Annotated in this window: 72 protein-coding genes, 3 tRNA genes and 1 pseudogene; 40 read left to right on the forward strand and 36 right to left on the reverse strand. The window is 71.2% G+C overall.

Going from position 1 to position 87,056, the window contains the following annotated elements:
* Positions 1–61: 61 nt before the first annotated feature.
* Positions 62–1,681 carry a methionine--tRNA ligase gene (gene metG, locus ACPT94_RS13485; protein WP_425245915.1) on the forward strand — a complete coding sequence of 540 codons (1,620 nt, stop codon included), beginning with the start codon at positions 62–64 and terminating at the stop codon, positions 1,679–1,681.
* Between the two features lie 266 nt (positions 1,682–1,947).
* Here metG and ACPT94_RS13490 read toward each other — a convergent pair whose 3' ends face one another.
* Positions 1,948–3,291, reverse strand: coding sequence for a pectate lyase family protein (locus tag ACPT94_RS13490; protein WP_425245916.1), 1,344 nt, complete (start codon positions 3,289–3,291; stop codon positions 1,948–1,950).
* 195 nt (positions 3,292–3,486) lie between these two features.
* Between ACPT94_RS13490 and ACPT94_RS13495 the strand changes: the two genes are divergently transcribed.
* Both ACPT94_RS13495 and ACPT94_RS13500 read left to right on the forward strand, forming a co-directional pair.
* On the forward strand, positions 3,487–6,018 hold the full coding sequence (locus ACPT94_RS13495; RefSeq protein WP_425245917.1) for an FG-GAP repeat domain-containing protein: 2,532 nt from the start codon (positions 3,487–3,489) through the stop codon (positions 6,016–6,018).
* An 83-nt stretch (positions 6,019–6,101) separates the two neighbouring features.
* Entirely contained in the window at positions 6,102–7,040 is a 939-nt protein-coding gene (locus tag ACPT94_RS13500) for an ADP-ribosylglycohydrolase family protein (protein WP_360351101.1), read from the forward strand.
* On the opposite strand, the gene ACPT94_RS13505 is transcribed toward ACPT94_RS13500, so the two are convergent.
* The 3 genes from ACPT94_RS13505 to aspS all read right to left on the reverse strand — a co-directional run bounded on the left by ACPT94_RS13505 (position 7,037) and on the right by aspS (position 10,638).
* Positions 7,037–7,459: a hypothetical protein gene (locus ACPT94_RS13505; RefSeq protein ID WP_360351098.1), complete on the reverse strand. Its 423-nt coding sequence runs from the start codon at positions 7,457–7,459 to the stop codon at positions 7,037–7,039. The genes ACPT94_RS13500 and ACPT94_RS13505 overlap by 4 nt on opposite strands.
* Before the next feature lie 290 nt (positions 7,460–7,749).
* On the reverse strand, positions 7,750–8,667 hold the full coding sequence (locus ACPT94_RS13510; protein ID WP_360351095.1) for an intradiol ring-cleavage dioxygenase: 918 nt from the start codon (positions 8,665–8,667) through the stop codon (positions 7,750–7,752).
* A gap of 207 nt (positions 8,668–8,874) precedes the next feature.
* Positions 8,875–10,638 carry an aspartate--tRNA ligase gene (gene aspS, locus ACPT94_RS13515; protein ID WP_360351092.1) on the reverse strand — a complete coding sequence of 588 codons (1,764 nt, stop codon included), beginning with the start codon at positions 10,636–10,638 and terminating at the stop codon, positions 8,875–8,877.
* A gap of 167 nt (positions 10,639–10,805) precedes the next feature.
* Here aspS and ACPT94_RS13520 point away from each other — a divergent pair, with 167 nt between their 5' ends.
* Complete coding sequence (locus tag ACPT94_RS13520; RefSeq protein ID WP_425245918.1) at positions 10,806–12,986, forward strand: ATP-binding SpoIIE family protein phosphatase; 2,181 nt, start codon at positions 10,806–10,808, stop codon at positions 12,984–12,986.
* Here ACPT94_RS13520 and ACPT94_RS13525 read toward each other — a convergent pair.
* A complete protein-coding gene (locus ACPT94_RS13525; protein ID WP_360351087.1) occupies positions 12,935–14,002 on the reverse strand; it encodes an AI-2E family transporter in 1,068 nt (355 codons plus the stop codon). The genes ACPT94_RS13520 and ACPT94_RS13525 overlap by 52 nt on opposite strands.
* 165 nt (positions 14,003–14,167) lie before the next feature.
* On the opposite strand from ACPT94_RS13525, the gene ACPT94_RS13530 reads away from it, so the two are divergent.
* Positions 14,168–15,127, forward strand: a complete 960-nt coding sequence (locus tag ACPT94_RS13530; RefSeq protein ID WP_360351083.1) for a BRO-N domain-containing protein — start codon at positions 14,168–14,170, stop codon at positions 15,125–15,127.
* A 74-nt stretch (positions 15,128–15,201) separates the two neighbouring features.
* Here ACPT94_RS13530 and ACPT94_RS13535 read toward each other — a convergent pair whose 3' ends face one another.
* The 3 genes from ACPT94_RS13535 to ACPT94_RS13545 form a co-directional block, all read right to left on the reverse strand.
* Entirely contained in the window at positions 15,202–16,182 is a 981-nt protein-coding gene (locus ACPT94_RS13535; RefSeq protein ID WP_425245919.1) for a pirin family protein, read from the reverse strand.
* 132 nt (positions 16,183–16,314) lie between these two features.
* A complete protein-coding gene (locus ACPT94_RS13540) occupies positions 16,315–18,261 on the reverse strand; it encodes an NHL repeat-containing protein (RefSeq protein ID WP_425245920.1) in 1,947 nt (648 codons plus the stop codon).
* A gap of 183 nt (positions 18,262–18,444) precedes the next feature.
* Positions 18,445–18,918, reverse strand: a complete 474-nt coding sequence (locus tag ACPT94_RS13545) for an SseB family protein (RefSeq protein WP_189931374.1) — start codon at positions 18,916–18,918, stop codon at positions 18,445–18,447.
* 170 nt (positions 18,919–19,088) lie between these two features.
* Between ACPT94_RS13545 and ACPT94_RS13550 the strand changes: the two genes are divergently transcribed.
* The 3 genes from ACPT94_RS13550 (at position 19,089) to ACPT94_RS13560 (ending at position 23,299) form a co-directional block, all read left to right on the forward strand.
* Positions 19,089–19,928: an intradiol ring-cleavage dioxygenase gene (locus tag ACPT94_RS13550; RefSeq protein ID WP_425245921.1), complete on the forward strand. Its 840-nt coding sequence runs from the start codon at positions 19,089–19,091 to the stop codon at positions 19,926–19,928.
* A gap of 135 nt (positions 19,929–20,063) precedes the next feature.
* Positions 20,064–21,890: an acyl-CoA dehydrogenase gene (locus ACPT94_RS13555; protein WP_360351071.1), complete on the forward strand. Its 1,827-nt coding sequence runs from the start codon at positions 20,064–20,066 to the stop codon at positions 21,888–21,890.
* A gap of 110 nt (positions 21,891–22,000) precedes the next feature.
* On the forward strand, positions 22,001–23,299 hold the full coding sequence (locus tag ACPT94_RS13560) for a M18 family aminopeptidase (protein WP_360351069.1): 1,299 nt from the start codon (positions 22,001–22,003) through the stop codon (positions 23,297–23,299).
* Positions 23,300–23,313: 14 nt separating this feature from the next.
* Here ACPT94_RS13560 and ACPT94_RS13565 read toward each other — a convergent pair whose 3' ends face one another.
* Positions 23,314–23,643 (reverse strand): hypothetical protein, encoded by a 330-nt coding sequence (locus tag ACPT94_RS13565; protein WP_425245922.1) that lies wholly within the window; start codon positions 23,641–23,643, stop codon positions 23,314–23,316.
* Between the two features lie 135 nt (positions 23,644–23,778).
* Here ACPT94_RS13565 and ACPT94_RS13570 point away from each other — a divergent pair, with 135 nt between their 5' ends.
* Entirely contained in the window at positions 23,779–24,030 is a 252-nt protein-coding gene (locus ACPT94_RS13570; protein WP_360351063.1) for a DUF6458 family protein, read from the forward strand.
* 79 nt (positions 24,031–24,109) lie between these two features.
* Here ACPT94_RS13570 and ACPT94_RS13575 read toward each other — a convergent pair whose 3' ends face one another.
* The gene (locus ACPT94_RS13575) at positions 24,110–25,540 is read right to left on the reverse strand and encodes a cellulose binding domain-containing protein (protein WP_425245923.1); all 1,431 of its coding nucleotides are present in this window, start codon (positions 25,538–25,540) and stop codon (positions 24,110–24,112) included.
* Between the two features lie 400 nt (positions 25,541–25,940).
* Here ACPT94_RS13575 and ACPT94_RS13580 point away from each other — a divergent pair, with 400 nt between their 5' ends.
* Positions 25,941–27,023: a glycosyltransferase family 2 protein gene (locus ACPT94_RS13580; protein ID WP_360351057.1), complete on the forward strand. Its 1,083-nt coding sequence runs from the start codon at positions 25,941–25,943 to the stop codon at positions 27,021–27,023.
* Positions 27,024–27,036: 13 nt separating this feature from the next.
* Positions 27,037–27,252 (forward strand): hypothetical protein, encoded by a 216-nt coding sequence (locus ACPT94_RS13585; protein ID WP_360351054.1) that lies wholly within the window; start codon positions 27,037–27,039, stop codon positions 27,250–27,252.
* Between the two features lie 29 nt (positions 27,253–27,281).
* On the opposite strand, the gene ACPT94_RS13590 is transcribed toward ACPT94_RS13585, so the two are convergent.
* Positions 27,282–27,668 carry a cupin domain-containing protein gene (locus ACPT94_RS13590; protein ID WP_360351051.1) on the reverse strand — a complete coding sequence of 129 codons (387 nt, stop codon included), beginning with the start codon at positions 27,666–27,668 and terminating at the stop codon, positions 27,282–27,284.
* 52 nt (positions 27,669–27,720) lie between these two features.
* On the opposite strand from ACPT94_RS13590, the gene ACPT94_RS13595 reads away from it, so the two are divergent.
* Positions 27,721–28,719: a GlxA family transcriptional regulator gene (locus ACPT94_RS13595; RefSeq protein ID WP_425245924.1), complete on the forward strand. Its 999-nt coding sequence runs from the start codon at positions 27,721–27,723 to the stop codon at positions 28,717–28,719.
* Entirely contained in the window at positions 28,716–29,210 is a 495-nt protein-coding gene (locus ACPT94_RS13600) for an LURP-one-related/scramblase family protein (protein WP_360351045.1), read from the forward strand. The genes ACPT94_RS13595 and ACPT94_RS13600 overlap by 4 nt, the downstream gene beginning before the upstream one ends.
* On the opposite strand, the gene ACPT94_RS13605 is transcribed toward ACPT94_RS13600, so the two are convergent.
* Entirely contained in the window at positions 29,207–30,838 is a 1,632-nt protein-coding gene (locus tag ACPT94_RS13605) for a sigma-70 family RNA polymerase sigma factor (protein WP_425245925.1), read from the reverse strand. The two genes, ACPT94_RS13600 and ACPT94_RS13605, sit on opposite strands and share 4 nt — an antisense overlap.
* Before the next feature lie 226 nt (positions 30,839–31,064).
* On the opposite strand from ACPT94_RS13605, the gene ACPT94_RS13610 reads away from it, so the two are divergent.
* A complete protein-coding gene (locus tag ACPT94_RS13610; protein WP_425245926.1) occupies positions 31,065–31,493 on the forward strand; it encodes an SsgA family sporulation/cell division regulator in 429 nt (142 codons plus the stop codon).
* A 23-nt stretch (positions 31,494–31,516) separates the two neighbouring features.
* Here ACPT94_RS13610 and ACPT94_RS13615 read toward each other — a convergent pair whose 3' ends face one another.
* Entirely contained in the window at positions 31,517–32,338 is an 822-nt protein-coding gene (locus ACPT94_RS13615; protein ID WP_360351040.1) for a carbon-nitrogen family hydrolase, read from the reverse strand.
* Between the two features lie 221 nt (positions 32,339–32,559).
* Between ACPT94_RS13615 and ACPT94_RS13620 the strand changes: the two genes are divergently transcribed.
* Positions 32,560–33,384 (forward strand): maleylpyruvate isomerase family mycothiol-dependent enzyme, encoded by an 825-nt coding sequence (locus ACPT94_RS13620; RefSeq protein WP_360351037.1) that lies wholly within the window; start codon positions 32,560–32,562, stop codon positions 33,382–33,384.
* Positions 33,385–33,476: 92 nt separating this feature from the next.
* On the opposite strand, the gene ACPT94_RS13625 is transcribed toward ACPT94_RS13620, so the two are convergent.
* Complete coding sequence (locus ACPT94_RS13625; protein WP_360351034.1) at positions 33,477–34,379, reverse strand: D-alanyl-D-alanine carboxypeptidase family protein; 903 nt, start codon at positions 34,377–34,379, stop codon at positions 33,477–33,479.
* A gap of 242 nt (positions 34,380–34,621) precedes the next feature.
* Between ACPT94_RS13625 and ACPT94_RS13630 the strand changes: the two genes are divergently transcribed.
* The 5 genes from ACPT94_RS13630 to ACPT94_RS13650 all read left to right on the forward strand — a co-directional run bounded on the left by ACPT94_RS13630 (position 34,622) and on the right by ACPT94_RS13650 (position 39,350).
* Positions 34,622–35,284, forward strand: a complete 663-nt coding sequence (locus ACPT94_RS13630) for a GntR family transcriptional regulator (RefSeq protein WP_360351031.1) — start codon at positions 34,622–34,624, stop codon at positions 35,282–35,284.
* Positions 35,281–36,630 (forward strand): MFS transporter, encoded by a 1,350-nt coding sequence (locus ACPT94_RS13635; RefSeq protein WP_360351028.1) that lies wholly within the window; start codon positions 35,281–35,283, stop codon positions 36,628–36,630. The genes ACPT94_RS13630 and ACPT94_RS13635 overlap by 4 nt, the downstream gene beginning before the upstream one ends.
* 249 nt (positions 36,631–36,879) lie before the next feature.
* Positions 36,880–36,951 (forward strand) — tRNA-Tyr (locus ACPT94_RS13640).
* A gap of 5 nt (positions 36,952–36,956) precedes the next feature.
* Positions 36,957–37,028, forward strand: a tRNA-Ser gene (locus tag ACPT94_RS13645).
* A 3-nt stretch (positions 37,029–37,031) separates the two neighbouring features.
* Positions 37,032–39,350: a coiled-coil domain-containing protein gene (locus ACPT94_RS13650; RefSeq protein WP_425245927.1), complete on the forward strand. Its 2,319-nt coding sequence runs from the start codon at positions 37,032–37,034 to the stop codon at positions 39,348–39,350.
* A gap of 421 nt (positions 39,351–39,771) precedes the next feature.
* On the opposite strand, the gene ACPT94_RS13655 is transcribed toward ACPT94_RS13650, so the two are convergent.
* Genes ACPT94_RS13655 through pdhA (ACPT94_RS13665) form a run of 3 tightly spaced genes read right to left on the reverse strand, consistent with a single transcriptional unit; the run spans position 39,772 to position 43,508 of the window.
* Positions 39,772–41,250, reverse strand: a complete 1,479-nt coding sequence (locus ACPT94_RS13655; protein ID WP_360349545.1) for a dihydrolipoamide acetyltransferase family protein — start codon at positions 41,248–41,250, stop codon at positions 39,772–39,774.
* Positions 41,251–41,260: 10 nt separating this feature from the next.
* Positions 41,261–42,247, reverse strand: a complete 987-nt coding sequence (locus ACPT94_RS13660; protein ID WP_360349542.1) for an alpha-ketoacid dehydrogenase subunit beta — start codon at positions 42,245–42,247, stop codon at positions 41,261–41,263.
* A 1-nt stretch (position 42,248) separates the two neighbouring features.
* Positions 42,249–43,508 (reverse strand): pyruvate dehydrogenase (acetyl-transferring) E1 component subunit alpha, encoded by a 1,260-nt coding sequence (gene pdhA, locus ACPT94_RS13665; protein WP_360349539.1) that lies wholly within the window; start codon positions 43,506–43,508, stop codon positions 42,249–42,251.
* 543 nt (positions 43,509–44,051) lie between these two features.
* Here pdhA (ACPT94_RS13665) and ACPT94_RS13670 point away from each other — a divergent pair.
* Positions 44,052–45,056, forward strand: coding sequence for a phosphotransferase (locus ACPT94_RS13670; protein WP_425246009.1), 1,005 nt, complete (start codon positions 44,052–44,054; stop codon positions 45,054–45,056).
* Between the two features lie 102 nt (positions 45,057–45,158).
* Here the strand turns inward: ACPT94_RS13670 and ACPT94_RS13675 are convergent, their stop codons facing one another.
* Positions 45,159–46,757, reverse strand: a complete 1,599-nt coding sequence (locus ACPT94_RS13675; protein WP_425246010.1) for a protein kinase domain-containing protein — start codon at positions 46,755–46,757, stop codon at positions 45,159–45,161.
* A gap of 343 nt (positions 46,758–47,100) precedes the next feature.
* On the opposite strand from ACPT94_RS13675, the gene ACPT94_RS13680 reads away from it, so the two are divergent.
* Positions 47,101–48,744: a protein kinase domain-containing protein gene (locus ACPT94_RS13680; RefSeq protein ID WP_425245928.1), complete on the forward strand. Its 1,644-nt coding sequence runs from the start codon at positions 47,101–47,103 to the stop codon at positions 48,742–48,744.
* Between the two features lie 106 nt (positions 48,745–48,850).
* Here the strand turns inward: ACPT94_RS13680 and ACPT94_RS13685 are convergent, their stop codons facing one another.
* On the reverse strand, positions 48,851–49,399 hold the full coding sequence (locus ACPT94_RS13685) for a bacterial proteasome activator family protein (RefSeq protein WP_360349530.1): 549 nt from the start codon (positions 49,397–49,399) through the stop codon (positions 48,851–48,853).
* Between the two features lie 163 nt (positions 49,400–49,562).
* Here ACPT94_RS13685 and ACPT94_RS13690 point away from each other — a divergent pair, with 163 nt between their 5' ends.
* Positions 49,563–50,075: a hypothetical protein gene (locus tag ACPT94_RS13690; protein WP_425245929.1), complete on the forward strand. Its 513-nt coding sequence runs from the start codon at positions 49,563–49,565 to the stop codon at positions 50,073–50,075.
* Positions 50,076–50,095: 20 nt separating this feature from the next.
* On the opposite strand, the gene ACPT94_RS13695 is transcribed toward ACPT94_RS13690, so the two are convergent.
* Positions 50,096–51,076: an NAD(P)H-quinone oxidoreductase gene (locus ACPT94_RS13695; RefSeq protein ID WP_425245930.1), complete on the reverse strand. Its 981-nt coding sequence runs from the start codon at positions 51,074–51,076 to the stop codon at positions 50,096–50,098.
* A 190-nt stretch (positions 51,077–51,266) separates the two neighbouring features.
* Between ACPT94_RS13695 and ACPT94_RS13700 the strand changes: the two genes are divergently transcribed.
* Complete coding sequence (locus ACPT94_RS13700; RefSeq protein ID WP_360349521.1) at positions 51,267–52,274, forward strand: ATP-binding cassette domain-containing protein; 1,008 nt, start codon at positions 51,267–51,269, stop codon at positions 52,272–52,274.
* Positions 52,271–53,119, forward strand: a complete 849-nt coding sequence (locus ACPT94_RS13705) for an ABC transporter permease (protein ID WP_425245931.1) — start codon at positions 52,271–52,273, stop codon at positions 53,117–53,119. Before ACPT94_RS13700 ends, ACPT94_RS13705 begins: the two co-directional genes overlap by 4 nt.
* A gap of 7 nt (positions 53,120–53,126) precedes the next feature.
* Here ACPT94_RS13705 and ACPT94_RS13710 read toward each other — a convergent pair.
* Positions 53,127–53,786, reverse strand: a pseudogene (locus ACPT94_RS13710) (potassium channel family protein); the annotation flags it as partial.
* A 121-nt stretch (positions 53,787–53,907) separates the two neighbouring features.
* Between ACPT94_RS13710 and ACPT94_RS13715 the strand changes: the two are divergent.
* Positions 53,908–55,023 (forward strand): potassium channel family protein, encoded by a 1,116-nt coding sequence (locus ACPT94_RS13715; RefSeq protein WP_360349559.1) that lies wholly within the window; start codon positions 53,908–53,910, stop codon positions 55,021–55,023.
* A 118-nt stretch (positions 55,024–55,141) separates the two neighbouring features.
* Here the strand turns inward: ACPT94_RS13715 and ACPT94_RS13720 are convergent, their stop codons facing one another.
* The 5 genes from ACPT94_RS13720 to pdhA (ACPT94_RS13740) are packed head-to-tail and all read right to left on the reverse strand — an operon-like array spanning position 55,142 to position 61,075.
* Positions 55,142–56,530: a molybdopterin molybdotransferase MoeA gene (locus tag ACPT94_RS13720; protein WP_360349515.1), complete on the reverse strand. Its 1,389-nt coding sequence runs from the start codon at positions 56,528–56,530 to the stop codon at positions 55,142–55,144.
* Positions 56,527–57,453 carry an NTP transferase domain-containing protein gene (locus ACPT94_RS13725; protein WP_360349512.1) on the reverse strand — a complete coding sequence of 309 codons (927 nt, stop codon included), beginning with the start codon at positions 57,451–57,453 and terminating at the stop codon, positions 56,527–56,529. Before ACPT94_RS13725 ends, ACPT94_RS13720 begins: the two co-directional genes overlap by 4 nt.
* A 54-nt stretch (positions 57,454–57,507) precedes the next feature.
* On the reverse strand, positions 57,508–58,938 hold the full coding sequence (locus ACPT94_RS13730; protein WP_360349509.1) for a dihydrolipoamide acetyltransferase family protein: 1,431 nt from the start codon (positions 58,936–58,938) through the stop codon (positions 57,508–57,510).
* Entirely contained in the window at positions 58,938–59,942 is a 1,005-nt protein-coding gene (locus ACPT94_RS13735; protein WP_360349506.1) for an alpha-ketoacid dehydrogenase subunit beta, read from the reverse strand. The genes ACPT94_RS13730 and ACPT94_RS13735 overlap by 1 nt, the downstream gene beginning before the upstream one ends.
* Entirely contained in the window at positions 59,942–61,075 is a 1,134-nt protein-coding gene (gene pdhA, locus ACPT94_RS13740; protein WP_360349503.1) for a pyruvate dehydrogenase (acetyl-transferring) E1 component subunit alpha, read from the reverse strand. Before pdhA (ACPT94_RS13740) ends, ACPT94_RS13735 begins: the two co-directional genes overlap by 1 nt.
* 190 nt (positions 61,076–61,265) lie before the next feature.
* On the opposite strand from pdhA (ACPT94_RS13740), the gene ACPT94_RS13745 reads away from it, so the two are divergent.
* A complete protein-coding gene (locus ACPT94_RS13745; protein ID WP_360349556.1) occupies positions 61,266–61,751 on the forward strand; it encodes an Lrp/AsnC family transcriptional regulator in 486 nt (161 codons plus the stop codon).
* A 17-nt stretch (positions 61,752–61,768) separates the two neighbouring features.
* Here the strand turns inward: ACPT94_RS13745 and ACPT94_RS13750 are convergent, their stop codons facing one another.
* From ACPT94_RS13750 to ACPT94_RS13760, 3 genes are all read right to left on the reverse strand, one after another.
* Positions 61,769–62,077 (reverse strand): hypothetical protein, encoded by a 309-nt coding sequence (locus ACPT94_RS13750; protein ID WP_360349501.1) that lies wholly within the window; start codon positions 62,075–62,077, stop codon positions 61,769–61,771.
* 87 nt (positions 62,078–62,164) lie between these two features.
* Entirely contained in the window at positions 62,165–62,755 is a 591-nt protein-coding gene (locus ACPT94_RS13755; protein WP_360349499.1) for a TetR/AcrR family transcriptional regulator, read from the reverse strand.
* A complete protein-coding gene (locus tag ACPT94_RS13760) occupies positions 62,752–64,266 on the reverse strand; it encodes a 3-hydroxyacyl-CoA dehydrogenase (protein ID WP_425245932.1) in 1,515 nt (504 codons plus the stop codon). Before ACPT94_RS13760 ends, ACPT94_RS13755 begins: the two co-directional genes overlap by 4 nt.
* Before the next feature lie 159 nt (positions 64,267–64,425).
* On the opposite strand from ACPT94_RS13760, the gene paaN reads away from it, so the two are divergent.
* The gene (gene paaN / locus ACPT94_RS13765; protein ID WP_425245933.1) at positions 64,426–66,132 is read left to right on the forward strand and encodes a phenylacetic acid degradation protein PaaN; all 1,707 of its coding nucleotides are present in this window, start codon (positions 64,426–64,428) and stop codon (positions 66,130–66,132) included.
* A 108-nt stretch (positions 66,133–66,240) separates the two neighbouring features.
* On the opposite strand, the gene ACPT94_RS13770 is transcribed toward paaN, so the two are convergent.
* Genes ACPT94_RS13770 through ACPT94_RS13780 form a run of 3 tightly spaced genes read right to left on the reverse strand, consistent with a single transcriptional unit; the run spans position 66,241 to position 69,031 of the window.
* Positions 66,241–66,990 (reverse strand): TrmH family RNA methyltransferase, encoded by a 750-nt coding sequence (locus ACPT94_RS13770; RefSeq protein WP_425245934.1) that lies wholly within the window; start codon positions 66,988–66,990, stop codon positions 66,241–66,243.
* Positions 66,987–68,204 (reverse strand): HTTM domain-containing protein, encoded by a 1,218-nt coding sequence (locus ACPT94_RS13775; protein ID WP_425245935.1) that lies wholly within the window; start codon positions 68,202–68,204, stop codon positions 66,987–66,989. The genes ACPT94_RS13770 and ACPT94_RS13775 overlap by 4 nt, the downstream gene beginning before the upstream one ends.
* Positions 68,201–69,031 carry a DUF5819 family protein gene (locus ACPT94_RS13780; RefSeq protein WP_360349485.1) on the reverse strand — a complete coding sequence of 277 codons (831 nt, stop codon included), beginning with the start codon at positions 69,029–69,031 and terminating at the stop codon, positions 68,201–68,203. Before ACPT94_RS13780 ends, ACPT94_RS13775 begins: the two co-directional genes overlap by 4 nt.
* A 382-nt stretch (positions 69,032–69,413) precedes the next feature.
* On the opposite strand from ACPT94_RS13780, the gene paaA reads away from it, so the two are divergent.
* The 6 genes from paaA to ACPT94_RS13810 all read left to right on the forward strand — a co-directional run bounded on the left by paaA (position 69,414) and on the right by ACPT94_RS13810 (position 74,292).
* Positions 69,414–70,451 carry a 1,2-phenylacetyl-CoA epoxidase subunit PaaA gene (paaA, locus tag ACPT94_RS13785; RefSeq protein ID WP_360349482.1) on the forward strand — a complete coding sequence of 346 codons (1,038 nt, stop codon included), beginning with the start codon at positions 69,414–69,416 and terminating at the stop codon, positions 70,449–70,451.
* A complete protein-coding gene (gene paaB, locus ACPT94_RS13790) occupies positions 70,448–70,735 on the forward strand; it encodes a 1,2-phenylacetyl-CoA epoxidase subunit PaaB (RefSeq protein ID WP_130439069.1) in 288 nt (95 codons plus the stop codon). Before paaA ends, paaB begins: the two co-directional genes overlap by 4 nt.
* Entirely contained in the window at positions 70,732–71,454 is a 723-nt protein-coding gene (paaC, locus tag ACPT94_RS13795) for a 1,2-phenylacetyl-CoA epoxidase subunit PaaC (RefSeq protein WP_360349477.1), read from the forward strand. Before paaB ends, paaC begins: the two co-directional genes overlap by 4 nt.
* Complete coding sequence (paaD, locus tag ACPT94_RS13800) at positions 71,448–71,984, forward strand: 1,2-phenylacetyl-CoA epoxidase subunit PaaD (protein WP_360349474.1); 537 nt, start codon at positions 71,448–71,450, stop codon at positions 71,982–71,984. The genes paaC and paaD overlap by 7 nt, the downstream gene beginning before the upstream one ends.
* Entirely contained in the window at positions 71,984–73,045 is a 1,062-nt protein-coding gene (locus ACPT94_RS13805) for a 2Fe-2S iron-sulfur cluster-binding protein (RefSeq protein ID WP_360349471.1), read from the forward strand. Before paaD ends, ACPT94_RS13805 begins: the two co-directional genes overlap by 1 nt.
* Before the next feature lie 113 nt (positions 73,046–73,158).
* A complete protein-coding gene (locus ACPT94_RS13810) occupies positions 73,159–74,292 on the forward strand; it encodes an acyl-CoA dehydrogenase family protein (protein WP_360349468.1) in 1,134 nt (377 codons plus the stop codon).
* Positions 74,293–74,302: 10 nt separating this feature from the next.
* Here the strand turns inward: ACPT94_RS13810 and ACPT94_RS13815 are convergent, their stop codons facing one another.
* The 4 genes from ACPT94_RS13815 to ACPT94_RS13830 form a co-directional block, all read right to left on the reverse strand.
* Positions 74,303–74,632: a rhodanese-like domain-containing protein gene (locus tag ACPT94_RS13815; protein WP_360349553.1), complete on the reverse strand. Its 330-nt coding sequence runs from the start codon at positions 74,630–74,632 to the stop codon at positions 74,303–74,305.
* 479 nt (positions 74,633–75,111) lie between these two features.
* Positions 75,112–75,984, reverse strand: coding sequence for a J domain-containing protein (locus ACPT94_RS13820; RefSeq protein ID WP_425245936.1), 873 nt, complete (start codon positions 75,982–75,984; stop codon positions 75,112–75,114).
* 350 nt (positions 75,985–76,334) lie between these two features.
* Positions 76,335–77,741, reverse strand: coding sequence for a DUF2252 domain-containing protein (locus tag ACPT94_RS13825; protein WP_360349551.1), 1,407 nt, complete (start codon positions 77,739–77,741; stop codon positions 76,335–76,337).
* 538 nt (positions 77,742–78,279) lie between these two features.
* A tRNA-Leu gene (locus ACPT94_RS13830) sits at positions 78,280–78,366 on the reverse strand.
* Positions 78,367–78,778: 412 nt separating this feature from the next.
* On the opposite strand from ACPT94_RS13830, the gene ACPT94_RS13835 reads away from it, so the two are divergent.
* The 6 genes from ACPT94_RS13835 (at position 78,779) to pknB (ending at position 86,963) form a co-directional block, all read left to right on the forward strand.
* Positions 78,779–79,666, forward strand: coding sequence for an FHA domain-containing protein (locus ACPT94_RS13835; protein WP_425245937.1), 888 nt, complete (start codon positions 78,779–78,781; stop codon positions 79,664–79,666).
* A 10-nt stretch (positions 79,667–79,676) separates the two neighbouring features.
* Complete coding sequence (locus tag ACPT94_RS13840) at positions 79,677–80,195, forward strand: FHA domain-containing protein FhaB/FipA (RefSeq protein ID WP_425245938.1); 519 nt, start codon at positions 79,677–79,679, stop codon at positions 80,193–80,195.
* A 132-nt stretch (positions 80,196–80,327) separates the two neighbouring features.
* A complete protein-coding gene (locus tag ACPT94_RS13845) occupies positions 80,328–81,860 on the forward strand; it encodes a Stp1/IreP family PP2C-type Ser/Thr phosphatase (protein ID WP_425245939.1) in 1,533 nt (510 codons plus the stop codon).
* 27 nt (positions 81,861–81,887) lie between these two features.
* The gene (locus tag ACPT94_RS13850) at positions 81,888–83,327 is read left to right on the forward strand and encodes an FtsW/RodA/SpoVE family cell cycle protein (RefSeq protein WP_360349454.1); all 1,440 of its coding nucleotides are present in this window, start codon (positions 81,888–81,890) and stop codon (positions 83,325–83,327) included.
* Positions 83,324–84,793 carry a penicillin-binding transpeptidase domain-containing protein gene (locus tag ACPT94_RS13855; protein WP_425245940.1) on the forward strand — a complete coding sequence of 490 codons (1,470 nt, stop codon included), beginning with the start codon at positions 83,324–83,326 and terminating at the stop codon, positions 84,791–84,793. The genes ACPT94_RS13850 and ACPT94_RS13855 overlap by 4 nt, the downstream gene beginning before the upstream one ends.
* Positions 84,794–84,962: 169 nt before the next feature.
* On the forward strand, positions 84,963–86,963 hold the full coding sequence (pknB, locus tag ACPT94_RS13860) for a Stk1 family PASTA domain-containing Ser/Thr kinase (protein WP_360349448.1): 2,001 nt from the start codon (positions 84,963–84,965) through the stop codon (positions 86,961–86,963).
* The last annotated feature ends 93 nt before the right edge of the window (positions 86,964–87,056 follow it).

An 87,056-nucleotide genomic window follows, 5' to 3' on the forward strand; every position in this document is an offset into this window, starting at 1 on the left:
CCCCCCCCACCCCCCGAAACGCATGTGAGTCGATCTTCACGGGCCCAGTAGGATTCCGGGCATGGCGGCCACTGGAACCGAGAAGCAGGGGGCGAAGGCGTACTACGTCTCGACCCCGATCTACTACGTCAACGACGCTCCTCACCTGGGCCACGCCTACACGACCGTCGCAGGGGACGTGCTCACGCGCTGGCACCGTCAGCGCGGCGAGAAGGTGTGGTACCTCACCGGCACGGACGAGCACGGTCAGAAGATCATGCGCACCGCCGACGCCAACGGAGTGACCCCGCAGGAGTGGTGCGACAAGCTCGTCGAGGAGGCCTGGAAGCCCCTCTGGGAGCACCTGGAGATCGCGAACGACGACTTCATCCGCACCACGCAGAAGCGGCACACCGACCGCGTCCAGGAGTTCGTGCAGGACCTGTACGACAAGGGCGAGATCTACAAGGGCGGCTACGAGGGCCCGTACTGCGTCGGCTGCGAGGAGTACAAGCTCCCGGGCGAGCTCCTGGACGGCGAGGGTGACTTCGCGGGTCAGAAGCTCTGCCCGATCCACAAGAAGCCCGTCGAGATCCTCAGCGAGGAGAACTACTTCTTCAAGCTGAGCGAGTACGGCGACAAGCTCCTCGCCCACTACGAGGCCAACCCGGGCTTCATCCAGCCCGAGTCCGCGCGCAACGAGGTCGTGAACTTCGTCCGGCAGGGCCTGCAGGACCTCTCCATCTCCCGCTCGACGTTCGACTGGGGCATCCCGATCCCCTGGGACACCAAGCACGTGATCTACGTGTGGGTCGACGCGCTGCTGAACTACGCCACGGCGGTCGGCTACAACGAGAACCAGGAGAAGTTCGAGGCCACCTTCCCGGCCGACGTCCACCTGGTCGGCAAGGACATCCTCCGCTTCCACGCGGTGATCTGGCCCGCGATGCTGATGGCGCAGGGCCTCCCGCTGCCCGGGAAGATCGCCGCGAACGGCTGGCTGATGGTCGGCGGCGAGAAGATGTCGAAGTCGAACCTGACCGGCATCAAGCCGCAGGACCTCACCTCGCACTTCGGCGTGGACGCCTACCGCTGGTACTTCCTGCGCGCGATCGCCTTCGGCCAGGACGGCTCCTTCTCCTGGGAGGACTTCTCCGCCCGCTACACGAGCGAGCTGGCGAACGACTACGGCAACCTCGCCTCCCGCGTCGCGGCCATGGTCGGCAAGTACTTCGACGGCGCCCTCCCGGCGGCCACCGCCGACGGCGAGGCCGAGAAGGCCCTGCACGACGGTCTGGCCAAGGCGGTCGCCGAGGCCGACCGGAAGATCGGCGACGAGCTGGACTTCCAGGGCGGCATCCTCGCCGTCTTCGACTTCGTCAAGCAGGTCAACGGCTACATCACGGAGCAGGAGCCGTGGAAGGTCGCGAAGGACACCAGTGAGGAGGGCAAGGCCCGCCTGGCGACGATCCTCTACACGGCCGCCGAGTCCCTCCGTGCGATCGCCGTCCTCCTCAACCCGGTCATGCCGGAGACCTCCCAGAAGCTCTGGGACTCCCTGGGCGCGGAGGCGACCCTGGGCGGCCTCGCCGAGCAGCGCGTCCAGGAGGCCGGCGAGTGGGGCCGCCTGCCGGCCGGCTCCACGGTCACCAAGGGCGCGGTCCTCTTCCCCCGCCTGGAGGAGAAGCCGGCCACGGCCTGACCGCCGTACCCGCGACGACACATGACCAGGGGCCCGGGAAAACTCCCGGGCCCCTGGTCATGCCGACGGCAACAAGCCCGGACGCCGGTCCGCCCCGGCGTCCACGGCGAGGACGTCACCATCGGAGACTGGACCGTCTCGGCCGACAACCTGCCTCGCGATGGGACGAATCTCCCTTTCGCCGAACAGGCGAACGCGAGGGCCGGGGGCTCGTGGTCTCCCGGCCCCCGCGCGTTTCAGGGGCCGCTCGGGCCAGTGGCCGGGCGCTACTTCAGGACGCCCGCGCCCGTCGTCGTCGCCAGCGTCGTCGGCAGGTTCTTCGCCGAGGACTCCAGGCCCGCCGTGAGGGTCGGGGTCCAGTTGACCGTCGTCTTCAGGTCCTTGGACGAGGCGGCGTTGTACGCGGCGACCAGGTCGGTGACGGTGCCGTTGACGAGGTTGCCGCTGCCCTTGACGGCGCCGGTGCCGTCGCCGCTGAGCAGCTTGGCGGCCTTCCCGCCGGAGGGCAGCTTCCAGTAGTTGTTCTCGGCGACGACCTGGGCCTTGGCGCGGGAGTTGATGCTGTACTGCGTCGTGTAGCCGTTGAGGGGCGTGACGTCGTACAGGTTGTTGTAGATGTGGACCTGGCCGACCCGGGCCAGCGGGGCCCGCTGGACGATGCCCTTCCACACGTTGTGGTGGATGGAGACGCGCAGCTTGCCCGCGGGCTCGCTGTCGCTGCTGCCGATCAGCATGGTCTTGTCGTGGTTGGTGAACTGGTTGTTCGAGACGGTCACCAGGTCGGAGCTCTTGGTGATGTCGAGGGCGCCGTCATGGATCTGGTACTCGCGGCCGTAGTACTTGGGGTTGGCGCTGTCCAGGTGGGGCGCGTCGGTGAAGGTGTTGTGGTCGGCCCAGACGTGGGTCGCGCCGCGCAGGGTGACGGAGTCGTAGTTGGAGTTCCAGTTGCCGTCGTCGCCGTCGGTCGGGTCCCACTGCGGGAAGCAGTCCTCGGTGGCGGCGAAGTTCAGGTTGCGGACGATGACGTTGTCGACGCTCTGGATCTGGACCATGCCGCCGGTGATCCCGGCGTTGGTGCCGGGTACGCCGACGAGGGTGGTGTTGGCGGGCACCTTGAAGACGATGTTCTTCGCCTGCTTGGCCTGGGCGGCGGCGCGGGCGGTCTCCTGCGTGCCCGAGGGCAGCTTGGAGCGGCCGTACGTGGCGGGGTCGTACGCCTTCAGATAGGCCGACAGCGAGTAGCCGGTGCCCTTCGCGTAGTCGGCGCAGGTCAGCTTCTTGCCCGAGTCGTCGGTGTTGGCGTCGATCGTGCCCTTGACCTTGATGATCCGGGGCGTGGTGTCGGTCGCGGACCCGAGCGCCTTCACGAGCTCGGCGCGGGTGGAGACGGTGAAGGTGTGGGCGGCGTCGGCCTTCGTGCCCCCGGTCGTCCCCGTGCCGGAGGACGCCCAGCCGTCCTTCGCGGCGAGCGTCTGGTGGTACAGGTCGACGGCATCGGCGTTCGCGTTCATCACGAACACACCTGCGCCGACGCCGGCCGCCACCACGGCGGCGGAGACGACGAGCGTGCGGCGGGTGCGGAGGGACCGACGGTGAGCGGGAGCTGCCACAGGGGAGTCCTTAAGGGTTCGCTTCGGGCTTACGACTCGTCAGTAGGCGCCGCCGCGTGAAGAGTTGCCGCGTCCCGAAGAATTTTTTCTCCGCCCCCTCCGCCACTCGAACAAACACCTTCACGATTCCCTCACCGCCCGCTTAAGGTGCGCATCGGGGGGCGAACGCCCCTACGGGGAGGGGAATCACCACACATGCGCAGATCAGGCCTGCCGCCGCGCCGTCGCGCCGCGGCCACCGCGCTCACCACCGTCTCGCTCGTCCTCGCGGGCCTCGCGCTCCCGGCCGCTCCCGCCGCCGCGGCGACCACGCTGCCGCCGTGGACGAGCCCGGTGACGCTGAGCGGCGAGGCGTCCGCTCCGCAGGACGTCGTCGTACGGAGCGACGGCAGCGCCGTCGCCGTCTGGATCAAGGCCGCCTCCGGCCGCACCGGTCGCCTCCTCGCCGCCCTGCGCCCCGCCGGGAGCGACACGTGGAGCGCACCGGTCGAGCTCGCCGCCGCCTCCGTCGGCGAGGCCCGGATCGTGGCACGGTCCGACGGCTCGGTCGCCGCCGTATGGGCCGAGTACTCGAGCCCCACCTCGTCGGGCACCGCCACGGGCCCCTCGCGGGTCGTCGCCGCCGTGCTCGGCGCGGGGCAGGCGCCGGCCTGGTCGCAGCCCGTCGAGCTCGTCGGCACCGCGAAGCAGCTCACGGCCTCGCAGCTGGACCTCGCGCAGGGACCGGACGGCACCGTCGCCGCCGTCTGGGTCGGCCGCCCGCAGGGCACCTCGGTGTCCATCCCGAGCGAGGCGTACGCCACCACCCTGGCGGCGGACGGCAGTTGGACGGCGCCGGTACGGGCCAGCAACGCCGGCTCCTACTCCGGCTCGTACTACGGCGCCGTCGTCTTCGAGCCCCAGATCGCGTCCGACGCTCAGGGCGGCCTCGTCGTGTCCTACCGGATGCACCAGTACGGGATCTCGTACCTGATGACCAACACCCGGCCGGCCGGCGCGACCGACTGGCAGACTCCGGTGAAGCTCACCGACGACATCGCCACCGACATCATCGCCAAGACGACGAACCCGACGCTGGCCTCCGACGCCCACGGCGTGGTCCTGGTGTGGCAGGACAAGAACAAGGCGCTGCGGACGATGCGCCGCCCGGACGCCGCCACCGACTGGAGCCCCGCGCAGACCGCCGCGACGGACACCGGCTACCTCTACGAGAATCCCGAACCGTTGCTCGGACCGGACGGGGACGTGACCCTCGTGTGGACCGACGCCACCACGTACAGCCTGCGCACCACCACCTTCGACGCCGCCACGGGCCAGTGGTCGGCGACGCGGACGCTGTCCACGACACCGGTCATGGTCGACTCGTCCCGTCGGGACGGGCACGACGCGGCGATCGCCCCGGACGGATCGGTGCACGTCCTGTGGCACCAGGACCTGCCCGACGAGTTCGACGAGCACCTCCTGGAGGCCACCCTCGTCGACGGCGAGTGGACGGCCCCCCGGCAGATCGACGGGAACACGCGCCAGTCCGTGACCGGCGAGATCGCGGCGACCTCGGCCACGGACGCCACCGCCGTGTGGACCTGGTCGGCCAACGGCGCGACCGGCCTCGACGCGGCCCGCACCACCTACCCGCGGCTCGCGCTGGAGCTGTCGTCCGTGCCCGCGTCCGTGAACTTCAAGAGCACCGCCGCCTGGGCGCCGACCTGGCAGGCCAACAGCCCCGTCACCTCCTGGACGCTCACCCTCACCGACGCGGCCGGCCGCACCCTGCGCACGCTCACCGGCGCCCCCGGCACCACCACCGTCGCCGCGTCCTGGAACGGCCGCACCGCCTCCGGCGCCTGGGTCGCCAACGGCAAGGTGAACTGGACCCTGAAGGCCGCCCAGTCCGGCTACTCGGGTACGCCGACGCTGGCGAGCGGCACGCTGACGGTGGCCGGCGGCGCGCCCGTCCCCCGTGACTTCGGCGGCGTGTCCGCCCTCCCCGACGGCGTCGGTGACCTGCTCACCCTCACCTCCACCGGCCGGCTCCAGCTGCGCTACGGCACGCTGAACTCCGTGCGGGAACTGGGCGCCGGCTGGCCCACGACCATCAGGGCGGTGCCGTTCGGCGACCTGAGCGGCGACCGCTGCAACGACGTCCTCGTCCGGCTGAGCAGCGGGGCCCTGCGCCTGTACAAGCCGGCCTGCGGCGGCGCGCTCACGCCGACGACGTCGTACACCACTCTCGCCACCAGCGGCTGGAACCAGTACGACGTCCTGACCGCCCCCGGCGACCTCACCAAGGACGGCCTCCCGGACCTGCTCGCCCGCAACGCCTCCACGGGGGCGGTCTACCTGTACAAGGGCACGAGCACCGGCCGGCTGTCCGCGCCCGTGAAGCTGTACGACAGCTGGAAGACGTACAAGAAGGTCGTCGGCGCCGGGGACCTCAACGGCGACGGCATCGGCGACCTGCTGGCCCAGGACAACTCCAACAACCTCTACCGCTACCTCGGCACCGGCACCGGCACCTTCACCGCCCGTGTGAAGCTGTACGCCAACTGGGGCGCGTCGTACAACCTGGTCGTCGGGGCCGGCGACGTCACCGGCGACAGAAAGGCGGACCTCGTGGCACGCGACACCGCGGGCGTCCTCTACCGCCTCCCCGGCACCGGCACGGGCGGCTTCGGCACCCGCGTGAAGATCGGTACCGGCTGGGGCGCGTACAAGGGCGTGTTCTAGCCCCCCGACGTATCCGAGGGGCGGCGGGGCCGTTCAGCGCCCGCCCCACCGCCCTCGGACGTGTCCTCACGAGGAGTTGTGACGTGAGCTCGATCAAGAGCAGCGGCCCGGAACAGGCACACGCCGCCCTGGACGGCCTGGTCCTGGGCGACGCGTTCGGCGACAGCTGGTTCACGCGCTCCGACGAGCCCGCCGAAGAGCTGTGGGCCGCACGGGAGTCGCGTCCGGCCCCCTGGCCCTGGACGGACGACTCGGCCATGGCGTTCGTCGTCTTCGCCCACCTGACGGCCCACGGCGAGATACGTCCGGACGTGCTGGCACGGGAATTCGCCGCCGAGTACGAACGTGATCCGGACCGCAAGTACGGCCCGTCGATGCATGGGGTGCTGCGGCGCATCGGGGCGGGCGAGGACTGGCGGGCGGTGACGACGGGGCAGTTCGGCGGGCAGGGTTCCCACGGCAACGGCGCCGCGATGCGGGTCGCCCCGCTGGGCGCCTGGTTCCACGACGACCTGACGACCGTCGCCGAACAGGCCGGCCTGTCCGCGCTGACGACTCACGCCCACCCGGAGGCCGTCGCGGGAGCGGTGGCCGTGGCGGTGGCCGCCGCGCTGGCGGCGGCCGGGTCGGGCCAGGAAGCCCCTCCGCGCGCCGAGTTCCTCAAGGAGGTCGCCTCGCACCTGCCGGACACCGACGTCCGCTCCGGCCTCCTGACGGCCGCGAGCTTCCCCGAGCGCACCTCGGTGCGGCACGCGGCGTCCGTCCTGGGCTCGGGGACGCTGATCTCCGCGCAGGACACGATCCCGTTCGCGCTGTGGTCCGCCGCGGGGCACCTGGACGACCTGCCCGAGGCCCTCTGGCAGACCGTCGCCGCCTGGGGCGACCGCGACACGACCTGCGCGATCGCGGGCGGAGTCGTCGCGGCACGGACGGGGACGAACGGCGTCCCGGCGGCCTGGAGGGAGGCTCGCGAGGAGATTCCGCGGTGGAGCGGCCTGCGGCCGGCCCGTTCCCGCCACTAGCGGGGCGTGACCGCGAGGGACTCACGGGCCGCGGGGGCTCGGGAGCCGGGTGGGGCGGCCGGGTCCGGGGAGAGGCCCAAGGCCGTACGCGCCACGCGGAGATGCTCCAGGCCCTCCTTGGCGACCCGCGTGACCTCGGCGTACTCCACCGCCGTACGCGCTGCGGCCAGTCGGGCGCGCGCCGTACGGTGGCACTCCGCCGCATTCGTCAGCGCTCGGTCCGCGCTCGCGTCCGCGCTCGCCCAAGCGCGCACGTCCGGTGGGACGAGGCCTGCGCCCAGCCGTACGAGCCAGTGGTTCGCCTCGGCCTCCGCGTCCAGGTCGGACGGGGGGCGGGTGCGCCGGCTGCGGCGCTGGGCCACCACCCCCGCCACCACGCCGGCGATCAGCAGTACCGAGAGCGTGATCATGCATCCCATGGCGGGCTTCCTCCCTTGCCGCGCCGGCCCCGTCGGCCCGGCTCCCTCCTCTCCCATGAGACGGCAGTCCGCTGTGGGCGCCCCTCGGGGTTCCTGTGTGCTCGCGGTGAGGTGTCCAAGAGGGCCGGGTCACCGCCGGCCGGCGCGAACGGCGGCGACCCGGACCTCAGTTCCTCAGCTCGCCGAAGCCGACGGCGACGCCGACGCCGACGTGCCCGGTTGCGGTGCGTCCTGGCCGTCGTGCGTCGCGGCCGGATCCACGCCGACCGTCAGCGACGCACGACCCGCGGTCAGGTGCCGTCGTGCGTCGCGTCGGGGTCGACTCCGACGGTGATGGAGGCGATCACACCCTTGGCGATGTTCTTCTTGTTGTACTTCAGCTTGAGCAGACCGCCCGTCGTACCGCTCTGGTCGTAGATCGTGTCCTCGGTGAGCGTGGTCCGGGTGGTGGTGCTGGTGGAGTACGGCTCGACCTCGGCGGCGGCCAGCACCGACTCCTCGTCGAAGAAGAACTGGCCGGTGTGGCAGGCGTGCCCGCCCTCGTAGCCGGCGTCGGTCCACTCGCCGTCCACATGCACCTTGGTGTGGATGTGCACGCACCGCCCCTGGTACCAGCCGGGGAAGACCGTCCTGAAGGTGACGCGGCCCTGCTTGTCCGTCTTCCACGTGCCGCGCAGATAGCGGGTGTCGCTGGTCGGCTCCTCGTGCCCGCCGCCGCCACCGCCGGACGGGGGCGCACCGGTCGGGGTGCCGGACGGCACGTCCGTGGGGGTGCCGGACGGCACGTCCGTGGGGGTGCCGGTGGGGGTGCCGGTGGGCGCGTCCGTCGGGGCGGTGCCGCCGCCCTGGGAGAAGCTCTCGTAGCCCGAGTACAGCCCCAGGGCGTCGCAGTGCCAGATGTCGACGGCCGCGTCGGCCACCGGCTTGCAGGTCTCGGAGTCGATCACCTTGAGCTGGAGGGTCAGCGGGATGCCCTCCTTGTCCTCGGTGATGTCCTGCCGGAGCTTGTCCGCGTCGATGTAGTAGGGGCCCTCGGTGGTCTCCGAGGTGAGCCTGTAGCAGGTCGTCGCGGTGCTGGACGCGGAGGCGAACGCGGTGCTCGTCGTCTCCGTCACCTCGTCGGCGGAGGCGGTCATGGCGAGCGCACCGGCCGCGCCGACGCCGACCACGGCCGCGCCGCCCGCGACGACGACCTTGCGCCGTGTCATGTTCCTTTTGTGCTGGGGGCCTTCAGGCCTTTCGTTTCCCGTCATGCCCCGGACGTTAGGTAAGGAGGCTGTTCTTACCATGGGTGACGACTGTGGGTTCCTGAGAAATCTGAAGTTCTCGGCCACGGAAACGGAAACGGGAAAGGGGCGGGATACGGCGTCCACCGACGCCGGTATCCCGCCCCTTTCGGCGGCTTGCCTGCCCGATTACTTCGGCTGCGGCTTGCGCACCGACAGGTGCAGCTCACGCAGCCGCGCCTCCTCCAGCTCCGTCGGCGCGCCCATCATCAGGTCCTGGGCGTTGCCGTTGAGCGGGAAGGCGATCGTCTCGCGGATGTTGGGCTCGTCGGCCAGCAGCATGACGATGCGGTCGACGCCGGGGGCGATGCCACCGTGCGGCGGGGCGCCGAAGCGGAACGCGCGCAGCATGCCCGCGAACTTCTCCTCGACGGTCTCCCGGTCGTAGCCCGCGATCTCGAACGCCTTGAGCATGATCTCCGGCTCGTGGTTCCGGATCGCGCCGGAGGACAACTCGACGCCGTTGCAGACGATGTCGTACTGCCAGCCCAGGATGTCCAGCGGGTCCTGGGTCTGCAGGGCCTCCAGGCCGCCCTGCGGCATCGAGAACGGGTTGTGCGAGAAGTCGATCTTGCCGGTCTCCTCGTCCTTCTCGTACATCGGGAAGTCGACGATCCAGCAGAAGCGGAAGACGCCCTCCTCGAAGTGGCCGGCCCGCTTGGCGGCCTCCACCCGCACCGCGCCCATGATCTTCGAGACCTCGTCGAACTCGCCCGCGCCGAAGAAGACGGCGTGACCGGCCGCCAGCGACAGGCGCTTGGTCAGCTCGGCGACGTTCTCCTCGGTGAGGAACTTGGCGATCGGGCCGGTCAGCGAGCCGTCCTCGGCGACGCGGACCCAGGCCAGGCCCTTCGCGCCGAGCGAGATCGCGTACTCGCCGAGCTGGTCGAAGAACTTGCGGGGCTGGTCCTGGACGGCCGGGACCGGCAGCGCGCGGACGTGCTTGCCGGCGAACGCCTTGAACTCGGAGCCCTCGAAGACGTCGGTGATGTCGACGAGCTCCAGCTGGGCGCGCAGGTCCGGCTTGTCGGAGCCGTACTTCAGCATCGCCTCGCGGAACGGGATCCGCGGGAAGGGAGAGGTGACGTGACGGCCACCCCCGAACTCCTCGAACAGCTCGGTCATCAGCTTCTCGACCGGCTGGAAGACATCCTCCTGCTCGACGAAGGACATCTCGATGTCGAGCTGGTAGAACTCGCCCGGCGAGCGGTCCGCACGCGCGTCCTCGTCACGGAAGCAGGGCGCGATCTGGAAGTACCGGTCGAAGCCGGAGATCATCAGCAGCTGCTTGAACTGCTGCGGAGCCTGCGGCAGCGCGTAGAACTTGCCCGGGTTCAGACGGGAGGGGACCACGAAGTCACGCGCGCCCTCGGGGGAGGTCGCGGACAGGATCGGCGTCGCCATCTCGTTGAAGCCCAGCGCCGTCATCTTGTGGCGGATCGCGGAGATGACCGCCGTGCGCAGCATGATGTTGCGGTGCATGCGCTCGCGGCGCAGGTCCAGGAAGCGGTACTCCAGGCGCCGCTCCTCGTTGACCCCGTCCTCGGTGTTGATGGTGAAGGGGAGCGGCTGGGCCGCGCCGAGCAGCTCGACCTCGCCCACCTCGACCTCGACCTCACCGGTCGGCAGGTCCGGGTTGACGTTCTCGGTGCCGCGGGAGACGACCTTGCCGTCGACGCGGACCGTCGACTCCTTGGTCAGCTTGTCCAGGGCCTCGTAGGCGGGCGTGCCGGGACGGGCGACCAGCTGCGTGATGCCGTAGTGGTCGCGCAGATCGATGAAGAGGATGCCGCCCAGGTCGCGCCGATTGTGCAGCCAGCCACTCAGCCGGACGTCGGTGCCGACGTCAGAGGCGCGGAGCTCGCCGCAGGTGTGGGACCTGTACCGATGCATCGTCGTTCATCCAGTCTTCGCGGATCGGGGTCTGTGTTTCAGGGTGTTTCACGTGAAACAACCCCCAGGGTACCGGGCGGGCCAAGATCGGCTCTCCCCACTTATGACGTCACCGCCCGGTCGATGATCAGTGGCAGGGTTCGATCGCCTGTTCTTAAAGTGGGGCAATGCGCACTGGCGAGCCGCTGCCCGCCGTGGGGGAGGTTCTCGCCGCCCTCGCGACCGGCCTGTGGCACTGGGACACCGCCACCGGGCTGGTCACGGTCGATGCCGAGGCGGCCCGGCTGCTCGGGCTGCCCGCCGAGGGGACCGTTCTCACCGAGGCCCAGACCCGGGCCCGCCTCCACCCCGTCGACTGGAACGAGATCACCGGCGTCATCCAGCTCGCCGTGGCCGAGGGCACCCTCGCCGAGGTCCGGATCCGGATCATGGACGACCAGGGGCGGGTCGTCCGGGTCGTCCGCAGCCGCTCCAAGCCGTCGTTCGACCCGGTGAAGCGGGCGTACGAGCTGATCGGGACGCTCCAGGAGGTCACCGAGCCGAGGCCGGGCACCCCCGCCGACCGCACGGCCGTCACCGGCGACTGGCGCCGCTCCCGGGAGGCGTTCCTGCTGGACGCGGGCCGGGCGCTGGCGGAGGCGCGGTCCACGGAGGAGGTGCTGCGGGTCGCGGCGGGCCTGTCCATGCCGGGCTTCTCCCCGGACGGGCTGGCCGTCTTCGGCGTCGAGGGCGACCGGCTCACGGTCATCGGGCACCACGGGCACCGGCCCGGCGACGAGAGCCCCTTCACCCAGATGTCCCTCCAGACGGACTACCCGGCCGCCGAGGTCGCGCGCACGGGCCGGGCCGTGTATCTCTCCTCGCCCGAGCAGTACAAGGCGCGCTACCCGCTCACCTGGCCGCTGGCCGCGCACTTCGGCCGCCAGTCCTGGGCGTTCCTGCCGCTCACGGTGGCCGGCCGCACCATGGGCGCCTGGATGGCCGCCTTCACCCACCCGGTGGCGTTCACCCCCGACGAGCGGTCCGTCCTCACCACCGTGGCCCGCATGCTCGCCCAGGCCCTGACCCGCGCGGGCGCCGCCGAGACCCAGCGCGAACTGACGGAGGGCCTGCAGCGCTCGATGCTGCCCACGCTCGGACCCGAGATACCGGGCATGACCCTCGCCGCCCGCTACATCCCCACCGGCGGCGGCCTCCAGGTCGGCGGCGACTGGTACGACATGATCCCGCTGCCCGGGGGCACCTCCCGGACGAGGTCCGGGGGCGGGCGCTTCGCGCTGGTCATCGGGGACGTGCAGGGCCACGACGTCCGGGCCGCGGGCCTCATGGGCCAGCTGCGCATAGCCCTGCGGGCGTACGCCGCCGAGGGCCACCGCCCCGACGCCGTCCTCTCCCGCGCCTCCCGCTTCCTCTACGGCCTCACCCACACCGACGGCGTCGACGCGACCGCCGACCTACGGTTCGCGACCTGCCTGTACATCGAGGTCGACCCGGTCACCGGCGTACTGGAGACCGCCCGGGCCGGTCACCTCGACCCGGCTGTCCGGATGGCCGACGGCACGGTCCTGGTCCGCTCCACGGCCGGCGGACTGCCGCTGGGCATCGATCCGGACGCCGACTACCCCACCACCCGCCTCGCCCTGGAACCCGGTGAGGCGCTGATGATGTGCACCGACGGCCTGCTGGAGACCGGCGGCCACGACCTCGACACCGGCTGGCGGCGCGTCCGCGGGATCCTGGAGACGCACGAGGGCGGACTGGAGGAACTGGCGGACGCCCTGGTGCAGGCGGTCCACGGCCCCTCGTCCCACCACACCACCGGCCCGCTGGCCGACCGGCGCGAGGACGACATCGCCGTCCTCCTCGTCTGCCGCCAGGGCGAGGGCAGCGGCCTCGGCGCCGCCACCCCCGTACGGCCGCCCGGGCGGCGCACCGTGCTGACGGTCGCGCAGGCCGAGCCCGAGCGGATCGCCGAGTCCCGCCGACAGGTGCGCGAGCTGCTGCACGACTGGGCCTGCGCCGACCAGGTCGACTCGGCGGTCCTGCTCGTCTCCGAGATGCTGACGAACGTCCTCGTGCACACGGACGCCGACGCGTTGCTCCTCGCCGAGGTCACCGGCGCGCCCGGCGAACGCCGCCTGCGCATCGAGGTCACCGACACCAGCGACGACCTGCCCCACAAACGCCGCCCCGGCGAACTGGCCTCCTCGGGCCGCGGCCTCGTCCTCATCGAGCTGCTCGCGGACGAGTGGGGGGTGGCGCCGCGCGGCGAGGGCAAGAGCATCTGGTTCGACCTCTACGAGCCCTCCGCGGGCGTATCCGAGGACGTGTCCGAGGGGGCCGCGTAACGCCTCCGCAGTTCGTGCACGACGCCGAACCCCGCCGCCGTCAGCGGCACGGCGAGCAGCATGCCGAGGATCCCTGCGACGGACGCACCGGCCGTGATCGTCACCATCACCACCGCCGGATGCATCTGCACGGTCCGGCTCTGGACCATCGGCTGCAGCACATGTCCCTCCAGCACCTGCACGGCGAGCACCACGCCGAGCGCCCACAGCGCGATGACGAAACCGCGGTCGGCCAGCGCGACGAGCACGGCGAGAGAACCGGAGAGGAAGGCGCCGAGATAGGGGATGTAGGCACTGACGAAGACCAGGGCGGCCAGGCCCACGGCTCCCGGGACGCGGAGGACGAGCAGTCCGACGCCGATGCACACGGCGTCGATGAACGCGATGAACGTGGTACCCCGCATGAACCCTTCGACGGCCTGGAAGGCCCGCCGCGCCATGGCCTCCAGGGTGTCCGCGGTGCCGTGCGGCGCGAAGGACCGCAGGGTGGAGACGGCCCGGTCGGAGTCACGCAGAAAGAAGAAGACGAGCAACAGCGCGAGTACGGCCATGGCGATGGCCTCCCCCACGACACTGACCCCGCTGATGACCCCGGAGGCGGCGGTCCCGCCGAACTTGGTCAGCAGCTCCCTGGCGTTGGACGCGAGATCGTCGAGCGAGGTCCCGGCCGCCCCGAAGTGCTCGGCCACGCCTTGCGCCGCTCGCTTCAACGAGGCCACGATCTCGTCCCCGCTGTCGACGAGCGCGGCGACGACGATGTAGACGGCGCCGCCGACCACGGCCAGAACAGCCACACAGGTGACCCCGGCGGCGACCGACCGGTTGACCCTCGCCTTGACGAGCCGCCGGTGGAACGGCCCGAGCAACGCGGTCCCGAGCAACGCGAGCAGCACGGGCACCACCGCCGTCCGGAACTGCGCGCACAGCCGGATCCCGACGTAGACGACCCCCGAGACCAGCAGGATGACGACACACCAGGCGGCGAGCCGGCGGACGGGGCTGGGGAGCAGGGCCACGCGTCCAGCGGATCACACGCGCACGCGGCTGTCCTGCGCGGACGGTCCGGCCGGGTGACACCGACCGCAGAATCGATGCCTCAGCTCCCTAACGGGTGAAGATCCTTGCTGCGCACGTCAGTTGCATCGGCATATGCCTAGCTTCCGGGAAGGAGGTGATGCTCGATGTACGAGCAGAACGACATGCCGTCGGACGAACCGACGGGACAGCGGGACGCGATCGCGATCAATGACTTCGTGTTCGCGGCCACGGGGGCGCGGGTGCGGAGACTGACCCTGTCGGACGGGGAGCACTGGTTCCCGGCGATGGATGTGGCGAAGCATCTCGGCTACGCGAACACACGAGACGCCGTGCAGAGCGCGGTCTCACCACAGCACACAACAACGTTCGGCGATATTGCGCGAAGCGTCGGTCTGACCGACGCAAGGCGCAATACTGCAGGTCAGGGGTTCCGCACTACAATGAGGTTGGTGAACCTCCGGGGCCTCATCGAGCTGGTCAACGGCTGCACCAAGCCGGAGTCCCAGCCCTTCAGGTCCTGGGTCTCCGACGTCATCGCCACCATCCAGCGCGACGGCTCCTACTCCCTCGAGCCGGCTCCCGCCGAATCCGCCCCGGCCGGTGGCACCGCCTACCTCATGCCCCGAGAAGTCGCCGACGCCATCGTGCGGCTCGAAGTGAGGAACATTCAGGCCGACGAGGTGATGGCCGCCTTCCAGAGAGAGCAAACCGTACTCCTGGAGCAGATCAGCCGCAGCCAGCAGACGATCGCCCGCAGCCAGAGCGCGATCGTCCGCAGCCAAAGCGCGATCGCCGAGGCACTTCAGGACATCGCGCACGCTCTCAGGCGCCGGCGCGCGGAGCCGGACCTGCAACCACAGGAACTCCTGGCTGCCTGGAAGGCGAAGAACCTCGTCTTCACAGAGGACATCCACGCGGTGGCGGCCATGCTGGCGCCTGCGCTCGTGCAGGGCGGGGCCAGCTACCGCTTGGAGGAAATCGCCACTCGTACGGGTCTCTCCCTCGCCCGCGTCCACGACTGCCTCCGCACGCTGCTGAAGCGCGGCTGCATGCGGCAGACCGGGTGTGCTCACGACGGGGCACCGGTCTACGTGCTGCCGTAGCGACCGTATGAAAGAGAGGGCCCGACGCCGCAAGACAGAGTTGCGGCGTCGGGCCTCGTCGTACCGTACCGGTCTCAGGCTTCCGGCAGGCCCTTCTCCGTCATCCCGTGCACCGCCGGGACGGTCCCCAGCCGCCCCTTCTGGAAGTCCTCGAACGCCTGCATGAGTTCGTCCTTGGTGTTCATGACGAACGGGCCGTAGTGGGCCATCGGCTCACGGATCGGCTGTCCGCCCAGGAGGACGACCTCGAGGTCCGGCGTGTGGGAGTCCTGCTTCTCGTCCGCGCGCACGGTCAGCGAGCCGCCCGCGCCGAAGACGGCGGTCTGGCCCAGGTGGATCGGGCGGCGTTCCGCGCCGACGGAGCCCCTGCCCGCCAGGACGTACGCGAGGCCGTTGAAGTCCTCCCGCCACGGCAGGGTGACCTCAGCGCCCGGCGCGAGGGTCGCGTGGATCATCGTGATGGGGGTGTGGGTGATGCCGGGGCCCGCGTGGCCGTCCAGTTCGCCCGCGATCACCCTCAGCAGCGCGCCGCCGTCCGGGGACGTCAGCAGCTGGACGCTGCCGCCGCGGATGTCCTGGTAGCGCGGGGCCATCATCTTGTCCTTCGCCGGGAGGTTCACCCACAGCTGGAGACCGTGGAAGAGGCCGCCGGACATGACGAGGTGCTCCGGCGGCGCCTCGATGTGCAGCAGGCCCGCGCCCGCCGTCATCCACTGGGTGTCGCCGTTGGTGATGGTGCCGCCGCCGCCTTGGCTGTCCTGGTGGTCGAAGATCCCGTCGATGATGTAGGTGACGGTCTCGAAGCCGCGGTGCGGGTGCCACGGGGTCCCTTTCGGCTCCCCAGGCTGGTACTCCACCTCGCCCATCTGGTCCATCATGATGAACGGGTCGAGGTGGCGGTAGTTGATCCCCGCGAACGCCCGGCGCACCGGGAAGCCCTCGCCCTCGTAACCACTGGGCGCGGTCGTGACGGCGAGCACGGGACGTGCCACGGCGTCGGCCGCTGCGGTCACGCGGGGCAGCGTCAGCGGGTTCTCGACGGTCACTGCGGGCATGGTCCCTACCTCCTTGGGCGACGTGCGGCCCAGTTTAGTTGAGCATTGAACTTCCTGCCACCCAGAACGACGAGAGCCCGGAGGACATTCCCTCCGGGCTCCGCCGTCCCGACCGCTCCCAGGCAGTCGTGATCAGTTGCTGAAGTACAGGTACTTCCAGGCCCCGTACGTCGTCGAGTTCACGCTGTCACCGGACGAGCCGTCGATGTACGCCGAGCGGACGCGCACCCGCCACCCGGACTCGCCGGGCGCCTCCACGGTCACGACCGACTTGCCGTTCCTGGCCATCCCGACCCACAGCGGGTCCGCCGGGAACCACGAACCCTGGTAGTAGACCTGCAGGTCGAACCGCTGCTGACGGCCCGGGTAGTAGCTCATCGTCGAGGTGAGCAGCGGGTCGGTGTTCTTGTGGAACCACTGGTACGACGTCGAGCCGATCCTGGCCGTCTTGTAGTGCTTGGAGACGGCCATGGAGACCTTCACGCGCGCGTGCGCCGTGGCGTTCACCGTCTTCGGCGCGTAGCGCGCGTCGCCCGCGAAGACCGCGCTGACGGTCGTGTCGCGGGTCATGTCCACCAGCACGCTGATGTTGCCGCTGGAGTTGACCTTGCCGGTCTTGATCAGCCGCTTCGGCGCGTCGGCGCCGAAGGGGTCCGCCCAGATCTGGACCGTACGGTTCTTGTACGTGGTGCCGAGACGCGCCGTGAACCGGACGTCGGCGCCGTAGTTGTAGAGCTTGCCGTTGTTGTTCAGGGTCAGCGAGCTCGCCGCCCGGGAGACCGCGACCTTGTCGGAAGCGCTCGCCGCGGTGTGCGTGGCGTCGCCCGCGTAGGTGACCTTGTAGGTGACCGTGCCGCCGGCGGGCGGGACGTCGGTGAAGGAGTACGTGCCGTCCGCCTTCACCGTGACGGCCGGCAGCGCCTTGCCGTTCGGGCTCTCCAGGTCGGTGCGGGTGACGGCCAGCTTCGTGCCCGCCGGGAACGGGACGGTGGCCGAGAGCTTGCCGGTGACGGTGAGCTTCTTGGCGCGCGGCGCGGACGCGGGGGCGTTGACCGTGAGGGTGGGCACGTTCAGCGTCGGCTGGGTCAGGGGCTTGACCGTGTAGCCGTTGCCGTCCGCGACGAGGGCGAAGATCCGGGAGGAGTCCGGGGCCCAGGTCACGTCGGCCGCGGGCTGGGTGCCGGTGCTGTACGTGCGCAGTGGCCGGATGGCGTTCGCGCGGTAGACGGCGACCTTGGTGCCGGTGATCTGGGCGACCAGGCCGTCGGCCGCGACATCGGCCCGCTGCCCGGCCGGGTAGGCGCCGGCCTTGCTGAACGCGCCGTTGGTGTAGGCGTCCCGGTCCGTGCCGTTGACCAGCACCTCGTCGGCGCCGGGCACGACGTCGATGTCCCAGATGCCCTGGTTGAGACTGTAGTCGCCCTGGTACCACGCGGTGAGCTTCGCCGTGCCGCTCGAGACGTCGACGACGGCCATGGAGTCCGTGGAGATCCCGGTCTGGCCGACGGCCAGCACGCCCGGGCGGCCCGGGACGTCGTCCAGGAGCCCCTGACCGTGGATGCCGCTCCCCGTGCCCTCGGCCGGGAACTGCCCCAGCGTCACCGGGTCGGTCCCGCTCGCCGGGTCCACGGCCGGGTCGACGGAACCCAGGTCGCCGTCCCACTGGTCGCCGTACGTGAACCACACCTTGCCGGCGGCGAAGGCCAGGTGGCGCGGGCCGGCGCCGGTGGCGACGCTGTAGCGGGTCCTCACCTGGAGCGTGGTCGCGTCGAGGGCCACGATCTCGTGCGTGGCCGGCAGGGCCGCGTAGACGGTGGCGCCGTCGTCGGACACGGCCAGGTCGCTGACGTCGCCGAAGCCGACGTTCAGTCCGACGAGCTTGCCCGTGTAGTCGGCGGCGAGGATCCGCCCGTTGGCCTGGTCACCGACGAAAACGCGCTGGAGGGCGCTGTCCACGACGAGGCCGACGGGGCTGGTGACAGTGGCGGGAGCGGCCGCGGCGGTACCGGCCGCGGCGACGCTCAGCGCCGCAGAGCTGACGAGGACCGCGAGTGCCGTCGCGGCCGAAGTGCTGCGCATGCGCACAGTAAGGAACCCCCACAAGAGAACCCGGCGGTCGACCGGGAGATGAGAGCGCCGCGCGGCACCCGGACGCGATCGCGTGAGCGCGGTGACGTACGGGGCGCGGCTGCCAGGGGAACCCTATGGCATGCCTGTGACAAACGGGGAAGCGTTTTCCGGCCTCGTGGGAGCTCGGTCGTCTCACCCGTACATGCGGCGCATCGCGAAGTCGACCATCTGCTCGACCGCCTTCGCGTCGAAGACCATCCGGTGCTCGCCCTCCATGTCGAGGACGAAGCCGTAGCCGGTGGGCAGCAGGTCGAGCACCTCGGCACCGGTGATGACGAAGTACTTGGACTCCTTGCCCGCGTACCGGCGCAGCTCCTTGAGCGTGGAGAACATCGGGATCACCGGCTGCTGGGTGTTGTGCAGGGCGAGGAAGCCGGGGTTGTCGCCGCGCGGGCAGTACACCTTCGAGGTCGCGAAGACCTGCTGGAAGTCCTCGGCGGCCATCTGCCCGGTGGTGAAGGCCCGCACCGCGTCCGCGAGCGAGGGTGGGGACGGCTCGGGATACAGGGGCGGCTGCTGGCCGTACCCGCCGGCCATGGGCTGCTGCGGCGGGGCGTACTGCTGCTGTGCGGCGCCACCGTCCATGGGCTGGCCGTATCCATACATGGGGGCAAGCGTACCGAGAGCGGACGGAAGGCCGGGCCGGTACGGGCGCCCTGGCGAACCGACAGCGACTCGACAGTCACCGCCCTGGTTTCCGACAGCTGCCGCTCATAGCGTCTGTCGTGGCGAGGAGGGCACCGGGCGCCACCGAGACCAGCAGCAAGGGGACAGCCATGCACCGACACCACGACGACGAGGAACACGAGCACGACAGAGGCCTCTCCCACGACCTTCCCGTCCTCGCCCGCCGCCGCATGATCCGGCTGATGGCGGGGGCGAGCCTGATCCCGCTGGCGGGTTGCACCGGCGCCGAGGACGACACCGCGGCGGCCTCCTCCACCTCCGGCTCCTCCTCCTCGTCGTCCGGCACCTCCTCCGCCGAGTGCGCGACGATCCCGAACGAGACCGCCGGCCCCTACCCCGGCGACGGCTCGAACGGCGTGAACGTCCTCAAGGAGAGCGGTGTCGTCCGCAGCGACATCACGAAAAGCTTCGGCGGCTCCGCAGGCGGCACCGCCGAGGGCGTCCCCCTCACCGTCACGCTCACGGTCGTGGACGCCGCCTCCGGCTGCGGCACCCCGAAGCAGGGAGCCGCCGTCTACCTCTGGCACTGCGACCGGGAGGGCGCCTACTCCCTGTACTCCGAGGGCGTCACGGACGAGAACTACCTGCGGGGCGTCCAGGAGACGGACGACAAGGGCCAGGTCACCTTCAGCAGCGTCTTCCCCGGCTGCTACGCGGGCCGCTGGCCGCACATCCACTTCGAGGTCTACGGCAGCCTGGACGACGCCACGGCGGCCACGTCGATCACGAACACCTCGCAGCTCGCGTTCCCGCAGGACGTCTGCGACACGGTGTACGCCACGGACGGCTACGGCCAGAGCGTGCGGAACCTGAGCCGGCTCTCCCTGGGGACGGACAGCATCTTCAGCGACGGCCACGACCAGCAGCTGGCGACGGTGACGGGCGGTGTCGAGAAGGGCTACACGGCGACGCTGACGGTTCCGGTGTGACCTGTCACAGTTCCCCGGCTCGGGGTTGCGTCTTATTACTGGCGGGTAGCATCATCGTAGCTACTTGTTGGTACGTGAACTAGCGCGAGGATCCAGTGCCTCGCCGATCTCTCTACGGAGCCGGGAGCCGTCGCCATGGGGCACTACAAGTCGAATCTCCGCGACATCGAGTTCAACCTCTTCGAAGTACTGGGACGCGACAAGCTGTACGGCACCGGCCCGTTCGAGGAGATGGACACCGAGACCGCGAAGAGCATCCTCGAGGAGCTGACCCGCCTCTCGGAGAACGAGCTCGCGGAGTCCTTCACCGACGCCGACCGCAACCCCCCGGTCTTCGACCCGGAGACCAACACCGCGCCGGTCCCGGCCTCCTTCAAGAAGAGCTACCAGGCCTTCATGGACTCCGAGTACTGGCGTCTGGGCCTGCCCGAGGAGATCGGCGGCACCACCGCCCCGCCGTCCCTGATCTGGGCGTACGCCGAGCTGATCCTGGGCGCCAACCCGGCCGTGTGGATGTACTCCTCGGGCCCGGCGTTCGCCGGCATCCTCTTCGACGAGGGCAACGAGGTCCAGAAGAAGATCGCGCAGATCGCCGTCGAGAAGCAGTGGGGCTCGACGATGGTCCTCACCGAGCCCGACGCGGGTTCCGACGTGGGCGCCGGACGCACGAAGGCGGTCCAGCAGGAGGACGGCTCCTGGCACATCGAGGGCGTGAAGCGGTTCATCACGTCCGGTGAGCACGACATGTCGGAGAACATCCTCCACTACGTGCTGGCCCGCCCCGAGGGTGCCGGCCCCGGCACCAAGGGCCTGTCCCTCTTCCTCGTCCCGAAGTACCTGTTCGACTTCGAGACCGGCGAGCTGGGCGAGCGCAACGGCGCCTACGCCACCAACGTCGAGCACAAGATGGGCCTGAAGGCCTCCAACACCTGCGAGATGACCTTCGGCGACCGCCACCCCGCCAAGGGCTGGCTGATCGGCGACAAGCACGACGGCATCCGCCAGATGTTCCGCATCATCGAGTTCGCCCGCATGATGGTCGGCACGAAGGCGATCTCGACCCTGTCGACCGGCTACCTCAACGCGCTGGAGTACGCCAAGGAGCGCGTCCAGGGGCCGGACCTCGCGAACTTCATGGACAAGACCGCGCCCAAGGTCACCATCACCCACCACCCCGACGTGCGCCGCTCGCTGATCACGCAGAAGGCGTACGCCGAGGGCATGCGCGCCCTGGTCCTCTACACGGCGTCGGTCCAGGACGCGATCGCCGTGAAGGAGGCCGCCGGCGAGGACGCCAAGGCCGAGCACGCGCTCAACGACCTGCTCCTGCCGATCGTCAAGGGCTACGGCTCCGAGAAGGGCTACGAGCAGCTCGCCCAGTCGCTGCAGACCTTCGGCGGCTCCGGCTTCCTGCAGGAGTACCCGATCGAGCAGTACATCCGCGACGCCAAGATCGACACCCTGTACGAGGGCACCACCGCGATCCAGGGCCAGGACTTCTTCTTCCGGAAGATCGTCCGCAACCAGGGCGCGGCCCTGAACTCCCTCGCCGAGGACATCAAGAAGTTCCTGGCGCTGGGCACCGGCGGCGAGGAGCTGTCCTCGGCCCGCGAGCACCTCGCCAAGGCGGCCGTGGAGCTCGAGGCCATCGTCGGTCTGATGCTGACCGACCTCGCGGCCACCGAGCAGGACGTCAAGAACATCTACAAGGTGGGCCTCAACACCACCCGCCTGCTGCTGGCCTCCGGTGACGTCGTCGTCGGCTACCTGCTCCTCAAGGGTGCCGCGATCGCCGCCGAGAAGCTGGAGACCGCCTCCGCCAAGGACAAGGCCTTCTACACCGGCAAGATCGCCGCGGCGAAGTTCTTCGCCGCCAACGTCCTGCCCGGCGTCACCCTGGCCCGCAAGGTCGCCGAGGGCGTCGAACTCGACCTGATGGAGCTGGACGAGGCCGCGTTCTAGGACGCGTTTGCGGACACACCCGTACAGCTGAGAGAAACTCCACGCCGCCCTCACGAAGGCCCGCTCCCATCACCGGGAGCGGGCTTTCGTACGTCGTTAAGGTGAACCCCATGAGCGAACCCCCCCGCTTCGACCGCGGCCACACCGACGACCTCATGTCCTTCCTGGCGGCGAGTCCGTCGCCCTACCACGCCGTGGCGAACGTCGCCGAACGGCTGGAGAAGGCCGGCTTCCGTCAGGTCGCGGAGACGGATGCCTGGGACGCGGGCAGCGGCGGCCGGTACGTGCTGCGCGGCGGCGCGATCGTGGCCTGGTACGTCCCCGAGGGCGCGACCCCGCACACCCCCTTCCGGATCATCGGCGCGCACACCGACTCCCCCAACCTGCGCGTCAAGCCGCTGCCCGACACCGGCGCGCACGGCTGGCGCCAGGTCGCCGTGGAGATCTACGGCGGGCCGCTGCTCAACTCCTGGCTCGACCGCGACCTGGGCCTCGCCGGCCGTCTCACCCTGCGCGACGGCTCCACCCGCCTCGTCGACGTGGCCCGGCCGCTGCTGCGGGTGCCGCAGCTCGCCATCCACCTGGACCGTTCCGTGTCGTCGGAGGGCCTCAAGCTCGACAAGCAGCGCCACCTCCAGCCGGTCTGGGGTCTGGGCAACGACGTCCGCGACGGCGACCTGATCGCCTTCCTGGAGGAGGAGTCCGGGCTGCCCGCGGGCGAGGTCACCGGCTGGGACCTGATGACGCACTCCGTCGAGCCGCCCGCCTACCTGGGCCGCGACCAGGAGCTGCTGGCGGGCCCGCGCATGGACAACCTGCTGTCCGTGCACGCCGGTACGGCGGCGCTGGCGGCCGTGGCGACGAGCGGTGCGGACCTGCCGTACATCCCGGTGCTCGCCGCCTTCGACCACGAGGAGAACGGCTCGCAGTCGGACACCGGCGCGGACGGGCCGCTGCTGGGCAGCGTGCTGGAGCGTTCGGTGTTCGCGCGCGGGGGGTCGTACGAGGACCGGGCGCGGGCCTTCGCCGGCACCGTCTGCCTCTCCTCCGACACCGGTCACGCCGTCCACCCCAACTACGCGGAGCGGCACGACCCGACGCACCACCCCCGCGTCAACGGCGGCCCCATCCTCAAGGTCAACGTCAACAACCGCTACGCCACGGACGGTTCGGGCCGGGCAGTCTTCGCCGCCGCCTGCGAGAAGGCGGGCGTGCCCTTCCAGTCCTTCGTCTCCAACAACTCCATGCCCTGCGGCACGACGATCGGCCCGATCACCGCGGCCCGCCACGGCATCCGGACCGTCGACATCGGCGTCGCCATCCTGTCGATGCACAGCGCCCGGGAACTGAGCGGCGCGGACGACCCGTACCTGCTGGCGAACGCGCTGGTGGCGTTCCTGGAGGGCTGACGTCCGCGCCCCGGTCAGCTTCCCGAGGCGTCTGCGGGCGCCTCGGGAAGACGATCGGCGATGGCCTGGATTCCGGCAAGGACGAGCGCGAACTTCTCGTCGGCCTCGGCGAAGCCGTTGCTCATCGCGGTACGCAGCTGCGCGATGTCCTGCCCCTGCTCGATCTGGGTCTCCCGCAGCACCTGAAGCACCCGCCCATGTGCCCGCAGCTCGGTCCTGAACTCCGCCACGTCGCGGTCGTACACGGCAACGACCGCCCGCGTCGTCGTGATCTGCTCCCGCAGAGCGTCCGTCTCCGCCTCCAGGGCGTCGATGCGGCGGCGAAGTTCTTCCGTCTCACTCATACGGCCTAGCGTAACCGAGCTCGATTACGCAGAGTCATACAACCAACACCATCCGTGAGGTGTGGTCGTGGACCGCCCGGGTACCCGCAGTCACGGACCGGAACGACCGGTACACCGGAAGGGGAGGCGACACTCATGGGCCTCGGCGGGTGCATCATTCTCATCGCCGTGGGAGCCATCCTCACGTTCGCGACCGACTGGGACATGCAGGGGGTCAACCTCGACCTGGTCGGAATCATCCTGATGATCGTCGGCCTGATCGGCGTGACGACCTTCAGCAGCATCGCCCGGCGCCGCCGGGTGGTGGTGCCTCCGGCGTCGACGACCGTCGTCGAGGAGGAGCGCCACCACCACCGCGGCGGATACAGCGACGGGTACGGCATCTAGGACAGGTCTGGCTCAGCTCCACGGGCTCGCACGTCGGCGGGGCCCAGGCCGAGGCCGGCGGGCCGTGGGTCCGACAGTCTCAGGTCTTGGGCAGGGTGTCCACGTAGTGGGTCCCGTCGGCGGTGAGGCCCGCCACGGCCTTCTGGACGTCCTTCACGGGTACGGCCGCGTCGGCCTGGTAGTAGAGCCAGTCGACGCTCATGTCCCAGGTGCGCGGCGCCCCCTTGAAGGGCAGGTCGATGAACCACGTGCTGAAGTTGATGCTCATGGGCTCGCGCGGGGAGTAGTCCCGGTCGCTGGTGAACAGCTTCTCGCCATCCACGGAGTAGGTGGTTCTGCCGTCCAGCGCGGTGATCACCATGGTGTGCCAGCCGCCCAGCTTCGTCACGTGGGTGCTGGTGACCCGGTCCCCGCGCTCGCTGCTGCGCCAGCTCGTGGTGTCGAGCCGGGGCCCCAGCCGTCCCCATCCGCCGTTGGGCATGTACTCGTAGTCGAGTTCGCTGTACTTCGGCGACGCGTGGTCGGGCGAGATGGTGAAGAAGGACTCGGAGACGTGGTCGCCGTCGCTGCCGCTCGCCGGCTCGTCGCTGAAGTGCACGCGGGCGACGAGGGTGCCGGTGAAGAAGACCGGCCGGGTGCTGTGGAACTCGGACTGCCGGGTACCCGGCGCGGTCCCGTCGGTGCCGGCCCGCAGCCGGAGGGTCTGACCCGCCGTGCCGTCCTTGGCGGCGGGGAAGCTGACGCCGTCCGCCGACCAGGTGTCCTTGATTCCCGGGCCGCCTTCGCCGCTGCGGACCTGCCAGCCGTTGGCGGCCAGCGCGGGGTCGTCGGGACCGGTGTAGTCGAAGTCGTCGAAGAGGACGCCCTTGGGCGGCGCGGCCGCGGCCGGCCCGGATGAGGGGGTGGCGGCAGGGGTGGGCGGCGGGGTGACGCCGTTCGGCTCCTCTCCCCAGACCAGTGCGCCGCCCAGGTAGGCGGTCACGAGCTTCGACGGTGTGTACGTGGTGTCCTCGGCGTCGAACGAGCGGTCGTCCGCCTGGTTCAGCTTCTCGTGGTCGACGCGGTAGAGCTGGAGCCCGATGCCCTGGCTGGTCTTGCCGGGGGCCAGGCTGCCCGCCTGGGCCGTGAAGCCGATCTGGAGGTAGTGGTCGGCCTTCGGGGCCGGATCGTCCGCCGGGCCGGTCCGCTGGGTGACGTTGGTGCAACCGAGCGCGGTCTGTACGCAGTTGGAGCCGTACGCGGACGCGCCGTCCGCCGTGTAGTAGTACCGCAGCGTCACGTCGCTCAGGTCCACGGTCTTCCCGGACGTGTTGATGATTTCCAGCCATGGCTTCGCCACCGCGGTCGTGGCCGGGGCGCCGGTCCGGTAGCGGACCGTGAGCAGGGGAGCCTGATCCGTGGACCGCCACCACCTGTAGAGGACGGTGCCGCCCGCAGCGAGAATTCCCAGGGAGAGTACGAATATGAGGGCATTGCGTGCTCGGTGGGAGGATTTGCGGCGGTGGCTCACGAAAGCTCCCCGAAGTCATGGCTGATCATCGCCGAGCATCGTAGGCATAGTCCACCAAACGCTCCAGGCTGGTGTGGTTTTCCTCACTGTCACCTAGTGTCGCCTGTCGCACCTTATGGATCCCATCGCCCGAATTATCCCCCCTTTCTCAGGTAAACAGGGCGTCAGATGTTCGTATGCGGTTCAACCAGGTGAGGAATTGTCAGGACTCCTGTGCGGTATTTTTCGGGGGGCGATTTCACGCCATGAACACAGCGGAGGGGCGCTGTGTGAAGGAACCTGGTGGGGGTAGCTGGCAGTGGCCGGTACAACGGCGCGCCGTGAGCGTGTCGAATCGCGGCGCGCATCGCGGAGCAGGCACCGACGAAGCCGCGTCGCGCACGTCGACACGTCGAACGAGGTGGTCTACGAGACCGTCGTGCTCGTTCCCGCGCGGAACGAGGAGGTCGGAGTCCTCACCTCGCTGGAGTCCCTGGCCGGTCAGACCAGACGGCCCGACCTCATCGTCGTGGTGGTCAACAACTCGACCGACCGCACCGAGGAATTCGCGCAGCGGTTCGCCGCCGACGAGCACTCACCGCCGACGGTCGTCCTGACCTTCCACGACAACCCGCACAAGAAGGCGGGCGCCCTCAACTTCGGCCTGCGCTGGCTCAGGGAGGCCGTCGGCGGACGGCTGAACAACCGGGTGCGGCACGTCCTGGTCATGGACGCCGACACCGAACTGCACCCGAGGTTCATCGAGCGGGCCCGCAACGTCATCGCCTCCGACCCCGAGATCGGCGGTGTCAGCGCCGCCTGTCTCGGCCGTACCGACCTGTGGCGCAACCCCTGGCAGCGGTTCCTGCTCGGCATGCAGATCATCGAGTACGGCCGGGCCGCGAACGCGCGTTTCCGCCGGGACGTCCACACCATGTCGGGGGCCGGCTCCTTCTACCGGGCCGAGGCCCTGCAGGGTCTGATCGACTGGCGTGGCGAGGTCTTCTGGGAGGACCACAGGAACCTCGTGGAGGACTACGAGACCACGCTGGCCCTGAAGGAGTCCGGCTGGAAGGTGACGGCCAACGAGCTCTGCATCGCCTACACCGACCTCATGCCCACGCTGCGCGAGCTGATCCAGCAGCGCGAACGGTGGAGCCGCGGCACCGTGGACACCCTGCGCCGCCGAGGCTGGACGAAGTTCACCTGGCACTCCATCACCACCATGGTCCTGGGGTTCGTGGGCTTCGCCTACATCCTGGGCTGGGGTTCGCGGCAACTCGTGCTGCTCGCCGAGTACGGCTTCTACCACCAGCCGTTCCTGTGGGCGCTCTTCGCCTTCTGGATCGTCTATCCCGCCCTGCGCGTACGGAACCTCGGCTGGAAGGCGATGCTCGTCGAAGCCCTGCTGATTCCGGAGCTGGTGTACACGGTCGTGCGGGCGTACTGGCTCCTGTCGTCCGTCGTGAAGTCGTACGTGACCCGCGTGGCCGCGTGGAAGTAGATCGGGGAGAGAGATGAACACCCTCAAGGGCCTGGGGGCGTGTGCGGTGCTCGCGGGTATCGCCTTCGCGGTGACCAGGGTGGTGACGGTCGACCAGATGACGCTCGGCATCACCGTCACGGTCGTCGCCGTGTCCCTCGTCACCTACATGGCGTCCCTCAGACGCCGTCGCATGGACCGCCGCGCGGCCAACGGACGGATCAGGTCCAGGAGCGTCACTCCGGGCTGACGGGCTCCTCGTCCTCTCTCTCCGCCGGATCAGGCCAGCGCGTGCCCCGTCGTCGCGTCCACGTGGGCCGGGACCTCGTCGTGGCGGTCGCCGACGGTGGACGTGCCGGTGGGTTCGAAGACGAGGATCTCGGTGGGTGCGGGGGCGTACGGCTTGTGTTCGGTGCCGCGCGGGACCGTGAAGACGCTGCCCCTGGGCAGGACGACCGTGCGCTCGCCGGCCGGCTCACGCAGGGCGATGTGCAGTTCGCCGTTCAGGACGAGGAAGAACTCGTCGGTGTGGTCGTGGACGTGCCAGAGGTGCTCGCCCTCCAGCTTGGCGACGCGGACGTCGTAGTCGTTGACGGTGGTGACGATGCGGGGGCTCCACTGCTCGGTGAAGGAGGCGAGCGCGGTGGACAGCGAGATCGGTTCCATGGGGACATCGTCCGGGCTGCCCCGCTCACCGCACGAGTGCTAGAAATCGCACATGCCGCAAGGATCCTCGCACCGTTCGCACAAGGTCGCCGTGATCGTCGACGAGGGCACCAACCCCTTCGAGGTCGGGGTCGCCACCGAACTGTTCGGGCTGCCCCGCCCGGAGCTCGGACGGCCGGAGCCGCTCTACCGGGTGACACTGTGCACGCCCACGCGCGCGGTGCGGATGAATCACGGCTTCTTCACGATGACCGGCACGGCCGGGCTGGAAGCCGTCGACACGGCGGACACCCTCGTCGTGCCCGGCCGGCCCGACAACGTCGTCCCGCGCGGCGACGACGTCCTGGACGCCATCCGGCGCACCCACGCGCGCGGGGCCCGCGTCATGAGTTTCTGCACGGGCACCTTCGCGCTCGCCGAGGCCGGACTGCTCGACGGACGGCGCGCCACCACGCACTGGATGTGGGCCGACGCCTTCCGTGAGCTGCACCCGAAGGTGCGGCTCGAGTCCGACGTGCTCTTCGTCGACGAGGGCGACCTGCTGACCGCCGCGGGCAGCGCGGCCGCGCTCGACCTGGGTCTGTACCTCGTACGGCGCGACCACGGCGCCGAGATCGCCAACGCCGTCTCCCGGCGGCTGCTGTTCGCCGCCCACCGTGACGGCGGTCAGCGGCAGTTCGTGGAGCGGCCGGTGCCGGAGGTGCCCGACGAGTCGCTCGCCCCACTGCTGGCCTGGGCGCAGGAGCGGCTGGGAGAGGCCCTGACGGTGGCGGACCTGGCGGCGCGGGCCGCGGTCAGCCCCGCCACGCTGCACCGCCGCTTCCGCGCGCAGCTCGGCACGACCCCGCTCGCCTGGCTCACGGGGGAACGCGTGGCGCTCGCCTGCCGGCTGATCGAACGCGGGGAGGAGCGCCTGGACGTGGTGGCGGCCCGGAGCGGCCTGGGGACGGCCGCCAACCTGCGGGCGCGGCTGCGACGCGAGACGGGACTCAGTCCGTCGGCCTACCGGCGGCGTTTCGGACCGGCCGCCGGGGAAGCGCTGACCGTATGAGATACCTCGTACGCGACCGGCTCCTCGCCTTCGGTGACGACTACTGGATCGAGGACGACCGGGGGAACAGGGTCTACCTCGTCGACGGCAAGGCGATCCGGCTGCGGGACACCTTCGAGCTGAAGGACACCCGAGGGCGGGTCCTGATCGACATCCGCCAGAAGATGTTCGCCCTGCGGGACACAATGGTGATCGAACGGGACGGCGAGCCCCTGGCGACGATCCGCCGCAAACGGCTGTCGCTCCTGCGCAACCACTACCGGGTGTCCCTAGCGGACGGCCGCACCGAGCTCGACGTCAGCGGGAAGATCCTCGACCGGGAGTTCGCCGTCGAGTACGACGGCGAGCTGCTGGCCGTCGTCTCCCGGCGGTGGCTGCACGTGCGGGAGACGTACGGCGTCGACGTCGTACGCGAGGACGCGGATCCGGCGCTGCTGATCGCGGTGACGGTGTGCGTGATCCACCTGGCGGAGAAGGAGCGGGAGGGCTAGGCCCTGCCGGAAGGCGTGCGGGGAGTACGGCCGTGGGGGGCTTCGTGAGTCCGCCCATGGGGGGATTCATGGGTCCGGCCGTGGGGGGCTTCGTGAGTCCGCCCATGGGGGGATTCATGGGTCCGGCCGTGGGGGACGTCGTGAGTCCGGCCGTGGCCGTCCCAGCAGTCGCCTTCGGGTTCCCCGGGGTCCCCCGGGTCCTCGGGGTTCGGCTCGGACGGTGCCGGGGCGTCCTCCTTCGGAGGGGTGGGGGTTTCCGGGTCCGGGGCTTGCGCGGGAGGTTCGGTCGGGGTCCCGGTCGCCGGGTCATCCGTTTTCGGGTGGTCCGTCCCTGAACCGGGGGTGTGCGTACCGGGGGTGTCCGAGGGTGCCGTCGGCTTCGGGTGCGTTCCTGGGGCCTGCGGGTCCGGACCGTCCGATTCCGGAGCCTCGTCCGCCGGTCTCCGGGTCACGTCCTCAACCGTCGTTCCCCTCCCGCCGGCGCCGCTCGCCGGCTCGGGGGTCACGGGTGTCGTCGGCGTACCGGGGGATACGGCTGTGCCGGCGTCCGTGCGGATCTGCTCGGCATCCGCCCTGCCGGTCCCGGGCTCCTCGGTGCCGGCGCCGTCCTTCCGCGGTTGCGCCACCGGCGCCCGGTCCACGGGAACCTCGGCCACCGGCGCCTGAGCGACCGGCACCCGCTGCGGCGCCTCGGGTGAGGCGTCGGCCGAGCCGAGGGCGAGGCAGATCGCCACGGTGCCCGCCACAGCCGCGCCCGCGGCGACCGCGAGCGGCGTCTTCGCGCCACCGGTGGCGGCGTGGCGCGCCCCGTGCAGCAGGCCGCCGCCGTGCCCGCCCGTCCAGGTCGCCCCGGTCACCGCACCGGCGGACCCGGCCGTGAACGACAGCAGGAACCGCCCCGCACCGCCCAGCGCGAACACCAGCAGGGCCGGGCCGACGAGCGCGGGCAGCCGGTTGTTGGCCCGCATCAGGACCGTGAGCCGCTGACGGCAGTCGTCGCACGCGTCCACATGGCCGAGCAGCCGCTCCGACTGCCGTGCCGTCGCCGCGCCGCGCACGTACGCCGGCATGCGGGCACAGTGCACCTGGCAGGCGGGGTCGTCGGGGACACCGGTCTGGGTGCTGAGGTAGGCCTGCCGCATGCCCTCGCGGGCCCGGTGCAGCAGGACCGCCGTCGCGCCCTGCTTGGTGCCGAGCTGGGGGCCGATCGCCGCCAGCGGCTGGCCCTCCGCCTCGGCCAGCCACAGCGCCTTCACCCAGCGCTCGGGGAGCTGGCCCAGCACCCGCATCAGCAGATCGACGGAGGACACCTGCTCGGCGGGGTCGTCCCGGTGCGCGTCGGCCTCGGCCCGCTCGTCGGTCTGCGGATCCCGCGGCGTCTCCCGGGCGGCGCTCCCGGCGGCGATCGCGAGATGCCGGACCGTCGTCATCAGGTACGCGGGTACGTTGTCGATCTCGTGCCCCGCGGACAGCCTCCGCCACACCCGGAAGTGCGCCTCGGCGACGAGGTCCTCGGCGACCCAGGCGTTCCTGGTGAGCGAGCGCGCGTACGCGACGAGACGAGGCTGCTGCTCCTCGTAGATCCGGGCGTACTCGGCGGTGGAACCGGGGGTGGAACCATCGTTCATGGCAGCAACGCTCCAGTTGCCTGCGAAGGACGGGGAGGGACGGGGACTGCGGGGAGACGGTAAGGGCGGGGAGACGGTAAGGGCGGGGTACGGGTTTGTCAGCGTAGATGACAAAAATTTCAACTACAGTTCCGACAGCACCGCAAGGTGACTCAGGTCACACCGATCGCCTTCGCCGGTCGCGTAATGCGCGGCCCTCCGCACGGTCGAGAAGGCGTACCGGCACATGAATCGGAGACGGACCGTGCACATCACCCTGGACCAGCCCCTGGGCGCCCGCCTGATCACCCGCGACCAGGAGCTCGCGCTGCCCGTGACCCTTCGCTACACGTCCGACGACCCGCTCGCCGTGCAGTTCGTGTTCCCGGGCTGCGCCACGCTCGACGGCGAGCCGGCGACCTGGACCTTCGCCCGGACACTCCTGGAGGAGGGGCTGGGCGCCCCCTCCGGGGTGGGCGCCGTGCACGTCTGGCCGTGCGGGCCCTGCCACACGATCGTGGAGCTCCACGCGGCGCAGGGCGTGGCCATGATCCGCTTCGACTCCGCCGCGCTCCACCGCTTCCTGCTGCGGTCGTACACCGTGACCGAACCGGGCGGCGAGTTCTCCGGCCCGGCCCTCGACCGGGGCCTCACCGCGCTGCTCGACGGCGTGTGAGCCGCGCCGCCGGCGGGGGACGCTCAGCGCCGAGGCGGCTGGAGCCCCAGCACGCGGTCCTTCAGGGCCGGGAACTGCTCCCGGGTCGTCGCGACCTTCGCCGGGTCGAAGTCCACCGTGAGGACCTCCTCGCCCGAACCGGCCTCCGCGAGCACCTCGCCCCACGGATCCACCACGATCGAGTGACCCGCCTGCGGAACTCCCGCGTGCGTCCCGGCCGTTCCACACGCGAGCACGAACGCCTGGTTCTCGACCGCCCGCGCCTGGGCCAGCAGCGTCCAGTGCGCCCGGCGGCGCTCCGGCCAGCCCGCCGGGACGACCAGGGTCTCGGCGCCCGCGTCGACGAGGCCGCGGAAGAGTTCGGGGAAACGGAGGTCGTAGCAGGTGGCCACACCGAGGGTCGTACCGGGGAGCCGTACCGTCACCAGTTCGCGCCCCGCGGCCATCAGGACGGCCTCACCCTTGTCGAAGCCGAAGCGGTGGATCTTGCGGTAGGCGGCGGCCAGCTCACCGGAGGGGGAGAAGACGAGAGACGTGTTGTAGAGGGGTCCGTCACCCGCGGCGGAGCCGCTGTCGGATGCCGCGCGTTCGGGGATCGAGCCCGCGTGCAGCCATACGCCCGCGTCGCTCGCGGCCTTGGCCATGGCCTCGTAGGTGGGTCCTTCCAGCGGCTCGGCCTCGCCGCCGAACTCCTCGTAGGCGAACGCCCCGGTCGTCCACAGCTCCGGCAGCACCACGAGGTCGGCGGAACCGGCCTGTTCCCGCACGAGCGAGGCGACCCGCAAGCGCCGCGCTTCTACCGATTCGCCCTCTTCCACGGCAATCTGGATCAGCGAGGCGCGCACACTACCACCGTCCTGGCATTCGAGTCGTCCACACAGGCCTACGATCGTCACACGAAAGCACTGCCGGGGTGCCTCGCAGCAGCGTAACTTGGGGGTCCCCCCGGGTTCGAGCGCAGTCGATAATCGGGGGAGTTTCACGACACCCGCCGACAGCCACCTCCCGCTGGCAACGCCGCCACCACCTGCCCGCCCGTGTACCGACCGCCGAGGGGTCCCGTTCCGTGAGTCTGCATCCCACCCTCCAGCCCTACGCCGACGCCTGGACCCACTCCATCGAAGCGATATCCGAGCTGGTGCAGCCACTGGTGGAGGCGGACTGGAACCGCCGGACCCCCTGCCCGGGCTGGTCGGTGCGCGACATCGTGTCGCACGTCATCGGGCTGGACTGCGAGATGTACGGCGACCCGCGCCCCATCCACTCCCTCCCGCGCGACCTCTTCCACGTCGCCACCGACCTCCAGCGCTACATAGAGGTCCAGGTCGACGTCCGCCGTCACCACACGGCGCCGGAGATGACGTCCGAGCTGGAGTACACGATCATCCGCCGCAACCGCCAGCTGCGCAACGAGTCGCGCGATCCCGGAGCGAAGGTGCGCGGCCCCCTCAGCACCGAGCTCACCCTGGAAGAGTCCATGCGCAACCACGCGTTCAACGTGTGGGTGCACGAGCAGGACCTGCGCGCCGCCCTCGGCCGCCCCGGCAACCTCGACTCCCCCGGCGCGCACGTCGCCCGGGACGTCCTCCTCGCCGAACTGCCCGCCGTCGTCGCCGAGAAGGCCGATGCCCCGCGCAGCTCCGCGGTCGTCTTCGACGTCCACGGGCCCGTCGAGTTCCTGCGCACGATCCGCGTCGACATCCAGGGCCGCGGCACCCTCGAAACGGCCCCCGCCCTCGGCCCGGCCGCCGCCTTCACACTCGACTGGGAGACGTACGTCCGCCTCGCCTGCGGCCGCGTCACGCCGGAGGCGGTCGCGGACCGGGTGAAGGCGGAGGGGGAGCCCGAGCTGACGGCGGCGATCCTGCGGAACTTCGCGGTGACGAAGTAGGGCGCGCAACTGGTGACGAACCAGGACTTACCGCTACGGAACGGGCCCGTCGTGAGCGTTACGACGGGCCCGTTCCATGAGATGCGCCGGTGTCAGGCGATGCTCGCGTAGCCGAAGTTGATGAGCTTCTTCACGTCCGTCGTGCGGTTGGCCGCCGAGGAGGAGGTGAGGACGGTGCCCATGACCGACTTGCCGTTGAGCGTGGCGGCGAAGACGAGGCAGTACTTGGCGTCCGGGCCGGAGCCGGTCTTGATGCCGAGCGTGCCGTTCCAGCCGAGCAGGGTGTTGGTGTTGGTCCAGGTGGCCATCGTGCGGGTGGAACCGCTCGCGGTGATGGTCTTGGCCGTGTACGCCTTGGTCTTCACGACGGACTTGAACGTGGGGCTCGCCATCACGCTCTTGGCGAGCTTGGTCAGGTCGCGCGCGGTCGAGTAGTTGGAGCCGTTGCTCAGACCGTCGAACGAGTCGAAGTGCGTGTTCGTCATACCGAGGCTCTTGGCCATCGTGTTCATCTTGGCGATGAAGTTCTTGGTGCGGGCCGCGACCGTCGTACCGGTTCCGAACTTGTCGGCGAGGGCCATCGCGGCGTCACAGCCGGACGGCAGCATCATCCCGTACAGCAGCTGACGGACGGTGACCTTGTCGCCGACGATCAGCTTGGCCGACGAGGGGTAGCCCTCGGAGACCATGTAGTTGCTGATGTCCCTTTTGATCGTGACCTTGGTGTCCAGGTTCAGGTTCGCCTGGGAGAGCACCACCTTCGCGGTCATGATCTTCGTGGTGGAGGCGGTCAGCCGGCGGGTGTCGGCGTACTTGGCGTAGAGCGCCTTGCCCGTGGCGCCGTTCATCACGAAACCGCTTTTGGCGGTGATCGTGGGCACCGTGACAGCCTGGGCGGGCGCCGCGGTGAGGGCACCGGTGACGAGCACTGCGCCAGTCGTCACGGCGACGGCGGCGGCCCTGCGGACACGGAAGCCCTTGATGGCGGTTATCAACTGAAATACCCCGATTACGTCGAATGCCCCTACGGTGCGGCCGAGTTGAAGGGGAAAGCAGATGGGGCCGCATGTGTGTGACACGTAAGTAGCACAGAAGGTTGTGCGTCCGCTGCGAGGAAATTCTCAATCTCCTCTCCTGTCCCTCCTGCCGGTGATCCTCGTCCCTCGGGCGGCCCCCTCGGGGTCCGCATGGTGGACGCGCCGCACCCATGCGTACGTGTTGTATCTATCCTGTGGACATGTCATCCGCCCCGCCCGTCCCGCTCAAGCAGCCGCCCGCCACCGACCGTGTCTACGCCCACGTCAAACAGGGTGTCCTGGACCGCCGTTACGAGGGCGGCACACTCCTCACCGAGGGCGAGCTCGCCGAGGCGGTCGGCGTTTCCCGCACTCCGGTGCGCGAGGCGCTGCTGCGGCTCGAGACGGAGGGGCTGATCAAGCTCTACCCGAAGAAGGGCGCGCTGGTCCTGCCGGTGTCCGCGCAGGAGATCGCGGACGTGGTGGAGACCCGGCTGCTGGTGGAGGAGCACGCGGCGCGCAAGGCCGTACCGGCACCGCCGGGGCTCATCGAGCGGCTGGAGGAACTGCTCGCACGGCAGAAGGAGCAGGCCGCCGCCGGTGACCTGGCCGCGGCGGCCGTCACCGACCGCTGCTTCCACGCCGAGATCGTCCGCAGCGGCGGGAACGAGATCCTGTCCCGGCTCTACGACCAACTGCGCGACCGGCAGCTGCGGATGGGCGTCGCCGTTCTGCACTCCCACCCCGACCGGATCGCCAAGACCCTCGTCGAGCACGAGGAGATCCTCGAGGCCTTGCGCTCCGGTGACGCGGAGGCGGCCGTCGGGATCGTCCACCGGCATGTCAGCTGGTTCTCGCATCTGGCACGGGGGGAGATCCGATGACGCGGGGGAAGCCGGGGAGGCCGGACAGGCCGGGGAGTTCGGGAAGTCCGGGGAGCAACTCCACCCTTCCGGGTGACCCGCCGGGCGGACGGCGCGCTGTCGCCGTCTGGGGGATCGGTGTCTCCGTCTACTTCGTCGCCGTCATCTTCCGCACGTCGCTGGGGGTGGCGGGCCTCGACGCCGCCGACCGCTTCCAGGTGAACGCCTCGGCCCTGTCCACCTTCTCCATCCTCCAGCTCCTGGTCTACGCGGGCATGCAGATACCGGTCGGCCTGCTGGTCGACCGGCTCGGCACCAAGAAGGTGCTGAGCCTCGGCGTCGTGCTCTTCACCGCCGGCCAGCTCGGGTTCGCGTTCTCGCCCTCGTACGGCATGGCACTCGCCTCGCGGGCGCTGCTCGGGTGCGGGGACGCGATGACGTTCATCAGCGTGCTGCGGCTCGGGACGCGGTGGTTCCCCGCCCGGCGTGGGCCGATGGTCGCGCAGTTCGCGGGGCTGGTGGGGATGGCGGGCAACCTCGTCTCCACGCTGGTCCTGGCGCGCTTGCTGCACGGAGTGGGGTGGACCGCCGCGTTCGCCGGGAGCGCGATGGCGGGCGTGGTCGTCCTGGTGCTGCTTCTGCTGTTCCTGAAGGACCACCCCGAGGGACACGAGCCCGAGCCCTTCCCGCACCAGGGCGCCGCGTACGTCCGGCGGCAGATCGTCGCCTCCTGGCGGGAGCCGGGGACGCGGCTGGGGCTGTGGGTGCACTTCACCACCCAGTTCCCGGCGATGGTGTTCCTGCTGCTGTGGGGGATGCCGTTCCTCGTCGAGGCACAGGGGCTCAGCCGGGCCACGGCCGGGGAGCTGCTGACGCTGGTCGTCCTGGCCAACATGGTCGTCGGGCTGGTGTACGGGCAGGTCGTCGCCCGGCACCACGGTGCGCGGCTGCCGCTCGCGCTGGGGACGGTCGGGGCGACGGCCGCGCTGTGGGCTTCCGTACTGGCGTATCCCGGTGAACGGGCGCCGATGTGGCTGCTGGTCGTGCTGTGCACGGTGCTCGGTGCCTGCGGGCCCGCCTCGATGATCGGCTTCGACTTCGCGCGGCCGGCCAATCCGCCCGAGCGTCAGGGGACCGCCTCCGGGATCACCAACATGGGTGGTTTCGTCGCCTCCATGACGACGCTCTTCGCGATCGGCGTGCTGCTGGACGCGACCGGGGACGACTATCGGATCGCCTTCTCCGCGGTGTTCGTGCTGCAGGCGCTCGGGGTGAGTCAGATCCTGCGGTTGCGGAGGCGGGCGGCCCGGCGGGAGCGGGAGCGGTTGATCGCGAGTCGGGTGTCTTCAGTGCACGTTCCCGTGTGATGTGGCCGGTGTTGATGCGGGCGTCTCCGGGGGCTGCCGCCCCCGGACCCCCGCTTCGGCCCTGAACGGGCCTCGTCCTCAATCGCCGGACGGGCTGATTTCACCGGCCCTCGTACAAAGGGCGCCGAACTGCGAGCTTTCATCAGCCCTCGTTCTGGGGCGCCGGAGGGGATGATCTCGCCGGCTCACAGGGCGCCACCGAAACCCTGTTGTCCGCACGTCCGTTCGGCCTCTACCGTCAGGACCCATCGACGTGTAGCTCAGCAGCAGAGCACCGGGCTGTAATCCCGGAGGGCGCGGGGGCGGCACCCGCCACGTCGGCTCATCGACGTGTAGCTCAGCAGTAGAGCACCGGGCTCGAGACCCGGAGGGCACGGGGGCGGAACCCGTCACGTCGGCTTATGAACCACGACGCTGACCAGCAGCACCTCGCAGAGGCGAACCCGGGCTACGCGTCCGGCCAACTGGCCAAGGCGCTCAGGACCGCCCACACCCACCAGGACCCCGACACCCGCCTCCGCGCGCAGGAGAAGAGCCGCGCCTGGCGGGCCGTGCTCGCCGGCATGGCCAACGGGTTGCTCGCGATCGGCTCGCGCACCCCGGTCGCCGGACTGCCCGCCTGGGTGACGCCCGAGGTCGTCCGCGGCGGCTTCGCCACCGGCCGGCCGAGCGCCGGCGGCCCGCTGAGCGCGTACGAGATCGAGGTGGCGCGGCAGGCGGGTATCCCGGAGAACCGGCGGGCCCTCTTCGCGTACTGGCTGTCCGAGGACGGGCTGAGCCGGCTCTACGACCTGCTCGCCGGCGGACGTTACGAGGTGACCGTCCCCGAGCAGGCCGCCCTGCTCACCGTGGCCTGGCTCGCCCGGGCCGGGGAGACGGACGCGGCGCTGGAGCTCGTCGAGGAACTGGCCCCGTTCGCGGACCGTCTGCGCTTCACGCCGCCGCCGGCCGAGCGTCCCGCACCCGACGCCGACGCCGTGCACCGCCGTACCGTCGACGACGCCTGGCACGCCCTGGACCGGCGCCGGCCCAGCGAGGCCGTGGAGACGCAGCGGGAGGCGCTGGCCGTCTGGCACCCGTTCGGGGACGAACTGCTCGCGCACTGGCTGGAGACGGCCGACGACGGGCAGGTCCTGGCGCGCACACCCGACGCCGCCTGGCACGAGCGGGGCGCCGAGCTGCTGCGCCGCTACCGCGACCTCGCCCGCCGGCACACGTACTGCACCAAGCACCTCAACCCCAAGCAGAACCTGGGGATCCTGCGGGGCGCGTTGGAGGAGACCGTCGCCCGGCGTGAGCTGGACGCGCGTCGGCTCGGGCTGCTGCGGCACGCCGTCACGTCCATGGTGCGGCGGCGCGGGCTGCCCGGTTCCGCGGAGCTGACGGCGCTGCGCCGGGAGCAGGCCGCGCAGGCGGCGCTGCCCTCGCACCACGCCCTGGCCCAGCTCGTGCTGCGCCGGCTGTCCGGGCTGCCGCAGGAGGAGGGCGTCGCGGAAGTCGAGCCGCTCGTCGCTGCGGTGAGCGAGGCGGAGGCGCGGGAGACGGGGCTGCCCGCGGGCGCGGCGATCCCGCGCGTCCTGCGCCGGCCCGTCGAGGCCGCGCTGAGCGCTCCCATCGGCACGCTGGTGGAACGCGGAGCCGTGCCCTCGGCAGAGGTGCTGGCCGAGCTGGTACCGCAACTCGTCGCCGCCACCACCGCGCAGGCCTACCCGGACGACTCCCTGCGCACCCTGGCCGCCGCCAACTACCGCGCGTTCCGCAACCGCCGTTCGCTGCTGCTGCTCAACCTGGAGCGGCAGGTGCGGGTGGAGGAGCTGCCGTGGGTGAAGGCCGTGGCCGGGTGGCGCTCCGACACCGAGGCGGGCGAGGTGTCCGCGATCGCGCTGCGGCAGCTCGGCGAGCTGGCCGTGCAGGCGTTCCCCGGCACGATCCTGCCCAACCCGCTCGTCCGCGAGCTGTCCGTCCTCGCCCGCGAGGCCGACCTGGGCGCTCCCCTGGTCGAGGAGCTGGCCGCGGACATCTTCATGGGCACCTTCACCCCGAAGTTCCTCGCCGCGGCCCGCGTCGCGGCGGAACTGCTGGGCGGCGGCTCGCTCTACGAGCGCTACTACGACATCGACTACCGGGCCGTCCGCAACATGGCGATCGCGGAGGCCGGCGAGGCGCAGACCCGGGCGCACCGGCCCCGGACCTCACCGGCGTTCGCGAAGCTGTGCGCCGAGCGCGCCAAGGCCTCCTCGTCCCGGCGGCAGTGGGGCTTCGGCTCGGTGGCGGCGAACGGCACGGTGATCGAACAGTCCCAGATCCTCACCACGCACAACCTGGCCACCCTGGTCCACCGCGTCGGGATCGCCCCGGCCACCGGCTGGGAGGACCTGGCCCGTCGCAGCTTCGACACCGTCTGCCGCCTGACCGCCCGCGTCCAGGGCAACCCGCGTCCCCTGGCCGTCATCAAGGACGCGGCCTACGCCTGGCGGCAGATGCTGTTCCACCTGTCCCTGTGCACGGACCAGGAGCAGACCCGCACCCTGGCCTGGCTGTCCGACGAACTCACCCGCCGCCCCGGCCATGTCGCCACCCGCCTCGCCCCCGCCCTCACCGGCCTGCACCAGGTCGCCGAGGGAGGCTCAGCAGAGGACGGCAACGGCCGCCGACTCCTGGGATGGACCACCGGGGGCCACTGGCTGCGGGGGGAAAGGGCGCCGCTTTCGGGCCGGTGAGGGGCGTCGACGGGCTGTGGTGTCGGGGCTGTGCGGGACATCGGCGGTCCGTGATGTCGGGCCGGTGAGGGGCGTCGACGGGCTGTGGTGTCGGGACTGTGCGGGACGTCGGCGGTCCGTGGTGTCGGGACTGTGCGGGACGTCGGCGGTCCGTGATGTCGGCCCGGGGCGGGGCCTGACGGGCTGTGACGTCGGGGCGGTGCGGGGCCTGACGGGCTGTACGTCGGGGCGGTGAGAAACGTCACCACCAGCCGACCGTCCTCGCCGGAGCCGCGAACGGCCTGGAGCCGCGCCCCGCCTGACGAGAGCCGCGAACGGCCTGACGGGAGCCGCGCCCCGCCTGACGAGAGCCGCGAACGGCCTGACGGGAGCCGCGCCCCGGTCGGCGGGCGCGCGGCTCCTCACGTGGGCCGGGGGTGACTCACCCCCAGGTGATCAGTTTCTTCGGCTGCTCCAGGATCGCCGCCACGTCCGCCAGCACCTTGGAGCCCAGTTCGCCGTCGACCAGGCGGTGGTCGAAGCTGAGCGCCAGTGTGGTGACCTGACGCGGCTTCACCTTGCCCTTGTGCACCCACGGCTGGAGCTTGATCGCGCCGACCGCGAGGATCGCGGACTCGCCGGGGTTCAGGATCGGCGTGCCGGTGTCGACGCCGAAGACGCCGACGTTGGTGATGGTGACCGTGCCGCCCTGCATGGCCGTCGGGGAGGTCTTCCCCTCGCGGGCCGTCGCCACCAGCTCGCCCAGCGCCTCCGCCAGTTGCGGCAGCGTCTTGTCGTGGGCGTCCTTGATGTTCGGCACGATCAGACCGCGTGGGGTCGCGGCCGCGATGCCCAGGTTCACATAGTGCTTGCGCACGATCTCCTGGTTGGCCTCGTCCCAGGACGCGTTGATGTCCGGGTTGCGCTTGATGGCGACCAGCAGGGCCTTGGCGACCAGCAGGAGCGGGTTGACCCGCAGGCCCTGCAGGTCCTTGTCCTGCTTGAGTTCCTCGACGAGCTTCAGCGTGCGCGTGACGTCGACCGTCACGAACTCCGTGACGTGCGGCGCCGTGAACGCCGATCCCACCATCGCCTGCGCGGTCGCCTTGCGTACCCCCTTGACCGGGATACGGGTCTCGCGCGCCGTGTCGTACGTGACCACCGGGGCCGGCGCCGCGACGGGGGCCGGCGCGGGGGCCGCCGCCGGAACGGGCTGCGGTGCCGTCGGCTGGGGGGCGGGCGCCTGCGCGGGGGCCGCCGCCGCGTGGACGTCCTCGCGCGTGATGATGCCGTCCGGGCCGGACGGGACCACCGTCGCGAGGTCCACGCCCAGGTCCTTGGCCAGCTTGCGCACGGGCGGCTTGGCGAGCGGGCGGGGTTTCTCCACGGCGGCGGGCGGTGTGGGGTGGGCCGCCGTCCCGTGCCCGTTCAGCTCCGCCTGGACGGCCGCGGCAGCCGCCGCGTCCCGACCTGGCGTCTCCGCGGTCTTGCGCGGCCGGCGCTTGGTGGAGGAGGCGGCCACGCCGTATCCGACGAGGACCGGCTGGCGGCCGGAGCCCTCCGCCTTCGGCTCCGCGGTCTGCTGCTCCGCGGCCGGGGCGGGAGCCGGTGCCGATTGCGCCGCGGGCGCAGGCGTCGGCGCCTCGGCGGGTGCGGCGCCGCCCGTCACGTCCACCGCGATGATCGCGGTGCCCACGTCCACCGTGGTGCCCTCGGGGAAATGCAGCTCGCGGACCACACCGTCGTAGGGGATGGGCAGTTCGACGGCGGCCTTGGCCGTCTCGACCTCGCACACCACCTGGCCGTCCGTCACCGTGTCCCCGGGCTGGACGTACCACTTGAGGATCTCGGCCTCGGTGAGCCCCTCGCCCACGTCCGGCATCTTGAACTCGCGTACGGACGCTTCCGTCATCGTCGTCACGACCCTCTCCTCAGTACGCCAGGGCACGGTCGACGGCGTCGAGTACCCGGTCCAGGCCCGGCAGGTACTCCTCCTCGAGACGCGCCGGCGGGTACGGGGCGTGGTAGCCGCCGACCCGGAGCACCGGGGCCTCCAGGTGGTAGAAGCAGCGCTCCGTGATCCGGGCGGCGATCTCCGCGCCCGAGCCGAAGAACACCGGCGCCTCGTGGACGACGACCAGACGGCGGGTCTTCTCCACGGAGGCCTGGATGGAGTCGAAGTCGAGCGGGGAGACCGAGCGCAGGTCGAGGACCTCGAGGTTCCTGCCCTCCTCGGCGGCCGCGGCGGCGACCTCCTGGCAGAGCTTCACCATCGGGCCGTAGGCGACGAGGGTCAGGTCGGTGCCCTCGCGGACGACCTGGGCCTTGTGCAGGGGGCCGGGGATGGCCTCGGCGTTGACCTCGCCCTTGTCCCAGTAGCGCCGCTTGGGCTCGAAGAAGATCACCGGGTCGTCGCTCTGGATGGCCTGCTGCATCATCCAGTAGGCGTCGCCGGCGTTCGACGGGGAGACGATCTTCAGGCCCGACACGTGCGCGAAGAGCGCCTCGGGGGACTCGGAGTGGTGCTCGACGGCGCCGATGCCGCCGCCGTAGGGGATGCGGACGACGACGGGGAGCTTGACCTTGCCCAGGGAGCGGGCGTGCATCTTCGCGAGCTGGGTGACGATCTGGTCGTAGGCCGGGAAGACGAAGCCGTCGAACTGGATCTCCACCACCGGACGGTAGCCGCGCAGGGCGAGGCCGATCGCGGTGCCCACGATGCCGGACTCGGCGAGCGGGGTGTCGATGACGCGGGACTCGCCGAAGTCCTTCTGCAGGCCGTCCGTCACCCGGAACACGCCGCCGAGCTTGCCGACGTCCTCGCCCATGACGAGGACCTTGGGGTCGGATTCCAGGGCGCGGCGCAGCGACTCGTTGATCGCCTTGGCCAGCGCCATCGTCTTGATCGTCTCGGCCATCTCAGTTACCCCCGTCCGAGTCCGCGAACGACGCCTGGTAGGCGGCGAACTGGGCCCGCTCCTCGTCGACGAGCGCATGCCCGTCCGCGTACACGTTCTCGAAGATGGCGAAGTGGTCCGGGTCCGGCATGGCACGGACCGCTTCGCGCACTCGCCTGCCCAACGCCTCGCTCTCGGCCTCGAGTTCCGCGAAGAATCCCTCGTCCGTGTGGTTTGAGGCCTCCAGGTGGCGGCGAAGGCGCAGGATCGGGTCCTTCGCCTCCCAGGCCAGGCGCTCGTCGTCGTGCCGGTAGCGGGTGGGGTCGTCGGAGGTGGTGTGGGCGCCCATGCGGTACGTGTACGCCTCGACGAGGGTCGGCCCCTCGCCCCTGCGGGCCCGCTCCAGGGCCCACTTGGTGACCGCGAGGCAGGCCAGGACGTCGTTGCCGTCGACGCGGACGCCCGGGAAGCCGTAGCCCTGGGCGCGCTGGTACAGCGGGACGCGGGTCTGCTTCTCGGTGGGCTCGGAGATCGCCCACTGGTTGTTCTGGCAGAAGAACACGACCGGCGCGTTGTAGACGGCGGAGAAGGTGAACGATTCGGCCACGTCGCCCTGGCTGGAGGCGCCGTCGCCGAAGTAGGCGATGACGGCGCTGTCCGTGCCGTCCTTGGCGACGCCCATCGCGTAGCCCGTGGCGTGCAGGGTCTGGGAGCCGATGACGATCGTGTAGAGGTGGAAGTTGTTGCTGTTGGGGTCCCAGCCGCCGTTGTTGACGCCGCGGAACATGCCCAGCAGGTTGGTCGGGTCGACGCCGCGGCACCAGGCGACGCCGTGCTCGCGGTAGGTCGGGAAGACGTAGTCGTCGTCGCGCAGGGCGCGGCCGGAGCCGGTCTGGGCGGCCTCCTGGCCGAGCAGCGAGGCCCACAGGCCGAGCTCGCCCTGGCGCTGCAGGGAGGTGGCCTCGGCGTCGAAGCGGCGGGTGAGCACCATGTCGCGGTACAGGCCGCGCAGCTCCTCGGGGGTGACGCCGGCGACGTACGGGTCGTACTCGGCGTTCTTGACGCGCTTGCCCTCGGGCGTCAGCAGCTGCACGAGCTGGGGCTCGGTGCCCTTCTTGGCGGCGGCGCGGGTGGTGCGGGTGGCGCTTGCGGCGCGTTTGGTGCCGGTGGCCTTGGCCGCCGCGGCGCGGGTGGTGCCGGCCGCCGCCTCGGTGCCGGTGGCGCCGGCCTTGCTTCCGGCGCTGCGTCGCGGCTTGCGCGCGGCAGTGCTCTCCACGGTCACGTGTGCTCCTCCGTCGGTCCGGCCCCCGGGGTTGCCGGGAACCAGTGCGGCTCACCTGTTTCCGACACCCGTGCACGGGGTGGGTGTCACTCGGCCGGAACAGGCGTGACAGGTGCCCCGGCGAGCGCCCTGCAAGCCTCACGTTACCCAGTACGCCACATTTCTGTGAAACCCCTCTGACCTGCGTTTTTGCTTGGATTTCCAAGTAAATCGGCAAAGTCGGGAAGCACCCTGGTCACAGCCTTGCAGGAGGCCGGAGCAACGGCACGTTATCCCGCGCACCCAGGTCACGGGAAGAGTTTGTGTCGCAGACCGATTCCTTGCACGGAGACGGAAATAGCAGTGTTTTTCTCCTGGACGGCCACGCGGTCGTCCGGCGTGGCGTGAACCGCTCCCGACGGCGGACGGCATCGAAGCGGTCCACAGGGCGACCGTCGCGGACCACTTGTGACGCCTGGTGACGTGCTGTGACAACGCCCAGCTCACAGGCGTGTCCCGTGCCCTAGCATCGGGCGCGTGCCGCGCTCTTGTGTACCACCCGTCGTGCCCCACGCGCCCCCTCTGGGCGCCCTCCTCCGCCGGTACGCCGCCGGCTCCCCGCTCGCCTGCGAACCCGTCGACCAGGGGCTGCTGAACCGCGGCTACCGGCTGCGCACGACCCGCGGCCGCTACTTCCTCAAGCACCATTTCGACCCGGACACCGCCGACCCGGCCTCGATCGTGCGCCAGCACCGGGCCACCCAGCGTCTGGCCGACCTGGGCGTCCCCGTGGCGCCTCCGCTGGCCGGCCGCGACGGGCGCACGGTCGCCGTCGTCGGCGGCCACGTCTACGCCCTGCACCCCTGGATCGACGGCCGCCACCGTCATGGCGCCCAGCTCACCCCCGACGAGTGCGCCCGTCTGGGGGCGCTGCTGGGGGTCGTCCATGCGAGCCTGGAGCGCGTGATGCCGGTGCACGCGCGAACGCGCGCCACCCCCACCGAGAGCCCCGCGCCCGACGACACCTTCGCCCTGATCGACGACCTCCTCGCGCGCGTGCGCCGGCACCGCCCCGCCGACTCCTTCGACGAGCTGGCCCGCCACCGGCTGCTGGAGCGGCGGACCCTGCTGGAACGGCACGCGGACCGCCGGCCCCCGCACGGCGGCCCGGTCGGCTGGGTGCACGGTGACTTCCACCCGTTCAACGTGCTCTACCGCGGCGACGCCCCCGCCGCCATCGTCGACTGGGACCGGCTCGGCGTGCAGCCCCGCGCGGAGGAGGCCGTGCGCGCCGCCGCGATCTTCTTCGTCCGTCCCGACGGCACCCTCGACCTGCCCAGGGCCCGGGCGTATGCGCGCGCGTACCGGCGCACGGCCGGGGCCACGCCCTTGGAACTGGCGGCAGCCGTACACCGCGTGTGGTGGGAGCGTCTCAACGACTTCTGGATGCTGCGCTGGCACTACGAGCGCGGCGACACCCGCGCCGACTCGCAGTTCCCGGCCGCGTCGGCCCTCGCCGTGTGGTGGACCCGGGAGTACGGCGCTGTGTGCGACGCCTTCGCGGACTGACGGGGCGCCCGGAACGGACCGGAGAGGCCCGGAAAACGGCGCACGCGCGCGTGAAGCCCCCTCAGGGGTCCACGCGCGCGTGCGCCGTGCCGTGCGGGCGGGTCAGCCGCCCCCGCCGTCATTGCCGCTGGTGACTCCCTCGATGGTGCCCTGCGAGGAACCACCGCCCTCGGTCGTGCCGCCGTCCGTGGTGCCCGGGTCGGTCGTCACGGGGTCGCTCGGCTCCTCCGTCGCCGGGTCGCTCGTCTCCGGGTCGCTCGGCTCGTCCGACGGCTCGCTGCTGTAGCTGGGCGACGACGAGTACGACGGCGGGGACGACGGCTGCCAGTTGGAACCGGAGTCTCCCGAGCCGCCGCTGCCGTCCGAGGTGTCCTGCGTGGGCTCGTCGCTCGGCGATTCGCTCGGGGCCGGACTGGTTGCGTCCTGCGAGGCGGACTGCGTGGCGCTCGGCGACTCAGAGGTCTTGGATCCGCCGCCGCTCGAACCGGTGTTGTTCAGCGCCAGGGCGACGCCCGCGGCGATGGCGATGACCGCGAGCACGGCGAGCACCCACAGCTTGCCGCGGCCGTTGCCCTTGTTGCCGTGCCCCTCGAAGCCGCCGTCGTCGCCGCCTCCGTAACCGGTGGGGAGGATCGGCTGGGGGATCTGGGAGGTGCTGGAGCCGTCGGCGCCCTGCGGCAGCACGGCCGTGCCGGCGAAGGCCGCGGCGGCTCCGGCGCCGGACGGGGCGTCGACCGGCCCGGTGTTCCAGGTGCCGGTGTGGCCGCCCTGGTCGTACAGCATCTGCAGGGCGTACTGGACCAGGCCGCGCATCTCCTCCGCGGTCTGGAAGCGGTCGTCGGGCTCCTTGGCGAGGGAACGCATGACGAGGCCGTCGAGTTCCGGCGGGCACGCGCCGTCCGAGGTCTGCGACGGCGGCACCGGGATGTCCTGGACGTGCTGGTAGACCACCGACAGCGGCGTCTCACCGGTGAACGGCGGACGCAGCGCGAGCAGTTCGTACAGCAGACAGCCCGTCGCGTACAGGTCGGAGCGGTGGTCGACGGCCTTGCCGAGGGCCTGTTCCGGCGAAAGGTACTGCGGGGTGCCCATGACCATGCCGGTCTGCGTCATCGTGGTCGACGCGCCGTGCAGGGCGCGGGCGATGCCGAAGTCCATCACCTTCACGGCGCCGTTGTTGGTGATGATGACGTTCGCCGGCTTGATGTCGCGGTGCACGATGCCGTGCTGGTGCGAGTACGCCAGCGCCTCCAGCACACCGGAGACGATGATCAGCGCCTGCTCGGGGCCCGGCGCCTCCGCGTTGAGCAGCAGATCGCGGATCGTCCGCCCCTCGACCAGCTCCATGACGATGTACGGCACGCTCTGGCCGCCCACGAAGTCCTCGCCGGAGTCGTACACGGCGACGATCGCGTGGTGGTTGAGGCCGGCCACCGACTGGGCCTCGCGCGTGAAGCGCGCCTTGGACACCGGGTCCTCGGCGAGATCGGCGCGCAGCAGCTTGACGGCGACCGTGCGTCCGAGGCGCACGTCCTCGGCGGCGAACACCTCCGCCATGCCGCCCCGGCCGAGTCTCCGGGTCAGCCGGTACCGGCCGTCCCCGACAAGCCCGCCGTTACCCCACATCTCCGGCGCATCTGACATACCGCCGCCAGTCGCCTCGGGGTCGGACGGGCCCTGAGCGCGCTGCTGTGCCATCAGTCCTCGCCGTCGTTTCTGCCCGCGGTGCGCGCGGTGTTGTTACGGTCTCCGTCGGCCACGCTACAGCCTCCGCGCAAGCCGCCGGTCCGGGACGACCCCGGGTACCGGTCGGAGACGGACCGGCCATCAAACCCGCACTCCGTACCGGCGCGCAAATTCTGTGTACCGGCCGTAGGGCACCTGTAACGCTTCCGCGACGCTTCTTTCGCGTACGGTCACGGAACGGGCACCGAGCTTGACGTGTCAGTGGCCTGGGGCAGACTTGGCCGGGAATAGCACTTTCGATCAGTGGCGAGCCACGGCAAGCGACAGGTGCCTGAGGGCTTTACGGGGGACGCAGAAGATGAGCCAGGACGGCGCACAGGGCCGGTTCGCGGGGCGGGCGCTCGCCGGCGGCCGCTATCAGCTGCGCGACTTGCTCGGCCAGGGCGGTATGGCCTCGGTGCACCTCGCCTACGACTCCGTCCTCGACCGCCAGGTCGCCATCAAGACACTCCACACCGAACTCGGCCGCGAGCAGGCCTTCCGCGAGCGCTTCCGCCGCGAGGCCCAGGCCGTGGCCAAGCTCACGCACACCAACATCGTCTCCGTCTTCGACACCGGCGAGGACGATGTGGACGGCATGACGACGCCGTACATCGTCATGGAGTACATCGAGGGCCGTCCGCTGGGCTCGGTGCTCGACGAGGACGTGCGGCAGCAGGGCGCGATGCCCGCCGACAAGGCGCTGAAGGTCACCGCGGACGTGCTGGCGGCGCTGGAGATCAGCCACGAGATGGGGCTGGTCCACCGCGACATCAAGCCCGGCAACGTGATGATGACCAAGCGTGGCGTCGTCAAGGTGATGGACTTCGGCATCGCGCGCGCGATGCAGTCCGGCGTCACCTCGATGACGCAGACCGGCATGGTCGTCGGAACCCCGCAGTACCTCTCGCCCGAACAGGCGCTGGGCCGTGGCGTGGACGCCCGCTCCGACCTGTACTCGGTCGGCATCATGCTGTTCCAACTGGTCACCGGGCGGCTGCCGTTCGACGCGGACTCGCCGTTGGCGATCGCGTACGCGCACGTGCAGGAGGAGCCGGTGGCTCCGTCCTCCATCAACCGCGCGCTGCCGCCGGCCGTGGACGCGCTCGTCGCCCGCGCGCTGAAGAAGAACCCGAACGAGCGCTTCCCCACCGCCGTCGCCATGCGCGACGAGTGCCTGCGCGTCGCGGCCTCCTTCCAGGCCGCCCCGCCGAGCATCGTTCCCGGCGTCCCGACGTCGAGCGGCGCGGGCGTCGGCTCCGCGGTCTTCCCGCCGGTCGGCCAGACCACCCCGGCGCCCCAGCCCAACGTCCAGACGCCCTACCAGCCGGCCCCGAACAACCCGTACGGCACCCCGGCGCCCTCGACGCCCGCCCCGTCCTACGGCTATCCGCAGCAGGGCGGCTACCAGACGCCCGCTCCGGCGTACGGCCACCAGCAGGCGCCGCACACCCCGCCCGCGTACCACCTCACCCCGCAGGCCTCGACGGCCGTGTCCTCCGGCGGCGGGCGCAGGAGCAACAAGCCGGTGATCATCGGCTCGACGATCGTGGCCGTGGTGACCGTCGGCGCCCTCTTCGGGTCCCTCATCGCCAACAGCGGCAGCGAGGAGGCGGGCGGCGCCACCGGCGGGCCCAGCCCCTCGGCGTCGGTCACGAAGGCGGCCGGCTACCGCGGTCCGGACACGTCCAAGACGATCGACTCGACCGAGTGCTCGGAACCGCACGAGTCGTACAACGACCCCGACAAGATCCGGATTCCGAACTTCAAGTTCAAGTACATCCAGTCGGTCAAGGCCTGCCTCCAGGCCGCCGGCTGGACGATGAAGATCAAGGACTACGACGAGAACACGTACGGCGAGGGCGCGGTCATGGACCAGTTCCCCTCCGCGGGGACGGACGTCGACCCCGAGGACATGCCCGAGATCGAGCTCAGCGTGTCGACGGGCAACCCGCCGTCCTGACACACCGGCATGGAAAAAGGCCCGGCGTCGGTCGCCGGGCCTTTTTCCTGAGGTCTGACCGGTCCCTTTGTTCCTGAGGTCTGACCGGGCCTGTCCTTCTTGAGGTCTAGAGGTACGGTCCGCCCGAACGGCCCCCCGCGCGCGGGTCGTCGGTGCCCTCGTGGCCGCCCACGCCCGGCGGCAACGCGCGGCGCATCTGCTCCAACTGGGCCCGTGCCGCCATCTGCTGGGCGAACAAAGTGGTCTGGATGCCGTGGAAGAGACCTTCCAGCCAGCCGACCAACTGGGCCTGCGCGATGCGCAGTTCCGCGTCGCTGGGGGTCGTGTCGTCGTTGAACGGCAGGGAGAGCCGCTCCAGTTCCTCGACGAGCTCCGGCGCCAGGCCGTCCTCCAGCTCCTTCACCGAGCTCGCGTGGATCTCCTTGAGCCGGGCCCGGCTCGCCTCGTCCAGAGGAGCCGCGCGCACCTCCTCCAGCAACTGCTTGATCATGCTGCCGATGCGCATGACCTTCGCGGGCTGCTCGACCTGTTCCGTCACAGGGATCTCACGGGAGTCCTCGTCCGCGTCGATGCCGCCGAGTGCCATGCCGTCCTGGCCCACGACCAGGATTTTCTGGGCGTTCTCCGGCGACCTTTCGTTCCTCGGCATCTCCATGCCGCCATTCTCTCGCACCCCTACACCTCATCACCGTGGTGCCCCCTGTGCAGGGTGATCCACCGTTTCCGTTCGGCGGAGTCCGTAATGCGGTGAAAGTCAGGAAATGCCAGGCTTGTGGCTACTTTTCGTGGCAACTCGACACCGGGAGGGGGTCACGGGCGTGACTCCATGGCGGCGGGGGTTGTGGGGGGCGGGGCTCGGCCTGACGGTGGCGGCCGGGCTGCCGTACGGGGGTGTTCCGTCGTACGCGACCGTATCGACGTACGCCGCCGTCCCGTCGTACGCGAGCGTGTCGTCGTACGCCGCCGTATCGACGTCCTCTTCTCCCTCCGCCTCCCCGACCGGCTCCGACCGGGCCGGGAGCCGGGCCGGGGAGGGGCGGGCGCGGCCGGGGCGGAGCAGTGACGTGTCCGCCGGACCGGAGGACGAGGAGGAGGACGGCGAGGAGGAGCTCGGCGACGAGCCGGCCGAGGACCCTGTCGAGGACCCGGCCCGTCAGGGCGAGCCGCCTCGTGAGGACGGGCTCGTCCCCTCCGCGTCACCCCAGGCCGAGGCCGTCGAGGAGCAGCCCGCCGGGCACGTACTGCGGATCCTGCCCCTCGGCAGCGGCCTGATCCTCATCGGCGTCGGCCTCGGCCTCGCCTTCCTGGGCCTGCGCCTGCGGCGCGACTAGGGACGACGGCATCTCCTCGGTCAGGGCGTGGTCAGCAGCACCTTGCCGATGTGGCCGCTCTCCTCGACGACCCGGTGGGCGGCGGGCGCGTCGCTCATCGGGAGTGCGCGGTCGACGACGGGGCGGACGTGACCGGCGGCGATCAGGGGCCAGACGTGCTCGCGCACGGCCGAGACGATCGCCGCCTTCTCGCCGAGCGGGCGGGCCCGCAGCGTGGTCGCGCTGATCGCGGCGCGCTTGCTCAGAAGCGCGCCGATGTTCAGCTCGCCCTTCACGCCGCCCTGCATACCGATGATCGCGAGGCGCCCGTTGACGGCGAGGCTCCGGATGTTGCGCTCCAGGTACTTGGCGCCCATGTTGTCGAGGATGACGTCGGCGCCGGCGCCGTCCGTCGCCTTCTTGATCTCTTCGACGAAGTCCTGCTCGCGATAGTTGACCAGGATGTCCGCGCCCAGTTCGGCGCACCGCCGCAGCTTCTCCTCGGTGCCCGCGGTGACGGCGACCTTCGCGCCGACGGCCTTGGCCAGCTGGATCGCCATCGTGCCGATGCCGCTGGAACCGCCGTGCACGAGCAGCGTCTCGCCGGGACGCAGGTGGGAGATCATGAAGACGTTCGACCAGACCGTGCAGGTCACCTCGGGGAGTGCGGCGGCCCGCTCGAGGTCGATCCCCTCGGGTACGGGCAGCAGCTGCCCCGCCGGGACGGCGACCTTCTCCGCGTATCCGCCGCCCGTGAGCAGCGCGCACACCTCGTCACCGACGGACCAGCCGGCCACGCCCGGGCCGAGCGCGGCGATCCGGCCCGAGCACTCCAGGCCGGGGTAGGGGGACGCACCGGGCGGCGGGTTGTAGAAGCCCTGACGCTGCAGGACGTCGGCACGGTTGACGGCACTGGCCACCACCTCGACCAGGACCTCGCCCTCACCGGCTACGGGATCGGGGACCTCGTCCCACACCAGCGCCTCGGGACCACCAGGTTCGGGAATCGTGATCGCATGCATGAGGGGGACGCTACTCCTGCGGTCCGGCCGGAACTCCGGCGTCCCCGGTCGGAGTTTCCCGGTTCCTCGGGCGCGGCCGCGTCGGTTCTCGGACCGACCCACGCGGAAATCTTCGTGCGGGACCGATGAGTCCGCGCGACGGCGGAGGTCTGCCCCTGCGTAATCCACCCGCGCGGAAGGACACCCCACCATGAGCCAGCACACCGCCGGCCTGGCCATCGAGACAGCGGGTCTGGTGAAGGCGTTCGGCGAGACCAGGGCAGTGGACGGCGTGAACCTCGCCGTGCCGGCCGGCACGGTCTACGGCGTCCTCGGACCCAACGGCGCCGGCAAGACCACCACCGTCAAGATGCTCGCCACCCTCCTCAGGCCCGACGGCGGCGAGGCCCACGTCTTCGGCCACGACGTCGTCCGCGAGGCCGACGAGGTGCGCGGCCGGGTCAGCCTCACCGGCCAGTACGCGTCGGTGGACGAGGACCTCACCGGCACCGAGAACCTGGTGCTGCTGGGCCGGCTCCTCGGGTACGGCAAGAAAGCCGCACGGGAACGGTCGGCACAGCTGCTGGAGGCGTTCGGGCTCACGGACGCGGCCGGGAAGCAGGTCAAGCACTACTCGGGCGGTATGCGGCGCCGCATCGACATCGCCGCGTCCATCCTGAGCACGCCCGACCTGCTCTTCCTCGACGAGCCGACGACCGGTCTCGACCCGCGCAGCCGCAACCAGGTGTGGGACATCGTGCGGGCGGTGGTCGCGCAGGGCACCACGGTGCTGCTGACCACGCAGTACCTGGACGAGGCCGACCAGCTGGCCTCCCGGATCGCCGTGATCGACCACGGCAAGGTGATCGCCGAGGGCACGAAGGGCGAGCTGAAGGCGTCCGTGGGCGCCGGTTCCATCCATCTGCGCCTGCGGGACGCGCAGCGGCGACCGGAGGCGGCGGAGGTGCTGCGGCGGGTGCTGGACGCGCGCGTCCAGCCCGAACCGGACCCCGTGGCGCTCACCGCCCGGCTGGCGACGGCGGCCGGTGACACGGCCGCCGAGCAGGCCGCACGGGCCCTCGGCGAGCTGGCCCGCGCCGGGATCACCGTCGACAACTTCTCGCTGGGCCAGCCCAGCCTGGACGAGGTGTTCCTCGCCCTCACCGGACACGACACCCACGACAGCGCCGACGACGCGGAGAACGAGGTGGCGGCATGAGCACCGCGACGACCAACGAGGCCCAGGAACTCGCCCCCGTCAGCGCCGACTCGCTCGCCGCGCTGCTCGTCGCCAGGGAGCGCCCGCCGCGCCCCGGCGCATGGTCGGCCTGCCTCACCTTCGGCTGGCGGGCGATCCTCAAGATCAAGCACGTACCGGAGCAGCTCTTCGACGTCACCGCCTTCCCGATCATGATGGTGGTGATGTACACGTACCTCTTCGGGGGCGCCCTGGCCGGGTCGCCGAAGGAGTACATCCAGTTCCTGCTGCCGGGCATCCTCGTGATGTCGGTCGTGATGATCACGATGTACACGGGTGTCTCGGTGAACGCCGACATCGAGAAGGGCGTGTTCGACCGCTTTCGCTCGCTGCCGATCTGGCGGCCGTCGACGATGGTCGGCTACCTCCTCGGCGACGCCCTGCGCTACACCATCGCGTCCGTCGTGATGCTCACCGTCGGCATGATCCTCGGCTACCGCCCGGACGGCGGAGTCGGCGGCGTGGTCGCCGGGATCGCCCTGCTGATCGTCTTCTCGTTCGCGTTCTCGTGGATCTGGACGATGTTCGGGCTGCTGTTGCGCACCGAGAAGTCGGTGATGGGCGTCAGCATGATGGTGATCTTCCCGCTGACCTTCCTGTCCAACGTGTTCGTGGACCCGAAGACCATGCCGGGCTGGCTGCAGGCGTTCGTCAACAACAGCCCGGTCACGCATCTGTCGTCGGCGGTGCGCGGGCTGATGGCGGGCGACTGGCCGACGGCCGAGATCGCCTGGTCACTGGGGTGGGCGGGGCTGTTCGTCCTGGTCTTCGGGCCGGTGACGATGCGGCTCTACAACCGCAAGTAGGGCCCGCTCACAGGCGGGGCACCGTCGGCGGCTCCGGCGGTACCCGCACGATGGTGACCAGACGGTCCGTCAACTCCAGGACGCCGATGGCCGGGTCGTCGTAGGCGAGCACCCGGTGGCCGCGTACGACGCTCACCACCAGGTCGTCCGTCTCGCGCGGGGTGCGCCCCGCCTCGGCCTTCGTGACCGGGCGTTCGACGAGGTCCAGTCCGCTGCCCTGGTGCATGAGGTCCTCCATGACCCGGCCGGCCGAGGGGCTGAGCACCGACAGACCGAGGAGCCGTCCGGCCGCTCCGGCGCTGGTGATGACCTCGTCGGCGCCGGACTGCTTCAGCAGCGGCGCGTTCTCCTCCTCCCGCACCGCGGCCACGATCTTCGCTCGGGGATTGAGCTGGCGGGCGGTCAGGACGACGAGAACGGAGGTGTCGTCTCGTTCCGTCGCGATGATGATCTTTCCTGCCCGCTGCACCTCCGCCCGCCGCAGCACATCGCTGCGCGTCGCGTCGCCGACCACGCCCTCGTAGCCCTCGGCGGTCGCCGCGGCGATCATCTTCGCTCCGGGGTCGACCACGACGACCTGCTCCTTGCGCAGCCCCGAGGCGCAGGCGGTCCGGATCGCGGACCGTCCCTTCGTGCCGAAGCCGACGACAACGGTGTGGTCACGCAAGGGGACCTCCGGGATGCTGGGCGAAACTTCGGTGCGGGGCAGGTGTTGCATGCTGACGGACACGACCCCGCCGGGAACCATGGTGCCCGCCGACGAGATCACCGCCACAGGGGGGCACGCGATGCGAGACCACGAAGGACAGACCACCGGAGCGGGGCGGATCTCCCTCCTCAAGACGCTCTGGTACCGCTCGCGCGCCGAGGCCCGCGACGACGCCGAGGCGGGCCGTTCCATCACGATGCCGCTGCAGAGCGGCCTCCCCCCGCTGAAGCAGGTGCTGCGGCGCCTCGCCCTGGCCCTGCTCGTCCTGGCCCTCACCACACTGATCGTCTATGTCGACCACGCCGGCTACAAGGACAACTCCGACGACTCCGTCGACTTCCTCGACGCCGCCTACTACGCCACGGTCACCCTCTCCACCACCGGCTACGGCGACATCACTCCCGTCAGCGACGCGGCCAGGCTCGTCAACATCCTCGTCATCACCCCGCTGCGTGTGCTGTTCCTGATCATCCTGGTCGGCACCACGCTCGAGGTACTCACCGAACGCACCCGCCACCAGGTCCGCATCCACCGCTGGCGCACCCGCACCCGCGACCACGTCGTGGTCGTCGGATACGGGACCAAGGGCCGCCACGCCGTGGAGACGCTGGTCGGGCAGGGCATCACCAAGGAGCAGATCGTCGTGGTGGACGCCCAGCGCAAGGCCGCTCTCGCGGCAGGAGACGATGGCCTGGTCTCGGTGACCGGGGACGCCACCCGCTCCGAGACGCTCCTCAAGGCCGAGGTGCAGAACGCCGCCCGGGTGATCGTCGCCCCCCAACGCGACGACACCGCCGCCCTGGTCACGCTCACCGCCCGTCAGATGAACCGCCGCGCCACGATCGTGGCCGCCGCCCGGGAGGACGAGAACGTGCCCCTGCTCAAACAGAGCGGCGCGGACACCGTGGTGACCAGCTCCAGCTCCGCCGGCCGGCTGCTCGGCGTCTCCATGGTCAGCCCGACCGTGGCCAGGACCCTGGAGGACCTGATGACGCTCGGCAGCGGCCTCGACCTCGTCGAACGCCCCCTCACCCCGCAGGAGGTGGGGAAGTCGCCCCGCGACTGCGCGGACCTCGTGGTGGCCGTCGTCCGGGGCAGGGACCTGCTGGACTTCACCGACCCTCGACTCACCCACCTCCAGGCAGGAGACCGTCTGATCACGGTGAGCCGGGCGACGGTCATCGAGCAGGCGTGACCCGGATGGCCGACACACGGCCACTCGAATGTTTCACGTGAAACGGGCCAGGCCAGCCCCAGGCGGGTGTTTCACGTGAAACACGCCCATGCGGTACTTGCCTCTCCCTTGCCATGTTTCACGTGAAACAGACGCCGATCCCTGCGGTGGCCCACGGCAGGTCGAGCAGTTCCGCTTCCTCATCGGCCCGTGTCCCACCCGGCGGTACGACGGCGAGGGCATCGGCCGCCGCGATACCCCGCAGCATCGCCGGGCCGTTGTAGTGCAGTGGCACGGCATGATCACCGCGCAGAACCACCGGAATGAGCCGGGTGTCGTACGGGTGGCCGTGCGCCGCCTCCCGCAGAGGCAGCGTGTACGGCTCCTGAGCCGGGTGGGCGGCGAGCGTCCGCAGCAGGGGCTCGGCGAGCGTCAGCAGGCCGGAGACGGCCGCGAGCGGGTTGCCGGGCAGCCCGACGAGGTGCTGGTCCTCCTTGAGGCGGGCCAGCAGCATCGGGTGGCCGGGGCGGACCTGGACACCGTCGACGAGGAGCTCGGCGCCGAGGCGGCGCAGGGTGGGATGAACATGGTCGACGGGACCCGCGGCCGTGCCACCGGTGGTGACGATCAGGTCGGCCGAGGACCGGGCGAGGGCCTGGTGCAGGGCCTCCGCGTCGTCGCCCAGCCTGCGCAGGGCCACGACGTCGGCGCCCAGCGCGCGCAGCCATGGCGGCAGCATCGGGCCGAGCGCGTCCCGGATGAGCCCGTCGTGCGGGCGGCCCTCGGTGAGCAGTTCGTCGCCCAGGACGAGCACCTCGACCCGGGGGCGGGGGACGGCGGCCAGGGTGTCGTACCCGGCCGCCGCGGCGAGCCCGAGGACGGCCGGGGTCACCACCGCTCCGCCGGGCAGCAGCTGGTCGCCGGAGCGGCACTCCTGGCCCCGGGGACGGATGTCCTGGCCGGGCTGGACCTCGCGGGCCGGGTGCAGCCGGCCCTTCTCGTCGGTGTGGCCGTGCTCGCTGCGCAGCACCGCGGTGGTGTCCGGGGGGATCCGGGCGCCGGTGGCGATGCGGGCGGCCTCCCCGTCGGCGAGCGGCGCGGGTTCGGCGTGCCCGGCCAGGACACTCTCGTCCCGTACGTCCCAGGGGCCGGGGCCGGCGACGGCCCAGCCGTCCATCGCGGAGGTGTCGAAGGAGGGCAGGTCGGTGAGGGCGGTGAGGGGGGCGGCCAGGACGAGGCCGAGGGCGTCGCCGAGAGTCACGGAGACGGGCGTGCGGCGGGCGGCTGGGGAGCGGGCGGCACGACCGGCGATCGCACGGGCGTCGGTCCAGGGGGTGGCCCGGTGGCGGGGCTCCGCGCCGGAGGGGCGCGTGTGGTGGCCGTGGCCGGGCGCGGTCGCCGGCACGGGTCCAGAGCCGTGGTCGCCGGCGGGGCGCGCGGAGTGCTGGTCGTCCTTCACGAGGGCGAGTACCTCCTCGACGTCGAGGTCCTCGGCGTCCTGGCCGTCCCGGATTCCGGGGGCGGTCATCCGGCGTCCGGGCGGGTGTCGGGCGTGGCGTCCGGGGCCACGTCGGAGCGGCCGTCGGCGGACTCGTCGGCCCAGCGCAGGGCCAGGGCGGCGGCCTTTCGGGCGGCCTCGGCGACGGCTTCGGGGCCGCCCTGGGCCCGCGCGGCGGCGTAGCCGACCAGGAAGGTGGTCAGCGGGGCCGCGGGCCGGGCAACTCCGTGGGCGGCGTCGCGGGCGAGGTCGAGGAGGACATCGGTGTCGACGTCGAGGTCGATGCCCAGCTCGTCCTTGACTGCGGAAATCCATTCATCCAACACGTGGCCATGCTCCCTGATGCGTGCCCTGGCGGTGGCGATGTCGTCCCAGGTGTCGCAGTCGAAGGACGCGACGGGATCGGGGACGCGGGTGAGGTCGAGTCCGGCGGTGAGCCGGCGCAGGGGAAGGCCGGTGAGGCCGCCCTGCTTCTCGCCGAGCGCCGTCAGTCGGCGGCGCAGGGCGGCCGTTCGGTACGCGGCGACGAGCGGCTGGTCGCGGCCGTCGGCGTCGGTGACCAGCGCGCCCTCGGCTTCGCCGGTGTCCAGGGCGGCCAGCAGGCGCCGTACGGTGTCCGCCCCGAGGAAGGGCAGGTCGGCGGAGAGGACGACGACGAGGTCGGCGGTGGTGTGGCGCAGTCCGGCGCCGAGGGCGGCGAGAGGGCCCGCGCCGGGCGGGTCCTCGCGGGCCCACCGCACCGGACGGAGGGTGGGCCGGGGGTCGGCCACGACGACGGTCGTGCGCGCGCCGGCGCAGGCCGCGAGGACGCGGTCGAGCAGCGCGCGCCCGCCCACCCGCACGCCGGGCTTGTCGGCGCCGCCGAGGCGGCGGGCGCCGCCACCGGCGAGCACGACGGCGTCGTGGGCGGGGGACTCGCGGGTGGCCGCTTCCCGGGGCTCGTTCGCAGTCACCCCCCGAGTATGCGCGGCTCCCCGATCACAGGGAACGCGGGAGCCCCCGTGCCTTCACAGAGTGCGCAGCAGCACCGCCGGCTGTTCCACGCAGTCCGCCACGTAGCGCAGGAAGCCGCCCGCCGTGCCGCCGTCGCACACCCGGTGATCGAAGGTGAGCGACAGCTGGACGACCTGGCGGACGGCCAGTTCGCCTTCGTGGACCCAGGGCTTGGGCACGATGCGGCCGACGCCGAGCATGGCGGCCTCGGGGTGGTTGACGATCGGCGTGGAGCCGTCGACGCCGAACACACCGTAGTTGTTCAGGGTGAAGGTCCCGCCGGTCAGTTCGGCCGGGGTGAGGGTGCCGGTCCGGGCCGCCTCGGTGAGGCGGGCGAACTCCGCGGTGAGCCCCTCGGCGTCCCGGGCGTGCGCGTCGCGGACGACGGGCACGACGAGCCCCCGCTCGGTCTGCGCGGCGAACCCGAGGTGGACGTGGTCGAAGAGGACGACCTCCCTGGCCTCCTGGTCGACGGTGGAGTTGAGCTCGGGGAAGCGGGCCAGGGCCGCGGTGCAGATGCGGGCCAGCAGGGCGAGAAGGGAGATCTTGGGGCCGCCGGCGGCGTTCATGGCCGTCCTGGCGCGCATCAGCTCCGTCGCGTCGGCGTCCACCCAGCAGGTCGCGTCGGGGATCTCGCGGCGGCTGCGGGAGAGCTTGTCGGCGACGGCACCGCGGACGCCCTTGAGCGGGATACGACGGCCTTCGGCAGGGGCCGACGGGGCGGGCGCGCCGGCCGTCGGGGTCACCGGGGCGGGCCGTGCGGGGACGGCGGCCGTCGCCCCCCGCGTGTGCTGCGCCGCCGTCGGTCGTGTCACCTGCCCCTGGGACGCTGCCGCCCGCAGCGCGTCCTCCACATCCGCCCGCAGGATCAGGCCGTCGGGTCCTGATCCCCTCAGCTCCCGCAGGTCAAGGCCGTTCTCCCGGGCGAGGCGGCGCACGAGGGGCGAGATGACGGGGACGGGACCGTCCGCAGCCAGGGCCGTGGCAGTACCCGGGCCGTCGAAGCCACGGGTGCGCCCGTCGGGCGCCGTGGCCGTGCTGGGAGCGTCGGGATCCGGCCGTACCGGGGGTGCCGGCTGCCCGGGCGTAGCCGGACGCACCCGGCGCCGGCGCGCGGGCGCCTCCGACGTGCCGTATCCCACCAGCACGTTGCCCGAGCCCTGAGTGCCCGGGCTCTGCGTCGTACCGTCGGAGGCCGGCGCGCCGACCGCGACCGTCAGCAGCGGGGCGCCGACGGGCAGTTCCGTGCCCTCCTCGCCGAAGCGGGCGGTGACCACACCGCCGTAGGGGCAGGGGACCTCGACCATCGCCTTGGCCGTCTCGACCTCGACGACCGGCTGGTCGACGGCGACGACGTCACCGACCTGGACGAGCCAGCGGACGATCTCCGCCTCGGTGAGCCCCTCCCCGAGGTCGGGGAGCTTGAATTCCAGCACCTGTGCCATCAGCTCTCGACCTCCCACTGCAGACGCGCCACGGCGTCCAGGACGCGGTCGACGCCGGGCAGGTGGTGACGCTCCAGCATCGGCGGCGGGTAGGGGATGTCGAACCCGGCCACGCGCAGCACCGGCGCCTCCAGGTGGTGGAAGCAGCGCTCCGTGACCCGGGCCGCGATCTCCCCGCCCGGGCCTGAGAAGGAGCCCGATTCGTGGACGACGACCGCGCGGCCGGTCCGTCGTACCGAGGCGCAGACCGTCTCGTCGTCGAACGGCACCAAGGAGCGCAGGTCGACGACCTCGAGGTCCCAGCCCTCGGCCCGGGCCGCCTCGGCGGCTTCGAGGCAGACGGGCACCGACGGCCCGTACGTGATGAGTGTGGCGCTCCGGCCCGGGCGCCGCACCACCGCGCGGCCGACGGGTTCAACGGTCTGCGGTTCCTCCGGGTTCCAGGTGTCCTTGGACCAGTACAGGCGCTTGGGTTCGAGGAAGACGACCGGGTCGTCGGAGGCGATCGCGGCGCGCAGCAGGCCGTAGGCGTCGGCGACGGTGGCGGGCGTGACGACATGGAGCCCCGGAGTCGCCATGTAGTACGCCTCGGAGGAGTCGCTGTGGTGCTCGACGCCGCCGATGCCGCCCCCGTAGGGGACGCGGATGGTGATCGGCAGCGGCATACGGCCGCGGGTGCGGTTGCGCATACGGGCGACATGGCTGATGAGCTGCTCGAACGCCGGGTAGGCGAAGGCGTCGAACTGCATCTCCACGACCGGGCGCAGGCCGTACATGGCCATGCCGACGGCCGTGCCCAGGATGCCCGCCTCGGCGAGCGGGGTGTCGGTGCAGCGGTCCTCGCCGAACTCCTTGGCGAGTCCGTCGGTGACCCGGAAGACGCCGCCGAGGGTGCCGACGTCCTCGCCCAGGACGTGCACGGACGGGTCGGCGGCCATCGCGTCACGGAGCGCGCGCGTGAGGGCCTGCGCCATGGTGGCCGGCTTGACGGCGACAGTGGTCATCAGCGCCCCTCCTCCCCTTCCGCCTCCAGCTCCGCCCGCAGCTGGGCGCGCTGCTCGCACAGTTGGGGGGTGGGCTCGGCGTACACATGGGCGAACAGGTCCATGGGGTCGAGCGCCGGGTCCTGGTTCATACGGGCGCGCAGGTCGGCGGCCATGGTCTCGGCGGCGTCCCGCGCCGCCTGCCTCGTCTCGTCGTCGAGCAGTCCGCGCGCGGTCAGCTCGCGCTCCAGCAGCAGGATCGGGTCGTGCTCGCGCCAGGTCTCGACCTCGGCGTCGCCGCGGTAGCGGGTGGCGTCGTCGGCGTTGGTGTGGGCGTCGATGCGGTAGGTGACCGCCTCGACGAGGGTCGGGCCGCCGCCCGCGCGCGCGTGCCGTACGGCCTCGCCGAGCACCTCGTGCACGGCCGCCGCGTCGTTGCCGTCGACCAGCCGGCCCGGCATGCCGTACCCGACGGCCTTGTGGGCCAGGGAGGGGGCGGCGGTCTGCTTGGCGAGCGGGACGGAGATGGCGAAGCCGTTGTTCTGGACGAGGAAGACGACCGGTGCCTGCCAGACGGCGGCGAAGTTCAGCGCCTCGTGGAAGTCGCCCTCGCTGGTGCCGCCGTCGCCGACCATGGCGAGCGCGACCACGTCGTCGCCCTTGAGGCGGGCGGCGTGCGCGAGGCCCACGGCGTGCGGGAGCTGGGTGGCGAGCGGGGTGCACAGGGGCGCCACCCGGTGCTCGTGGGGGTCGTAGCCGGTGTGCCAGTCGCCGCGCAGCAGGGTGAGGGCCTCGACGGGGTCCACGCCGCGTGCGACGGCCGCGAGGGTGTCGCGGTAGCTGGGGAAGAGCCAGTCGCGGTCCTGCAGGACGAGCGCGGCGGCGACCTCGCAGGCCTCCTGGCCGGTGCTGGAGGGGTAGACGGCGAGCCGGCCCTGCTTGGTGAGGGCGGTCGCCTGCGCGTTGTAGCGGCGGCCGCGCACCAGCTGGGCGTAGAGCCGGCGCAGCAGCTCCGGGTCGGCCTGCGCGGCCGCCTCGGTGCCGAGGACGCGGTAGGGCTCCGCGTCGGGCAGCAGCGGCGCGGGGTCGGTGCGGGGCTGCCAGGCGGGCGGCGGAGTCGGCCGATACGCGCCCCGCTGCTCCATGACCGTCATGACGGCACCTCCTCATGGGAGTGGCTACGGGAGGCGTGTCGGCTGTGACCCGCCTCACCTACCGATTGTTCGGTCGTCGGCACATTTTGGCTACAGGCACCCTCAGGCTGTGGACAAACGGTTCTGCACAACCTGAGATGGACGCAGGACGTCCACGGCGGAGAGGCGGGGGGACATGACACCTGAACAAATGGCCGACAGCCCGGACGGCGGATCCCCGCTGCCACCGCCCCGCCCGCTCGACGCCATCGATCAGGACATCCTGCAGATGCTCCAGTCGGACGGCCGCGCCTCGATACGGTCGGTCGCCGAGCGGGTGCACGTCTCACGCGCCAACGCCTACGCGCGCATCAACCGGCTCGTCGAGGACGGCGTCATCCGCGGTTTCGGCGCCCGCGTCGACCACGAGCGCGCCGGCCACGGCACCTCCGCGTACATCACGCTGAAGATCGTCCAGAACTCCTGGCGCACGGTGCGCGAGCAGCTCAGACAGCTGCCCGGCGCCTCCCACATCGCCCTGGTGGGCGGCGACTTCGACGTGCTGCTGCTGGTGCACACGCCCGACAACAGGGCGCTGCGCGAGCTGGTGCTCACCCGGCTCCAGGCGATCCCCGAGGTGCTCAGCACGCGCACGCTGCTGGTGTTCGAGGAGGAGGACCTGGAACCACAGGGGTGAACGGCCCTCCCGCGCGGTCAGCCGGCGGCCATCGCCGCGCCCAGCAGGACCGCGAACGTCAGCGGAAGCAGCGCACAGCCGAGCCCGGTTCCGGCCACCGCCATCCGCAGCCCGCGCACCGACCGGCGGTGCGGCAGCGCCCAGGCGAGCGCGAGCAGGCCGGACGCCCAGTAGAGGATGCCGCCGAAGGCACCGGGGCCGTCCTGGGAGGCGAACCAGCGGTACTCCCACACGAGGGCGGGCAGACCGAACAGCGTGGCCACGGCAGGCGCCCTCCACCACGTCCGATGGGCGGCGGAGCGGGACGGCACGACGTTCTTCGACATGCCTCCCAGCCCATCACCGCCGGCCGTCCGGGACATCGGGAGGCGTACTCATCCCCGTCACGCGCGCGTACTCACCCCGACGCGCCCTCAGCGGGCCCGGCGCAGCCCTTCGAACACCAGCCGGGCGACGGCGTCGCCGACTTCGCGCTCACTCGTCCCCCGCCCGTCCGGCCGGTACCACTCGACGATCGAGTTGATCATCCCGAAGACCAGCCGGGTCGCGAGCCGCACCTCCACGTCGGCGCGCACGTCCCCGTCGACGGCGGCCGCCTTCAGCAGCGCGGCGACCCGGTGGTCGAAGTCGCGGCGGCGTTCCAGCGCCCACCGCTCGGTGTCGGTGTTGCCGCGCACCCGCAGCAGCAGCGTCACATAGGGCAGCTCGGCTATGAGCACCTCGACCATGCGCCGCACGACGTACTCCAGGCGGTCGGCGGCGCGCCCCACGCGCGCGTGCTCCTCGTCGAGGATCCCGAAGAGGCCGTCCAGCGCCCGGCTGACCGCGCGGCGCAGCAGCTCCTCCTTGCCGGCGACATGGTGGTAGATCGACGACTTGGAGATGCCGGCCGCCCTGGAGAGGTGCTCCATGGAGGTGCCGTCGTAGCCGCGCTCGTTGAAGACCTGCACGGCGACCGACAGCAGGGTCTCCGGGGTGTACGTGTCGCGCTTGGCGGTGGTCATGAGGTCCCCTCCCGCTTGTCCGTGGCGTGTCCGTGGCGGTACAGGGCCAGGGAGGGCGCGTAGCGGCCGGAGGGCTCTCGCAGGTTCAGCTCCTCCAGAAGGTCGTGCGCCCAGATCCTGCCGAGCCTGCGGCTCCACTCGAAGGGGCCGAGCGGGTAGTTCACACCCAGGCGCATCGCGGTGTCGATGTCCTCCTCGGTGGCCACGCCCTTGGCGACGGCGTCGTGCGCGAGGTCGACGATCCGGGCGACCGTGCGGGCGACGATCATGCCGGGGACGTCGCCGATGACGCTGACGTCCTTGCCGAGCGCCTGGAACAGGCCGATGGCCTCCGAGAGTGCCTGCGGGGAGGTGTCCTTGGAGGCGGACAGGGCGATGCGGGTGGCCTTGCGGTAGTCCAGGGCGAGGTCGAAGTAGACGACGTCCCTGAACTCCACGGAGGTCTGCCCGTCGGCGAGCGCGAGCTGGCCGTCACCGGGCAGCACCAGGCGGGTGCCGTGGTCCTCTTCCTCCTCGCGGACCTGGATGCCCGCCTCGCGGATCATCGCGAGCAGCTCCGAGGCGGGGCCCAGGTTCCCTTCGGCGACGACGTAGGCGGGCGGCCGGTGCTTCTCCGCGGTGTGCGGTTCGGCGCGTTCGGCTCCGTCGCGGTAGTCGTACCAGCCCTGGCCCGTCTTGCGGCCGAGGCGGCCCGACTCGACCAGACGGCGCTGGGCGAGCGAGGGGGTGAAGCGAACGTCCTGGAAGAAGGACTGCCACACGGAATGCGTGACGGACTCGTTGACGTCCTGTCCGATCAGGTCGGTCAACTCGAACGCGCCCATCCGGAAGCCGCCCGACTCCCGCAGCACCGCGTCGATGGTGGCCGGGTCGGCGCCCTGGGCCTCGTAGACCGCGAACGCCTCGGCGTAGTAGGGCCTTGCGATGCGGTTGACGATGAAGCCGGGGGTGTCGGCGCAGGCGACGGGTGTCTTGCCCCAGGCGCGGGCGGTCTCGTACGCGCGCGTGGCCGAGGTGACGTCGGTGGCGAAGCCGGAGACGACCTCGACCAGCGGCAGCAGCGGCGCGGGGTTGAAGAAGTGCAGGCCCACGAAACGGCCCGGGTTGCGCAGGGCGCCACCGATGGCCGTCACCGACAGGGACGAGGTGTTGGTGGCGAGCAGACAGTCCTCGCCGACGACGTCCTCCAGAGCGCGGAACAGCTCCTGCTTGACGTCCAAACGTTCAAGGACGGCCTCCACGACCAGCGCGCAGCCCGCGAGCCCGGCAAGGTCGTCCACGGGCGTGAGACGGGCGCGGGCGGCGTCCCGCTCGGCGGCGGTGAGACGGTCCTTCTCGACGAGCCGGTCGAGGCGCGCGCCGATCGCGGCGGCCGCTTCCCGGGCGCGGCCCGCGACGGCGTCGTACAGCCGCACGGGGTGGCCGGCGACCAGCGCGACCTGGGCGATGCCCTGGCCCATGGTGCCGGTGCCGACGACGGCCACGGGGCTGCTGAGGTCGAGTGCTGTCATGTGCGCGATCCTCCCGCACGGGGTTTCCACAGATGCGGCGGACCCCCTTGTCCCGACCGATCGTTCGGTTACTCTAACTCTGACTGTGTGTTCCTGTCCCTGATTCCGCCCAGGTCCTGAGCTCGACGAGGAGCTCCTGAGACGAGGAGTTGGTCCCGCATGGCCGCCGAACTCACCGCGCACGCTCTGATCGCCAAGCACCGGCCCACCCTCGACCAGGCCCTGGAAGCGATCCGCACACGCGCGTACTGGTCCCCCCATCCGGAACACCCGAAGGCCTACGGGGAGCACGGCAGTCTGGACGCGGCGGCGGGCAAGGCGGCCTTCGACGCCGTTCTCGGCACCCGCCTCGACCTCGGCCAGCCCGGCACCGACGACTGGGTGGGCGGCGAGATCTCCCCGTACGGCGTCGAACTCGGCGTGACGTACCCGCACGCGGACATCGACGTGCTGCTGCCCGCCATGAAGGCCGGACAGCGCGCCTGGCGGGACGCGGGCGCGGAGATCCGCGCGGTGGTCTGCCTGGAGATCCTCAAGCGGATCAGCGACCGGACGCACGAGTTCGCGCACGCGGTCATGCACACCTCCGGCCAGGCCTTCATGATGGCGTTCCAGGCGGGCGGCCCGCACGCGCAGGACCGCGGCCTGGAGGCGGTGGCGTACGCGTACGTGGAGCAGGTCCGCACGCCCGACACCGCGGAGTGGACCAAGCCGCAGGGCAAGCGCGACCCGCTGGCGCTCACCAAGCGGTTCACCGCGGTCCCGCGCGGGATCGCCCTGGTGATCGGCTGCAACACCTTCCCGACGTGGAACGGCTATCCGGGCCTGTTCGCCTCCCTCGCCACCGGCAACGCGGTCCTGGTCAAACCCCACCCGCGCGCGGTGCTGCCGCTCGCGCTGACCGTGGCCGTCGCGCGCGAGGTGCTCGCCGCGGCCGGCTTCGACCCCAACCTGGTCGCGCTGGCCGCCGAGCGCCCCGGCGAGGGCATCGCCAAGACCCTGGCCACCCGGCCCGAGATCCGGATCATCGACTACACCGGCTCCACCTCCTTCGGCGACTGGCTGGAGACCAACGCCCGCCAGGCCCAGGTCCACACGGAGAAGGCCGGCGTCAACACGGTGCTCGTGGAGTCCACCGGCGACTACAAGGGCATGCTCTCCAACCTGGCCTTCTCGCTGTCCCTGTACAGCGGCCAGATGTGCACCACCCCGCAGAACCTCCTGATCCCCCGCGACGGCATCCGCACCGACCAGGGCCCCAAGGCCTACGACGAGGTCGTCGCCGACCTCGCCCGCGCGGTCGACGGTCTCCTCGGCGACGACGCGCGCGCGAACGCCCTGCTGGGCGCGATCGTCAACCCGGACGTCAAGGCCCGTCTGGAGGCCGCGGCCGGCCTGGGCGAGGTCGCGCTGGCCTCGCGCGCGGTGAGCAACCCGGAGTTCCCGGACGCGGTCGTGCGCACGCCCGTGATCGTGAAGCTGGACGGCGCGCGGAAGTACTGGGAGGGGACCGACGACGAGGCCGCCTACATGAGCGAGTGCTTCGGGCCGGTCTCCTTCGCCGTAGCCGTCGACTCCGCGGCGGACGCCCTCGACCTGCTGCGGCGCACGGTCCGCGAGAAGGGCGCGATGACGGTCGGCGCGTACACCACCGACGAGGAGGTCGAGCGGGCTGTCGAGGAGGTCTGCCTGGAGGAGGCCGCCCAGCTGTCCCTCAACCTCACCGGCGGGGTCTACGTCAACCAGACGGCCGCCTTCTCCGACTTCCACGGCTCGGGCGGCAATCCGGCGGCGAACGCCGCGCTGTGCGACGGGGCGTTCGTGGCGAACCGGTTCCGGGTCGTCGAGGTGCGTCGGGAGGCCTGAGAGCTCCGGGGGCCGGGTGGATCGCGCGGTGCGGGCCGCTGTGCCGGCCGCGCCCACGCGGCGGTGGGCGCACCTCGACACAGGCCCCGCAGCCCTTGCGGGGCGCTGCTACGGGGCGCTGTGCGAATCAGCGCTCCAGTGGTAGAGCGTCATCGCCACACTGGTCGCCAGGTTGTAGCTGGAGACCTGGGGGCGCATCGGCAGGGACAGCAAGTGGTCGGCACGCGCGCGTAGTGCGGCGGACAGCCCACTGCGCTCGGATCCGAAGGCGAGGACGGCGTCGTCCGGGAGCGGCACGCCCCGGATGTCCTCGCCCTCCGGGTCGAGCGCGAACACCGGGCCGGACGGCAGCTCGTCGACGGTCACCCGCTCCACGGCGGTCGCGAAGTGCAGCCCCGCCCCGCCGCGCACGACGGTCGGATGCCAGGGGTCGAGCGGGCCGGTGGTGACCACGCCGGTCGCCCCGAAACCGGCGGCCAGCCGGATCACGGCCCCCGCGTTGCCCAGGTTGCGCGGCTCGTCGAGGACCACGACGGGCGCGGTGCGCGGCATCCGGGCCAGCACCCGCAGATTCCCCTCGCGGGAGGGCCGTACGGCCAGGGCGGCCACCGCCGTGGGATGCGGACGCGGCACGAGCGAGGCGTACGTCGCCTCCGGCACCTCCGTCAGGAGCGCGTCCAGCGTCGCCCGTACGTCGGGGGCGAGCTCGTCGGCGAGGGCGAGCGCCGCCTTGCGGTCGACGGCGACCGCCACCGCGACCTCGGCCCCGAAGCGCACGGCGTGCTTGAGGGCGTGGAAGCCGTCGAGCAGCACGGAGGTGTCGGCGATCCGGCGCCACCGCGCGAGGGGGTCGGTCATGCCGTGAAGCCTACGTGGCTGGGCTCGGCGTCCTCGGGCGTGCGCGCGTCCCGCTGCTGGGGAACGGCGCCGCCGCCCCGTGCGAAGACCGCCTCCCGCGCGCGGGCCGCCCATCCGCCCAGCCGGCGCAGGAACGGCGTCGGCAGGAAGACCGCGTCCGCCGCGATCATCGCCAGTGAGAAGAACGGCAGCCCCAGCACCACGGCGATCACGGCGTGCTCGATCATCATGGCCACGAGCAGGACGTTCTTCACCCGCCGGTTGAACAGCGTGAAGGGGAAGGCGACCTGCACGACGACCGTCCCGTACGTCACGAGCATCACCATCGTGCCGCTGGAGGACAGCAGGTCACCGAGGGCCGGCCAGGGCGAGAAGTAGTCCAGGTGCAGCGGGTAGTAGACGGCCGTTCCGTCCTGCCAGCGCGAGCCCTGGATCTTGTACCAGCCGGCTGTCGCGTAGATCAGACAGGCCTCGGCCATGATCACGACCAGGGCGCCGTTGTGCAGGATGTTGGTGATGACGTCCAGCAGGATCCGGGGCTCGGAGGACGTCTTCAGGCGCCCCACGGCCCACCACAGGCCCTGGGCGGCCCAGGTCGCCCACAGGATCGCCGGCACGGTCCAGTCGCCGTCGAGGCGGCCCGCCCCGGTCACCGCGACCAGGACGACCCCGGACACACCCCACAGGGCGGGCCCGACCCGGTCGGTGACCCGTTCCCCACGCGCGCGTGCCTCGTCGGCGCGGCGCGCCCGCCGCGCGTCCAGCGACCACACCTGGCCGCAGCGCGTGAACACGAGGTAGATCGACATCAGGTGCAGGACGTTGTCGCCGCCGTCGCCGACGAAGACACTGCGGTTCTGCAGCGAGAGCACGCCCACCATGAACAGCACCGACGTCGTGCGGGTGCGCCAGCCGAGCAGCAACAGCACGCTCGCCAGCACGGCGAACGCGTACACCGCCTCGAACCAGGCCCGCCCGTCCGACCACATCAGGACCGTGAAAGCGCCGTTTCCGTCTATCAGCCGCCGGGCCAGCTCCCAGCTCCACGGGCCGTCGGGGCCGTAGAGCTCCTCGCGGTGGGGAAGCTCGCGCAGCAGGAACAGCAGCCAGGTGAAGCTGAAGCCGACACGGATCACGGCCGTCTGGTACGGCCCGAGCGCCGACTCGGTCACGCGCGCGATGGCTGCGGACACCGACAGGGAGAACCGGTTCACTTGACGCCTCCCTCGGCCTCGGCGGCGGGCACCGACCACCAGGGCAGCACGCGGAACACCGGCGCCGACGAGACCTTCTCGGCGCTCCACGGAGGAGCCTCCACCTCGGTGGTACGGGAGCGGAGCTGGACGCGCTCCACCACGCCGTCCTCACCGGCCGCGCCGCCGCGCTCCAGGCGCAGGACGACGATGCGGCGCAGGTACTCCTCGGCCAGGGCGCTGCGCGGGCCGACCGCGCGGTTGTCGGAGTCGTGCGAGCCGACGTAGAAGTCCCAGGCGCGGCGCAGCTCGTTCTGCTGGGTGTGGCTGGGCAGCAGGTTGCCGTCGATGCTCCGCCCGTCCTGCGCGGACAGGTCGTACCAGCCGGTGGTGCGCTCGGTGCCGTCCGCCGCGCGGATGCCGGCGCGGACCTGGACGGCGATGTTCTGCTGCAGCGGGTTCGGCGCGAAGAGCTTCCAGTTCTGCTCGAACTCCGGGTAGACGTACTCGTCGACCGCCTTGCCGTGCGTCTTGGTGACCGTGTTGGCCGGCGCGACGTGCAGGAACACCATGCCGAGGTGCACACAGACGGCGATCGCGACGACCGCGAGCGCCAGGGCGGCGCCTGTCTGGTAGCGCGGAGAGAGGGCGGCCACGCCGGTGCGCGGCTCCCCGGCGGGGGCGGTGAGGTGGCCGGGCTCGGGCCGGAGTACGGCCCCGGTGAGCTCGGCGGGGGTGCCGGGCAGCGGGTCCTTCGCCGGCGGCACGTCCGTGGGCCGCCCCGTCTCGGGCTCCCGCGCCGCCTCCGCCTCCCGCGGAGCGTCAGATCCTGCGTCGTACGCGTCCATTCCGCCCCGTTCCCCGATCCCGGTCCGTCTTCCGACTGCTCCCGCCCCACGGCGGCTCGCTCGCGCACATCGCCGCGCGCCCGTCCGCGCCGCCGCGCGCAGCCGGACGCACGGCCGTCGCACAGTCGTCGCACGGAACGGTACTCAGCCCCGCCCACCCCGCGCAGCCGTCCCCCCGGACCGGCCCGGCCGGGCCTCACCGAAAAACCGGGTCGCACCGGAACAAGGCGGCTGCCCCGCGTTCCACGAGTTGTCCACAGGCAGGCCCGCGGGTTGTCCACAGCGGTTGACACCTTACGACGACCGTCTCACCATGGAATCACACGGACCGAACGATCGGTCGGGAGAAGGCTCGGGCAGAGCCCAGGTCGAGGGGGACCGCATGGCGACAGCAGCCGCACACCAGCCGGCCCGCACACAGCAGCACGGGGCCCACGGCGCCACCGGTGGCGCCGCCGGCACCGAGGACGCCCACCAGCGCGCCTTCGACGCCGCCGTGGCCGCCGACGAGCGCATCGAGCCACGCGACTGGATGCCCGACGCCTACCGCGCCACGCTGGTCCGCCAGATCGCCCAGCACGCGCACTCCGAGATCATCGGCATGCAGCCGGAGGCCAACTGGATCACCCGCGCGCCCTCACTGCGCCGCAAGGCGATCCTGATGGCGAAGGTCCAGGACGAGGCGGGGCACGGGCTCTATCTGTACAGCGCGGCCGAAACCCTCGGCACCGGCCGCGACGAGCTGCTCGACAAGCTGCACACCGGCCGCCAGAAGTACTCCTCGATCTTCAACTACCCCACGCTGACCTGGGCCGACGTCGGCGCCATCGGCTGGCTGGTGGACGGCGCCGCGATCACCAACCAGGTCCCCCTGTGCCGCTGCTCCTACGGCCCGTACGCGCGCGCGATGATCCGCATCTGCAAGGAGGAGTCCTTCCACCAGCGCCAGGGCTACGAACTGCTGCTGGCCCTCAGCCGCGGCACCCCCGAGCAGCACGCCATGGCGCAGGACGCGGTCGACCGCTGGTGGTGGCCGTCCCTGATGATGTTCGGCCCGCCCGACGACGAGTCCGCCCACTCCGCGCAGTCGATGGCCTGGAAGATCAAACGGCACTCCAACGACGAGCTGCGCCAGCGCTTCGTCGACATCTGCGTCCCCCAGGCCGAATCCCTGGGCCTCACCCTCCCCGACCCCGACCTGCGGTGGAACGAGGAACGCGGGCACCACGACTTCGGCCCCATCGACTGGACGGAGTTCAAGGAAGTCCTCAAGGGCAACGGCCCCTGCAACGAGCAGCGGATCACACAGCGCAGGCGCGCCCACGACGAGGGCGCCTGGGTCCGGGAGGCGGCCGCCGCCTACGCGGCCAAGCACAGCACCACGGCAGGACACGGTGAGACGGGAGCGAAGCAGGCATGACGAACACCGACTGGCCCCTGTGGGAGGTCTTCGTACGCTCCCGCCGCGGCCTCTCGCACACCCACGCCGGCAGCCTGCACGCGCCGGACGCGGAATTCGCCCTGCGCAACGCCCGCGACCTGTACACCCGGCGCGGCGAGGGCGTCTCGATCTGGGTCGTGCCCTCCACGGCGATCACCGCCTCCTCACCGGACGAGAAGGACCCGTTCTTCGAGCCGGCCGCCGACAAGCCCTACCGGCACCCCACGTTCTACGAGATCCCGGAAGGGGTGAAGCACCTGTGACGGCCACCACCGCCGCCACGGCAGCCGCGCTCGCCCTCGGCGACGACGCCCTGGTGCTCTCCCACCGGCTGGGGGAGTGGGCGGGCCACGCCCCCGTCCTCGAAGAGGAGGTCGCCCTCGCCAACATCGCACTGGACCTGCTGGGCCAGGCCCGGGTACTGCTGTCGATGGCCGGCGACGAGGACGAACTGGCGTATCTGCGCGAGGAGCGCGCCTTCCGCAACCTCCAGCTGGTGGAGCAGCCCAACGGCGACTTCGCCCACACCATCGCCCGCCAGCTGTACTTCTCCACCCACCAGCACCTGCTCTACGCCCGACTGGCCACCGGCGACGGCCCGTTCGCGGGACTCGCGGCGAAAGCCGTCAAGGAGGTCGCCTACCACCGCGACCACGCCGAGCAGTGGACCCTGCGCCTCGGCGACGGCACGGACGTCAGCCACCAGCGGATGCAGCGGGCCTGCGACGCGCTGTGGCGGTTCACCGGAGAGATGTTCCAGCCGGTCGAAGGCCTCGACGCCGACGGCGAGGACATGAGGACGGCCTGGCTGGAGTCCGTCGGCGACGTGCTGCGCCGGGCCACCTTGACCGTGCCCGACGGGCCGCAGTCCGGGGCGTGGACGGCGGGCGCCGGCCGCCAGGGCCTGCACACCGAGTCCTTCGGCCGGATGCTCGCCGAGATGCAGCACCTGCACCGCAGCCACCCGGGGGCGTCATGGTGACGCTCACCCCGCTGGAAGCGGAACTCCTCGAGATCGCCGGCTCGGTACCCGACCCCGAGCTGCCCGTGCTCACCCTCCAGGAACTCGGCGTCCTGCGCGCGGTGCACGTGCGCGACACGGACGCCGTCGAGGTCGAGCTGACCCCCACCTACACCGGCTGCCCCGCCGTGGAGGCGATGTCCCAGGACATCGAACGGGCGCTGCGCGCACACGGCGTCCAGGACGTCACCGTACGCACCGTGCTCACACCCGCCTGGTCGACGGACGACATCTCCGCCGAAGGCCGTCGCAAGTTGCGGGAGTTCGGCATAGCGCCCCCGCGCACCCGATCGGCGTCGCAACCGGTCACCCTCACCCTCGGCCCGACCCGCACGCACACCTCGGACGATCCGGCCGACGCCTTGATCCACTGCCCGCACTGCGGCTCCGCCGACACCGAGCTGCTCAGCCGCTTCTCCTCCACCGCGTGCAAGGCACTGCGGCGCTGCCTCGCCTGCCGGGAACCCTTCGACCACTTCAAGGAGTTGTGATGGCCCGCTTCCACCCACTCCCCGTGGCCGCGGTGGACCGGCTCACCGACGACTCCGTCGCCCTCACCTTCACCGTCCCCGCCGAACTGCGCGAGGAGTACCGGCACGCAGCCGGCCAGCACCTCGCCCTGCGCCGCACCGCCGACGGCACCGAGATCCGGCGGACGTACTCGATCTGCTCACCCGCGCCCGAGCCCGGCGGCGAGGGCCCGCGCACCCTGCGGGTGGGCGTACGGCTGGTCGAGGGCGGGGCCTTCTCCACCTACGCGCTCAAGGAGATCAACGTCGGCGACGAGCTGGAGGTGATGACACCGGCGGGCCGGTTCACCCTCGAACCGGCACCCGGCCTGTACGCGGCGATCGTCGGCGGCAGCGGGATCACACCCGTGCTGTCGATCGCCTCCACACTGCTGGCGCGCGAGCCCGCGGCCCGGTTCTGCCTCCTGCGCAGCGACCGGACGACCGCCTCGACGATGTTCCTGGAGGAGGTCGCCGACCTCAAGGACCGCTACCCGGACCGGCTGCAGCTGGTCACCGTGCTCTCGCGGGAGGAGCAGCAGGCCGGGCTGCCCTCCGGACGGCTGGACCGGGAGCGGCTGACCTCGCTGCTGCCGGCGCTGCTGCCCGTGGCGGAGGTGGCGGGATGGTTCCTGTGCGGACCGTTCGGGCTGGTGCAGGGCGCGGAGCGGGCGCTGCGGGAACTCGGCGTCCCGCGCGCCCGCGTCCACGAGGAGATCTTCCACGTGGACACCACCGCACCTCCGCCCACCACGAGCGCGCCCACCCACGCCACGGTGACCGCCCGCCTCGACGGCCGCGGCGGCAGCTGGCCCGTGCAGGACGGCGAATCGGTCCTGGAGACCGTCCTGCGCAACCGACCCGACGCCCCCTACGCCTGCAAGGGCGGCGTGTGCGGCACCTGCCGGGCCTTCCTGGTCTCCGGCGAGGTCCGCATGGACCGCAACTTCGCCCTGGAGCCGGAGGAGACGGAGGCCGGTTATGTGCTGGCGTGCCAGTCGCATCCGCTGACGGAGAGGGTGGAGGTGGACTTCGACCGGTGAGTGGGCCGGTGCGCGGGCGGGGGAAGGGCCATCTCCCCGACCGTTCCCTTCTCCTAGAACCTGTTCTATCTTGACGCTCCGTCAGATCAGCTGACCCGTCGGGAGGACAGGCCGTGGACTTCACCTTCACCGAGGAGCAGCAGGCGGCGGCCGAGGCCGCGCGCGGAGTCTTCGCCGACGTCACACCCGACGGCGTGCCCAGCCCCGCGCTCACCACCGGCCCCGTCGCCGACGACTTCGACCGGGCACTGTGGGCCAGGACCGCCGACGCGGACCTGCTGAGCCTGCTGCTCGACGAGGACTACGGCGGAGCCGGACTGGACACCGTCGCGCTCTGCCTGGTGCTGCGCGAGTCGGCGAAGGTGCTGGCCAGGATCCCGCTCCTGGAGAGCAGCGCGGCCGCGGCCGCCGTACAGGCCTACGGCAGCCCGGAGTCCAAGTCGGCACTGCTCGCGCGAGCCGGCCGGGGCGAGGTCGTCCTCACCGTCGCCGCGCACGGCCGCACCGGCCACGACCCGGCCGAACTCGCCGTGACCGCCCGGCAGGACGGCGAGGAGTGGGTACTGGACGGGACCCAGACGGCGGTGCCGTGGGCCTACGACGCCGACTTCGTCCTCGTCCCCGCGCACACCGCGGACGACCGCAGCGTCCTCGCCCTGGTGCCCCGTGCACACGAGGGAACCACGCTCGCCGAGCAGACCTCCACCACCGGCGAACGGCTCGGCGAACTACGTCTCGAATCGGCGCGGATCGCCCCCCAGGACGTCATCACCGCCGACGGCGCCTGGGAATGGCTGCGCGGACTGCTCGCCACCGGCACCTGCGCGCTGGCGCTCGGCCTCGGCGAACGCGTGCTGCGGATGACAAGCGACTACACCGGCAAGCGGGAGCAGTTCGGGCACCCGATCGCCAGCTTCCAGGCCGTCGCCGTACAGGCCGCAGACCGCTACATCGACCTGCGCGCGATGGAGGTCACCCTCTGGCAGGCCGCCTGGCGGATCGCCTCCGGAGCACCGGGCGCGCTACCCGCCACCGGCGACATCGCGGTGGCCAAGATCTGGGCGTCGGAGGGCGTCCGGCGGATCGTGCAGACCGCCCAGCATCTGCACGGCGGCTTCGGCGCCGACGTCGACTACCCGCTGCACCGCTACCACGCCTGGGCCAAGCACCTCGAACTGTCCCTCGGCCCCGCCGCGGCGCACGAGGAGACCCTGGGCGACCTGCTGGCCGCCCACCCCCTCGGCTGACCACCCGGCCCTACAGAACGGAGCCCGGCCGGCCCTCGTCCGTCACGACCGGCCGGCCCGCCGCCGCCCAGTACTGCATGCCGCCGTCGACGTTCACGGCGTCGATGCCCTGCTGGACGAGGTACATCGTGACCTGGGCCGAACGCCCACCGGAACGGCAGATCACATGGACCCGACCGTCCTGCGGAGCCGCCTCGGTCAGCTCGCCGTACCGGGCGACGAACTCGCTGATGGGGATGTGCAGTGCCCCTTCGGCATGGCCCGCCTGCCACTCGTCGTCCTCACGGACGTCCAACAGGAAGTCGCCGTCCTTGAGGTCCCCGACCTCGACCGTGGGCACACCAGCTCCGAAACTCATGCCCCCGACGCTACCGGACGCCCCGCGCATCAGGACGGGCCCGGCGAACGACCGCACGTGCGGATGCCAGGAGCCGGTCCGCGCCCGCCGGTCCGCGCGTCCTGCCCCGCAGACGCGGGGCCTGGCACGCCCTCCCCCCACCGGTCGGCTTCGCTCGGGCGGGAAGGACCCCCGTACACCCAGGACCCCATCGCGTCGACGCCCTCCCCGCCTTACGGCCGGACGCTCCCCGACGCTCGTGACAAGCTCACGCCAGGACACCCCTCGCCCTCGCTCACCTGAGCTGATGAGCCGCCGGCACTTTCCTGCGACCCGATCCGCCGAACGGTCCCTCGTGTCCCGCGCCAGTAATTCCTCGGTAGATCCGTCGCGCCCTGGCGGTCAGGGTTCTGGACGCCGACCAGGCGTGTTGGCCTCATGAGTCTCAGCTGGAACTGCCTAGGAACTTCCGGCGCAGGACACTAGCGCACCGTCTCCGCCAGCTCGGCCTCCTTCTTCGCGACCTCCGCCAGAAGCTGATCGGCGATCTCGTCCAGCAGGCGGTCGGGGTCGTCCGGGGCCAGCCGGAGCATCGCGCCGATCGCGCTCTCCTCCAGCTCCCGCGCGACGGCCGTGAGCATCTCCTTGCGCCGGGCGAGCCACTCCAGGCGGGCGTACAGCTCCTCGCTGGGGCTCGGCCGCCGCTCCGTGGGCGCCGGACCGGCCGCCCACTCCTCGGCCAGCTCCCGCAGGAGAGCCTCGTCGCCGCGGGCGTAGGCGGCGTTCACCCGGGTGATGAACTCCTCGCGTCGCGCCCGCTCCGCGTCCTCCTGCGCCAGGTCGGGGTGGGCCTTGCGGGCCAGCTCGCGATAGAGCTTGCGGGCCTCGTCGCTGGGCCGCACCCGCTCCGGGGGCCGCACCGACTGGTCCGTGAGCATCGCCGCCGCCTCCGGGAACAGCCCGTCCCCGTCCATCCAGCCGTGGAACAACTCCTCGACCCCAGGCATCGGCAACACCCGCGCCCGCGCCTCGGACGCCTTGCGCAGATCCTCCGGGTCACCGGTGCGGGCGGCCCGGGCCTCGGCTATCTGTGCCTCCAGCTCGTCGAGCCGCGCGTACATCGGACCGAGTTTCTGGTGGTGGAGCCGCGAGAAGTTCTCGACCTCGACGCGGAAGGTCTCCACCGCGATCTCGAACTCGATCAACGCCTGCTCAGCGGCCCGCACGGCCCGCTCCAGCCGCTCCTCGGGCCGCGCCTGCTCAGCTTCGGGGGTCGTCACCTGTCCAGCGTAGGCCACGCCCAGGAGGGCCACCCTCTCCTCCGGGGGGCTCCCCCCTCCCCTCCCTCCCCCCATCCCCCGCCCCTCCCCAGCCCCACCCCACGTCGAGATCGGCGCCCGTCACCGAACGCCCGTCACCGAACGCCCCTCACTCAGCCCCCACCCTCCTCACTCAGCCCCCGCCGCTCAGCCTCGTCAGCCAGCCTCCGCGACTCAGCCCAGTCAGCCCGCGCCACCCAGCCCCCCGGCGACTCAGCCGCCGTGACTCAGCCCAGTCAGCCCCGCCACTAAGCCTCCGCGACTCAGCCCGCTCAGCCCCCGTCACTCAGCCGCCGTGACTCAGCCCACTCAGCCCCGCCACTCAGCGCCCTCCCCGGTCAGCCTCGTCACGCCCCCCGCACTCACCCCGCCACCGGGCCCCCACCTCACACCCCCATCTCAGCCGCCACCCTCCCCGCCCGCACGGCCGCCACCAGCTCCGCGTGGTCGGCCTCCGTGCGGTCGGCGTAGGTGACGGCGAAGGTCGCGACGGCCTCGTCCAGTTCCTCGTTCTTGCCGCAGTAGCCGGCGACGAGGCGCGGGTCGGCGCTGTGGGAGTGGGCGCGGGCCAGGAGGGCGCCGGTCATGCGGCCGTAGTCGTCGATCTGGTCGGCGGCGAGGGCGGCGGGGTCGACGCTGCCCTTGCGGTTGCGGAACTGACGGACCTGGAAGGGGCGGCCCTCGACGGTGGTCCAGCCGAGCAGTATGTCGCTGACGACCTGCATCCGCTTCTGGCCGAGGACCACCCGCCGGCCCTCGTGGTCGACGTCCGGTGCGTCGAAGCCGGCGGTCAGCAGGTGGGGGACGAGGGCCGACGGCCGCGCTTCCTTCACCTGCAGCACCAGCGACTCGCCCCGGTGGTCCAGCAGCAGCACGACGTAGGACCGTGTGCCCACGCTGCCCGTGCCGACGATACGGAAGGCGACGTCGTGCACCGCGTGCCGGGCGAGGAGCGGGAGGCGGTCCTCGGAGAGCGTGGTCACGTACTGCTCCAGGGAGGCGGCCACCGCCGCGGCTTCCGCGTCGGACACGCGTCGCAGCACCGGCGGCGCGTCCACGAAGCGGAGCCCGCCCTCCGGCGTCGGCTCGGTGGACTTCGCCGCGAATCGCCCGCTGGTGTTGGCCCGGGCCTTCTCGGAGACCCGTTCCAGGGTGCCCAGCAGGTCGTGGGCGTCGGTGTGGGAGACCAGTTCCTCGTCGGCGATGGCGTTCCACGCGTCCAGCACCGGCAGTCTGGCCAGCAGGCGCATGGTGCGGCGGTAGGCGCCGGCCGCGTCGTGCGCCGCCTTGCGGCAGGTGTCCTCGTCGGCGCCGGCCTCCCGGCCCGCGAGCACCAGGGAGGCGGCGAGCCGCTTGAGGTCCCACTCCCAGGGGCCGTCGACGGTCTCGTCGAAGTCGTTGAGGTCGATGACCAGGCCGCCGCGGGCGTCGCCGTACAGGCCGAAGTTGGCCGCGTGGGCGTCGCCGCAGATCTGGGCGCGGATCCGGGTCATGGGTGTGCGGGCGAGGTCGTACGCCATGAGGCCGGCGGAGCCGCGCAGGAACGCGAACGGTGTGGCCGCCATCCGACCCACTCGGATCGGCGTGAGTTCGGGGATGCGGCCCCGGCTGGACTCCTCGACGGCCGTCACCGCGTCGGGGCGGGAGGCGTCCAGGTCGAGTCCGGCGTGCGCGGCACGCGGCACGCGGTGACGCAGCGCCTTGCCCTCTTCCTTGGGCGACCCCGGGGAGGGCCACTCGGCGAATCCGCGTACCCGGGGAAGCCGCGCCCCTCCGGACCCTTCCGCGCCCATGCCCGCTCCAGCGCCGACCTCGGTCACCACGACCGCCTCCCCCGCACGTCACGCATCGTCCGTACATCGCTCGGCTCGACGAGCCGAACATCAACTCGTGCCGACCGTACAGCCCGATGCCCGAGCGGCGTCAGACCCTGTGGACAACTCCCCGCCTGTGCACAACCCACCTTGCGGACAACTTCCCAGCCATCGACAACCCGCCCGCGGCCACCCCACCTCCACCCGTCACCGACCCACGCCACCTCGCGGCCACCCCACTCCCAACCCCGCTCCCACCTCCACCCGTCACCGACCCACGCCACCTCGCGGCCACCCCACTCCCAACCCCGCCCCCACCTCCACCCGTCACGGCCCACACCGCCCCTCGCCCCACCCCACTCCCAGCTGCCCGCGCCGACCTCACTCGCGGCCTCCGACGCCCGTGCCCCTCGCACCCCGTAGGCCGCATCCCACACCCCGTGAGATACCTCACGCCCCGAAGTCGCCCCCGAACATGCGAAAGCCCCCCAGGTCCGAGACCTGAGGGGCTTCCAGCTGGTGCGCGAGGGGGGAGTTGAACCCCCACGCCCTTGCGGGCACTGGAACCTGAATCCAGCGCGTCTGCCTATTCCGCCACCCGCGCATTGGGTGTGTCCTCCGGCTTGTGGGCTTTTCGGCCCGGCGCCTTCCGACACGCAGAACATTAGCACGCGGGCCAGGGTGCGTTCACATCCCTTGTTCCGGGGCATGGGTGACCGCGAGAGCCCGGTGGCAACCCCGTACGTCTCGGCGGTGACTGGTTCACGTATCAACCTCGTACCTATGACGACCGTCTCCCCAGGAGCAGGGCGAGGTCCACCGTCAGGTGCGGGACACTGGTCCTCGGCCGCCTCTACGATCCTGGACAGAAGCAGGTGCATAAGGAGGGCGTCGACACCCGTCGACGGGGCCGACAGGGGGAACCAGCCGATTCACCGGCGCGTGGATACGATCAGTAAGCAGTACCAGGTAAGCAGCAGGACGCGGGACGCAAGTCACGACGGAGGAGGTGCCCCATGGGAGTCCTGAAGAAGTTCGAGCAGCGTCTCGAGGGTCTGGTCAACGGCACCTTCGCCAAGGTCTTCAAGTCCGAGGTCCAGCCCGTCGAGATCGCGGGAGCGCTCCAGCGCGAGTGCGACAACAACGCGACGATCTGGAACCGCGACCGCACGGTCGTCCCCAACGACTTCATCGTGGAGCTGAGCGCGCCGGACTACGAGCGCCTCAGCCCCTACTCCGGCCAGCTCGGCGACGAGCTCGCCGGCATGGTGCGCGACTACGCGAAGCAGCAGCGCTACACCTTCATGGGAGCGATCAAGGTCAACCTGGAGAAGGCGGACGACCTCGACACCGGCCTGTACCGGGTGCGCAGCCGTACGCTCGCCTCCTCCAGCAGCCAGCAGGCGCCCGAGCGCGCGCCCGCCGGCGGTCAGCGCCCCGGTGGCTACGGCTACCCGCCCGCCGGCGGAGCCGCCGCACCCCCCATGCCGTCCGCACCGCCGCCCGGCGCTCCCGGCGCGGCCGGTGGCCGCCCCGGTGGTTACGGCTACCCGCCCGCCGCGGGCGGTCAGCGCCCCGGCGCGGCCGGCGGCGGCCTCGCGGGCGCACCGCAGCCCGGGTCCCGCACCCGCCACTGGATCGAGATCAACGGCACCCGCCACCAGATCTCCCGCCCGACGCTCGTGCTGGGCCGCAGCACCGAGGCCGATGTGCGGATCGACGACCCCGGCGTCTCCCGCCGGCACTGCGAGATCCGGACCGGAACGCCCTCGACGATCCAGGATCTCGGCTCCACCAACGGCATCGTGGTGGACGGGCAGCACACCACCCGCGCTACGCTCCGCGACGGCTCGCGGATCGTCGTGGGCAGCACCACCGTTATCTATAGGCAAGCCGAAGGGTGAAGCGGGGGCAATGTCAGAGCTGACCCTCACGGTCATGCGGCTGGGTTTCCTGGCCGTACTGTGGCTGTTCGTGATCGTGGCCGTGCAGGTCATCCGCAGCGACCTGTTCGGTACGCGCGTCACCCAGCGCGGGTCCCGGCGGGAAGCCGGCCGGCCGCAGCAGGCCGCCCGGCAGCAGGCGGCGCCCCCGCAGCAGCGCCAGCAGGCCGCCGGCGGCGGCCGCCAGCGCCGTAACGCCCCCTCCAAGCTGGTGGTGACCGAGGGCACCCTCACCGGCACCACCGTCGCGCTGCAGGGCCAGACGATCACGCTGGGCCGCGCGCACGACAGCACGATCGTGCTGGACGACGACTACGCCTCCAGCCGCCATGCCAGGATCTACCCGGACCGCGACGGCCAGTGGATCGTCGAGGACCTGGGTTCCACCAACGGCACGTACCTCGACCGAACGCGGCTGACGACTCCCACACCGATCCCGCTGGGCGCGCCGATCCGCATCGGCAAGACCGTCATCGAGCTGCGGAAGTAGTACGACAATGAGCGAGCGGAGCGAGCACGCAGTGGTGGCCGGCACCCCGGGCCCCGGCGCGCTCCCGACCGGAGGGTGGGCAGTGTGGCTCGACACGACCGGCTGTACCCGGGGCCGACGGGCGAGGTGGGCATGAGTCTGTCACTGCGCTTCGCCGCCGGATCGCACAAGGGGATGATCCGGGAGGGCAACGAGGACTCCGGTTACGCCGGTCCGCGCCTGCTCGCCATCGCCGACGGCATGGGCGGCGCCGCCGCCGGTGAGGTCGCCTCCTCCGAGGCGATCTCCACCATCGTCGCTCTCGACGACGACGTGCCCGGCTCGGACGTGCTCACCTCGCTCGGCGCGGCCGTCCAGCGCGCCAACGACCAGCTGCGCGCCATGGTCGAGGAGGATCCCCAGCTCGAAGGCATGGGGACCACGCTGACCGCCCTGCTGTGGACGGGACAGCGGCTCGGGTTGGTGCACGTCGGTGACTCGCGCGCGTATCTGTTGCGCGACGGCGTGCTGACGCAGATCACGCAGGACCACACCTGGGTGCAGCGCCTCGTCGACGAGGGCCGCATCACCGAGGAAGAGGCCACCACTCATCCCCAGCGCTCCCTGTTGATGCGGGCGTTGGGCAGCGGTGAGCATGTCGAGCCCGACCTGTCGATCCGTGAGGTCCGGGCCGGTGACCGCTATCTGATCTGCTCCGACGGACTGTCCGGGGTCGTCTCCCACCAGACCCTGGAGGACACCCTCGCCAGCTACCAGGGCCCGCAGGAGACCGTGCAGGAGCTGATCCAGCTCGCGCTGCGCGGCGGTGGCCCGGACAACATCACCGTGATCGTCGCCGACGTGCTCGACCTGGACACCGGCGACACCCTCGCCGGGCAGTTGTCCGACACCCCGGTGGTGGTCGGTGCCGTCGCGGAGAACCAGCACCAGCTGCAGGACAACAGTTTCATGCAGACCCCGGCCGGCCGTGCCGCCGGTCTCGGCCGCCAGGGCCAGGGGCACGGTGGGGGCGGCGAGTTCGGCCCGCCCGGCTCCGGCGATGTGACGGGTTTCATTCCCACGGGCGGCTTCGGGGAGTACACCGACGACGACTTCGTCAAGCCCCGCAAGAACCGCCGGTGGCTGAAGAGATCCTTCTACAGCGTGCTGGCGCTCGCCGTCATCGGCGGCGGGCTGTACGGCGGCTGGCGCTGGACGCAGACGCAGTACTACGTCGGCACCAACGGTGAACACCTCGCGCTGTACCGCGGGATCAGCCAGGATCTGGCCTGGGTCTCGCTCTCGAAGGTGGAGAAGGACCACCCCGAGATCGAACTCAAGTACCTCCCCGAGTACCAGCAGAAGCAGGTCGAGGCGACGATCTCCGCGGGCAGTCTGTCCAGCGCCCAGAAGAAGATCGACGATCTGGCCGTGCAGGCCTCCGCGTGCAAGAAGAAGGCGGAGGCGGCCACGACCCGGAGCGAGAAGACCTCCAGAACCGGCCAGGGCCAGGCCGGAGGAACCACGGGAACCACTCCCGCCTCCCTCACGTCCAAGGCATCACCGAGCCCCTCGGTGACCACGTCCCCGAACCCGTCCACGTCCCCGACCGCTCCCACTCCCAGCCCCGGCCCCACCCTGTCGGAGGAGGAGCAGAAGGTCGTCTCGCTGTGCGGTAAGCAGTAGGCAAGCCGTGAGAGGCCCCGTCACACGATGAGCAGTACAACCAACACGCCGACGCACCACACGTCCACGATCGGCTCGATCGGTACGCCGAGCCGGCGCAACACCGAGCTCGCGCTCCTGGTGTTCGCCGTCGTCATCCCGGTCTTCGCCTACGCCAACGTGGGCCTCGCCATCAACGAACAGGTGCCGTCCGGCCTGCTCGCCTACGGCCTGGGCCTCGGTCTGCTGGCCGGCGTCGCCCACCTCGTGGTCCGCAAGTTCGCGCCGTACGCCGACCCGCTGCTGCTGCCGCTGGCCACGCTGCTGAACGGGCTCGGGCTCGTCGCCATCTGGCGGCTGGACCAGTCGAAGCTGCTGCAGCAGATCGAGCAGGCCGGCACGGCCGCGCCCCGCCAGCTGATGTACACGGCGATGGGCATCGCCTTCTTCATCGTGGTGCTGATCTTCCTCAAGGACCACCGCGTCCTGCAGCGCTACACCTACATCTCCATGGTCGGCGCGCTGTTCCTGCTGCTGCTGCCGCTGGTGCCGGGCCTCGGCCGGAACATCTACGGCGCCAAGATCTGGATCCAGGTCGGCAGCTTCTCCATCCAGCCCGGTGAGTTCGCCAAGATCGTCCTGGCGGTCTTCTTCGCCGGCTACCTGATGGTGAAGCGCGACGCGCTCGCCCTCGCCAGCCGCCGCTTCATGGGCCTGTACCTGCCGCGCGGCCGCGACCTGGGCCCGATCCTCGTCGTCTGGACGATCTCGATCCTGATCCTGGTCTTCGAGACCGACCTCGGTACCTCGCTGCTGTTCTTCGGAATGTTCGTCATCATGCTGTACGTCGCCACCGAGCGGACCAGCTGGATCGTCTTCGGTCTGCTGATGTCCTCGGTCGGCGCCGTCGGCGTGGCCTCCTTCGAACCGCACATCCAGCAGCGCGTCGACGCCTGGCTCGACCCGATGGGCGAGTACCTGCTCTCCCGGCAGAACGTGGCCGGCCACTCCGAGCAGGCCATGCAGGCCCTCTGGGCGTTCGGCTCCGGCGGCACCCTCGGCACCGGCTGGGGTCAGGGCCACTCGGAGCTGATCCGGTTCGCCGCCAACTCCGACTTCATCCTCGCCACCTTCGGTGAGGAGCTGGGCCTGGCCGGCGTCATGGCCCTGCTGCTGCTGTACGGCCTGATCGCGGAGCGCGGCGTGCGGACCGCCCTCGCCGCCCGTGACCCGTTCGGCAAGCTGCTCGCCATCGGCCTCTCCGGCGCCTTCGCCCTCCAGGTGTTCGTCGTCGCCGGCGGTGTGATGGGCCTCATCCCGCTGACCGGTATGACGATGCCGTTCCTGGCGTACGGCGGTTCCTCCGTCATCGCCAACTGGGCGTTGATCGGCATCCTGATCAGAATCAGCGACACCGCGCGCCGACCGGCCCCCGCACCCGCCTCCAACCCCGACGCCGAGATGACCCAGGTGGTCCGCCCGTCATGAACAAGCCCCTGCGCCGGATCGCGATCTTCTGCGGACTCCTGATCCTCACCCTGCTCATCCGCGACAACTACCTGCAGTACGTCAAGGCCAACACCCTGGCCACCGACGGCGAGAACCGCCGCGTCAACATCGAGCGCTACGCCATCCCGCGCGGCAACATCATCGTCGACGGCAAGGCCATCACCGGTTCCGTGGAGACCAGCGGCGACTTCAAGTACAAGCGCACCTGGACGAACGGCCCCATGTGGGCGCCGGTCACCGGGTTCTCCTCGCAGGCCTTCGGCGCCAACCAGTTGGAGAATCTGGAGGACGGCTTCCTCTCCGGCAACGACGACCGGCTGTTCTTCCGCAACACGCTCGACATGCTCACGGGCAAGGAGAGGGAGGGCGGCAGCGTCGTCACCACCCTCAGCGGCGCCGCGCAGAAGGCCGCGTACGAGGGTCTGGGCAACAAGAAGGGCGCGGTCGCCGCGATCGAGCCGTCCACCGGCAAGATCCTCGCGCTGGTCTCCACGCCGTCGTACGACCCGTCGAAGTTCGCCGGCAACTCCGACAAGGACGCCGAGGCCTGGAAGGCCGTCCAGAAGGCGAACAACCCCGACGACCCGATGCTCAACCGGGCGCTGCGCGAGACCTACCCGCCGGGCTCGACCTTCAAGGTCGTCACCGCGGCCGCCGCGCTGGAGAACGGCGCGGCGTCGGGCATCGACGACGCCACCAAGACGCCGGACCCGTACCCGCTGCCGCAGTCGACCAAGCCCCTCACCAACGAGCACGGTGAGTGCGAGAACGCCACCCTGCGCTATGCGCTCATGGTGTCCTGCAACACCGTCTTCGCGAAGATGGCCGACAACGTCGGCAACGAGAAGATGATCGAGCAGGCGGAGAAGTTCGGCTACAACAACGGCGCGCTGGACACTCCGGTGCGTGCCGCCAAGAGTGTGTACCCGGAGGACAACAGGCCGCAGAACGCCATGGACGGCATCGGCCAGGCCTCCAACCGGGCCACCCCGCTGCAGATGGCCATGGTCGCCTCCGCGGTCGCCAACGACGGCAAGCTGATGAAGCCGTACATGGTCGACCAGCTCAGGGCGCCGAACCTCGACACCCTGACGACGACCAAGCCGGAGGAGCTGTCCCAGGCCGTCTCCTCGGAGACGGCGCAGAAGCTCCAGGAGATGATGGAGACGGTCGTCAACGACCCGCAGGGCACCGGCGGCAAGGCGAAGATCTCCGGTGTGAAGGTCGGCGGCAAGACCGGTACCGCCCAGCACGGCCTGAACAACAAAGAGAAGCCGTACGCCTGGTTCATCTCGTACGCGAAGCTTTCCGACGGCAGCGCGCCGGTGGCCGTGGCCGTCGTCGTCGAGGACGGCTCCGCCAACCGTGACGACATCAGCGGTGGTGGTCTGGCGGCCCCGATCGCAAGGGACGTGATGAAGGCAGTCATCGACAGCAAGAAGTGACCCCGATCACGTCGCCTACGCATCGGTGCACGTTGCGATACCGGTCCTGTATCGGGTGACGGGCTTGGCCAGGTCACACAGCGCCGTCCGGGTACGGTATGCCCGGACGGCAGCCTCCGGCCGCACGCGTGTGCCGGTCGGGACCGACGGAGAGGGCTGGTAGGTAGCTATGGAAGAGCCGCGTCGCCTCGGCGGCCGGTACGAGCTGGGCCACGTGCTCGGCCGTGGTGGCATGGCCGAGGTCTACCTCGCGCATGACACCCGCCTGGGCCGCACCGTGGCGGTGAAGACGCTGCGCGCGGACCTCGCGCGCGACCCTTCCTTCCAGGCCCGGTTCCGCCGGGAGGCCCAGTCGGCCGCCTCGCTCAACCACCCCGCGATCGTCGCGGTCTACGACACGGGCGAGGACTACATCGACGGGGTCTCGATCCCGTACATCGTCATGGAGTACGTCGACGGCTCCACCCTCCGTGAGCTGCTGCACTCCGGCCGCAAGCTGCTGCCGGAACGCGCCATGGAGATGACCATCGGCATCCTCCAGGGCCTCGAGTACGCCCACCGCAACGGCATCGTCCACCGCGACATCAAGCCGGCGAACGTCATGCTGACGCGCAACGGCCAGGTCAAGGTGATGGACTTCGGCATCGCCCGCGCCATGGGCGACGCCGGTATGACGATGACGCAGACCGCCGCCGTCATCGGCACCGCCCAGTACCTCTCCCCGGAGCAGGCCAAGGGCGAGCAGGTGGACGCCCGCTCGGACCTCTACTCCACGGGCTGCCTGCTGTACGAGCTGCTGACGGTCCGCCCGCCCTTCGTGGGCGACTCCCCGGTGGCCGTGGCCTACCAGCACGTCCGTGAGGAACCGCAGCCGCCGAGCGTCTTCGACCCCGAGATCACGCCCGAGATGGACGCGATCGTGCTGAAGGCGCTGGTCAAGGACCCCAACTACCGCTACCAGTCCGCCGACGAGATGCGCGTCGACATCGAGGCCTGCCTCGACGGCCAGCCGGTCGCGGCCACGGCGGCCATGGGCTCGGTCGGCTACGGCGGCTACCCCGACGACCAGCCCACCACGGCCCTGCGCTCCACGGACGCCGGCGCCACCTCGATGCTGCCCCCGATGAACCCGGACGACGGCGGTTTCGGCTACGACGACCGCCCCGACCGGCGCCGCCAGAAGAAGTCCAACACCTCGACGATCCTGCTGATCGTCGCGGCGGTGCTGGTGCTGGTCGGCGCGATCCTGATCGGCAAGTGGGCCTTCAGCGGCAACGGTGGCGCGGACAAGCCGTTCGCGGCCCCGAACTTCGTCGGGCAGACCCTGCAGAGCGCTCAGACGATGGCCGGCAACGTCGAGCTGAAGCTGGTGCCCACGCAGAAGCCCTGCGAGAACACGCCGAAGAACAGCATCTGCGACCAGAACCCGCCGGCCAAGGCCGACGTCAACAAGGGCGACACCATCAACGTCACCGTCTCGACCGGCGCGCCGAAGGTGGCCGTGCCGAGTGTCCTCGGCAAGACCCTGGAGGACGCCAAGGCGGAGCTGGAGGGTGACAAGTACCAGTTCACCGTCGAGACGAAGGAGGAGGTCTCCACGGAGGAGGCGGGCACGGTCATCAAGCAGAACCCCGAGCTCGGCAACGAAGTGGAGAAGGGCTCCAAGATCACCCTCACCATCGCCAAGGCGGAGGAGAAGGCGACCGTTCCCGACGTCCTCAACCAGTCCTGTGACACCGCCAAGGCCCAGATGCAGCAGAACGACCTGGTCGGCAACTGCACCGAGGTCGAGACCCAGGACCCGAACCAGGTCGGCAAGGTCATCTCGACCACGCCGCAGGCCAACTCCCAGGTCGACAAGGGCTCCCAGGTGCAGATCCAGATCGGCAAGGCGCCCGAGAACCAGCAGACCCAGGTCCCGGGCAACCTGCAGGGCATGAGCCTGAAGGACGCCAAGAAGGCGCTCCAGGACGCCGGCCTGAACGTCGGCAACATCCAGGGCAGCGATGACGACAACGCCAGGGTCTTCACCTCGGACCCGGCCCCGGGCAGCACGGTGAACAAGGGCCAGACGGTCAACCTGGTCACCTTCGGCGGCGACGGCGGTGGCAACAACGGCGGTGGCAACAACGGCGGAACCATCGTCTTCGGAGGCACCGACGGCGGCTAGCCGCACCCCCGCACCAAGACGTGGGGCCCTGCCGGTTCGACCGGCCGGGCCCCCCGGGGTGGTGGGTGGGTAAGCCGCGGTACGTAGGGCGGG

The sequence above is a fragment of the Streptomyces aurantiaciflavus genome, assembly GCF_049808595.1.
GTDB lineage: Bacteria > Actinomycetota > Actinomycetes > Streptomycetales > Streptomycetaceae > Streptomyces.

What these genes read in the sequence shown, in the direction of transcription:
- ACPT94_RS13855 (WP_425245940.1), top strand. Translation starts at nt 83,324, where the DNA reads ATGAACAAGCCCCTGCGCCGGATCGCGATCTTCTGCGGACTCCTGATC.
- ACPT94_RS13610 (WP_425245926.1), top strand. Translation starts at nt 31,065, where the DNA reads ATGAATCGGAGACGGACCGTGCACATCACCCTGGACCAGCCCCTGGGC.
- ACPT94_RS13590 (WP_360351051.1), bottom strand. Translation starts at nt 27,668, where the DNA reads ATGGAACCGATCTCGCTGTCCACCGCGCTCGCCTCCTTCACCGAGCAG.
- ACPT94_RS13745 (WP_360349556.1), top strand. Translation starts at nt 61,266, where the DNA reads ATGGCCGACAGCCCGGACGGCGGATCCCCGCTGCCACCGCCCCGCCCG.
- ACPT94_RS13770 (WP_425245934.1), bottom strand. Translation starts at nt 66,990, where the DNA reads ATGACCGACCCCCTCGCGCGGTGGCGCCGGATCGCCGACACCTCCGTG.
- paaN (WP_425245933.1), top strand. Translation starts at nt 64,426, where the DNA reads ATGGCCGCCGAACTCACCGCGCACGCTCTGATCGCCAAGCACCGGCCC.
- ACPT94_RS13760 (WP_425245932.1), bottom strand. Translation starts at nt 64,266, where the DNA reads ATGACAGCACTCGACCTCAGCAGCCCCGTGGCCGTCGTCGGCACCGGC.
- ACPT94_RS13565 (WP_425245922.1), bottom strand. Translation starts at nt 23,643, where the DNA reads ATGAGTGAGACGGAAGAACTTCGCCGCCGCATCGACGCCCTGGAGGCG.
- ACPT94_RS13495 (WP_425245917.1), top strand. Translation starts at nt 3,487, where the DNA reads ATGCGCAGATCAGGCCTGCCGCCGCGCCGTCGCGCCGCGGCCACCGCG.
- ACPT94_RS13735 (WP_360349506.1), bottom strand. Translation starts at nt 59,942, where the DNA reads ATGACCACTGTCGCCGTCAAGCCGGCCACCATGGCGCAGGCCCTCACG.
- ACPT94_RS13660 (WP_360349542.1), bottom strand. Translation starts at nt 42,247, where the DNA reads ATGGCCGAGACGATCAAGACGATGGCGCTGGCCAAGGCGATCAACGAG.
- ACPT94_RS13530 (WP_360351083.1), top strand. Translation starts at nt 14,168, where the DNA reads ATGTACGAGCAGAACGACATGCCGTCGGACGAACCGACGGGACAGCGG.
- ACPT94_RS13680 (WP_425245928.1), top strand. Translation starts at nt 47,101, where the DNA reads ATGAGCCAGGACGGCGCACAGGGCCGGTTCGCGGGGCGGGCGCTCGCC.
- ACPT94_RS13540 (WP_425245920.1), bottom strand. Translation starts at nt 18,261, where the DNA reads ATGCGCAGCACTTCGGCCGCGACGGCACTCGCGGTCCTCGTCAGCTCT.
- aspS (WP_360351092.1), bottom strand. Translation starts at nt 10,638, where the DNA reads ATGCATCGGTACAGGTCCCACACCTGCGGCGAGCTCCGCGCCTCTGAC.
- ACPT94_RS13600 (WP_360351045.1), top strand. Translation starts at nt 28,716, where the DNA reads ATGAGATACCTCGTACGCGACCGGCTCCTCGCCTTCGGTGACGACTAC.
- pdhA (WP_360349503.1), bottom strand. Translation starts at nt 61,075, where the DNA reads ATGACGGTCATGGAGCAGCGGGGCGCGTATCGGCCGACTCCGCCGCCC.
- ACPT94_RS13805 (WP_360349471.1), top strand. Translation starts at nt 71,984, where the DNA reads ATGGCCCGCTTCCACCCACTCCCCGTGGCCGCGGTGGACCGGCTCACC.
- ACPT94_RS13750 (WP_360349501.1), bottom strand. Translation starts at nt 62,077, where the DNA reads ATGTCGAAGAACGTCGTGCCGTCCCGCTCCGCCGCCCATCGGACGTGG.
- ACPT94_RS13560 (WP_360351069.1), top strand. Translation starts at nt 22,001, where the DNA reads ATGAGCGAACCCCCCCGCTTCGACCGCGGCCACACCGACGACCTCATG.
- ACPT94_RS13780 (WP_360349485.1), bottom strand. Translation starts at nt 69,031, where the DNA reads ATGGACGCGTACGACGCAGGATCTGACGCTCCGCGGGAGGCGGAGGCG.
- paaD (WP_360349474.1), top strand. Translation starts at nt 71,448, where the DNA reads ATGGTGACGCTCACCCCGCTGGAAGCGGAACTCCTCGAGATCGCCGGC.
- ACPT94_RS13605 (WP_425245925.1), bottom strand. Translation starts at nt 30,838, where the DNA reads ATGAACGATGGTTCCACCCCCGGTTCCACCGCCGAGTACGCCCGGATC.
- ACPT94_RS13835 (WP_425245937.1), top strand. Translation starts at nt 78,779, where the DNA reads ATGGGAGTCCTGAAGAAGTTCGAGCAGCGTCTCGAGGGTCTGGTCAAC.
- ACPT94_RS13705 (WP_425245931.1), top strand. Translation starts at nt 52,271, where the DNA reads ATGAGCACCGCGACGACCAACGAGGCCCAGGAACTCGCCCCCGTCAGC.
- ACPT94_RS13730 (WP_360349509.1), bottom strand. Translation starts at nt 58,938, where the DNA reads ATGGCACAGGTGCTGGAATTCAAGCTCCCCGACCTCGGGGAGGGGCTC.
- ACPT94_RS13850 (WP_360349454.1), top strand. Translation starts at nt 81,888, where the DNA reads ATGAGCAGTACAACCAACACGCCGACGCACCACACGTCCACGATCGGC.
- ACPT94_RS13825 (WP_360349551.1), bottom strand. Translation starts at nt 77,741, where the DNA reads ATGGGCGCGGAAGGGTCCGGAGGGGCGCGGCTTCCCCGGGTACGCGGA.
- ACPT94_RS13520 (WP_425245918.1), top strand. Translation starts at nt 10,806, where the DNA reads ATGCGCACTGGCGAGCCGCTGCCCGCCGTGGGGGAGGTTCTCGCCGCC.
- ACPT94_RS13720 (WP_360349515.1), bottom strand. Translation starts at nt 56,530, where the DNA reads ATGACCGCCCCCGGAATCCGGGACGGCCAGGACGCCGAGGACCTCGAC.
- ACPT94_RS13630 (WP_360351031.1), top strand. Translation starts at nt 34,622, where the DNA reads ATGTCATCCGCCCCGCCCGTCCCGCTCAAGCAGCCGCCCGCCACCGAC.
- ACPT94_RS13555 (WP_360351071.1), top strand. Translation starts at nt 20,064, where the DNA reads ATGGGGCACTACAAGTCGAATCTCCGCGACATCGAGTTCAACCTCTTC.
- ACPT94_RS13535 (WP_425245919.1), bottom strand. Translation starts at nt 16,182, where the DNA reads ATGCCCGCAGTGACCGTCGAGAACCCGCTGACGCTGCCCCGCGTGACC.
- ACPT94_RS13595 (WP_425245924.1), top strand. Translation starts at nt 27,721, where the DNA reads ATGCCGCAAGGATCCTCGCACCGTTCGCACAAGGTCGCCGTGATCGTC.
- ACPT94_RS13695 (WP_425245930.1), bottom strand. Translation starts at nt 51,076, where the DNA reads ATGCATGCGATCACGATTCCCGAACCTGGTGGTCCCGAGGCGCTGGTG.
- ACPT94_RS13550 (WP_425245921.1), top strand. Translation starts at nt 19,089, where the DNA reads ATGCACCGACACCACGACGACGAGGAACACGAGCACGACAGAGGCCTC.
- ACPT94_RS13585 (WP_360351054.1), top strand. Translation starts at nt 27,037, where the DNA reads ATGAACACCCTCAAGGGCCTGGGGGCGTGTGCGGTGCTCGCGGGTATC.
- ACPT94_RS13505 (WP_360351098.1), bottom strand. Translation starts at nt 7,459, where the DNA reads ATGGGATGCATGATCACGCTCTCGGTACTGCTGATCGCCGGCGTGGTG.
- metG (WP_425245915.1), top strand. Translation starts at nt 62, where the DNA reads ATGGCGGCCACTGGAACCGAGAAGCAGGGGGCGAAGGCGTACTACGTC.
- ACPT94_RS13715 (WP_360349559.1), top strand. Translation starts at nt 53,908, where the DNA reads ATGCGAGACCACGAAGGACAGACCACCGGAGCGGGGCGGATCTCCCTC.
- paaA (WP_360349482.1), top strand. Translation starts at nt 69,414, where the DNA reads ATGGCGACAGCAGCCGCACACCAGCCGGCCCGCACACAGCAGCACGGG.
- ACPT94_RS13700 (WP_360349521.1), top strand. Translation starts at nt 51,267, where the DNA reads ATGAGCCAGCACACCGCCGGCCTGGCCATCGAGACAGCGGGTCTGGTG.
- ACPT94_RS13685 (WP_360349530.1), bottom strand. Translation starts at nt 49,399, where the DNA reads ATGGAGATGCCGAGGAACGAAAGGTCGCCGGAGAACGCCCAGAAAATC.
- ACPT94_RS13755 (WP_360349499.1), bottom strand. Translation starts at nt 62,755, where the DNA reads ATGACCACCGCCAAGCGCGACACGTACACCCCGGAGACCCTGCTGTCG.
- ACPT94_RS13635 (WP_360351028.1), top strand. Translation starts at nt 35,281, where the DNA reads ATGACGCGGGGGAAGCCGGGGAGGCCGGACAGGCCGGGGAGTTCGGGA.
- ACPT94_RS13820 (WP_425245936.1), bottom strand. Translation starts at nt 75,984, where the DNA reads ATGGGGGGAGGGAGGGGAGGGGGGAGCCCCCCGGAGGAGAGGGTGGCC.
- ACPT94_RS13510 (WP_360351095.1), bottom strand. Translation starts at nt 8,667, where the DNA reads ATGACACGGCGCAAGGTCGTCGTCGCGGGCGGCGCGGCCGTGGTCGGC.
- paaB (WP_130439069.1), top strand. Translation starts at nt 70,448, where the DNA reads ATGACGAACACCGACTGGCCCCTGTGGGAGGTCTTCGTACGCTCCCGC.
- ACPT94_RS13840 (WP_425245938.1), top strand. Translation starts at nt 79,677, where the DNA reads ATGTCAGAGCTGACCCTCACGGTCATGCGGCTGGGTTTCCTGGCCGTA.
- ACPT94_RS13650 (WP_425245927.1), top strand. Translation starts at nt 37,032, where the DNA reads ATGAACCACGACGCTGACCAGCAGCACCTCGCAGAGGCGAACCCGGGC.
- ACPT94_RS13845 (WP_425245939.1), top strand. Translation starts at nt 80,328, where the DNA reads ATGAGTCTGTCACTGCGCTTCGCCGCCGGATCGCACAAGGGGATGATC.
- ACPT94_RS13570 (WP_360351063.1), top strand. Translation starts at nt 23,779, where the DNA reads ATGGGCCTCGGCGGGTGCATCATTCTCATCGCCGTGGGAGCCATCCTC.
- pknB (WP_360349448.1), top strand. Translation starts at nt 84,963, where the DNA reads ATGGAAGAGCCGCGTCGCCTCGGCGGCCGGTACGAGCTGGGCCACGTG.
- ACPT94_RS13545 (WP_189931374.1), bottom strand. Translation starts at nt 18,918, where the DNA reads ATGTATGGATACGGCCAGCCCATGGACGGTGGCGCCGCACAGCAGCAG.